The sequence below is a fragment of the Rhizobium laguerreae genome (assembly GCF_002008165.1).
Taxonomy (GTDB): Bacteria; Pseudomonadota; Alphaproteobacteria; order Rhizobiales; family Rhizobiaceae; genus Rhizobium; species Rhizobium laguerreae.
Genome location: NZ_MRDM01000020.1, coordinates 57672 through 171569, shown reverse-complemented (window position 1 = coordinate 171569; position 113898 = coordinate 57672). Strand labels below are relative to the sequence as shown.

The window sequence follows — 113898 nt, the reverse complement described above, 5'->3', positions numbered from 1 at the left end:
ATCTGCACTGGCCGCTGATCCTTGATGCCGCCAATGCGGGGCTGGATATGATCGCGCTCTGCCAGGACGAAGGCAAACGTGTCGATGCCTGGACCTTCACCCTGAAGGATTCGGAGGCCGGTTTCAGCGAAGAAGAATGGCGGAGCTTTTCGGCGCTGATGGCGCTGAAACCGGATCAGATCACCACCGATGAGGCGCCGGGGACCGAACGTGCCTGGCGCCGCCGCATGGCGGATTAACCGGCCGGCTTACAGCACCGCGCGTCTTTTCGAGATGCGCAAAGACGCTGCAGCACTTCGAATTGCTGCATCATGCCGAAAGGTGTGAGAGGTTTCGATACCCTGTTTCTGGGGTTTGTTGCATGTTTTTTGCAGTTTGCATCATTTTAAACTTCTGATGCTATCCATAGCCAGCAGACAAATGTTGGTGTCCGAAATGCAAGTTGTTGATGCCGATACAATTACTCGACAAGCAAATTCCAACTTGCAGGACGCGTGGCATCTTGGCTGTACAGGCCGTTCGCTTGAGGCACTCACACTGGCCGGCGAAATTCTGGTTGATGCCAAGACTCGGGGCGACGATCGGCTCGCCGCTCAATGCGATACTGACATTGCCTGGTACTGTTTTCAAATCGGCAAAGCCGAACTTGGACTGACGCATGTCCGCCGGGCGGTAGACTTCTGGAAATTGAGCGGGGAGCCCAAACAAGAATCCTGTGCCCGGGCGTATTTCGGATGGTTGCTCTTGGAATTGGGCTTGCCGGAGGAAGCGATCCAAGAAGCGACGCGCGCGCTTGATCTGGCCGACAAGACAGCAGATCCGAAAGCGCAAAGCCTAGCGACCAACGTGATTGGAATTATCTTCTGGTACAACAAGCAGCCCGACCGGGCCATCTTGATGAGCGAGAGGTCCGTCGAACTCGCCAGATCGATCGGCAACAAGACCTATGAATGCTGGTGGCTGATCAATCTCGGCGGCGCTCATTCGGAAGGCGGATATATCGCGGAGGCGCTCGGCCAGCCGGGACAAGGACGCCAGATGCTGGTGAGAGCGCTGGAACTGACCGAACAGGCGCTCGACATCGCAACTGAAACCGGTGACAGCTGGGCTGCTCGCATCTGTCTCGGCAATAAAGCCGAGTTCCACAGCCACCTGGGCGAGCATGACGAGGCGCTCCAGTGCATGGTCCGCTACCGGTTATTCCAAGAAAACAGCTATGTCAGGGACAGGCAGCAATATCTCTACACCTTGGGCCAGATCTACAACAATTCCGGAAAATTCGAAGAAGCCCTGTCACCGCTGCTCGAGGCGGTGGAGCTGATCGACGCCGGCGGCAGTTTCGATTCCTGTATCCAGATCTATCTTTATCTGTCGCAGGCCTATGAGGGGCTGGGACAGTTCGATCCGGCGCTGGCGGCACATAAAAAATACCACCAAGCCTATTTGCGCAATAGCGCCGAGAGAACCCAGCAGCGCGCACGTCTCGCGGAAATCTACTATGAAACCAGGCGGTTTAAGGAAGTCGCCGAAACGGAGACGAAGCGCGCGGAAACGCTGGAGGCCTCCTATCAGAAATTGCAGGAGCAAACCGATATCCTTGCCAGTGCCGTCTATCTGGACACGCTGACCGGGCTCTATAACCGCAAATATCTCGACAGCCGCTTTCAGGAACTGACGTCTGAGAAGCGTCCACATTCCATCGCGATGCTGGATGTCGACCACTTCAAGTCGATCAACGACAACTTCTCTCACATGATCGGCGACCGGGTCCTGAGTACCATTGGGGCCATATTGCGCAGCCAGTTGCGAATTACCGATCAGGCAGTTCGCTTTGGCGGCGAGGAATTCGTCGTCCTGCTCGCCGGCGCTCCCCGAGGCGCCGCCGATGTCTGCGAAAAGCTGCGTTCGGCCATTGAACAGTGGGATTGGTCCGAGATCTGCAACGGGCTGCACGTTACGATCAGCATAGGTGTTGCCGGTACCCTGTCTGCCAAGTCTCCGAACGAGATTTTGGCTATCGCCGATCAGAATCTCTATGCGGCGAAAAAGAGCGGTCGCAATCGCGTTGTTGGGTAGCGCTCGCAGTTTCGCCATTCGGGCGGATCGCGTCTCTGGGACGGTGTATCTATAGCCCCTCAATGTCGAGGATGAACGCGAATTCGCCGGCAAGCCCTGGCGAGTGGGCGATGACAGGCCCGCCCTGCGCAAGCAGCCTGTCGACCGGCGGCATCGCCACCATCGCGCCGGCCTCTTCGGCGATCAGCGCGCCAGCGAGCATGTCCCAGGCATTGAGGTGGCGTTCGTAGTAGAGATCGGCAGACCCCTCGGCGACGCGAACGAGGTCGATCGCGGCCGCGCCCATGCGGCGATAATCCATACCGCGTTCGTGGAGCCGTCGCGAGAGCGCGAGATGGTCGTCGAAGCTCGTCTTGCGGGAATGGCCGAGAATGACAAGCGCATTGGCCGGATCGGCGGTCGCAGCCGCATGCACCGGAAGCCCGTCCTTGAAGGCGCCGCCGCCGCGCACGGCGTGAAACACTTTGTCTCCGGCGGCGTCGTAGACCACGCCGATCTCCACCTTGCCGCCGGCGACGAAGGCGATCGAGACGCCCCAGTGCCGGAAGCCCCTGATATAGTTGGTCGTGCCGTCGATCGGATCGACGACCCAGGTGCCGCCCTCGCCCGATCTTCCGCCGCTCTCTTCTCCCATGAAAGTATCATCCGGAAAACGCGAGAGCAGTCCGTCACGGATCGCCTGCTCGGCATTCTTGTCGGCGATGGTGACGAAATCCTGCAATCCCTTGTTTTCGACGGCAAGCGTTCCGAAATTCGAGTCGCGCCGGAACCGGGCAGTCTCCCGTCCGGCCTCGAGGGCAACGGTAATCGCGACCTCCGCCCGTGCGCGGATGGCGGCGGCATCGAATGCGGCATTCATCAGGCGGTCCTTCTTCTGATCAGTGTCACAGGCGTGAATTCGACACGCGCCGTCAGCTCCGGCTCAGCCATCCGGCTCATCAGCAGGTCGACCGTCTTTTCGGCCTGGACGTCGCAGGGTTGGCGGATGGTCGTGAGATCGTAAGCGGTCCAGCTCGCCTGAGGAATGTCGTCATGGCCGATGATGGAGAGTGGCGGCGCATCATCACGGCCGCGGCCCTGCATGACGCGGTCGATGACGCCGCAGGCCATGTAGTCGTTGGCGCAAAACAGTCCGTCGATGCCGGACGCGGCAAGTTCGGCGGCCGCTTCATAGCCGCTTCGGTAGTCGTTGATTTTGATATGCAGAAATTCCGGCTCGACGCTGAGCTGTTTGCAGCGTGCGACGAACGCCTCGCTACGCCGCCGCGCCGTGTAGGATATGGCGGGCGCGGCCATCACGGCGGGCTTTCGCACGCCGCTGTCGATCAGGTGGGTGGCGGCGAGTTGGCCGGCCATGTCGTCGTCGGAGATGATGCGGTCGACGAAGGGAATGTCGTTGCCCTTGTTGATCAGCACGATCGGCACGCCCTCGGCTGCGCATTGTTCACAGATCTCGGTCGGCGGTGCGTCCGAGGTGACGATGACGCCCGAGACGGCGTAGTGCAGCAGCTGGCCGATAACCGTCGAGGTATCGGCCTCCGGCGAGGTCGGGAGCAGGATGGGGCGGAAATTGCGGGCAAGCAGCACTCTTGCCAGATTTTCGATCTGCAGCGTGCGGAACGGATTGTCGAGGCCAGCGGCGACGAGGCCGACGAGATCGGAGCGTTTGTTGGTGAGGCTTCGGGCAAGATAGTTCACCCGGTAGCCGAGTTCCTTGGCGGCTTGGTAGACCTTTTCGCGCGTCTTCGGCGAAACGCTGGCATCCGGCGTAAAGGCGCGCGACACGGCAGCGCGCGAGACGCCGGCCACGCGCGCCACGTCGAAGGAGGTTACCTTGCGCGGTCCCTTATCCTTGTCTGCCAACTGCTTTTTCCTTGACCGCCGATGGCCGCATCAGATCGGGCAAATCCGTGCAGATGCCGAGAACCGGAAGCTTCATGAGGTCATCGAGAATGGCCGGCCGTTCCTCGTGCCAGAGCACGATTTCGCGGCCCGCATCGAAGGCGCGGCGCATCAGCGCGTCGGTCACCAGATCCTGCGGACGTTCGCCTGCCCTCTCCCAGCATAGATGCAGGATATCGGCGCCGGCCTCGTCGCCGAGCGCATGCGGATCGTGGCCGACCCGGATCAGCACCGAAAGCGGGAAATCGCAGGCCGCGTCGCTAAGTTCGCGCACCTGTGCCGTGTCGAAGGAGCCGAGACAGGCGAAACGCTGGTTCATCTCGGCAAGGTGCTGCCAGCAGCGCATGCCGGTCCCAGGTGCCTTCAGTTCGACATAGAGACCGGTCCCGGTCTCGCGGCCGAGCGCGGCCACCTCCGAAAAACTCGGCACGTCGACGCCGTCGAGACCGGCGAGCTCTGCCGCCGTCATTTCGGAAATGCGGCGGTCGATGCCGAAGACGCGCTCGAGGTGATCGTCATGCGAGACGACGACCACGCCGTCCTTGGTCAGCTGCGTGTCGAGCTCCCACATTTCCGCGCCGAGTTCGGCGGCGCGGCGGAAAGCAGCGATCGTGTTCTCGCGTTCATGGCCGCTGGCGCCGCGATGGCCGATGCAGAAGGGAAGCCGGCCCTTGCCCAATGGCCAGCCGTAACGCTCGAAAAATGCCGAGAAATCGCGGGTCATCAGAGCCTCCTGCCATTTTCGTCGAAGATGAACACCCCGCGGCTGTCGATCGCCCAGCGGACGTCGTCGCCCACATGGATATCGCTGCGCACCGGCTGGATCGAGCGCAGCAGCGGTCCGCCGGCAAGAGCCACGTCGTAGAGGTTTTCGCGGCCCTGCGTTTCGGCAAAGGTGACCTTGCCCGGCACGGCGATATCGCCTGACGGCGTAAAATGCTCCGGCCGGACGCCGAGCATCAGCTTGGTGCCGTCAGCGGCACCAACAGTATCCGGCAGCGGCACACGGATCTCGCTTTGCGGGATTGTGAAGGCGCCCTTGTCCACGACGCCGCGCAGGAAGGTGATCGGCGGATTGCCGAGAAAGCCGGCGACGAAGGCGGTCTTCGGATCATTGTACATTTCGGCGGGCGTGGCGATCTGAACGATCTCGCCTTCCTTCATGATGGCGATGCGGTCGCACATGCTCATCGCCTCCACCTGGTCGTGGGTAACGAGAATGGCGGTGATGCCGGTTTCGCGCTGAAGGCGGCGGATTTCCGATCGCATTTCGAGGCGCAGCTTGGCATCGAGATTGGCGAGCGGTTCGTCGAGCAGCAGCACATCGGGCTTGCGGATCAGCGCGCGCGCCAGGGCCACGCGCTGCTGTTGGCCGCCGGAAAGCTCGGCTGGCCGGCGGCCCATCAGGTTGCCGATCTGAACGAGGGCGGCGATGCGGTCGACTTCCTTGCGGATTTCGGCGGCCGGTATGCCCTTCACCTTCAGCGGAAAGCCGATGTTCTCGGTAACCGTCATGTGCGGATAGAGCGCATAGGACTGGAAAACGACTCCGACATTGCGAGCCTGGCTCGGCAGGTCGGTGACGTCGCGGTCGCCGAAGAGGATGCGTCCGCCGGTCGGCCGGTGGATACCGCAGACCGCAAACAACGTCGTCGACTTGCCGCATCCGGAAGGACCGAGCAACGCCAGCATCTCGCCGTTGCGGACTTCGAGCCGCATGTTCTCGATGACCTTGGTGGAGCCGAAGCTCTTCGAAAAATTGTCGAGGAGGATGCGCATCAGCCTTTGCTCCCGCCGCCGTAGATGTTCATGAGGTAGTTATTGAAGAGCGCGTAAACGAGCAGCACCGGAACGAGGTAGAAGACGCCGACCGCTTTGAACATGTTGAAGTCATAATTGTTGTCATCGGCGAGGAAGCCGGCGAGATAGACCGAGAGTACCTGCACCTGATTACCAGGCGCCAGCACCTGCGGCAGGATGAATTCGCCCCAGCCGGAAAGGAAAGAGAACAGGCCGAGCGCCATGATGCCGGGCTTGACCTGTGGCAGCACGAGGCTGCGCCAGACCCGGAAACGCGAGGCGCCGTCGACGACGCCCGCCATTTCGATTTCCCAAGGCACGGTGTCGTAGAAGCCCTTCATCAGCCAGATGCCGAGCGGCAGGTCGATCGCCGCCTTAACCAGGATGACGCCGATCAGCGAATTGTAGAGGCCGATCATCTGGAGCACGATGAAAATGGCGATGATCAGCGTCACCGACGGAAAGGCATGCAACACCATGACGCCCGCAAGGAAGAAGCCGCGTGCCGGGACGTTCAGCCGCGACAGAACATAGCCCGCCATCGACGAGACGATGAGCACGAGGCTGGTGGTGCAGGCGGCAAAGAGCAACGTATTCACAGTCACCTGCCAGATGTTCGCCTTGCCCTCCGTCGTCTGCCACAGGAAGCGCCAGTGATTGAGCGTCAAGCCCGAAGGCAGCAGCGCGTCCGCCTGCTTCACCGTCACGGTGTCGAGGAAGAGATAGACATACATTAGGAGCAGCGGCAGGCTGACGATAGTCAGCGCCGTTATGACAGGCCAGCTGCGGTAATTTGCCGAGGGCTGCGATCGTTCGGCCATGGTCAATCCTCGATCAAGGGCTTGGCGACAAGCGTGCCGTAGCTGAAGACGCGCAGATAGAGAAGCGACATCGCCACGCCGATGACGACCAGCACCAAGGCCATGGCGGCACCCAAGCCGTATTCGAGGTTGCCGGCATAGTTCCTCAGCGCAGTGTGATAGGCCGACAGCGCCCAGACCTCGGTCGCATTGCCCGGTCCGCCATTGGTCGCAAGCAGGATTTCATTGAAGGAGGCAAGCAGCGACAGCGTCTGATAGCAGGTGACGAAGAGGATCGGCCAGCGCATCTGCGGCAGGATGATGTAGCGGATCTGCTGCCAGCGGGAGGCGCCGTCGACCTCGCTCGCATAGAACTGGCTCTTCGGAATGGCCTTCATCGCCGAGGAGAACACCAGCATGCCCATCGAGGCGCCGATGAAGCCGTTGATCAGCACGACGAACAACCAGGCATTATAGGCGTTGTCGAGAAGATAGTTCTTCGGCGGATAGCCGAATTTGCCCATCAGGATAGAGATGAATCCGCTGTCCCAGGCGAGCCACTTCCACAGCATGACGTAAATGACGACGGGCGTTATGCGCGGCAGGAGCCAGATGCCGCGGAAGATCGAGGCAGGCGTCGGCGGCATGTAATGCGTCAGGATGGCGAGCAACAGCGCATAACCGACATTGAAGAGCATCAGCACCAGCGCGACGTAGAGCACGGTATTGAAAAGCACACGCGCCATGTCGGGCGAGGTGGCCATGCGTGAGAAATTGTCGGTCGTCCAGGTCCAACCGGTATAGGTGACCCTGGCGACGGTTTCCTTCTGTTCCGGCGTCAGCTTGAACCCCAGACTATCCAGCGACGAAAAGAGCTGCTCCTTGCTGTCGAAACGGGTGTTGAGGACGGAGCGGTTGAACTGTTCGGAGATCTGCTTGACCTCGCGTGTCGAAGGTCGCTCGGCAAGATCCTTGATCATGCGCTCGACGTCGCGGCGTGCCGTGAACACCTCACCTGTATGTTTGGCGCGCAATTCCGCGGCAATCCCAGGCGCAAGCCCGAGGCCTCCAATGGCCTTGAGGCCTGCATCGTCGATCGTGTAGCGCGGTTCGGCCATCTCGGCTGCGATGTCTGGTATCGCCGATTTTAGCGCGATCAGGGAATTGGGCGCGATCTGGTAGACACCGCCGGAAATGCCGGTCGCCGTCGTCATATTGGTCATCGAGAAGACCGCCGTCAGAACCACCGGCATCAGGAAGAACAGGACGATCATGATCGCGGCAGGCGCGATCATCACCAGTCCGAGCGTTCTGGACGATTTCATGGAAGCCCCCTCATCGCGGACCGACCGGGCGGCGGTGCCGCCGCCCGGTAGAGTGCTTCGATCTTAGCGGATGACGATCTTGTCGCCGAGCGTGCTCTTCAGCTCGCTTTCGGCGTCACCGATCGCGGCGTCTACGGTCTTGGCGCCGGTCCAGGATGCTTCGAGGTTCTTCCACATGATGTTCCAATATTTGCCGAAATCGGAATTGTTCGGCATCGCATTGGCATGCGGCAGCAGGCGCTCGGTGGCTTCGCGGGTCCAGCGGTCAGCCGAGTAGAAGTCGACCGTGGATTCCGACTTGGAGATGCCGAGATGGGCGGATTTGACCGCATGCAGCGCGTTGGTGCGCGGCTCGGAGGCGATCTTGACCAGCTGGGCGGCGATCTCGGTGTCTTCCTGGTCATGACCTGCGGTCAGCAGGTAGACGAGCGGATGGGTCAGCGTGTTGGCCTTGCCGCCTTCACCGGCGGGGATCAGCGTGAAGATCACGTTGCCGAAGAAGTCCTTCAGACCTTCCTGGTTGACGAGGCGGGCATAGTGCCAGGTGCCGCCGTCCCAGATGCCGGCCTTGCCGGTAGCGACTTCCTTCCACCACTGGTCGCCCGGCATGCCGATGTGGTTCTTCTTGGTAACACCGGTCTTCACGGCATCGGCGAAGAACTGATAGGTGCGGGTCATCGCGGCCTTGTCGAAAACGAGCTTGCCGCCTTCTTCCATCGTGCCGCCGAAGCTGCTGTAGAACTGCCAGTAATCAGGGCCGTTACTGGGGCGAGGATAGAAACCGTAGCCGGCCTGGACGAGGCCCTTGTCCTGCATCTTCTTGGCGTCTTCGAGCAGGTTCTTCATGGTGTACTTGCCGTCCTGGACGCTCTGCGGCAACGCATCCAAATCGGCGTCGCTGTAACCGATCGCCTTCATGTAAGGCTTCCAGAAGAACATCGGACGGGATTCAGCATCCTGCGGGATGCCGTAGACAGTGCCGTTGTAAGAGGCGATCTGCAACAGGTTTTCATAGATGTCGCTGAGCGGCCAGGAGTCGAGATCGACATAATCCTCGATCGGAACGATCAGCCCGGCCTGCGACCACGGTGCGATGTCTTCATGGCCGCTGACGACGATATTCGGAGCGGTCTTGGCTTCGGCGGCAAGGGTCAGCGCCTGCTTGAAGTCCTCCCAGGCCGAATAGGGCTTCTTCTCGACGGTGATCTTCAGTTCTTCGCCCTTGAGGGCGGCTTCGCGCTGCAGTTGCTGGGCTGCGATCTCGATGGCGTCGAGGCGATAGACGTCGTTCGGGCCGGTACCGCCGGCCCAGACGCTGATGTGAACGTCCTTGGCGAGTGCAATTGCGGAGGTCGAAGCCAGGATGGCGGCTGCGACGGCAAGAGATTTCAATGTCGGCAAAATGGTCATCTTCTTCGTCTCCCTGGAAGAGCAGTGTGAGGCCTCTTGACGGGTCATCACTGTTGCGTGACGGCCGTTCCGAAAACCCCACGAAAACGTGGCGTATCCCGCTCTAGGGGCGAACGTAACGGCCGAATGACAAAATTGAGCACGTGTGCAAAATTATTATGACGATGTCCGCACGACTTGCAAGCGGCGGTTTTTGACAGGCGTCTTTTACGCTTCAAATTGCGTATTTCCTGGGCTAGCATCGCGTCATGAGCCTTGAATCCGTCCGCGCCTTCCTCAGTGCCCACGCACCCGATATCGAAATCATCGAAACCGCCGAGAACTCCTCGACGGTGGCGCTTGCCGCCGAAGCCCATGGCGTCGAGCCGGCCCAGATCGCCAAGACGATCTGCCTGCGTGTCGGCGAGCAAATGATGCTGGTCGTTGCCGGCGGCACGGCGCGGCTCGACAATCGCAAGTTCAAGGACACCTTCGGAGCCAAGGGGCGCATGCTCGATGCCGAAGAGGTTGTGGCCGTCACCAGCCATCCGGTCGGCGGCGTCTGCCCCTTCGGCCTGCCCTCGCCGTTGCCCATCTATTGCGATATCTCGCTGAAACGCTTCGATGAAGTCGTGCCGGCCGCGGGCTCGATAAACTCGGCCGTGCGCATCGAAACCGGACGGCTGGCGGAGTTGACCGGCGCCAGCTGGGTCGACGTCTGCCAGTAATGGCGCCGAAGAGCTTCACACGGCGGAAAGAGTCCCTATATTACATCTCGACATGCCGTGATTGCGCATGACAGGAGATCAGGAATGCCGAGTGCCGTTTCGCGTTTTGCCAAGATCGCGGCCATTGCCGCTCTGACGAGCGCCACCGTTTTTGCTTCCCTCGACGATGCCGAGGCCCGTCGCGCCGGCAGCTTCGGTTTCGGAAGCCGCGGCACGCGCACCTTCCAGGCCCCGCCTGTCACCAGCACCGCGCCTGGGACCGCAGCGCCGATCGAACGGTCGATGACTCCACGTCCGCAGACAACGGCACCTGCTACCGCTCAGCAGCCCCTCGGCGCTCAGCGCCCCGGTTTCTTCGGCGGCTTCGGCCGTTCGATGATCGGCGGCCTGATTGCCGGTGGCCTTCTCGGCATGCTGCTCGGCCACGGTTTCGGCGGCGGCTTCGGCTTGCTCGGTATGTTGCTGCAGATCGCATTGATCGGCGGCGCCGTCATGCTCGCCATGCGTTATTTCGCAAACCGCCGCCAGCCTTCCTACGGCGTCGGTGGCGGTCAGAGCCGGTCCTACAACATGTCGCCCACGAATAATTCGTCATTCCAGATCCCGACGATCGGTTCGGGGGGCGGTTTCGGCGGGCAGTCGCGCGGCAATCGGCCGAGCGACGAGATCGGGCTGACGCAGGCTGATCTCGATCAGTTCGAGGAATTGCTGACTCAAGTGCAGACTGCCTACGGTGCCGAAGATTACGGCACCTTGCGCCGGCTGACGACGCCCGAGGCGATGTCCTATCTCGCCGAGGAGCTCGGCGAAAACGCCACCAACGGCGTGCGCAACAGTGTCTCCGACGTCAAGCTGCTGCAGGGCGATATTGCCGAGGCCTGGCGCGAGGAAGGCCAGGAATATGCGACGCTCGCCATGCGTTATTCCTCGATCGACGCGATGGTCGAACGCGACAGCGGCCGCCTGGTTTCCGGCGACGACCGCCGTCCGAGCGAAAGCACCGAGGTTTGGACCTTCGTGCGCAAGTCTGGCGCCGATTGGAAGCTTGCGGCGATCCAGGGTGCCGAGCAGCGCGCCGCTTGATGCGGCGCTCAAAACCAATGCTCTGTCTTTAATTCACCGCGACCGGTTTGGAACGCATGCGGGAGACCGTCTCGCGTTCCGCCCGCTTGCAGCGCATCGGCGGCAGTCCGCGATCCATCAGGTCCATGTCTTCAAGCACCATGTCGCCCATTTTCTTGAAGGCGCTGTCGAGGGCGCCTGCCCTATGCGCCGAGCGGATGAAACCTTTCAGGCTCCGCACCGGATGGTCGGGCGGCAGCGGTTCCTCAGGGTAGACGTCGCTCGCCGCGACGATGTGGCCTGACGAGACGGCCGCCATCAGCGCATCGAAATCGACGACATCGGCGCGGCTGAGCAGGATGAAGGCCGCGCCCCTGCGCATGCTGGCGAAGGCCTCAGTGCCGAGAAATTTGCTGTTTTCGCTGGTGACGGCGGCGGCGACGAAAATGAAATCGCTCTTTGTCAGGACCTCCTGAAGGCTTGCGGGCTCGACGCCGTTTTCCTCAAGGATCGATTGCGGCAGCCAGGGGTCGAATACCCGGATGCGCGCCCTGAAGCCGGAAAGCACACGACGCAGCGCCTTGCCGAGATCGCCGAAGCCGACGATGCCGATCTCGGAACCGGCGATCAGCCGCGCACTTGCATTCCCCTCCCCTCCCCAGAGTTCGCTGCCTTGGCGAAACGCGACATCCGCGTCGACGATGCCGCGCGCCAAGGCCAGGGCGAAACCGAGGGCGATTTCGGCGACCGGTTCGGCAAAGACCTGCCCTGTCGTCACGACGTGGATACCGCGCTGGAAGAGCACCTCATAAGGCATGTTGTTGAGCAGATTGCTTTCGACATTGAGGATCGAGCGCAGGCCCGGCATTCTGGCCAGCGTTTCCGCCGAAAGCGGCGGCTGGCCGATGATGTAGCGTGCCCTACCGAGGATGCCGTCACCGAGCCCGGCGATATTCTCGGGGTCGGCCTCGACGATCTCATATTTCGCCTGCAGGTCGGCGCGCGCGCTGTCGCTGAAGATCAGATCAAGCGTGCGCGGCTCGGGCGCGCTGATCGCCAGCGGCCGTTCGGTATTCGTCATGGGCGTCTCCTCCATCGCGGCGGTTTGCACCGTTTCTGCCGGACGATTGATAGCCCCTGTGCGGAGTTGTTTCCAGTTCGATCTTGAGGCGCGGCGCGCCGGGAGAAGCTATCGAAAGTGGCATCTGCCTATCAGATAAGCAGTTGAATTGGCTCGGTATTTCATGGCATTTTCGTTGACGGCGTGAATTCTTTGAATTAGCGTGATGCGCGCGACTTGGAACCGTGCCTGTGTTCGGCGGCCGCAGGATATTCGAAAACTCACGAGGGAAATGAGCCAATGAAATCAGCACTCAAGAGCGGCCTGCTTGCCTTGGCTGCCGCAGCGCTTCCGGCCGTCGCCTATGCCCATCCCGCCATCGGCGAAGCTGCCGGCTTCAGCCATGGCTTTGCCCATCCGATCTCTGGCCTCGATCATGTTCTCGCCATGGTGATGGTCGGTGTTTTCGCATTTCAGCTTGGCAGCCGCGCCACTTGGCTCGTGCCGACGACCTTCGTTCTGGTGATGGCACTCGGTGGTGCCCTCGGCGTTGCCGGCATCAACGTTCCCTTCGTTGAAATCGGCATCGCGCTTTCCGTTGTCGTCCTCGGCGCCGTCGTTGCGCTCCACGTCAAGGCGCCGCTCGCCGCAGCACTCGGCATCGTCGGCCTCTTCGCCATCTTCCACGGTTTTGCACATGGCGCCGAAATGCCGGAAAATGCCGCCGGTGCCGCCTATGCCGCCGGTTTCATGGTCGCGACCGCACTGCTGCATGTCGCCGGCCTCGTCCTTAGTTATCTCATCGGCCGCGCCGGTGAACGTCATGGCCTCTTCGTGACACGCACGGCCGGCGGTCTTGCTGCTGTTGCCGGTGTCGGCATTCTGGCCGGCTTGATCTGAGCCTGACAGCATTCCTGAACAAGAACTGGGCGGCATCGGCGGCCTAGACATCTCAATCCGAGAGGACGCCCGGCTTGCGTAACGCATCCCCGGGCGTTTCTGCGTCATCGCTGCAAAGTGCTGTGGACTTGACCCAAGTCAAATCCAGCCACATCGCGTCCGGCTATATCTAGCCCACGATCAACGAACGAACATCCAAATTGACGCAGGCCTGCCTTGCCGATTGCCGGTGAGACGCGAAAGTCAGTATAGTGATTTCAGAAATTTCTGAAATCACAGACGCAACGGAAACGACCATGAACCTTCCGCCTCTCGTCCAGTCCTTCGTTCTCCACTTCGGCGAAATGGGGTCCCGCTGGGGAATCAACCGCACGGTCGGCCAGATCTATGCCCTGCTCTTCGTTTCGCCCGCGCCGGTCTGCGCCGAGGAAATCGCCGAGTCGCTTGGCATCTCGCGCTCCAATGTGTCGATGAGCCTGCGCGAACTGCAGGCCTGGAACCTTGTCATCCTGAAACACAAGCCAGACGACCGCCGCGATTTCTTCACCACGCCTGACGATGTCTGGCAGATATTGAGGACGCTTGCCGAGGAGCGAAAGAAGCGTGAAGTCGATCCGACGCTGTCGGTTCTGCGTGAGATCCTGATGCAGCGGCCGGCCAGCGACGCCGAGCGGCATGCGCAGCAGCGCATGAGCGAGATGCACACGCTGATCGAGCAACTGACGCATTGGTATGAAGACGTAAAACAACTTGAAACAGAAAGGCTCGCAACGCTACTCTCGCTCGGCGCGAAAGTGACCAAGCTTCTGGAGGCCAAGGACCGCGTCGTTTCGCTCGGCCGCAGCCGCCGGCCAAATCCTGCGAACAAGAGTTAGCGCCATGAGCACTGCTTTCTTCGACGCGAAGGACGGACGGGGCGCCGAGCCGGTGCCGGACGGCGATACGGTCTCGTCTGTCACCGGCCCCGATGATGCGAAAGGTGCGCTGCGCAGAGCGGCAATGCTGCAGGCGCTGGCTGCTGCCGTCTGGATCCCGCAGGCGGCATTGCTGGCCGTGTCGGTCGGCCGCATCGCCGATGGCGGCGGATTGCATGACGTTCTCTGGCCCGCCCTCGGTATCCTCGTCCTCGGATTTGCAAGAAGCTGTCTCGATGCGGCTGGCGGCCGCCTGGCTTTTCAAGCCGCCCGCGCTGAACTCAGCCGCAGGCGGCAGATCGCCGCCGCGGCAATTTCCGTGTCGTCGCCGGTCGATCGCGACCGATTTGCCTCCGGCAAAGCGGCAAGTGTCGTTGGCGAACAGGCCGAGCTGATCGTGCCTTATCTCGCCCGTTTCCAGCCGGCACGGATGAAGGCCAGCCTCGTGCCGCTCATCATCCTTGCCTTTATCCTTCCGGTCTCCTGGATCGCGGCGTTGGTTCTGCTGTTTGCCGCGCCGCTGATCCCGATCTTCATGGCGCTGATCGGCTGGCGTGCCCAGGCGGCCAGTGAAAGGCAACTCGTCGCGACCGGCGGCCTAAACGGCTTCCTGCTCGATCGGCTGCGCGGACTGGCGACCATCCGTGCGCTCGACGCAGTCGATGCAACGGCACTCCGCCTGCGGTCGGAGGCGGAGTCGCTGCGTGCGCGCACCATGGCGGTGCTGAAAATCGCCTTTCTGTCCTCGGCGGTGCTCGAGCTTTTCGCCGCACTCGGCGTGGCGATGATTGCCGTCTATGTCGGCTTCAGCCTGCTCGGTGAGATCCGCTTCGGCACTTGGGTAGGCCGGCTCGACCTGACCGAGGGACTGTTCATCCTGCTGCTGGCACCGGCCTTCTTCGAGCCTCTGCGTGAACTCTCGGCCGTCTGGCATGATCGGGCGGCCGGCGAAGCGGCGCTGAAGGCCCTGGACACCCTCGCTGCCGGCGGGCTGTCCATCCAAGGAGCAGCCGACGTTGCGCCAGCAGCATCTGCCGTCGTCGAAGCGCCGGCCATCCGACTTGAGAATGTCGATTTCCGCTACAACGCCGACGAACCGTTGATCCTCGACGGTTTCAACCTCGATGTCGCGGCCGGCGAACATCTGGCGCTTCTCGGCGCCAGCGGTTCCGGCAAGTCGACGCTTCTTTCGCTCATATCAGGACTGGCGCCCTGTACCGGTGGCGGCATCGTCATCGGCGGCACCGCACTTGCGGATGACAGCGCCCACGCCTTGCGGGCCAGCATGGCATGGATCGGCCAAAGACCGCATATTTTCGCAGGCACGATCGCCGGCAATATCGCGCTCGGCAGGCCCGGTATCCTGCGCGGCGACGTGACGGATGCGCTCGACGTCGCCAGGCTTGGAAAAGTCGCCGCCGCCTATGGCAACCGGCCGCTCGGCGAAGGCGGGATCGGGCTTTCCGGCGGCGAGACGTTGCGGCTTGCGATCGCGCGTGCCGCCTGCAATCCGCATCTCCGGATCATCCTGGCCGACGAGCCGACCGCACATCTCGACGCCGTCACCGCCGCCGAGGTGACCGAGAGCCTGCTTTCGCTCGCCAGGGGCCGCACTTTGATCGTTGCGACCCACGATCCGCTGCTTGCCGCCCGTATGCATCGCACCATGCGCGTCGATGCCGGCATCGTTATGAGGGAGGCCGCCGAATGAGCGGATTTGCTGCGGACCTCAAGCCGATCCTGCGCCTGTTCCTTGCCGAGCGCCGGCGTGCGTTGCTGCTCGGCGCAGCACTTTCGGCGGCGACGGTGACCGCCGGCATCGCCCTGCTCGGCCTGTCCGGCTGGTTCATCACCGCAACCGCACTCGCCGGCCTTTCGGCTGCTGCCGCCATAACCTTCGACGTCTTTGCGCCGTCAGCCGGCATCCGCCTGCTCGCCATCGTCCGTACGGCCGCGCGCTACGGCGAAAGGCTTGCGACCCATGACGCAACGCTTGGCGTGCTCGCCGCCCTGCGCGAAAGGCTGTTTCGCGGCTTTGCCGAACCGGGTGCTGCCCGCGCCCTGCTCCATCGTCCCGCACGGCTGCTCTTCCGACTGACGGCCGATATCGATGCGCTCGATTCCCTCTACCTGCGCATCCTCGTGCCGGCCGCGGTGGCGATCGGTGCAGCACTGGCGGCAAGCCTCGTGCTGGGGCTGATGCATCCCGTGTTCGGCCTGTGTTTCGGCCTTTTTCTCGCCGGTGCCGGCCTCGGTCTGCCGTTGATCGCCGGCCGGGTGGCGCGCAAACATGCTCGCAGACGCGTCCATGGCATCGAGGCGCTGCGGTCGCGGACGATCGATCTCGTCGCCGGCCAGACCGATCTGCTGATGGCCGGCCGGCTTACCGCGCAGACTGGTACCATCGCTGCGGCCGACGCTTACTCTGCCCGCGCCGACGACCAGTTGAACCGCGTCGAGACCGGCCTGACATTCGGCTTCGGCCTCGTCTCGACCTTGCTGCTGACGGCTTCGCTGCTCGCCGTCGCAGCACTTGCGGAAACGAAGGCGATCACCGCCCCTGTCGCCGCGCTCGGCCTGCTTGTCGCCTTTGCGGCAGTCGAACCCTTTGCGGCGCTCCGCCGCGGCGCCCTGGAACTTGGGCGGACACTGCTTGCGGCAAGGCGCATCGCGCCGCGGCTTGCCGTCGCGGCGGCACTCGAACCATTGCCGGCGCCATTGCCGGGATGCGCTTTTTCGCTGGAGAAGGTGTCAGCCTTCCATGAAAACTCCGCCGTGCCGGCGCTCGAGGATATCGATCTTGCGCTTCAACCGGGCGAACGCCTCGCCGTCATCGGCAGCAGCGGTGCCGGCAAGTCGAGCCTGCTTGCCCTGCTTTCCGGCGAATTGCCGGCAAGGAAAGGAAATGTTGCCGTGATGACAGCAACCCTGCTCACGCAACGGACGGAGCTCTTCGAGGACAGCCTGCGCGGCAACCTGCTCCTTGCAAACCCGGATGCGAACGAGGCCCGTCTTTGCGAAGCGCTCGCCGCCGCCGGCCTGCTTGCCGATATCGAGGCCATGCGGCGGGGGATCGATACCCGGCTCGGCGAAGGCGGGCTCGGTCTTTCCGGTGGACAGTCGAGCCGGCTGGCGCTTGCCCGGCTTTTCCTGCGCGACACGCCGCTCTGGTTGCTCGATGAGCCGACCGAGGGTCTTGACGGCGTCACCGCCCGCGACGTGCTCAGCCGGCTGTCGGCAATGGCGGCGGGCCGCTCGCTGGTGATCGCCACGCATATCCGCCGGGAGGCGGCGATCGCAGACCGTATCGCCATCATCGAAGGTGGTCGCATCACAGAAGTTTCGCGCCGCGGAGAGGCGGCGTTCGAAAAGGCGCTCGACCGGCTTCGGCCGGACTGAGCGAGACTGCATGCCCTCACGCGCCGGTCGGCGCTGAGGAACGCCCTGTACCCCGTGGGACCGTGGGAGAAAGACAATGGAACTAGATATCGTCGCGTTATCGCGCTTCCAATTCGCGCTGACGGCGCTTTACCACTTCCTGTTCGTGCCCTTGACGCTCGGCCTGTCCGTGCTTTTGGCGATCATGGAAACCGTCTATGTCATGACCGGCCGCCAGATCTGGCGGCAGATGACAAAATTCTGGGGCACGCTGTTCGGCATCAATTTCGTGCTCGGCGTCGCCACCGGCATCGTCATGGAATTCCAGTTCGGCATGAACTGGAGCTACTACAGTTATTATGTCGGCGACATCTTCGGCGCGCCGCTGGCGATCGAGGGCCTGATGGCCTTCTTCTTCGAGGCGACCTTCGTCGGCCTATTCTTTTTCGGCTGGGACAAGCTGTCGAAGGTCGGGCATCTCGTCGCCACCTGGGCGGTGGCGCTCGGATCGAACTTTTCCGCACTCTGGATCCTGATCGCCAATGGCTGGATGCAGAACCCTGTGGGATCGGCGCTCAATCCGCAGACCATGCGCATGGAGATCACAAGCTTCTTCGACGTGGTCTTCAACCCGGTTGCCCAGGCAAAATTCGTCCACACTGTGTCGGCGGGTTATGTCTGCGCCTCGATCTTCGTGCTCGGTGTTTCTGCCTGGTATGTCCTCAAGGGCCGGCATATCGAGCTTGCCAAGCGCTCGATGACGGTCGCCGCCTCCTTCGGCCTCGCCTCGGCTCTATCCGTCGTCGTGCTTGGCGACGAGAGCGGCTATCTCGCCACCGAGAACCAGAAGATGAAGCTCGCCGCGATCGAGGGCATGTGGAAGACGGAACCGGCGCCGGCGGCCTTCACCGCCTTCGGCTTTCCGGACCAGGAGGCGCGCGAAACGCATTTTGCCGTGCATATACCCTGGGTCATGGGCCTGATCGGCACGCGGTCGCTGACCACCGAAATCCCCGGCATCGACAAGCTCGAACAACAGGCCGAAATCAGGATCCGGGACGGCATCAAGGCTTACGACGCGTTGATGCAGATCCGTTCGGCACCGGTACAGGATCAGGTTGCACAGGAAGTGCGCAGCTCCTTCGAGGATCTCGGCCATGATCTCGGCTACGCGCTTCTGCTGAAGCGCTACGTCGACGATCCGCGCCAGGCGAGCGACGAGCAGATCGTTCAGGCGGCGCGTGATACCATCCCACACGTGCCGACGCTCTTCTGGTCGTTCCGCATCATGGTTGGCTTGGGTATCTTCTTTATCCTGCTGACCGCCACCTTTTTCTGGCTGTCGGCGCGCCGCCATCTCGACAAATATCCGTTGCTTCTGAAGATTGCCGTGCTGGCGATCCCCCTGCCCTGGGTCGCCATCGAGCTCGGCTGGGTCGTCGCCGAATTCGGCCGCCAGCCCTGGGTGATCGAAGGCGTTCTGCCGACGGCCGCAGCTGTCTCCAGCCTCGGCGCCGGCACCGTGCTTCTGACCATCATCGGTTTTGCGGCACTCTACACGACGCTGATCGTCATCGAGATGGGCCTGATGATCAAGGCGATCAAGCAAGGACCGGAGCCGGACGACGTGCCGGAAGCAGTTCTGATTTCCGAAACCCTCGTCCCGGCCGCGGAGTGACTGCCATGATCCTTCACGAACTCATCGACTATGAAACCCTGCGTCTCATCTGGTGGCTGTTGCTCGGCGTCCTACTGATCGCTTTTGCGACGACCGGCGGCTTCGATCTCGGCGTCGGCACACTTTTGCCTTTCGTCGCCCGGACGGATACGGAACGGCGCGTGGCGATCAACACCATCGGCGCCACCTGGGAAGGCAACCAGGTCTGGCTGATCCTCGGCGGCGGCGCCATCTTCGCCGCCTGGCCACCGCTTTATGCGGTCTCCTTCTCGGGCTTCTATATGGCGATGTTCGCGATCCTCTTCGCGCTCATCCTGCGTCCGGTCGGTTTCAAATATCGCTCGAAGCGGGAAAGCGCCCGCTGGCGCAACGGCTGGGACTGGGCGCTGTTCATCGGCGGTTTCGTGCCGTCGCTGATCTTCGGCGTTGCCGTTGGCAATGTGCTGCAGGGCGTTCCCTTCCGCTTTGCCGACGATATGCGGATCTTCTACGAAGGTTCGTTCTTCGCCCTGCTCAACCCCTATGCGCTGCTCTGCGGCCTGCTTTCCCTAGCCATGCTGACAATGCATGGTGCGGCATGGCTGGTGTTGAAGTCGAGTGGCCCGGTCGCCGAGCGTGCCAGAAGCTATGGCAGCGTCGCCGCCCTTGCCGTTATTCTGCTTTTCGCACTCGGCGGTCTCTTCCTGTGGATCAGCGTCGGTGGCTATCGCATCACCAGCGATATCAGCCCGATCGGCCCCTCCAATCCGCTGCTGAAGACCGTGGCGCTGGAGAAAGGCGCGTGGCTTACCAACTACACCGCCCATTCTTGGATGATCATCGCGCCCGTCCTCGGCTTCGTCGGCGCGGCACTGGCCTTCATTGCCATGCGGGCGAGGCGCGAGATCATGACACTGCTCTTCAGCAAACTCGCGATCTTCGGGATCATCTCGACGGTCGGCCTCTCGATGTTCCCGTTCATCCTGCCCTCCTCGCTTGATCCGCGATCGAGCCTGACGGTCTGGGATGCATCCTCCAGCCATATGACACTGTTCATCATGCTAGTCGTGACGGTGACCTTCCTGCCGATCATCTTCGCCTACACGGCCTGGGTCTACAAGGTTCTGTGGGGCAAGGTCGATGAGAAGTCGATCACCGATAAAAATAGCCACGCTTACTGAGGGAGACGAAACGATGTGGTATTTCGCATGGATCCTCGGCCTGCCGCTGGCCGCCGCCTTCGCCGTCCTCAACGCCATGTGGTATGAGCTGATGGACGACGCAGCCAAAAAGAAGGCTTCCGAGCCGCGTAAGTGAAATGCAAGGGCGCGGTTCAAACCGCGCCCTTTACTTAAATGTGGAATCGGCGGAATGGGCGGCATCGTCCTTTCCAGAGCATGATGCCGCTAAAGCTGATCGCGCGCGTCGTAAGGCCAAGGGAATTGACTTCGCCTGGGTTTGGGTTACCGTGTAATTCACTGTATTACGGAGCGATAACCATGCTGAACAGTGAAAAATCTCAAGTTTCTCTGAGACTGCCCACGTCGCTGGTTTCGGAGTTTGATCGTATCGCCGCAATTCTTGAACGTGATCGTACCTGGGTAATGCAGAAGGCGCTTAGTCAATACCTTGCAACTGAAGGGGCCGAAATCCTAGCAGATGCGCAAGGCCTCGACGAATTGGATCGCGGGGATAGCGTCGATCTGGAGGATGTGCTCGAGAAGGCTCGGGCAATCGTCAATGCCGCCGAATATCGACGCCGTACGCGGGTGGGTTGATGCCTCCCGTTCGCCTTTCCAAAAGTGCAGAACGCTGGTTCTTGAGCAGGATCGCCGAACTCGCAGAGGTTAACCCAGCCGCCGCAAGGAAACTCGTTGAACGCCTGGAAAGGCAAAGAGACCTTCTTTCATCGTTTCCCCAAATGACCGAAAGGGGGATCCTGGAAGGAACTCGCAAAGTGAGTATGCCTCCCCTCGTGCTCACAATTCGCTCACGAGGCGGCATTGTTGAGATTGCGGCAATCAGGGATGCACGGCAGAAGGATGCATACGCTCCAGTCGAGATGCTGTCCGTAGACGACCATGATGAAGAAGACAAAGAGAAGACCGTATGACGGTGGCGCAACGCTCGGCGCGTCGCCTTACGCCCATTTTGTAGGTAAATGGCTGCGGTTCAAGCCGCAGCCATTTCTCCACTGCTTCAGCCTTCCAGCCACTTCACCTGCTCGGGCGTCAGCTTGATGTCGAGCGCCGAGAGGCTGTCTTCCAATTCGGCGACGGTGCGCGGCCCGATCAGCGGAATGACCGGGAAAGGCTGGGCGATCACATAGGCGAGCGCGATGTGGATCGGATTGCGACCGAGCTTGTTGGCAAGCTCGATGGCCCGGTCGCGGCGTCCAAAGTTGCGCTCGGAATACCAGACCCGCACGATCTCCTCATCGTCTCGCTTGTCGCGGCCGGCGCGGTCGGTAAAGAAGCCGCGGCCCTGGCTCGACCAGGCAAAGTTCGGGATCTGCTTCTCGTTCAGCCATTTCTTCCAGTCGTCGTCGGAGGCGGCAACGCAGCCGGCCCAGATCGGATCGAGCATCTCGGCAAGCGAGAAGTTGTTGGAAAGTGCTGCCGGCGCCGTCTTGCCGGTCTTTTCGGCATAGGCGATCGCCTCGTCGAAGCGCGCCCGCGTCCAGTTCGAGCCGCCGAATATGCCGCGGATGCGTCCGCGCTTGACCTCGGCATCCATGGCATCGACGAACTCGCCGACCGGCACGTCGGTATTGTCGCGATGCATGAAATAGATGTCGACGTAGTCGGTCTTCAGCCGGGCAAGCGACTGGTCGAGCTGCTTTGCGATCATGTCAGGATAGCAGAGCGGCGAGTGGGCGCCCTTGCCGATCAGCACGATCTCCTCGCGCGGCACCTTGCGGCTCGTGTGCCAGTCGCCGAAGATCGCTTCCGTTTTGCCGCCGCCGTAGACATAGGCCGTGTCGAAGGCGTTGCCGCCGGCCTCATAGAAGGCGTCGAGCGTCAGCGAGGCGGAGGCAAAATTCGAGAAGAATTCGAAGCCGAGTGTCACCACCGAGGCCGGCTTGGAAATGCCGGGAATCTGACGCTGCGGAACGCTGTTCCCGCGCGCGACCGTGCCGCCGGCAATGTTTGCCGTGCGCTTGCTGGCTTTTTCTACGCCGTATTCAAGACCCACCGACGCGCGCCACTGGTCGAGTACACGCAGGTTTCCGATCGAATCCGCCCAGCTCATGCCGGGAGAGCTGAATTCGGTCTTGCCGGCGTGGATGGCATCACCCGCCGCGTCCGCCTCGAAGGAATAGAGCCAGCGATCTTCCTTGACCTCGACGGTTTCTCGGCTGCCGCCCTTGAAGATCTCGATCTTGCCGACGCCGCCCTTGTGGCCGGAGGCGAACCAGAAGTCCTGGACCTCGATCCGGCCCTCGGAGCCGATGATGCGCAGCACATTGTCCTGCTGCGCCATGATCGAGCAGGAGACTTCGGCGATGATCTCGTTCGGGAACTTGAGCACGGCAGATGCCCATTCATCGACGCCGCTCTCTCCGAGATGGGCGACGCCCGAGACCTTCTCCGGTTCGAGGAAGGTCTTGCCCTCCGCGGCGCCTGATATCAGTCTGGCCATCGAGACCGGATAACCGCCGACATCGAGAATGCCGCCGCCGGCGGTGTCGTTGGCGAAAAGCCGGTGTTCGGGCTTATAGCTGCCCATGTTGAAGCCGAAGCTCGAGCGGATGATGCGAACGGTGCCGATGACGCCGCTTTTGACGAGCTCGACCAGCTTCTCCGTCTGCGGATGCACGCGGTACATGAAGGCCTCGCCGGCAAAGACCCCGGCTTTTTTCGCCTCGTAGTAAACCGCCTCGGCATCATAGGCCGAGAGCGCGATCGGCTTTTCCACCAGGATGTGTTTGCCGGCGCGTGCCGCCTTGATCGCCCATTCGGCGTGGCCGGTGTGAGGGACGGCGATATAGATCGCATCGACCTCCTTGTCGGAGAGCAGCGCCTCGTAACCATCGACGATGCGGGCGCCGGGGAAACCTTCGGCAAGGCCCGGCTTTGCCGGATTGCGGGTGGCGATCGCCACCAGTCTGCCGGTGCGCGAATGGGCGACGCCGTCTGCAAAGGTGCGGGCGATGGTGCCGGGGCCGATGATGCCCCAGCGGATCGGTTGATCTGAAGTCATGGAAAATCCTCTTTCGTCTTTCTGTCCTGGGATTTGGTTCAGCGAAGCCGCTTGCCGGCGCCGTCGAAAAGGAATGAGCGGTTGGCGGGAAGGCCGACTGTCAGCGTCTCGCGATTGCCGGCGACGCGCGATTCCGGCCGCTCGATGATCAGTTGCTCGGGGCCTATGGTGGCGTAGATGTAACTGGTATTGCCGAGGTGTTCGGCGACGTCGATGGTGACGGTGAGGTCGGCATCGCCCGTGCCCGCATCGACGAAATGTTCGGGACGGATGCCGAGCGTCACTTTAGCGCCGGCTTCGATGGGATCGGCGACCGGCAGCTTCAAGCGGGTATTGGCGTCACTTTCCAGCGCGATCACCGCCCTGCCCGGCTGCGTATCAACCACCACGGCCTTGAGGAAATTCATCTTCGGCGAGCCGACGAAGCCGGCGACGAACTGGTTTGCCGGATCGTCGTATAGGTCGAGCGGTGCGCCGATCTGCTCGATATTGCCGGCGCGCAGCACGACGATCCTGTCGGCGAGCGTCATCGCTTCCGTCTGGTCGTGGGTGACGTAGATCATCGTCGTGCCGAGCTTCTTGTGCAGTCTTGATATTTCGACGCGCATCTGCACGCGCAGTTCCGCATCGAGGTTCGACAAGGGTTCGTCGAACAGGAAGACCTGTGGTTCACGGACGATGGCGCGGCCGATCGCGACACGCTGGCGCTGACCGCCGGAAAGCTGCTTCGGCCGGCGCTTCATCAACTCGGTGATCTGCAGGATCTCGGCGACATGGCGCACGCGCCGCTCGGTGTCGGCCTTCGGATTGCCATTCATGCGCAGGCCGAAGCTCAAATTTTCCTCGACGGTCAGGTGCGGATAGAGCGCATAGGACTGGAAGACCATGGCGATGCCGCGATCGGCCGGTTCGACGTCGTTGACGACCCTGCCGCCAATCTGAAGCTCGCCTGATGTAATGTCCTCGAGGCCGGCGATCATCCTGAGCAGCGTGGACTTGCCGCAGCCGGAGGGGCCGACGAAGACAACGAATTCGCCGTCCTTAACCTCCAGATTGGCGCCGTGGATGATCTCAAAGCCGCCGAAGCGCTTGACGATGTTGCTGAGTGAAAGCTCTGCCATGCAGCCTCCCGATTATTTAATTGCGCCGGCCGCGATGCCGGCGATGAAATGGCGCTGAAGAGCCACGAAGATGACGAGGATCGGCGCCGTCAGCAGCACCGCGCCGGCCATGATGCCGCCCCAGGAGACCTTGGTGAGGCCGATCAGCGTTCCCAATGCCACAGGCGCCGTCATCATCCCCGGTCTGGAATTGATCAGCAGCGGCCAGAGGTAATTGTTCCACGAGTGCAGGAAGAGAATGATCGCCAATGCCGCCATGGTCGGGCGCGCCAGCGGCAAGGCGATGCGCAGGAAGATCTGCCATTCCTTGACGCCCTCGACCCGGGCCGCATCGAAGAGCTCGCCCGGCATCATCGAGAAGGACTGCCGCATGAACAGCACGCCGAGCGAATTGAACAGCGGCGGCACGATCAGAGCCACCCAGGTGTTTGCCAGCTTGAACTCGCGCGCCACCATGATGAATTGCGGGATGACGACCACGGAGAAGGGAAGCGTGATCGTGCCGAGGATGATGGCGATGACGACGGAGCGGCCGACGAAACGGTAACGTGCCAGTGCCCAGCCGGCCATCGAAGTCAGCAGCACCGAGAGCACTGTATAGATCAGCGCCACGCCGATGGAGATCACCATTGCCCCGATGAAATCGGTATCGGCCTGCAGGTTTTTGAAATTCTCGACGAAGTTGGTCGATGGCCAGAGCACGATGTCAGGGCTGAAGATGCCGTTGTCGGGCATGGTCGAGAAGACGAACATCATCCAGAGCGGAAACAACCAGATGAGAGCAAGGGGCGCCAGTGCAGCATGCAACGCGATCTGGCGCAGCAGAAGCGATAGGGATTTGGATTTCATTTCGGATCCCTCCCGACCCAGAGATTGAGAAGCGAAATCGTCACAGCAAGGGCAGCCATCGTATAGGCGATCGCCGAGGCATAGCCGAAGTTCAGCGAGGTGAAGCCCTGGCGATAAAGCAGCAGGCCGAGCGTCTCGGTGCCGCCGCCGGGACCGCCGCGATTGGTGATGAGGAAGGGCTCGGTGAAAAGCTGCATAGTCCCGATCACCGAGAGCACCACGCAGAAGAGGATGATCGGTTTCAGAAGCGGCAGGGTGATGTGGAAGAACTGCTGGACCTTGCTTACCCGGTCGAGCGTCGCCGCCTCGTAGACATCATCGGGAATCGACTGCAGGCCGGCGAGGATGATGATTGCGTTGTAGCCTGCCCAGCGCCATGTGACGGCGAGGATGATCAGCGCCATGGCGGCATTGGCATTGTCGAACCAGGAGACCGGGCTGAGACCGACGGCCGAGATCAGCTTGTTGATGATGCCGAAATCGAGGCTGAACATCAGCCGGAAGACGGCAGCATAGGCGACCTCGCCGACGACGACAGGCGCAAAGAAGGCGAAGCGGAAGAGCGGCCGCGCTTTCAGCAGCGGCGAATTGAGCATGACGGCCATGACGGTCGCAAGCGCGATCATGACGGGCACCTGGATCACCAGGATGATCAGCGTGTTGTAGAGGGCATTGTAGAAGGCCGGGTCGTAGAAGAGCCGGCCCCAATTGGCCTGGAAACTATATTTCCACGGGTTGATGCGGGTGTTCTGAAAGGAAATCAGGAACGAATTGATGATCGGCCAGACCCAGAAGGTGGCAAAGACCAGCAGATAAGGGGCGAGGAACGCATAAGCGCTCCGGGTTCTGAACGGCATCGAGCCTCCTCCTCACAAAACCAACGAATGACCAGCCGCCTTGCGGCGGACGGAAAGCCGGGCGCGTCAAGCGCCCGGCTTCGTCATTCACTGCGCGATCGGAAGGCCGGTCGCCGAAGCGATCTGGTTGGCGGCATCGTCGAGAGCTGCCTTCGCATCGGGATAGCCGCCGGAGAAGAACTTCGTCTGCGTCGCCTTGAAGATGGCTTCGGCATCGCTCTGGAAGGCGGTGCCGCGGCTCGGCACGATCTTCGGCAGCGTCGCAAGGATATCGGCCCAGACCTTCTGACCGCCCCAATAGGGCTGCGCTTCGTTGACGAAGGGATCTTGTACGGCCGAGAGCAATGATGGCACCAGACCGAATTCCTTCAGCATGGTCACCTGACCCTCGTTCGTGCCGAGGGCGTAGTTGACGAATTTCCAGGCGGCTTCCTTATTTGCGGAGGTCGCCGAAATGGCGAGCGACGAACCGCCGAGATTGGCGGCATGCGGGCCGTCGGCCGTCAGGCTCGGCATCTTGTAGACGCCCCACTTGCCCTTGAGATCGGGCGAGGTCGAGCGGACGGTGCCCTCATACCAACCGCCATACAGCTGGCTCGCGGCCTTGCCGGCGGTGTTGGCCTGGATCTTTTCGTCCCAATTGGCCGCCGTCAGCGTGCCGGCATCCTTCATTTCCTTCACCTTTTGCAGCGAGGAGACGCAGGCCGGCTGGTTGATGGTGATGGACTGGCCGTCGGCCGAGTAATAGCCGCAGCCCTGTTCGTTGGCGATCATGCGAAACCATTCGCTGTCGCCATTGAAGTCCGCCTGCGCCATGACGACGCCGGGATTGGCGGCGGAAATCTTCTTGCCGGCGGCAATAAAGTCGTCCCAGGTGCCGATCGTGCTTGGATCGACGCCAGCCTTTTCGTAGAGATCGCGGCGATAGAAGACGGCGACAGGGCCGGAATCCCACGGCATGGCATAGGCGACGTCGCCGACCTCAAGCTCGGTGCGCTTGAATTCGGGGAACTTCGCCTGGATCTCGGGCGTGTAACCGAGCTCCTTCAGATTGGCGAAGCAATCCGGGAAACGGCTCCAGAAGATCTCAGCCTCGAAATTCTCGATGCTGACGATATCGGGCAAGCCGTCGCCGCCAGCGGCGCAGGCAGCCAGCGTCTTGTCGAAGACCTGGCTGTTGCCAAGATCCTCGACGGTGATCTTGATATCGGGAAACTGTTTGTTGAAGCCTGGAAGCGTGGACTTCAATGCCGACGCGGCGACATTCCAGCTCCAGATGGTGAGATTGACCGACTGCGCGTATGCGGAGCCGGAAGCAAGCACTGCGACAGCTGCGGTCGCAGCGAGAAGTTTGAAGCGCATTGAAAATCCTCCCTTTTCAATTGCCGATCTTTCACGAACGCGGTTAGACTATCTGTAAGGGAGCGGGTGTCTCCTAAAAAGGGAACATGAATTTGGCGGAAAGTAAGGTCGGCACACGTGCAATCTATCAGCCCGGCGCGAGCAGCATCGAGGGTTTGCCGACAGCGCTGCAGATGTTTCATGCCCATCCGCCTGTTATGGCCATGCCGCACTGGCACGCGCAGGTCGAGGTCAACTACGTGATGCGCGGCACCGTGCACTACCGGATGAGCGATCACGAATTCCGGCTGAGCGCTGGCGAAATGTGCCTCTTCTGGGGTGGTCAGCCGCATCAGATGGACGAATCGTCGGATGATTCGCTCTATGCCGGCGCCCATCTGCCGCTCGTCTATTTCTTCCGGCTGCGCCTACCGATCAGCGTTTCCAGCCGGCTTATGAAGGGTGAGACGCTGCTGACCTCGGCAACGGATGCCGCCGACAGGGAGAACTTCACCCGCTGGTTCCACTATGCCAACTCAGGCGATCCCGCCAAGGCTCAGCACGCCGTCGACGAGCTGCTGCTGCGCATCGAACGGATCGCGCTCGAACCTTATTCGATGACGTCGCAGGCCGTCATCAGTCTCGAAGGCGATCATCCGCACCCGCATTCCTCGCGCAGCGTCGCGCGCATGTGCGATTTCATCGCCGCAAATTTCCTGCACGACATCGATTCGGTCGATATTGCCCGCGCCGCCGACCTGCACCCGAAATATGCGATGAACCTGTTCAAGCGATCGACCGGCATGACGCTCAGCAAATATGTGACGCTGCTGCGGCTGTCGCGCGCCCAGGCGATGCTGATGAGCGAGGGCGCCAACGTGCTGCAGGTGGCGATGGACAGCGGCTTCGGCTCGATCAGCGCCTTCAACAAATCCTTCCGCCACATCGCCGGTATGTCGCCGTCGGACTTCCGCCGCGATATCCGGCTGGTGACGACGGTCCCGGCCGGGGCCTTCCGGAACTAGCTCAGGGCCAGCCGCAATTCGGCGTTCTGTGCGTTCTGCCTGCCGCTTGCTTTTCACTGGGCAAAAAATAACCAACGCCTAAGGTATCGGCAGAATGCGCACATTTTCTGTGCAAGTGCATGCACTATTGCATTTTCCGGGGAATTGACGCCATCGCACTCTCAATAAAATCAATGATATATAATTTGGCACACACTTTGCTTCGATAGTTGCAGAGTTGGTGGCTAGGGTTCCGGCGTCGCAAGACGCGCTGGTCCGAGAGCTGCCACCGGCGAGGGAGACATCCCGCCGGGTGCACGGCGGGACAAAAGCCCGGGAGACCTCGTAAGCCAAGGGATTGGCGGCACGATGGTCATTGCCAATCCCTTTTGAAGAAAAGCAAAAGGGGAATTTCAATGCAGACTTTTTCGAAGATACTATCGATTACCGCACTGACGGCGTCCCTGGCGCTAGGACTCGGCTCCATCGCCAAGGCCGAACAGAAGACCGACTTCAAGGTCGCCTGGTCGATCTATGTCGGCTGGATGCCCTGGGGCTACGCGGCCGATCACGGTATCGTCAAGAAATGGGCCGACAAATACGGCATCAAGATCGAGGTCACCCAGTTCAACGACTACGTCGAATCGATGAACCAGTACACGGCCGGCGCCTTCGACGCCGTGACGCTCACCAATATGGACGGCCTGTCGATCCCGGCCGCCGGCGGCGTCGATACGACAGCCGTCATCGTCGGCGACTTCTCGAACGGCAATGATGCGGTCATCCTGAAGGACAAGGCGAGTCTTGCCGACATCAAGGGCCAGAACGTCAATCTCGTTGAATTTTCCGTCTCACATTATCTGCTGGCCCGCGCACTCGAAAGCATCAAGCTGACCGAGCGCGACGTCAAGGTGGTCAACACCTCCGACGCCGATATGGTCGCCGCCTACAAGACGGCTGACGTGACCGCGGTCGTCACCTGGAACCCGCTGGTCTCGACCATCCTCGAAGATCCCACGGCCAAGAAGGTCTTCGACAGCTCGCAGGTGCCGGGCGAGATCATTGACCTGATGGTCGCCAATACAGGCGTGCTGAAGGACAATCCGAATTTCGGCAAGGCGCTCGCTGGCATCTGGTATGAAACCGCAGCACTGCTGACTGCCGACAGTGCCGATGGCAAGGCTGCGCGCGAGGCGATGGGCCAGGCATCGGGCACCGATCTCAAGGGCTTTGAATCCCAGCTTGTCGCCACCAAGCTGTTTGCCAAGCCGGCCGATGCCGTTGCCTTCACGGCCTCGGGCAACCTGCCGAAGACAATGGATCTTGTCCGCAACTTCCTGTTCGAAAAAGGCCTGCTCGGCAATGGTGCGCCGTCGGCCGACGTCATCGGCATCGAAATGCCCGATGGCAAGATCCTTGGCGATAGCGGCAACGTCAAGCTGCGCTTCACCGAGACCTACATGAAGGCGGCCGCCGACGGTTCGCTCTGAGCGATGTCAAAGCAGCGGTGCGGCGTTGACCGCACCGCCCACCCTTCATCAGCGGAGCTTTCCTCATGCGCTGGATCAACACGAGGCCGAGCCGGGGCGCGCAGCTTGCCTTGACGCTGCTGCCCTTCGTGCTGCTTATCGTTGCCTACACGGCCGGCTCGGCCGCACGGCTGGCGGAAAACGCCAACGACAAACTGCTGCCCGGTCTTGCCGGTTTTGCCGATGCGATCGACCGCTTTGCCTTCATCGCCGATCCGCGCACCGGACAATATCTGCTCTGGTCCGATACCGGGGCGAGCCTGATCCGGCTGTTCGCCGGCCTCGGCATCTCCACAGTCACGGCGCTCGTCATCGGCATGCTGATTGGCATGCTGCCGTATCTCCGAGCCCTGCTCTCTCCCTTCGTTGCCGTTATCTCGATGGTGCCGCCGCTGGCGCTGCTGCCGATCCTCTTCATCGCCATGGGGCTTGGCGAAGCCTCCAAGATCGCTCTCATCGTCATCGGCGTTGCGCCGACGATGATCCGTGATCTTGCGCTGAAGGCGCTGGAACTGCCGCGCGAACAGATCGTCAAGGCCGAAACGCTCGGCGGCTCCTCCTGGCAGATCGGCCTTCGTGTGGTGCTGCCGCAGATCCTGCCGCGGCTGATCACCTGCCTCAGGCTTCAACTCGGTCCTGCCTGGCTGTTCCTGATCGCGGCCGAAGCGATTTCGTCGGATTCCGGCCTCGGCTACCGCATCTTCCTCGTCCGCCGTTATCTCTCGATGGACGTCATCTTTCCCTATGTCGTCTGGATCACGCTGCTCGCCGTGGTCATGAATTATATCCTTGATCGCATCCGCATTGCTGTCTTCCCCTGGTCTGAGCTGGAGAAGCAGGCATGAGCGAGTTGGTGATCGAAAAGGTCTGGAAAGAGTATGGTGACCAGATCGTGCTCGAGGATGTGTCGCTGACCGTCGCCTCGCGCGCCTTCGTCGCTCTTGTCGGCCCGTCCGGCTGCGGCAAGTCAACGTTCCTGCGCATGCTGCTCGGCCAAGAGCGGCCGACGCGAGGGACGATCCTGCTCGACGGGCAAGCGCTGCCGCAGGAGCCAGGGTCGGATCGCGGCGTCGTCTTCCAGCGCTATTCCGTCTTCCCGCATCTGACCGTCGTCGGAAACGTGCTGCTCGGGCGGGAACTCTCGGGGTCCCGCTACAAGGCCAAGCTTTTCGGCGCCGCCCGCCGCGACGCCGTCGACGAAGCCCGGCGGCTGATCGGCGAGGTCGGCCTTTCCGGCGCCGAGGGCAAATATCCGGCGCAACTATCAGGCGGCATGCAGCAGCGCCTGGCGCTGGCGCAGGCGCTGATCATGAAACCGAAGGTGCTGCTGCTCGACGAGCCCTTCGGCGCGCTCGATCCCGGCATTCGTGCGGAGATCCACACATTGATGAAACGCCTCTGGCACGAAACGCAGATGACCGTCGTCATGGTGACCCACGACATGCGCGAAGCCTTCACCCTGGCGACGCGCGTCGTCGCCTTCGAGCGCAAGCGTGATCGCCCGGAGGAAAAGGAGCGCTACGGCGCGACGATCACCAAGGATATTTCGATCTGGCCGCCCAGGCTCGCCGGCGCGCCCTCCATCTTCAGCCCCGACCGGGACGGCCCGGTCATTTCTCTGGGCCTTCGCCGGGACGACCCGGCTTCCAGTCCGCCAGGAGAAAAACCATGATGCATGTCAGACGTTCGCCCGAGGAGATCGCCGCCAACCGGCAGCGTTACGAGGAACATCAGAAAAAGGGGCTGGAATTTGCCCCGAAGGCCCTGCCGGCGCCGAGCCCCCTGCCCGCCCCCGCCATCGATGCTGCCGCGATCATCCATCAGGAAATCATCCCCGGCGGCTGGTACTGGTCGACCGCGCTGAAGCGCGGCGAAGCTCTCCGCATCGATCAGGGCGAAGGCGGATCGACCGTGGCGCTCGTTGCGTGGAACGCCACCGACACGAGCGAACGGCTCAATCTCGTCGATACGGTCAAGGTGCAGTGGACGACCGCCCCCGGCAAGGGCCGCGTTATATTCTCGGACATGGGCCGGGTGATGTTTTCGCTGATCGAGGATAGTTCCGGCGCCCATGACTGCCTGATGGGCGGCTCGACGGCAGCTTCGAACGCTACAAAATATCCTGGCGTCAAGACCCGCAACACCCGCGACAATCTCGTGCTCGTCGCCGGCAAGCTTGGTCTCGAACGACGCGATATTCCTGCGATTCTCAACCTCTTCGCCCCCGTCCGCGTCGACGATGACGGTGGCTTCCACTGGCGCGGCAAGCTCTCCAACAGCGGCGACTATGCCGAGCTGCGCGCCGAGATGGACATGATCGTCGGCTTCTCCAACTGCCCGCATCCGCTCGACCCCGACCCGGTCTATGCGCCGCAACCGGTGATCGTCACGCGCTTTCGCGCAGCCGCGCCCGCAGTCGACGACCTCGCGCGCACGGCAACCGCCGAAGCCCTTCGCGGCTTTGAGAACAACGCCGCGATGCTGGCCTGAGGGAAGATACGATGACCGATTTCATCAAGACTTCAGCTTCGCGCAGCCTCGAAAATGCCGTGCAGGATCATTTCATCGCGGCCGAAGCGCCATGGTCCGGCATCGTGCGCAAGGGCCAGACGATCCGCATCGAGGACAGTTACGGCCAGCAGGCGATCGACACGCTATTTTATCGTGCCGACGACTTTGCCGAGCGTTATTCCAACCAGGATACGATGCGGGCGCAGAGTGGCGCCTATATCGGCACCGGCACGAAGATCATCTCGAACGAAGGCAATGTCATGCTGGTCATGACCGCCGACAGCTGCGGCCGCCACGATACATCGGCCGGGGCCTGCTCCTGCGAGAGCAACACCGTGCGCTTCGGCCACGGCACCAAATACCTGCATGCCTGCCGCGACAATTTCGTGATCGAGGTGACCAAGCACGGCATGAGCAAGCGCGACATCGTGCCGAACATCAATTTCTTCATGAACGTACCGATCAAGCCGAATGGCGAGATGACCATCGTCGACGGCATTTCCGCACCCGGTGACTATGTCGAACTGGTGGCTGAGATGGACGTGCTCTGCGTCATCTCCAATTGCCCGCAGATCAACAACCCCTGCAACGGCTTCGATCCGACACCGATCCGGGTGCTGATCTGGGACGGCGAGGACTGATCGATGTTCACCAAGGTCCTGATCGCCAATCGCGGCGAAATCGCCGTTCGCGTTATCCGCACATTGAAGAGGATGGGCATCGCCTCGGTCGCCGTCTATTCCGATGCCGACCGGTTCTCCAAGCCGGCGCTGACCGCCGACGAGGCCATGCGCCTCGGCCCGGCGCCTGCTGCCGAAAGCTATCTTTACGTCGATGCCGTCATTGCCGCCTGCAAGGCGACGGGCGCTGAGGCCGTACACCCAGGCTACGGCTTCCTCTCGGAGAATATCGGCTTTGCCGAGCGGCTCGCCGCCGAAGGTATCGCTTTCATCGGCCCGCGGCCGGAGCATCTGTCGGCATTCGGCCTGAAGCATACGGCACGCGAATTGGCGAAAGCGAGTGGCGTGCCGCTACTGCCCGGCACCGATCTCTTGCAGAGCGTTGACGAGGCGCTTTCGGCCGCCGAAACCGTCGGTTATCCCGTCATGCTGAAAAGTACGGCGGGCGGCGGCGGCATCGGCATGCAGCTCTGCACCGATGTTGCAAGCCTGAAGGCCTCTTTCGAAAGCGTGCAGCGGACCGCGCGCGCCAGCTTCGGCGATGCGCGCGTCTACATCGAGCGTTTCGTTGCCGAAGCGCGCCATGTCGAGGTGCAGATCTTCGGCGACGGCAAGGGTGGAGTGATTGCGCTCGGCGAACGCGACTGCTCGCTGCAGCGGCGGAACCAGAAGGTCGTCGAGGAGACGCCTGCGCCTGGCCTTTCTGCGGAGACAAGGGCGCTGCTGCACAAGGCGGCGGTCGATTTGGGACGCTCGGTCTCTTATGAATCGGCCGGCACCGTCGAATTCATCTATGATCCCCAGCGCGAGGAATTTTATTTTCTCGAGGTCAATACTCGCCTGCAGGTCGAGCACCCCGTCACGGAAGCCGTCTTCGGCATCGACCTCGTCGAATGGATGATCCGGCAGGCGGCCGGCGAGGACGTGCTCTCGGGAGCCAGGGGCCTGACGCCGAAGGGTGCGGCGATCGAGATGCGTGTTTATGCCGAGATGCCGCATGCGGATTTTCGCCCGAGTGCCGGCCTGCTGACTGAGGTCGTCTTCCCTGATAATGCCCGCGTCGACGGCTGGATCGAGACGGGAACCGAGGTCACGCCCTTCTACGACCCGATGCTTGCCAAGCTGATCGTGGCGGCGGAAGACCGGCCAGCGGCGATCGAGAAACTGAAGGCAGCACTCGCCGAAACGTCGATATCAGGCATCGAGACCAATCTCGATTATTTGAGAACGATCGCCGCTTCCGAATTGCTGGCCAGCGCCAAAGTGGCAACGACGGCTTTACGCGACTTCGCCTTCGTTCCAGATGTCGTCGAGGTACTCGCGCCCGGCGCGCAGTCAAGCATTCAGGAATTGCCGGGCCGGCTCGGCCTCTGGCATGTCGGTGTACCGCCGAGCGGGCCGATGGACGAACGCTCCTTCCGTCATGCCAACCGGCTGGTCGGCAATGCCGATGTAACGGCAGCACTCGAACTGACGGTTTCCGGCCCGACGTTGCGGTTTTATGTCGACCAGACGATCGCGCTTGCCGGCGCGCGGATGCCAATGACATGCGACGGCGCAAGATTGCCGCATGACACGCCGGTATTGATCCGGGCCGGCCAGGTCCTGTCGATCGGTTCGATCGAAGGACCGGGGCAACGCGCTTACCTTGCCGTTACCGGCGGTTTTGCCGCGCCCGTCGTGCTCGGCTCGAGGGCGACTTTCGGCCTCGGCCAGTTCGGCGGCAATGCCACCGGCACGCTGAAGACGGGGCATGTGCTGCATTTTGCCCGCCAAGTGCCGGCCGAACCGGCAACGCCTGCGACGGAGCCGGCCGCCTTGACGCGCGAATGGAATGTCGGCGTCGTCTACGGCCCGCATGGCGCACCTGACTTCTTTCAGGACGGCGATATCGAGACTCTGTTTTCGACGGCTTACGAGGTGCATTTCAACAGTGCCCGCACCGGGGTGCGCCTGATCGGCCCAGCCCCGCAATGGGCACGTAGCGACGGCGGTGAGGCGGGGCTGCACCCCTCCAACCTGCACGACAATGCCTATGCGATCGGGGCGATCGATTTCACCGGCGACATGCCGATCATTCTCGGCCCTGACGGCCCAAGTCTTGGCGGCTTCGTCTGCCCGGCGGTGATTGCCCGCGACGAGCAGTGGAAGATGGGCCAGTTCAAGCCCGGCGACCGCATCCGTTTTCATGCCATGGCGCGGCCGGAAGACCCGATCGCCGGCCCGGCGGTGCGGCGGGTCACGGAAGAAACAGGTTCGCCGATCCTCGGCATCAGCGAGGATGGCCCGGTTTCTGTCGTTTATCGCCGCCAGGGCGACGACAATCTGCTCGTCGAATATGGGCCGATGACGCTCGATATCGCGCTGCGGCTGCGGGTGCACCTGCTGATGCAGGCGGTCGTGGAGGCCCGCCTTCCCGGAGTCGTCGACCTCACCCCCGGTATCCGCTCGCTGCAGATCCATTATGACGGCACGCAGCTGACGCGCCGGCGCCTGCTTGGGCTGCTCTCCGAGATCGAGGCGACCCTTCCGGCAGCCCAGGAGGTCACGGTGCCGAGCCGCATCGTGCATCTGCCGCTCTCCTGGAACGATCCGGATGCGGAACTTGCGATGCGCAAATATCAGGAGCTCGTGCGCCCGAATGCGCCCTGGTGCCCATCGAATATCGAGTTCATCCGCCGCATCAACGGCCTTCCTGACGAACAGGCCGTCCGCGATATCGTCTTTGATGCAAGCTATCTGGTGCTCGGTCTCGGCGACGTCTATCTCGGCGCGCCGGTTGCGACCCCTGTTGATCCGCGCCATCGCCTCGTGACGACGAAGTATAATCCCGCCCGCACCTGGACGCCTGAGAACGCCGTCGGCATCGGCGGCGCCTATATGTGCATCTACGGCATGGAAGGACCGGGCGGCTACCAGCTCTTCGGCCGCACAATCCAGGTCTGGAACACATGGCGGGAGACACCGGCCTTTGCCAGGGGCAAACCCTGGCTGCTGAACTTCTTCGACCAGATCCGTTTCTTCCCTGTTAGTAACCAGGAATTGACGGAGGCGCGCGCCGCCTTCCCGCATGGCGGCTATCCGATCCGGATCGAGGAAACGGAATTCTCCTATGCCGCCTATGAGAGAGAATTGCAGGCGAACGCAGCGTCGATCGGCCGCTTCAAGGCAAGCCAGCAGGCCGCCTTCGATGCCGAACGCCAGCGCTGGAAGGAAGCCGGGCTCGACAGCTTCGTCACCGACGAAGGCACGGGCGAAAGTCCGGATGGGGATATTCCCGACGGCTGCTTCGGTGTTGCCAGCGCCGTGCCCGGCAATATCTGGAAATTGCTGGTCGAGCCGGGTGCGTCGGTTGCGGCCGGCGATACACTCGCCATCATCGAATCGATGAAAATGGAAATCAACGTCACCGCCCATGCGGCAGGCCGCGTCCGCGACCTGCGTGCCGGGCCGGGAAGAAACGTCAAAGCCGGCGATATCATCGTCGTTCTGGAGGAATGCTGACATGCTGCCGACCATCCTCGATCTCTCAAGCCTTCGCGCCGCCTACCAGTCCGGCCTGACGCCGCTCGACGCCATCGAAGAGGTGATCGCGCGGCGTGCCGCCTCGAAAGATCCGGCAATCTTCATCACGCCGGTGCCGGATGAGGAATTACGCGCTGCCGCAAACGCGCTGATGGCACGCGCGCCTGAGGCAAACAGCCTGCCGCTCTGGGGCGTTCCCTTTGCTGTGAAAGACAATATCGATGCCGCCGGCCTGCCGACGACCGCCGCCTGCCCAGCCTATGCGTATCGGCCGGAAGAGGACTCCACCGTCGTTGCCCGGTTGAAGGCAGCCGGCGCCATCATCATCGGCAAGACCAATCTCGACCAGTTCGCGACCGGCCTCAACGGCACGCGCTCGCCTTATGGCGCGCCTCGTTCGGTCTTCGATGCAGCCTATATCTCCGGCGGCTCGAGCTCCGGATCGGCGGTCACGGTGGCCTCCGGCCTCGCCGCCTTCGCGCTCGGCACCGATACGGCCGGCTCCGGCCGCGTGCCGGCCGCCTTCAACAATCTGGTCGGCATCAAGCCGACGCCGGGTCTCTTGCCGAATACCGGCGCCATACCGGCCTGCAAGAGCGTCGACTGCATCACGATCTTTACCGCGACCGTCGGCGACGGCGTCGCGATCCGCAAGGTCGCCGAAGGCTTCGATGCCGCCGATCCTTTCTCGCGTCACGCCAAGCCGGCGAACCTGCCGGTATCAGGCTTGCGCATCGGCGTCCTGACCGACGCCGAGCGAGAATTCTTCGGCGACAAGGAGGTGGAGGCGCTCTACGACCAGGCGATCGAACGCGCCAAAGCGCTCGGAGCGACCATCGTGCCTTTCGACTACACACCGTTCCGCGAGGCCGCGGCCCTGCTCTACAACGGGCCGTGGGTTGCTGAGCGCCTGGCCGCGGTCGAGACCTTCCTCGCCACCAACGCCGCCGATTTCGACCCGACGGTCAGAGGGATTATCGAAGGCGCCAAGGGCAAGACCGCGGTCGAGGCCTTTAACGGCCGATACCGGCTGGAGGAGCTGCGCCGCAAGACCGAAGCCGAATGGGAAAAGGCGGACGTGCTTCTGCTGCCGACCGCACCGACCACCTACACGGTCGCCGACATGCTGGCCAATCCCGTCGTGCTCAATGGCCGCCTCGGCCGTTACACCAATTTCGTCAACCTGCTCGATTGCGCGGCGATCGCCGTTCCGGCCGGTTTCGGCAAAGGCGGCTTGCCGGGCGGCGTCACCGTCATCGCGCCTGCCTTCACCGACGATGCGCTGGCACCACTTGCCGATGCGCTGCATCGCGCAGCAGGTTCCGGCATGGGCATCGACCGGCAGGCGGCAATACCGGAAGCGAGCCGCATTGCGCCTGGCGATGACGGTTTCATCGAAATCGCGGTCGTTGGTGCGCATCTGACCGGCATGCCGCTCAATCACGAACTGGCAGGCTCCGACGGGCGTCTGGTCAAGACCTGCCGCACGGCCGGCGATTATCGCCTCTTCGTTCTGCCCAATACCACGCCGCCGAAACCGGGACTGCTGCGCGAACCCGGCCATAAGGGTCAGGGGCTGGAGGTCGAGGTCTGGGCACTGCCGGCCGATGCTTTCGGCAGGTTCGTCCAGAAGATTCCGGCACCCCTCGGCATCGGTAAGCTCACGCTCGAAGACGGTTCCAGCGTCTCCGGCTTCGTCTGCGAGGCCCATGCGGTGAAAGGTGCCGAGGAAATCACCGCACTTGGCGGCTGGCGCAACTATATCAGCGCCAAGGTGGCGAGCTGAGGAGAACAGTGCATGGCGGCAAAACTCGTCCGGCGCCTGATCGATCTGCTGCGGGACGGTCTGACCGCCCGCAGCGAAGCGATCGGCAGCACCTGTGTCAGCCCTGGCGTTTCTGAGAACGTTCGGCAAGCTCGACGATGATGCCGTCGGGATCGCGAACGAAGGCGATCCTGTTCAGCATCTCGGAGTGGACCGCGAAGCGCGGCCGCTCCTTGATCTCGACGCCCGCCTGTTCAAGGCGGGCGAAGGTCTCGTCGACATTGTCGAAACAGAAGGTGAGGTGCCGGACGCCGGCCGTATCGTCAGGCACGTCGACCGCTCTCGACGCGCCGCCGGGCGGCGCAAAGACCTCCAGCATGCCGCCGCCTGCATCGAGGAACGCGACCTGCATGCCATTCGCCATCGTCTTGCGCAGCGCGAGGTTGAGGCCGAGCAGGCCACAGTAGAAATCGACGGTGCGGTCCATGTCGCTGACCGTCATGCCGACATGCTCGAAGGATTTCAGCATCGGAGCGCCCTTCCCGGTTCAGACGGTGGCCGCAGCACGCCATTCCGCTGCCGGAAGCCAGGAACGATAGAGCGGATGATCGGCGGCGATCGGCATCGGCGTCGGTTGTCCGGTTCGCTGCGAGGAATAGGCGGCCGTAACCAGTTCCAGCGAATTGCGGGCATCCTGCAATGTCACCGGTGGGTCGGTGTCCTCGACGATCGCCTTGTGGAAGAGCTCGAACTGACGGGTGTAGCCATCCTCGCCAGGCACATAGGCGGCGAGCACTTCGTCGATCCGCGCCTGATGTTCCTCTGTCCCGGCGACGAATGTCCACGGGTCACGGCCCATCGTATAGGGTTCGATGATGCTTTCGGCGACGAGGTCGTTGAAGCAGAAGCGCAGCCGCGAGATCTCCTTGCGCGAACCGAGCGTCATCGACAGCGTCGCCAGCGAGCCGTTCTGCATCTTCACCGAAAGGGCTGCCGTATCCTCGACCTCGATCGGATTGACCAGCGTGGCGCCATAGGAAAACACCTCGGCGCAGGGACCGTGCACATAGTTCAGCATGTCATGGGCGTGGATGGCGTGGCCGAGAAGACCGCCGCCGAGTTCGCTCGCCCATTTGCCGCGCCACGGCACGGCGTAATAATCCGGTCCACGCCACCAATGTGTTTCGATCGTGGTCAGGAACGGCTTGCCGGCGAGGCCACGTTCGATCAGCAGCTTCAGCTTCTGCAGACCGGAACCGTAGCGATACTGGAAGATCGGCATCAGCTTCCTGCCGGGGTAACGATCGAGGATGCGCCCCATCTCGTCGACCTCGGCGATCGAGCCGAAGAGCGGCTTCTCGCAGATCACGTGTTTGCCGGATTCGATGCCCTTGCGGCAAAGTTCGAAATGCGAGCTCGGCGGCGTCGAAATGTCGATGATGTCGAGATCGTCGCGGGCAATCAGCGAATCCGCATCCTGCGTGTATTCGCCAATGCCGAACTCCTCGCACAGCGCCTTGCCGCGCTCCTCATCGAGCGAGCAGAGCACGGGAACTTCGAAAAGCTCCTTGTTCCAGCCGAAGCCGGCCAGATGCCGCGCAGCGATGCCTGCGCCGATGACACCGACGCGCAATTTCCTGGTCATGATATCCTCCTCAGCGAGCGCCGATGCGCGCGGCTTTCGCCTGGGCTTCGAGCGAAAGACGGCAGACTTCAAAAACGTGATACTGGGTCATCGCCGTCTGCGTGCGGTTGCCGACGTCGGCGGTGAAAGCGTCGAAATAATCAAGCTTTTCGCCGCTGCAATCGATATGGGTCATTTCCTTGCCGTTGACCAGGAAGAGATGATCCTTGCCCGGCCTGCCGGCAATGTCGATATATTTGCGCAGTTCGATGTAGCCTTCGGTGCCGAGGATGGTCAGGCGCCCGTCGCCCCAGGTCGGCAGCGCCTCCGGCGTGAACCAGTCGACACGGACATAGCCCGCCGCCTTGTCAGAACGCAGAAGCACCTCGCCGAAATCCTCGAAGGCGGGCTTGTCGGGCATGCCGAAATTGCCGATCGAGCTGGCGATGACCTCGCCTGTGGTCGAGCCGGTATAAAACAGGAACTGGTCGACCTGGTGTGAAGCGATATCGACGATAATGCCGCCGAAGGCTTCGGGATCGAAGAACCAGTCCGGCCGGGTCGGCAGCTGCAGCCGATGCGGACCGACACCAAGCGTCTGGATCACCTTGCCGATCGCGCCTTCGGCGACGAGCTTGCCGGCCTTGACGGCGGAGCGCACGCAGTGGCGCTCGGAAAAGCAGATCGAGAAGATCTTGCCGGTTTCAGCGACGGTCTTCTTGACGTCCTCGAGCTGGGCGAAGGTCGTCACCCCAGGCTTGTCGGTCATCACGTCCTTGCCTGATTTCATCGCACGGATGGCGAGACCGGCGCGATCGCGCGGGATCGCCGAGATGCAGATGACGTCGATCGATGGATCGTCGAACAGCTTTTCCCGGTCGATCTGCGGCGCGTCCGGATAGGTCTTCTCAAAGGCCTCGCGCAGTGCCGGCACCGAGGTCTGCGGGCAATAGCCCACGAATTCGCCGCCTGCGGCCAGCAATCCCTTCACGTGATCGAACGTATGCCCATGGTCGATTCCGACGACGGCAAATCTCAACATCGCTGCAATATCCTCCTGGGATTTTCGTGTGGCTGCCTGACGCCAGCCTCCTCCATGTTGGGCAAAACAGATAACGAAAGCCGGCGCCTGTCAAGGCGAGATGGAGGGCATAATCGTCACAGCCTGTATTCAAATGTTTGAAATTTAACAGTTATTTTGTATCTAAATAGTTATTTTGTGGGCTCTGGCAATTGGATTCCCGAGAAAGCCCGCCGCTTGAGCCGATCAGGCGAAAGTCTTTTTCCCCGACGCATCTTGCCCCGCCTCCGTGAATGTGATCGATTTCGGCTGCTGCCAAGCTGGAGGGCGGCAACACCCCGCAATGTTTTGAAGAGCGCTCCCCGCTCGCCTGTGACGGAAGATCACCATGTCTCAACCTCTGCTCGATGTCGCCGCTTCGGATGGTCTTTTTGTCGGTCGCATCTGGAATCCCGAAGTGCAGGGACCGAGCATTGTGATGTTACGCGAGGGTATGCTGGTCGACATCACGTCGCGCGAGGCGCCGACGCTGAGCGCCCTGCTCGAGCGGCAGGATGCCGCCACCCTCGTCCCTGCAGCAAGTGGCAAGGCGGTTGGCTCGCTGGCGGACATCGCCGCCAACAGTACCGGAGCTCCGGATGAAGCGCGTCCCTATCTCCTCGCGCCCGTCGACCTTCAGGCAGTTAAAGCCTGCGGCGTCACCTTTGCGCAGTCGATGATCGAGCGCGTCATCGAGGAGAAGGCGGCCGGCAGTCCGGAGCGTGCCGCCTCGATCCGCGAGCGCGTCAGCACGCTGATCGGCGGCAGCCTCACCAATCTGAAGGCCGGCTCGCCGGAGGCCGCCAAGGTCAAGCAGGCACTGATCGACGAAGGCATGTGGTCGCAATATCTCGAGGTCGGTATCGGGCCGGATGCCGAAGTCTTCACCAAGGCGCCGGTGCTTTCCTCCGTCGGCTGGGGTGCGGATGTCGGCCTGCATCCGATCTCGACCTGGAACAATCCCGAGCCGGAAATCGTGCTCGCGGTCAACAGCCGCGGCGAAATCAAGGGTGCGACGCTCGGCAACGACGTCAACCTGCGCGACGTCGAGGGCCGCTCGGCGCTGCTGCTCGGCAAGGCCAAGGATAACAACGCCTCCTGCTCGATCGGTCCTTTCATCCGCCTGTTCGATGCCGATTACAGCCTCGATGACGTCCGCAAGGCGGAACTCGACCTGAAAGTCACCGGCCAGGACGGTTTCGTGCTGCATGGCAAGAGTTCGATGTCACACATCAGCCGCGACCCGACCGATCTCGTCAAGCAGACGGTCGGCGCCCATCATCAATATCCTGACGGTTTCATGCTTTTCCTAGGCACGCTGTTTGCGCCGACGCAGGACCGCGACGCGCCGAAGCAAGGCTTCACCCACAAGATTGGCGATGTCGTCGAGATTTCCTCGGCAGGCCTCGGCGCGCTCGTCAACACCGTGCGCCTTTCCACCGAATGCCCGCCCTGGACCTTCGGCATTTCGGCGCTGATGAGCAATCTGGCGAAGCGCGGTCTTCTCTAAATTACTGATTCCGCCGCCTGCCCTGCAGCAGATCGAGAACGGAGTTTGCCGCCTCGAGAACGTTTGTCCCCGGGCCGAATACCGCTGCAACGCCGTGTTCATGCAGGAATTCATAGTCCTGCCGGGGGATGACACCGCCGCAGACGACGATGATATCACCACCGCCCTGTTCCCTCAGCCTGTCGATCAGCTGCGGCAGCAGCGTCCTGTGGCCGGCCGCCAATGACGAGACGCCGACGACGTTGACCTTTTCGCTGAGTGCGACGCCGGCGGCTTCCTCCGGTGTCTGGAAGAGGGGACCGGCGAGCACATCGAAGCCGATATCGCCGAAGGCCGAGGCGATCACCTTGGCGCCTCGGTCGTGTCCGTCCTGACCGAGCTTGGCGACCATGATCTTCGGCCGGTGCCCCATGGCTTCCGTCACTTCCATCATGCGGGTCCTGAGCACGGCGAGTTCCGGCTCATTTTCATACGCTTGGCCATAGACGCCCTTGATCACCACAGGCGTGGCGGCATGATCGCCGAAGGCATCGCGCATCGCATCCGATATCTCGCCGACCGTGGCGCGGGCCCGCGCGGCCTCAATGGCGGCTTCCAGCAGGTTGCCCTTGTCGCTCTGTGCGATCTCGGCCAGGGCCGCCAGCGTCTCGCGCACGGTTCCGCCATCGCGCCGCCGCTTGGTTTCCTCGATACGTCTGATTTGCGCTTTGCGCACCGCGCTGTTGTCGATCTCCAGAATGTCGATCGGCTGCTCGTTTTCGAGCCTGTAGCGGTTGACGCCGACTATGACCTCCTCGCCCTTGTCAACGGCTGCTTGGCGGCGCGCGGCCGCTTCCTCGATCAATCGTTTCGGCAGGCCGTCATTGACGGCCTTCGTCATGCCGCCGAGCGCTTCCACCTCCTCGATCAGCGCCCAGGCTTTGTCAGCAAGCTCCTTCGTCAGGCTCTCGACGTAATAGGAGCCTGCCAGCGGATCGACCACCTTGGTGACGCCAGTTTCGTGGCTCAGGATCAGCTGCGTGTTGCGGGCGATGCGGGCGGAAAATTCCGTCGGTAGGGCGATTGCCTCGTCGAAGGAGTTGGTATGCAGCGACTGCGTGCCGCCGAGCACGGCCGACATCGCCTCGAAAGCGGTGCGGATGATGTTGTTATAAGGATCTTGTTCCTGCAACGAGACGCCGGAGGTCTGGCAATGGGTGCGCAGCATCAGCGAGGAAGCCTTCTTCGGCTGGAACTCCTCCATGATGCGGGTCCATAGCAGGCGGGCGGCGCGAAGCTTTGCCGCCTCCATGAAGAAGTTCATGCCGATCGCGAAGAAGAAGGAGAGCCTGCCGGCGAAATCATCGACATTGAGGCCCTTGGCGATCGCCGCCCTGACATATTCGCGACCGTCGGCCAGCGTGAAGGCAAGTTCCTGCACCAGCGTCGCGCCGGCCTCTTGCATGTGATAGCCAGAGATCGAGATCGAGTTGAATTTCGGCATCTCCCTGGCCGTATATTCGATGATGTCGGCAACGATCCGCATCGAGGGTTCCGGCGGATAGATATAGGTGTTGCGGACCATGAACTCCTTGAGGATGTCGTTTTGGATGGTCCCCGAAAGGTCGGCTCGTGGAATGCCCTGCTCCTCGCCTGCCACGATGAAGGAGGCGAGGATCGGGATGACGGCGCCGTTCATGGTCATCGACACCGACATTTCGCCGAGTGGAATGCCGTCGAACAGGATCTTCATGTCCTCGACGCTGTCGATTGCCACACCCGCCTTGCCGACATCACCCTCGACGCGCGGATGATCGCTGTCATAACCGCGGTGGGTGGCAAGATCGAAGGCGACCGACAGGCCCTTCTGGCCGGCGGCGAGATTGCGGCGATAAAAGGCGTTCGATTCCTCTGCCGTCGAGAAGCCGGCATATTGGCGGATCGTCCAAGGCCGGCCGGCATACATCGTCGCGCGCGGGCCGCGGGTGAAAGGTGAAAAGCCGGGAAGCGAACCAAGGTGCCCGGCGCCATCAATATCCTCGGCCGTATAGAGCGGCTTGACGGCAATGCCTTCCGGCGTCTGCCAGGTCAGCGTTTCGGGCGAGGTACGCAGTTCCTTTTGAGCAAGCTCCGCCCAATCCGACAGCGTCTTCTTCGTCATGCGGTTCCTCCGGCTTTTTTCATCCCCACCCTACCATTTCACAGGCTCATCGTGCGATAGAGCCCGAAGAGGATGATTTTAGGCCGAGCCGGCTAAAATCTGAATCCTGTTCTACATTATATAGTTAGAGCATGATGTCGTCCGAACACTTTTCGGCATCATGCTCTTGGATAATTAATGCGGCAAATCCTTGATTCCTATTGCCGGCTTTGGGAACCGCCTGATGAAGACCATGCAGATCTATGCCTTCGACATGAACTGCGTCGGGCACATCAACCACGGTCTGTGGACGCATCCGCGCGACCGCTCAGCGCATTATACCGATCTCGACTACTGGACGGAGTTTGCCAAGACCGCCGAACGCGGCAAGCTGGACGGCATCTTCCTGGCTGACATCGTCGGTGTCTATGACGTCTACAGGGGTAGCCCGTCGCCGGTGATCGAGACGGGTGCGCAGATCCCGGTCAATGATCCGATGATCCCGATTTCGGCGATGGCCTATGTCACGAAACATCTGGGTTTCGGCGTGACCGTCAACACCACCTATGAGCCGCCCTTCCTGCTGGCGCGGCGCATGTCGACGCTCGACCACCTGACCAAGGGACGGATCGGCTGGAACATCGTCACCGGTTATCTCGACAGTGCGGCTCGCAGCATGGGTTTTGACAAGCTGCCGGAACATGATGCGCGTTACGACGCAGCCGAAGAATATCTCGAAATTCTCTACAAGCTCTGGGAAGGCAGTTGGGACGACGATGCGGTGGTGCGCGACAAGGCGGGCGGCGTCTATGCAGATCCCTCCAAAGTGCGCTCTGTCCGTCACGACGGCAAATATTACCGGATGGAAGGCATCCATCTCTCAGAACCCTCGCCGCAGCGCACGCCCCTGCTCTTCCAGGCCGGCGCCTCGGCACGCGGCCAGGATTTCGCCGCCCGCCACGCCGAATGCGTCTTCATTGCCGGGCCAAATCCCAAGGCGGCGAGGCCGACCGTCGATGCGCTGCGGGCGAAGGCGGAGGAATTCGGCCGCGGCGTCGACGCATTGAAGATCCTGAGCCTGATCACTGTTGTCGTCGGTCGAACGAACAAGGAAGCCCAGGAGAAGCTGGAGGAGTACCGCAGCCATGCGAGCGTCGAGGCCTCGCTTGCGCATTATTCCGCTTCGACAGGCGTCGATTTTTCGAAATATGGATTGGACGACGTCATCGACCAGAGCTCGACCAACGCCAATCAATCCGCACTTGCGGCCATTACGCAACAGGCGCCAAAGCCGGTAACGCTGCGTGACATCATCGACCAGATGATACTCGGCAGCCGGATGAAACCGGTGGTCGGCTCGCCGGAACAGATCGCCGATCATCTCGCGACATGGATCGAAGAGGGTGATATCGACGGCTTCAATCTGGCGCGGACAGTGGCGCCGGAAAGCCTGCGCGATTTCGTCGATCTGGTCGTGCCGGTGCTGCAAGAGCGCGGCGTCTTCAAGGCGGATTATGCTGCCGGACCGTTGCGGCAGAAGCTTTTCGGCGGGAACGGCAGGTTGCCCGCTGCTCATCCCGCCGCCCAGTTCCGGCGCTGATTTATCGGTGGTCCAGCCCGGCGACCAGCCGGTCGCCAAGCCACTGGATACCGCAGACGAGCACGATGAGGACGGCCACCACCGCGATCATCACACTGGTTTCGAAACGCTGATAGCCATAGCGGATGGCGAGGTCGCCGAGGCCGCCGGCGCCGATCGCGCCGGCCATGGCCGAGGCGCCGATCAGCGTTACCAGCGTGACGGTGAAACCGGCGACGATGCCTGGCAGCGCTTCAGGCACCAGCACCTCGCGAATGATCGTCCAGCGGTTGCCGCCTATGGCGCGCACGGCGTCGATTAACCCGCGGTCGACCTCGCGCAGCGATACTTCGGCGATACGGGCGTAGTAGGGCGTTGCAGCGATGGCGAGCGGCACGATGGCCGCCCAGGTGCCGAGCGCGGTGCCGACGATCAGCCGCGTCAGTGGGATCAGCGCCACCAGCAGGATGATGAAAGGCACCGAGCGAAAGCCGTTGATGACTGCGCCTAGCACGCGATTGATCCAGAGGTTTTCGGCGATGCCGCCGCGCGCCGTCGCAACCAAGGCAAGGCCGAGTGGCAGGCCGGCGACGAGCGAGATCAATCCCGAGGCGAGGGTCATCAGGACTGTCTCCCAAAGGGAGCGAATAAGCAGTTCAAGCATGATCGGTGTCATAACCAAGCACCTCCACCCGGGCGGACCGGGCCGTCAGGAATTGTTCAACCTTTCCGGCAAGCGCGGGGTCGCGCGCGGGAACGGCGATGAAGAACCGCGCCACCGGCTGGTTCTGGATATGGTCGATGCCGCCATGGACGAGGCGGAAGGAATGCGGCAATGCTGCCGAGAGTTCGGCAAATAGCGCGCCCTGCGCCTGTGGCCCGGCGAGATCGACGCTGAGGATCGCTTCGCTGCCCGCCGTCGCCGACAGCCGGCCGGCGATATGCTCAGGAAGCTGCGGACGGATGCCGCCAAGCAGGCTCCCGGTGATTTCAGCCTGCGGATTGGCGAAGACCGACCAGACCTGCCCCTCCTCGACGATCCGCCCGGCATCGATGACCGCGACGCGATCGGCAATGCCGCGTACCACTTCCATCTCGTGGGTGATCAGCAGAATGGTCAGTCCGAGCTTACGATTGATGTCCTTCAGCAATGCCAGGATCGACCGGGTCGTTTCTGGATCGAGCGCCGATGTTGCCTCGTCGGACAACAGCAGTGCCGGGCGTGCCGCCAGCGCCCGGGCGATGCCGACGCGTTGCTTCTGGCCGCCGGACAGCGACGCGGGATAAGCCTTCGCCTTGTCTGCAAGGCCGACGAGTTCGAGCAGCTCATGCGCCCGCCTCAGGCGCTCGTTCTTTGCAAGACCCTCGATCTTCAGAGGCAGCGCGACGTTTTCCTCGACTGTTTTGGCAGAAAGCAGATTGAAATGCTGGAAGATCATGCCGATGCGGCGGCGCAGCCGCTGCAATTCCTGTTCTGAAAGTCCGGTGATGTCTCGGCCTTCGATAAGGATCTCGCCGCTATCGGCGCGCTCCAGGCCGTTCAGGCAGCGGATCAGCGTCGATTTGCCGGCGCCGCTGCGGCCGATGATGCCGAGAATCTCGCCTCTCCTCACCGTCAGCGAAATACCGTCGAGGGCTGCAGTGGCTCCGAACCGCCGTTTCACGTCGGTCAGTCTCACCACCTCTTCGGAAGCCGCCGCTTGCGACTGTGCCTCGATCGCCGTGGTGGAAACAAGGGAATTCATGTGTTTTTCCTTACAAATACTGAAGGCGGTCCGGGCAGAGAACGCCCGGACCGCCTCTCGGCAGGCCTTAGAGCCTTTCCGGGTTAGATTGAAGCATTCTGCCGGAGCAGGTTTTCGTCAGGGCAAAGGCGATTGGCGATGGACATACCCCTTGGTACGTCCGAGCCGATCGCCTTTGCCCTGGCGCAAAGATGCCCGGCCCTTCGGGTTGGCTAAAACGGACCGGCTGATCGACCGGCCGGCTTGGCCGTAGAGCTGGGCTACGACGCGCGCCGGCCGGTCGACCATCCGACTCCGTTCGAGCCAACAGAATGCTTCAATCTAACCCGGAAAGGCTCTAACCCCAGCCCTGCCTCTGATCAATAGGCGCTGAGACCCGTGCCCTTGTAGACCTTGTCGAATTCGGCCTTGACGGTGTCGTTCTGATAAGAAGACACAAGCGTCTTGACCCATTCGGCATCCTTGTTGTCGTCCTTGACGGCGATGAAGTTGCGGTACGGATTGTCGGCGACCGGTTCCTGGGCAATGCGTTCAGCTGGCGAAAGACCGCTCTTCAGCGCCCAGTCGGTGTTGACGATACCGGCATCCAGATCGTCGATCGAACGGCCGACGATGCCGGCGTCTAGTTCCTTGATCTCGATCTTTTTCGGATTGTCGGTGACGTCGGCGACGGTCGCGAGAATACCGGCGCCCTCCTTCAGTTTGATCAGGCCTTCGCTCTGGAGAACGCGCAACGCACGGCCTTCGTTCGAGGGATCGTTCGGCACGCCGATGACGGCACCTTCCGGGATCTCTGCGACGGACTTGTATTTCTTGCTGTAAAGGCCGATCGGCCAGACCCCGGTATAACCGACGCGAACGATGTGATAGCCGTGCTGCTGGATCTGGTTGTCGAGATAGGGCTGGTGCTGGAAGGCGTTGGCATCGATTTCGCCGCGCTCCAGCGCTTCATTCGGCTGGGTGTAGTCGTTGAAGATGACGGTCTCGATCTTGAGACCCTCCTTGCCCGCCTCGCTCGCGACCACGCGCCAGATATCCTCCTCCTCGCCGGCCATGATGCCGACCTTGATCGACTTATCCTCGGCATGGGAAGGAGCGGGAGCGGCAAAGGAAAAGACTGCGGCCACCGAAACGGCGACGGCGGCAAGAGCCGCCCGGCGCGAAAGGTGGAAGCCGTGAAGATTTTTGTTCTTGGTCATTGTATATCCCGCCTGACTGAATGAGGCCGAACGCCCCGAGCAGGCCGATCATGGCAAATGCGCGGGTCGGGAGCGAAGCACGAATGTCTGATGTGGAGGAAGGGCCGGAAAAACTCTTGCCCTGCCATCGATATCGGCAGGATAAATTTCCACCAAATTTATGGATTAATTGCGGCTCGAGAGCATGCTCCAAAAATGAAAACGGCGCCTCCTCGGCGCCGTCTCAAGCCCATTCCGGCATTCCTCATTCGGCAGCAATCAGGGCGCGACTTCGCGCAGGAAAGAACGTCTTGAGCTCGCCGATGACTTCGCCGATCCGCTTGGAAAGTGGATCGGACGAGACACGGTAATCGGTGAAGTCGCGGTCGGACGCGTAAACCGCTGTGGGCAGCGTGTGCGACATGAAAAAACCGAAGAGCGGGCGGAGCTGGTGCTCGACCATCAGCGCATGGCGGTCGCCGCCGCCGGTCGCAGTGATGATGATTGGCTTGGCGCGCAGTTCATGCGGGTCGATCAGGTCGATCAGATGCTTGAAGAGGCCGGGATAGCTGCCTTTGTAAGTTGGCACTCCGATGACCAGGACATCGGCATTGACGATGTCGTCGATAACTTCCCTGGCGCGACTGTCGAGGTCGTCACGGCGCAGCGCCTGCCCAAGCGAGGGGCCGACATCGGCCAGGTCATAGATGGTGTTGTCGAAGCCGTAGTTCTCCCCGGCGAGACCGGCAATGTTTTCGACAAGCGCAAAGGTCTTCGAGGGGCGGTTGAAACTACCTGCAAGGCCGACCAGTTTGTGAGCAGACATGCCATTTCCTTCCAATATCGTGCCGAGACCGACGTCATTATTCTCACGAATATTATCTATAAAAATAGTGGATTAAAGGAATGGTGATCCCTCTTCCTCATAGGAGGAGAAAAATACGTTCGGGCCTATGGGCGACGGCGATGTGCGAAATCGGGCCGGAGTGTTGGTGACATTCCGGCTCGATCGATTGTCCGTAAGCGGTGTCGCCTCAGACTGGTTTCTGCTTGGGAATACGCGGCAGGAAGACCGTCAGGAGACCGAGCAGCGGCAGGTAGGAGCAGATCCGGTAGACGAAATCGATGCCGTGGGTATCGGCGAAACTGCCGAGTAGCGCTGCACCAAGCCCCCCTGCCCCGAATGCGAAGCCGAAGAAGACCCCGGCAATCAGCCCGACGCGCCCGGGCACCAGTTCCTGCGCGAAGACGACGATTGCCGAGAAGGCCGAAGCGAAGACCAGGCCGATGACGACGCTGAGTATGCCCGTCCAGAAAAGGTTCGCATAGGGAAGCAAGAGCGCGAAGGGAATGACGCCGAGGATCGAGAACCAGATGACGAAACGGGCGCCGAAGCGGTCACCGATCGGTCCACCGAGGAAGGTGCCGACGGCGACCGAGCCGAGGAACAGGAAGAGCATCAGCTGCGCCTGCTGCACGCTGAGGGCAAACTTGTCGATGACATAGAAGGTGAAGTAGCTCGACACGCTGGCCATGTAGACATTTTTCGTTGCCGTCAGCAGCACAAGAATCAGCAACGCCCCGATGACCCGGTTCTGCGGCAGCGGCAGGGTCCGGCTTATTGCCGGCTTGCTGGCATTCTGGCGCCTGTGGCTCATGTACCAGTTGCCGACCCAGCTCAGCACGATCATGCCGACCATGGCGATGGCGGCGAACCAGGAGACGCTGTGCTGGCCGAGCGGCAGCACGATAAAGGCGGCAAGCAGCGGACCGATCGCCTGGCCGGCATTGCCACCGACCTGGAAGAAGGATTGCGCGAAACCGTGGCGACCGCCGGAGGCAAGACGGGCAACGCGCGAAGATTCCGGATGGAAGACCGCCGAGCCGAAGCCGATCAAGCTGGCGGCAACCAGCAGCAGTTCGAAGCTGCCGGCGTTGCCGAGCAGAATGAGGCCGCAAAAGGTACTCGCCATACCAACCGGCAGCGAATAGGGCATTGGCCAGCGGTCGGTGACGATGCCGACCAGCGGCTGCAGCAGCGAAGCCGTGACCTGGAAAGTCATGGTGAGGAGACCGATCTGCACGAAATCGAGATCGTAGTTCGCCTTGAACAGCGGATAGAGAGAGGCGAGTAGCGATTGCATGATGTCGTTCAGCATGTGGCAGAAGCTGACCGCCACGAGGATAGACATCGTTGTTTTTTCGAAACGGGGCGCGCCCTCGGCAACGGTTGCCATCAATACTTCTCCTGCACAGGCACGGCCGGTGCCGTGCGATGTCGCTTTATTCGATGGATTTTCGGGCGATCGGGGCTGGGAAGACTCTCGTGCGACGGTCGCTGAATTGCATTTAGCGTAAGCCGAAACGCAATTACAGCCCAGTTTTATCCGTATTGGTACGGCTTTTGCTCGATTTGCGCTGCCGCCGAGTGATTTCTGCGTGATTTCACGTCGTTGGACGGGGGCTTTCATATCACAGTCGGCCGCGATCGTCGCATATCCGCTGTGCTGTATGAAAACAACCATGGAAAAGCCATGCGGGTGATACTACAGCTGCGCCGATTGAAAATGCGATCGAGGCTGAACACACGTGATGAATGTCAAGACAGCGAATGCAATAGACAGCTATGTCGGGGCGCGCATCAGAATGCGCCGGCAGTTGCTCGGGATGAGCCAGGAACGGCTTGCCGAGCAGATCGGCGTGACCTTTCAGCAGGTTCAAAAATACGAGAAGGGCATCAACCGCATCGGCGCGAGCCGGCTGCAGCGGATCGCCGAGGTGCTGCACACGTCGCCGAGCTTCTTCTTCGAACAGGAGAATTCCGAGCCGTTGACGCTGCAAGGGCTGGATCTATCCGCGAATATGGATCCGGTCGCCGAATTCCTGCGAACGAAAGAGGGATTGGTACTCAATCGCGCCTTTCTGAAGATCGCCGACAGCAATATCCGCGAAACGGTCATCGCGCTGGTGAAGGCGATGGCGCAGGCGGAAAGTCGCGGTCTGACATCGGGAGCCTCCGCAGCGGATATCATCCTTCCGCTCGGAGAATAGGCGGGTAACGCAGCGTTGCGCCTGGCAGGCCGACCGGACAATCAGTGGCATTTCCCGAAAGGGTCTGCTTGCGATTTGCATTTGCTGGATCGTTATCTGGGGACGGCGCCGAGCTGGGCGCTGAATTCTCGGCCTATCGCCTGGATCTTGCGCTGGGCGCACTGTTGCAGAACCTCGGCGGGAGCGGCGTGTCCCTCCCCCAGGCAAGCAATCAAGACGGCTCTCCGCCACGCGGCCTGAACAGCCACCGACCGTCCAGGTGCTTTGCCCATTGCGGGCGTACTTCAAAGAGCTGTGCACGCTCGATATCTCGCTTCCGAAGTATCCAATCGGCTATGATGCCGGTTGCGCGGCCTTGCTCTTGCGATTCGGCTGGCGAATGCGCGATTGCTGCTCCGACAGCGGCCGCCCGGGCGGCATGTTCAAGCCTTTGAAAAAGATTGGACAACCTCACGGTAAGGTCTTGTTAACCCTATTTGCCTTGCCACCCCTCCAGAATCGGCGCTAAATGCGGTTTCACAGCGCCCGGGGCTTTTAAATCGCATTTTCGAGATTTCCATGAATATGGCACCGCAGATAGAAAAAGCAATTTCTGATGTCGACCAGCTGATTATTGGTCAGGCGCAGGAACTGTCCGACAAGCTGAAGCAGCATCGGCTCGAGATGTTTCCGCCGCGTGCATTGAAGGGTCTGAGGGAATTTCAGCTTGCCGAGGCGGCGCGTTTCCTCGGTGTCACCAGCGGCTATCTTCGCAACCTGTCGCTGGAGGGCAAAGGCGCCCTTCCCCAGGTCACGCCGTCGGGCCGTCGATCCTATACGGCGGAGCAGATGGAAGAGATGCGGAGCTTCCTGGAGCACAATGCCCGCGCCGGGACGCATTATATGCGTCATCGCCGCGACAACGAACATCTGCAGGTCGTTGCCGTCGTCAACTTCAAAGGGGGCAGCGGCAAGACGACGAGTGCGGCACACCTTGCCCAGCATCTTGCCCTGACGGGTCACCGTGTCCTTGCCGTCGACCTCGATCCGCAGGCCTCTCTCTCCGCCATCCACGGTTTTCAACCGGAGTTCGACGTCAACGAAAATGAGACGCTCTACGCCGCCATTCGTTATGACGATCAGCGGCGGCCGCTGAGAGAGATCATCCGTCGGACGAATTTCCCGAACCTTCATCTGGTGCCGGGCAATCTCGAACTGATGGAATTCGAGCACGATACGCCGCGCGTCCTTGCTCAGGGCAAGGCGGGTGACTATGGACGCGTCTTCTTCGCGCGGCTGGACGAGGCGCTGTCCTCAGTCGCCGACGATTACGACGTGGTCATCATCGACTGCCCTCCCCAGCTCGGCTTCTTGACCATGAGCGCCATTTGCGGCGCAACAGCAGTTCTGATCACCGTTCATCCTCAGATGCTCGACGTGATGTCGATGTGCCAATTTCTGCAGATGCTCGGCGAGGTGCTCAACACACTGAAAGGTGCCGGCGGCAACATGAACCTCGACTGGCTGCGTTATCTCGTCACCCGTTACGATCCGCAGGACGGGCCGCAGACGCAAATGGTCGCCTTCATGCGTTCGATGTTCAAGTACCACGTGCTCACCAATCCGATGTTGCGCAGCGTCGCGATCTCCGATGCGGCGATGACCAATCAGACGCTTTACGAAGTCGAGCGGAACCAGTTTACCCGCGCGACCTATGACCGCGCCATGGAGGCGATGGATTCCGTCAATACCGAGATCGCCGATCTCATCCACAAGGCATGGGGGCGGAAATGACCGAGAAGTTTACTGCGGTAAACTGGGACGAGGAGCTGGCTGATGGCGCGTAAGAATCTCCTTTCGGGCCTGATGGACGATTCCAAGAAGTTTACTGCGGTAAACGATCAGGACGAACCACTCCACAGGGACGAGAAGCAGCAGATTACCTATAAGGGAATCGGCGCTCTCGGTGCCGTGACGCGCAGTATCGATGCGCTGGCTGCCAAGGCCGATGCGGCCAAAGCGATCGAGGAAAAGCTGGCGACCGGTGAGACGGTGATTGATCTCGACCCTGCCCTGATCGAAGATTCCTTCGTAACGGACCGGCTGGCGCATACCGACGAACAGTTTCGCGAATTGGTCGAGGCGATCCGGTTGCGCGGTCAGGATTCGCCGATCCTCGTCCGGCCGCATCCTGAGAAGGACGGCCGATATCAGATCGCCTTCGGCCACCGTCGCGCCCGGGCCGCCAAGGAACTCGGCCGACCTGTCCGTGCCGTGGTCAAGAAACTCGACGATCGCGACCATGTCATTGCGCAGGGCCAGGAGAATTCGGCACGCGCCGATCTCTCCTTCATCGAGAGGACCATGTTTGCCGACAAGCTCGACGCGTTGGGCTTCGACAGGGAAACAATCATGTCCGCGCTCAGCGCCGACAAGACGACGGTTTCCAAGATGCTGTCCGTCACCAGGCGGATCCCGGCCGAAGTCCTGACCGCGATCGGTGCGGCCAAGACCACCGGCCGTGATCGGTGGCACGATCTGTCAGTGAAATTCGAGACCGAAAACATTGCCGCACGAGCGATCGAGTTCACCAGATCGGGGGAATTCGGGACGGCGGAGCCGGATGCCCGCTTCGATATGCTGGTTGCCTTCATCAGTAGGAGGCAACAACAGGCCTCATCCATAGCGGCAATTCAGCCCGCCGCTCACGCCTGGCAGCGCAAGGACGGCGCGGTCAAGGCGAAGATCAAGGATGACGGGAAACAGTTCACCATCGCGTTGAAGGCGGAGAAGGCGTCTGCCTTTGGAGCCTACATCGCCAGCAATCTGGATCGTCTCTACGAGGCGTTCGAGAAGACACAGGGTTTGACCAAGAACGGAGATCAATAAGCAAAAGAAAAGGCCCCCGAACGTTGCCGTCGCGGAAGCCCTCTCTGATCTAGACACCCAGAGAATCACATTTCCGCGAATCATAGTCAAGAGTCTTTGGCACCGAATTTGGTGAGCCGCGATCTTTTGCCTTGAAGAAGGCGAAGAAAATGGAAAGCGGAAATGTGACGACGCCCTTCGGGCGGCGGCCGATGACGCTTGGCATGTTAGCAAGCCAGGCGGCTGCTCGAGAAATCGAGCCCGGCCAATCTATCGACAAGTGGAAACTCTATCGTGCCCTGTGCGAGGCCAAGCCGCTGCTCGGCATCACCGACCGGGCGCTCGCTATCTTGAACGCCTTGCTGAGCTTTCATCCCAAGGGGGAGCTCTCTGAGGAAAACGGGCTCGTGGTGTTCCCTTCCAATGCACAGCTCTCGCTGCGCGCACATGGAATGGCGGAGCAGACGATCCGTCGCCACCTGGCGACCCTCATCGAGGCCGGGCTGCTGATCCGCAAGGACAGCCCGAACGGCAAGCGCTACGCCCGCAAGGAGCAGGGTGGGGAGATCCGCGAGGCATTCGGTTTTTCGCTGGCGCCGCTGCTGGTGCGTGCTGAGGAAATCGAGCGGTTGGCGGCAGAGGTGGTTGCGGAACGGTTGCACCTGCAGCGGCTCAGAGAACGCCTGACGCTTTGCCGGCGCGATGTCGCCAAGCTCATCGAGATGGCATTGGAGGAGGGCGCCGCCGGCGATTGGAGCCGGGTTCATCTGCATTTTCGCGATGTCGTCGAGCGGCTGCCACGGTCGCCTTCCGCCGAACAGGTTGCAGCCGCACTCGACGAATTGGAGCTGCTGCGCGAAGAAATCACCAATCAGTTGGAAATGCAGGTTAAAACTCGAAATCATAGCGGCAATGCCCAACATTATGAGCGGCACATACAGAATTCAAATCCACAATCCATTATTGAACTTGAACCGGCTTCCGAAATGAAGCAGGACGCAACGGCGGACGAACGATCGGGGGGCCGGGCCGAACCGACAGTCCGAATACAGAAAGATGAAGAGAAGAACGGGCGTGTGCCGGCCGCAAGTTCTGCCCCCACTGCCAGCGCCGCGCTCAAATCCTTCCCACTGGGGCTGGTGTTGCAGGCCTGCCCGGAAATCGCAGCCTATGGACCGCAGGGCTCGGTCGGCACATGGCGCGAGCTGATGGCCGCGGCTGTGGTCGTTCGCTCGATGCTCGGCGTCAGCCCATCGGCGTATGAGCAGGCCTGCGAAATCATGGGACCTGAAAATGCGGCCACCGTCATGGCCTGCGTTCTCGAAAGGGCAGGGCACATCAACTCCGCCGGCGGTTACCTGCGCGACCTGACGCGACGCGCCGAGAAAGGCGAATTCGCCATCGGACCAATGTTGATGGCCCTTGCCCGCAGCAATTCGCCGATTAGAGCTAAGACGGGATGAATTGGTGCTTGCAGAAGCTGACTTTGTCCCCTTTACCCTTGCTCAAGGTCGGGCACCTGGCGCCAGCGTGCCCCCAAGCTTCATGCCCACCATGACCATGCGGACTGCATCCTCTGCCGCTCGGGAGAGTAGTTTCGGGGCGCTGAAGATGGCGTCTTCCAGCGAGCAGGGCCTGCTCAGGATCGACGCAAAGGCATCAATGCCATGCTCGAAATTAAGGCGTACGCCTTTGCCAATGGTGCCGGCGAGTGCGATGACGGGCACTCCGGCAATTTTTGCCCGTGCAGCCACTTCGGCAGGCACCTTTCCATATGGGGTTTGCCCGTCAAGGCTGCCCTCCGCGGTGATGACCAAATCGGCCTGTGCGATAAACCGGTCGAGCTCCAGATACTGCATGACGATGTCGTAACGCGGATGCAATCTGCCGCCCAGGAGGCCGAGTATCGCGGCACCAAGCCCGCCGGAGGCGCCGGATCCGGGCGCCATGCCGACATCGATGCCCGTCGTGCACCGAATCGCGGTGGCATACGTCTCCATGGCAGCAGCAAGCAGTTCCACCTGCATCGGCGTTGCGCCCTTCTGCGGCCCGAAAATGCGCGCAACACCGCGTTCACCGAGGAGGACATTGTGCCAGTTGACGGCAGCATCGATGCGCACGCCTTCAAGACGAGGATCTCGGCCGCTCATATCAATGGCGGCGAGGCGGGAAAGCGCTGCGCCACCGTGGGGCAGGCGATTGCCTTCCTGGTCGAGGAGACGGATGCCGAGCGCTTCGGCCATGCCGGCGCCGCCATCGTTGATGCCGCTATCGCCACAGCCGAGAAGGATGCGGCGTGCACCTCGGTCGAGCGCTGCACGCACCAGTTCGCCAACGCCATAACTCGTCGTCACGCAGGGATTGCGCCGGTCGCGCGGCACGAGGCTGAGCCCGGCGGCCGCGGCCATCTCGATGACGGCGGTCGGCTCGTCGCTGCCGCCGAGGAACCCGAAATGCGCCTCGACCGGCTCGTTGACCGGGCCGCTCACCGTCAGCTGGTGAAGTGTACCGCCGGTCGCCTTGATGAGCGCTTTGGTGAAACCCTCGCCGCCATCGACCATAGGCGTTTTGATGACGGCAAGGCCGGGAAAGGCGCGCAGAACGCCACTTTCGATGCAATCCGCTGCCTGATCTGCCGACAGACTTTCCTTGAAACCGGAGGGCGCGACGAGAACCGTGAACGACATGGGATGTTCCTTTCTACTATGACAATGATGTGACAGGGGAGGAACGGGACAGGACCGAGGCTATTCCAGCATTATAAAAATAAATTAGCCGACTAAATAAAAAAGACCGCACGCAGCGGTCTCTCCCTTTTGTCTATCCGAACTGTTCAGTACAGCGGCAGGTCCTGCAGCGGCCAGACGAGTGTGGCGAAGATGACCAGCAGCACCACGAAGGGCACGATCAGCCAACCGGCGAGCCGGAACAGGTCGGCCTGCCCGAAGGGGGGCGGATCTATCGCGCCGAATAGCGCTACCGGTTTGGCGGAGACCATCAGCGTTTGGCAAAAGCCGCTCGCCAACGTAACGACCATGACGAGATTGAGCGGGTCAACACCGAGGGCTGCGACCGGCAGGGCAAGCGCAGGTATGAGAATGGTCGCCCGCGCCGTGCGCGAGGTGATGACGAGGTGGGAAAGTGTCGCGACTACGGCAGCGAAAAAGACCAGGAGTGCGGGCGATGCCGCGATGCTGTTTCCGGCAAGGTCGACCATCCGCTCGGCCAGCACTTTCGCGGTGCCGGTCTCCAACAGCGCCTCGCCGATGACGAGCGTGCCGGCGAGGAAGAGCAGGAGGTTCCATTCCACGCTCTTGAGCGCCGCCTTCAGCGGTAGGCCGGAGACCTTTTGGTTCGCCAACAGCAGGGCAGCGGCGATGCCGATGAGCGGCATGCCGATGCCGTGCATGGGCTGCGCTGCAAAGAGCAGGATCATCGCGCCGGTCACGGCGAGCACGGTCCATTGCTGGCGTGTCAAAGGGGTCGGGGCCTCGTCGGCGTCGCGCTCGGCTATCGCTATCGCCCGCTCCTCGCGGGTAAGAAAAAGACGCAGCAGCACGGCGCAGGCGAGCAGCGAGCATAGCAGCGAAAAGGGTCCGGCAAGCGCCATCCAGCCCAGGAAATCGGGCCCTTTCTCCTGCAGGCGCTCCATCATCCCGGCCGCGACGAGGTGGGCACCAGCGCCGATCAGCGAAGCGCCGGCGGAGAGCAGGATGACCGAGGGAAAGAGCAGCGCGAGCGCCCGGTTGACCCGCGTATTGCCGATCGCGGTGGCGAGACCAAGATAGACCGGTGCCAGCATGGCGGCGCGCGCCGAGGTCGAGGGGATGATGAAGGCGGTGGCGAAGATCAAGAGCGTCAGCGCCCAGAACAAGCCTCGCACGGTGGCGAACCGGGCGAGCAGCCGACGGATAATTTGTTCGATTACGCCGACCTGACGCAGCACGCCGGCCACAACGAAGGCCGCCAGCATCAGCCAAACGATATCATTGCCGAGCGAGCGGTAAAGCACATCCTCGTCAATCGCGCCGGCGACCGGCAGAAGAGCGGCGGCGGCGAGCGCCACGGGCGTGTCCGGCAGGTCGAGGATGGTCCAGGCGGTGATCGATGCGACGAAGACGGCGAGTGTCAGCCGCATCTTCAGGGTGAGATCGTCGATCGCCAGGAAGATCAGCATGGCGCTGAAGGCGAGCACGATCGCCGCGACGATCTGCTTGACGCGGGCAAGCGGCACGGTGCGCTCGGTTGCCATAGAGGGATCCCCACGCCGGTTGGCGTGGGGGTCCAGAGGGGCGATTGCATATAGGGCCACGATCGCCCTCCTTTCGGGTTTCAGACTGAGCCTCAATCGTCGTCGGAGGACGAATTTGACGAGGAATTGGAGGAAGAATTCGAGTTCGAATTGCTCGAAGAGTTCGATGAACTGTTCGAGTTGGAGTTGCTCGACGAATTGGAGCTGCTGTTTGAGCTCGAATTCGAGTTGGAATTCGAGTTGGAATTCGAGTTGGAATTCCGGGAGGAGTTCGACGAACTGTTGGAGTTGCGGTTCGAACTCCAGCTGCTGCGCCGGTCATCGTCCCGGTCGCGGTTATAGCGGGCGTGGCTCGCCTTGTTGCTTTGCGTCATCTTCTGCAAAAGGCGTGTGACCGGGTCATCGGCGATGGCGGGCGCGGGTGCCGCGGCACCGACCACCAGGAACGCGCTCAGGATTGCGATGAACTTCTTCATGACGTTTCTCCTTTGAGTGACAGCCTCCTTGGCTGCGAGGGAGAAACGGCGGCGAGGGATGTTTATTCCTCAAAAAACACAAATATTTTCAATAGGATAATTTGAATCCGCAACACACGCGGAAGCACCGCCGCTGCGATGGGCAGCGACGGCGAACCGGAAATCCGTGTCAAAAAACTATCGCTGCGCGCGAGCGAAGCGGCGGTACCAGCCGTCCGATGCGAGTGTCTTGCGCAGGATCGTCTTGCGAACGGTGCCTTCCTCCGGGTTTTCCGTGCGGATGTCGGCGTCGAGGTCGGATGCGTCGCGGCGGAATGGAATGACCTGGACAATCGGTGTGCCGCGCTCCAGCATATGCAGGCCGTCCTCACCGGTGGCGAAGAACGGGAAGTGGATTTCCGACTGGTACGTGTCGGTATCCACGACCCCGGCAACGACCTCGAAGACGCCATTCGGTCGATTGAGCGGCGGCACGAACAGGCAGCTCCAGCCGGGCGGCGTACGGATGGTCCAATAATTGTGGAACTTGCACGGCGGCAGCGGCTCGCGCGGATTGCCGGCAACCTGATGGCTGGCATGGTTGCTGACGAGCGTGCGGTCGAAATCCCAACCGCAATCGACCGTTTTGCCATTGTCGGAGATTTCCATGCGTACGCTTGCCGCCAGCCCGATCACCCAGCCCGTCGCCATCGCGTCGAGGAAGGGCATGCAACGCTTCACGGTCAAGCCGCTGTTGTTGGATGAGACATGCGCCTCATCGACGGCAGGCAGCCTGCGGAACCAGTCGGGCAGCGCCGTCTTGGCGCGCACGGGAGCGGGGATAACCCCCTCGTCCTCCTTGCGGCAGAGAAATGTCAATCCGGGCTGCGGTTTATTCAAAAAGGCCATTGTCATCGCGGTTCTCCCGTCAATCGATGCGGGATGAACGGCGCCCGGAAGGACTTATTCCCGATGATGGCAAATATTCATTCAGGGGCCAGAACCTCTCGTTCCTCCTCAGGCGAAAGTGGTGCCCCAGCCTGGATCGAGGCCAGATAGGCGTCGATCGTCTCCTGTGACGAGGCAGGGACGTATCCGTCGGCTTTCGCAGATGTTAGTGCGAGCCGCGTCGCCCAGACGCCGTTCTGCCGGCAAGCGACGGTGAGGGTGCTGCTTTTCGGTTGCTTCAGCTCATATTCGCGGCAGAGTTCGCCGCGTTCATCGCGGAATGAGGCGACGACATGCAGCACGGTTTCCGGGGAAGACAGCGTCACGTCCCGGCCAGACACCTCGCGGTCGAGGACAGCGGCGATCTCTGCGCCGGAATTCGATGCAGACGGGTTTATGCGGCCCAGCGTAAAACCGACAACGCCGGTCACGATCGCCACAAGACTTGCCGCGACCGGCACGAGCCAGCGCCGCATCGTCTGCTGCTGTTGTTTTGGACGGAAGGAAACGACGTTATCCTGCGGCTTTTGGTGCCGTACCTCATCCGCCATCCTGTGGACCGAAGCAAGCAACGCCTCAGGCACCGGCTCGTCGATCAGGGGTTTCAGCGCGTCACCCACCAACTGGCGGCTGTCGAGGAAGACGGCGAGGCGTTCGCAGAGCGCCTCGTTGCTAGCAAGTGCCTCTTCCAGCGCGCGGCTTTGCGTCTCGTCCAGTTCGCCATCGGCAAATGCCATCAATGTTTCATCGTCAAAATCTTTCTTGCTCATAGAACGCCGCCTTTCGAATCGGGCGAACGTCTCTCGTCAAAACTTATTCCCGTCAGCTCCATCAGATTTTTCCGTGCGCGGGCAAGCCTGCTCATCACCGTGCCGATCGGGATAGCGAGAACCTCGGCGGCATCGCGGTAACTGAACTCCTCAACGCAGACAAGCACCAGCACTTCACGCTGTTCGGCCGGCAGCTTTTGGAGGGCGGCGGTCACTTCGAGCAGATCCATGCGCGCAAGCGATGCAGCCTCGCCGGAGGGAATCGACACATCGCGCGCATCCTCCAGATCTCCTTGGGGGCCGGCCGTTTTCTGGCGGCGCAGGTGGTCGATCCACAAATTGCGCAGAATGCGGAACATCCAGGCATCGAACCGGCTGCCGGGTACAAAGCTATCGGCTGCGAGGATAGCGCGCTCGCAGGCCATCTGTACAAGGTCGTCTGCCAATTCCCGGGAACGGCACAGCGAGATCGCAAAACGCCTGAGGTTCGGCAGGAAGGCAACCAGCCGTTCGGGTACTGTCTGCGTGTCGTTGGTCATTTCGCTTTTTCGCACGCGAGGGAATAAGCTGTCGAGTCAAACGTATTCTCGGGATAGTTTGATCGAAAGTGGCTTCTCGATCTGAGAATCCAATCGGAAACTGCCGCAGGAGACCGACCATGCTGCTTACAGTCAAGATTAAGTCGTTGCGCCTCCTCGCTGCTGCAACTATCGGCGGGGTACTTACTCTTCTGCCCCTGCCGTTGGGTGACGCCGGGTTCACCATGCCCGCTGCGCTTGCCGATGACGATGATGGAGATGACGACGACGGCGGCAGTGGTGGTGGTGGCGGCGATAACGGCCGCGGTGGAGACCGTGACAATCCCGCATACCATCGGGGCGGAGGCGGCTTCCATGATCTGCGCTCGCTCTTTCGCTGGCCATCCCACGAGCGTCGTACACCCATGCGCCGCGCAGCCTCGACGCCGGAACAGGCGCAAAACGAGCTCGTCGCGATTGGTCTTGAAGAAGACGCGATTGCCGGATTGACCCAGGAGGGCTTTGCCGTTGAGGATCGCATCCAGGTTTCGCTCATCGGCAGCGAAATGGTGAGGCTCATCGTGCCGGCAGGCACGACGCTCGATTCGGCGCGCGCTGCCGTCGTGGCCCGCAGTGCGACGGCCGTGGTCGATCTCAACCATTTCTACCAGCCGCAATCGGAGAACAAGGCAGGCTGCTCGGGGGAAGGGTGCGCACTCGTCCGCGAGATCGTCGGGTGGCCGACCAGTGAGATCACCCGATGTGCCAAGCCGCCCCGCATCGGTCTCATCGACACGGCGATCAATATCGATCATGTGACCCTGACGAATACGCGGTTGGAGGTCATCCGCCTCAGCGAAGGGGAGGCGACAAAATCGGGCGCGCAGCATGGTACTGCCGTTGCTGCCCTTTTGATCGGTGCATCGGACAGCCGCGTCCCCGGGCTCCTGCCTGGAGCGGAACTCATCGCCGTCGATGCCTTTCAGCGCTCTGGAAAATCTGCGGATATCGCCAACATTTACGACCTCGTGCGGGCGCTGGATATGCTCGTTCAGCGCGACGTCAAGGTCGTCAACCTGAGCTTGACCGGCCCGGCGAACGCGGTGCTCGAAAAATCCGTGAAAGCAGCGACTGAAAGCAGGATGATCCTGGTGGCCGCCGCCGGCAATGATGGCCCGAACGCAAAGCCTGTTTACCCTGCGGCCTATGACGAAGTGATTGCCGTGACGGCAGTTGACAAGGGGCGCAACCCTTATCGCCGTGCCGTGCGTGGCGATTATATTGACATTGCCGCTCCTGGCGTGGGGGTCTGGACTGCGGCGTCCATCTCCGGCGCCCGACAAAAAACCGGCACATCCTTCGCTGCGCCCTTCATCACGGCGGCGGTCTCGGTGCTGATTGCTGGCGATCCTGATATGTCGCACGAAAGTCTGGAGGCAAAGATAAGGCAATTTACCGACGACATTGGGAAGCCAGGGAAAGACCCGGTGTTCGGGTGGGGGCTTCTAAACGCAAGCAGGCTTTGTGAAAGCATAAGCGACACTAAGCCATCGGCGTTGTGACCCAGCTGCCGCTTCACGATCTGGTGACGAACGATTATGGTTAACAGAGTGTAACGGAAATAAAGGCCGAAATAGTTTCTGGTTGGCAGCTTCCGGCTTTCGGATCAGAGGGTTAGGGCCGAGAAAATTTTGAGAGACGGAAGAGCCCCGCAGGCAATAATCGACCAAGCCGATTCATGGAAAAAACACTACATCCCAGCAGTTGACGCGAAAAGCTTTTTGACGATACGGCAGGCGACGGCGCGAATGGCGATGGTCGGGCGATGGGGGCGGAAGAGCTGCGGAGCATGGGTTTGAAACGGGCGATGGATTTTTTCTTGGCTTTGATTGCGGTGGCGATCCTGCTCGTTCCAATCCTTGTCGTCGCTCTTTGTGTTCGCTTTACCTCGCCCGGACCGGTCCTCTATTGGTCAAAACGTGTCGGCCGTTTCAATCAGATCTTCCTGATGCCGAAATTTCGCAGCATGCGCATCGACACACCGACGGTTGCCACGCATCTGCTCGAAAATCCGGATCGCTTTCTGACACCCATCGGCTCGTTTCTGCGCAAATCCAGCCTCGACGAACTGCCACAGCTCTGGTGCATTCTCGAGGGGAAGATGAGTTTCGTCGGACCGCGGCCGGCACTCTACAATCAATATGATCTGATAGAGTTGCGGACGGCCCATGGTGTCGACAAGCTCCTGCCCGGACTGACGGGATGGGCACAGATCAATGGCCGGGACGAATTGCCGATTCCGGAGAAGGTAAAATTCGATGTCGAATATCTCGAACGCCGCTCGTTCGGCTTCGACATAAGCATCCTGTTTATGACGGCCGAGAAGGTCATTCGCCGTAAGGGAATAAGGCATTAAGCTACCTACTTCTGATAGATAAGCGGTGCGGGAGACCTTACTTTCCGATTATTTCAGTTGCGCTCGTTGCAGAAAATGACAAGAAGGTGGTTGTCTGATTGATCCGCGAGACGCTGGTAAGCAATGCCCGAAAATACCCCCACTGAGACGCCGCGCTCAGGATGGTTCTTAATGCCGATGCAAGCGCTCGTCGCCCCTCTGCTGGCGATGCCGCGGGTTGCCAAACGCGCTCTGGCCTTGCTGCTGGATTCCAGCTTTTGTGTTCTGACGATCTGGCTGGCCTATTGTTTCCGCCTGAACGAATGGACGGTGCTGACAGGTGTGCAGTGGCTGCCGGTCTTCGTTTCACTGTGCATGGCCCTTCCCATCTTCATCGTCATGGGCATGTATCGGGCGATCTTCCGTTATGCCAACATGGCTGCTTTCATTACTGTTCTGAAGGCGATTGCGATCTACGGCGTCGCCTTCATGACGATATTTACAGCACTCAGCGTCCCCGGTGTTCCGAGAACCGTCGGCATCCTCCAGCCCTTCCTTCTGTTGATTGCGATCGGGCTGTCGAGGTTGAGTATCCGCTACTGGCTCGGGGATGCCTACCAGCGCATCCTTCACAAGAATATGCTCGCCAAGGTGCTGATCTATGGGGCAGGGACGGCCGGGCGGCAACTGGCCGGTGCCTTGATCAACAGTGCCGAACTCAATGTCGTCGGCTATCTGGATGATGATCCGCGTCTCAAGGGCGGCGTCATGGGTGGTTTGCCGATCTACGACCCCTCGGATCTTCCAGTGCTTGCCGAATCTCTCGGCGTGCACAACGTGCTTCTTGCTCTTCCCTCCGCATCGCGGCAGCGTCGCAACGAAATCCTGGAGCACATCCGTAAAGCCAGGGTCAATGTTCGCACCTTGCCGGATCTCACTGCCCTGGCTCAGGGACGCATCGCCGTCTCCGACATCCGAGAGCTGGAAATCGAAGATCTGCTGGGAAGAGAAGCGGTCGCGCCGCGCCAGGAGCTACTCGACAAGTCGATGCGCAACAAGGTGGTGATGGTCACCGGCGCTGGCGGCTCGATCGGCGGCGAGTTATGCCGTCAGATATTGCGCACCGGGCCTTCCAGCCTGATCCTCATCGATCAGAATGAGTTTGCGCTTTATAATATCCATGCCGAATTGCAGAAGCTCGCCGAACTGTACAAGCATGAAAATATGCAGATCGTTCCGATTCTGTGTTCCGTCCGCGATCAGGATCGCATGGAACATGTCATGCAGAGCTGGCGACCTCAGACGCTCTATCATGCAGCCGCTTACAAGCATGTTCCCCTTGTCGAACACAATGCCGTGGAAGGCATCAAGAACAATGTGATGGGTACGCTGGTCGCGGCACGCGCGGCGAATAAATGCGGCGTCTCGAATTTCGTGCTGATCAGCACAGACAAAGCCGTACGTCCGACAAATGTAATGGGCGCCAGCAAGAGGCTGGCGGAAATGGTTCTGCAGGCGCTTGCGGCGGAATCGGCTATCGACAAAATGCGAACGAATTTCTCCATGGTCCGTTTCGGAAACGTCCTCGGCTCCTCCGGATCCGTCGTGCCGCTTTTCCGGCAGCAGATCAAGGAGGGCGGCCCGGTGACACTGACACATCCTGATATAACCCGCTATTTCATGACCATTTCGGAGGCTTCTCAACTCGTCATACAGGCCGGCGCGATGGCCGAGGGCGGAGATGTCTTCCTGCTCGACATGGGAGAGCCGGTTCGCATCGCAGATCTCGCCCGCAAGATGGTGGAGCTTTCCGGGCTGGCCGTCCGCGACGAAGACAATCCCGAAGGCGATATCGAGCTGTCCGTTACCGGTCTTCGGCCCGGCGAGAAGCTCTTTGAAGAACTGTTGATCGGGGACAACCCTGAAACAACCGAACATCCTCGGATTATGAAGGCGCGTGAGGATTTCCTGTCCTGGCCGGAGCTGTCGCGAAGGCTCAACACGCTCAACGCGGCATTGGACCGGAACGATATGATCGCTGCACGTGCGACATTGGCGGAGCTTGTTTCCGGCTATTCCTCAACAGGTGAGGTCTCGGATCTGGCTTTCACCGGCGCCGAGCCAATACGGCTGCCTCAGACAATTCAAAGCACGCTGTAAGGTCTGCAGGCTCAAGGCGTGCCCGACGTCAGTTCCGAACGACGGGCGCAAAACACGTGCTGCCCCGATCCGCACAAATAAGGGCGACCATGTAGGCGAAGATCGGATCCAAAGCTTTCTGATTGAACATGATGCCAAAGCTGCCTGTTATGACGTAGCTGCTAACGAGCAGAAGAGCGAGCGCAATCGCTAAATCCCGGCCCGGTCCTGGTTCTTTTCTCCACGCGCCGATCACGGGCGTCAGCAGCATCAGCGAAAGCGCTGCAATGCCGAAAACGCCGGCGTCGATTCCCGCGGTCAGAAAGCCGTTATGGACATGCGAGTAAGGCAACTGCGGCCTTATATTATCGGGAAGCTCTGCCAAAACCGAACTCATTCGGTTCTGCGGGCCATAACCTGTCAACGGGTCCTTACTGATTGCTGATAGTGCGCCTTTGTACAAGGCGAACCGGGCACTCAGCGACGTGATCTCGCCGTCGGTGCGTTCGAGCGACGTCAGATTTTCCTGAAGCGCCTGGATGCGATGGAGGATCTGGCCGCTGCCCAGGGTGAGAAGTCCCACCAACAGCAGAGAGCTGGTAATAGCCAGGCTGCGCAAACTCAGATGGAAGCTGTGTTTGCGAAAATACCAGAGAAAGATGACGATATGGATGGGAATGACCAGCCAGGCCGAGCGCGTTCCGGAAAGCAGAACGCAGCCTAGACCCGCGGCATATCCCAATATCGCAATTCTTTGCTCCACGCTTCTGGGAGATTGAATGTTGAGAAGCGCAATGCCGCCGAACAGAATACCTATCACGCCGAGGAGTGCAGCGTTGGACGTTCCAGCCTCTGCTCTCTCCATCAGAAACATGATCTGCAGGAGACTGAAAAGAAAGGTGACAATCATGCCGATGCCTGCGCCGAGGATAAAGAGCGGCACGAGACGGCCATCGGGAGATTGGCGCATTCGCGGCAATATCAGCCAGATGGAAAAGAAAGGCAGGAGCCGGAATATCCAGTCCGGTACTTCGGAGTAAGGCGGATTGATGAAGATGCTGGCAATCATCACCAGCGGATAGATCGACATGAAAATGGCAACGAGCCGGTCGGATTTCGACAGGTTCAAGGCGAGGCTGCCCGTCGCCAGACAGTAGACGCCCCACACCATCGACGCGAGGAGGATGAAGGAGTTAAAGTTCGGCGAAAGCCCTGGAAGGATTGCAAAGAGAAAGACGGCAATGCGGTTGTTTCGGTCGAGTGCGCTTCCGGCCTCGTCCCCCGGATAAAGCACTGCCATCTTGAGTTGTCTAAAATAATTCACTTTGCCGGTCCTGACCGTGTCGATGCTGCCTCGCTAAGGATCGTCATCACAGCTGTCAAGCTGTGATAACGGTGCAATCTATGGCTTTATTCGACGTGGTATTCCGGCAACAGGCATCCGGACAGACGTAGTTCTTTTCGATGATGGGTGGCAAGTGCGTGCGACGGTAAGGCCAGCTTGAACAGAAAACACGTCTGAGGTGCGAGCTTGATGTGACGGTGTAGCAAGCAGCCCGACGGGGCGCTCCGAGAAAAGAGAAGGCGGCGCCATCGGGATCGGCATGGCTAGTCGAAGAACCGATGCATGCGCCTCGTTGAAGTGACGCGGCTGCCGCTATCGCCAATATGGGCGTGTCGAACCTTCCGCCGACGATCGACCAAGGAGATAGCCAAGCCCGAATGCGACAATGCCGGTGGTGAGCAGCAATGCGCTTGCGGTATGCGGGTGCTCTCTGGCACCCAAGGCGACGGCATAAGCCTCACGTTTCATCTCTTTGGCTGCCGACTTCGCGACCTTGGTCAATCCCTCCGGCTGCTCAGCGGGCGTTCCGGTGAATCCGGCGTTCAAGTTCTGTTTGTCGGTCATGTCGGGCACCTTTCTGAATGGCAAGAGGTCTGAGATTGGCGCGAGGCGGAAGTTCAATCCTGCTCGCGTGTGCCGGGGGAGGCTTCGCGTTGATCGGCGTCCTCGAGATCGGTCTTGACGAGGAAGGCATCCGTATGTTCGCGCGAGGCCTCTCGCAATGCTGCGAGGTTTGGAGGATTGTCGGCTTCGCCCTGCTGCGCATCGAGTTCATGCTCGGCCAGGGTCCAGTGATGCCCGTGCTTGCCTTCCGGCCTGCCTTCTTTCTCCCACAGGGAATATGCCCTTCCTCGGATCTCCTCCTCGCGGCTGGCTGCCGGCGACCCGCCGCTCGGCCTGTCGATTTGGTTTGCGGCTCGCCGAACCATCTTCCGTCCGCCAGCGTCCGCGGCGGGTGGAGTTTTCGGCCGGCCGCCGTCAGTCGTATTTTCGTTTGTCTTGCGTGGTGCTGGCTTTTTCATGAGGGCCTCCTTGCGGATCTCAACCAACTTGGCCGATCTAAGTTCCAAACAAAGAGTGCCTCGGCGTAGAGATCAGCTTTTCATTTCCGCGAGGTCTATGCCGTTCACCAGCGCTTGCGCACTGTAATTGCCGTTCCATGTTTTTGCCTCCGCCCGGGGGTCGACTTGCTCAATTCGCGAAGCGTCGAACCTCGAGCAGTATGTCTTGGCACGGCGATAAAACTGATATACTAGTATGCCACGAGGTTTCAGCGTCCCGGTATACCCCATGCAGCAAGCATCAGAAACCGAAGTTTTGGTCGTCCCGACGTCGCGGGAGGCCGGGGGCAGGCTACGCCGTATCACCACGGCCGGCGCCATCTACGATCGCCTCTATGCCGACATCGTGTCGCTGCGGATGCCGCCCGGCATGCTGCTGCAGGAAAAGCGGATCGCCGATGATTTCGGCGTCAGCCGCACGCCGGTACGCGAGGCGCTGCTCCGGCTTTCCGAAGGCGGACTGGTCGATATCTACCCGCAGTCGGGCACCCTCGTGTCGCGGGTGGCGGTCTCGGCGATCCCTGAGGCGGTCGTCGTGCGCAAGGCGCTCGAAGGCGCGACCGTCGAGGCTGCGGCTCTGACCGCGACGGCCACCGATATCGCCCGTCTCGACGCCATCATAGCCCGCCAGCAGGCCCATGCCGCGACCGGCAATGCTTCGAGCTTCCATGAGGAGGACGAGGCCTTTCATGAGGCGATCACGCAGATATCGGGTTATCCCGGCATCTGGGCAATCCTGAAAACGGTCAAGGTGCAGATCGACCGGGCACGGCGCCTGACGTTGCCGGTCCTTGGGCGCATGGATAATGTGGTGCAGGAACACATGATCATCCGCGATGCACTGGCCGCCCATGATGCGGCGGTTGCACGAAGCGCGATGACCCATCACTTAAGCGCCGTCATTCCCGATGTCGACGAGTTGCGCGCGCGTTACCCCGATTATTTCTGCTGACAGCAGGCCAGAACACGAAACGAAAAGCGAGAGGGAAGGAAGAAGGATGCGACAGGGTTGGAGATGGTTCGGGCCGGAAGCGCCGGTGACGCTGGATGATGTCCGCCAGACGGGCGCGACGAATATCGTCTCTTCGCTGCATCAGGTGCCGATCGGCAGGGCCTGGACGGAGAAGGAAGTGCGCGAACGGCAAGCTCTGATCGAGACGACGCCCGGCGACCGTTCCCCGCTCGTCTGGTCGGTGGTCGAGAGCATCCCGATCCCCGACGCCGTCAAGCGCAAGGGCGGGGAGGCGAAGGCCGAAATCGAGGCGTGGATCGCCAGCCTAGAAGCGGTCGCCGCCTGCGGTATTCCGATCGTCTGCTATAATTTTATGCCGGTGGTGGACTGGACTCGCACCGAACTCGATTTCGTGACGCCGACCGGCGCCACCGCCATGCGCTTCGACCATGAACGCTTCGCAGCCTTCGATCTCTTCATTCTGGAGCGGCCGGATGCGGCGCAGCACTATTCCAGCGAAGACCGCGAACGGGCGCGTATCGTCTTCGAGGCGATGACGGACGACGAGATCGCCGACATCACCCGCATCATCACTTCGGCTCTGCCGGGTTCGACCACCGAACCTCTGACCATTCCGGCCTTCCGGGAAAAGCTCGTCGCCTATAGTGGCATCGATGCCGCGAGGCTGCGCCGGCACCTGGTCGAATTCCTGGAGGCGGTGACGCCGGCTGCCGAAGCGCGCGGCGTCAAGCTGACGCTGCATCCAGACGATCCGCCGCGTTCGCTGTTCGGCCTGCCGCGCATCGCCTCGACGGCGGACGACTATGCCGCTCTCTTCGATGCGGTGCCGTCGGCGGCGAACGGCATGTGTTACTGCACCGGCAGCCTCGGTGTGCGCGCCGAAAACGACCTGCCGGCGATCGCCCGACGCTTCGCCTCGCGCATCCACTTCGCCCATCTGCGCGCCACGACGCGCGAGGGTGACGGCCGGACATTCCATGAAAGCGCGCATCTGGAAGGCGACGTCGATATGGTCGCCGTTCTCAGCGAACTGGTCGCGGAAGACCGCCGCCGCAGTCCCGAAGACACCATCGTGTTCCGATCGGACCATGGCCATCGCATGCTCGACGACCTCGACAAGGTCGTCACACCAGGCTACCCGGCCATCGGCCGCATGCGCGGCCTCGCCGAACTGCGCGGCATCCTGCATGCGCTGGGCGCTCCGCCAAACTGACGGTATCGTCGAAGGGTATCGGGTAAGGAGAGATGGCAAGACGCTGCCACACACCTCTTCTCCCCAGCAGGGAGAAGGTGCCGGCAGGCGGTTGAGGGGGCCGCGCGGCACGTCGCTCAATATTGCCCTTCGCTTGCGCTCTGTGCATTCGCTCCCAGTGTCGCTCACCCGGCCGCGATGAAGTCCGCACCCGTCTCGACCAATTGACAGCCTACTTCGTCCAGCATGGGTCTCCGACCATGCCGTCGCAGCCCAGAAGGCCGTCGTGGCGCTTGGCCAGATCGTCAAACGCCAGGCTCTGATCCTCGGTTTGCCGATACATTCGCCGACATCGGCGTGGTTCTCGCCATTGGAGCCGTCGCCCTGCTGCTCACCCTAAAACCGCAGGCCGGTGGTGGCGCCGGCGCTCATTGAAACAGCGGCACTCGCCCGGCTTCCCGGCGAGCGCTTTCTGCCTGTCCCTATTCCGGAATTTTGACCGTGAAGGCGAAGCTCGCCACCGCACCCGGCGCTAGGATCGTGGTCGACGGCCTCTCCGACAGCTCGCTCGACCCTCCAGCTTCCGCAGCCGTCCCATGCCAGGGCTCGATGCAGAGGAAGGGCGCACTCGGCTTGGTCCACAGCGCAAGGTTGGGCAGGTTTTCGAAATGGAACTGCATGACCGGCCCGCCTTCGGCGCCGTAACTCAAGCTTTCGCCCGCACCATCAGGGAAAATCATCGCATCCTGCTCGAACATGGCGTGATCGAGCACCAGCCGGCCGGCATCGAACGGCGAGGGCAGGGGCGCGGGGTTGATGAGACCGCCTTCCAGCCGCACAAGACCCGGCTCGCCTTTATTGTCGAGCGTCACGACATGGTCGCGCCCGGAAGCATCTGGCAATGGCCAGGCGAAGGCCGAATGGAATCCGAGGCCGAAGGGCATCGCCTTCCGGCCGCGATTGGTGACCTCCGCCGTGACAGTCAGCACACGGCCCTCGACCGCATGCACCACGGCCAGCTGAAAATCGAAAGGATACACCGACCGCGTCGCATCCGAGGCGACCAGTTCGAACCGGCACATCGTCTCAGTGGAGGCCGCAAGCACGAATTCGCTGCGGCGGGCAAACCCATGCTGGGCCATCGGATAGACCGTGCCGCCGATCGCTACCTTGTCATCAGGCGCCTTGCCGACGATCGGAAACAGGATCGGCGACCGCCCGGTCCAGAAGGCTGCGTCGCCGGTCCATAACCACGAGCGTCCGTCGCTTGAGCTCAGCGCCTGCATCTCGGCGCCGAGAGAGGAGACATCGACGGTGAGATCCTCATTCCCGATCCGGATGGAGATTGGCATCGCGTTTCCTTTCGCATTGGTTCGGCACCAAGCCATACCGTTCCGCACGGGGGATTTCCACCCAATAGAGGGCGGGACGGCAGCCACACCATCCGCCGCCCTCGTTATTTCCTGATCGCGCCCAATCTCGCGATCACTTCGTTCGGGATGCCGTAGCGCTGGATGGCGTCGCGGTTGTTCCGCAAGCCGCAAATCTCACGCTGGATGAAGAACGCCCAGACGGCGTCGGAGGCTTCGTTGAGAAGCCTCTCGTGGTCTTCGCCGCTCTGGTGGTCGGCAGTCCAGGTCCTCAGGGCGGCAAGGGCTGCCTCCACCTTTAGCCCGTGACGTCCGAGCGGTTCCGCGCGTTCCGACATCAACTCGTATTCGAGGACGTTGAAGCCGTTTCTATCCTGCTCGGATTGTCTGAAGGATTGCGGCGGACGAACGCTCATTGGCACAGGTCTCCGTTGGCGTGAGCCGCGATATTATCCAATCCTGTTGCAAATTAAAGAAGGTGAGCATGATGTGGTTCGAAAACCACTCAGGCTTTTCGGCATCATATTCTTGATCGACGGGGTGGGAAACGGGGCTATCCTGCGGTTTCTCCGCATGGCATAAGCGCGCCAAAATCTCTTTTTCCAGGCGCCGCGTAAATCATGATCCGTATCGAAAATATCAGCAAGCAGCTCAGCCACCGCATCCTCTTCATCGAGGCTTCCGCAGCGCTCAACAGAGGCGAGAAGATCGGTCTCGTCGGCCCGAACGGCGCCGGCAAGACGACCGTTTTCCGGATGATCAACGGCGAGGAGCAGCCCGACGAGGGGCAGGTCTCCTGCGAGAAGGGCGTCACCATCGGCTATTTCAACCAGGACGTCGGCGAGATGGCCGGCCACAGCGCCGTCGCCGAGGTGATGAACGGCGCTGGGCCGGTCAGCATCGTTGCTGCGGAGTTGCGCGAGCTCGAAGCCGCCATGGCCGATCCCGAGCAGGCCGACGACATGGACAAGATCATAGAGCGCTATGGCGAGGTGCAGGCGCGCTACGAGGAGCTGGACGGTTACGCGCTCGAGGGACGCGCCCGCGAAGTGCTCGCGGGCCTGAGCTTCAGCCAGGAGATGATGGACGGCGATGTCGGCGCGCTGTCGGGCGGCTGGAAGATGCGCGTAGCGCTTGCCCGCATCCTGCTCATGCGCCCGGATGTCATGCTGCTCGACGAGCCAAGCAACCACCTGGATCTGGAAAGCCTGATCTGGCTGGAAGAGTTCCTGAAGGGGTATGAGGGCGCGCTGCTGATGACTTCGCACGATCGCGAGTTCATGAACCGCATCGTCACCAAGATCATCGAGATCGACGGCGGCACGCTGACGGCCTATTCCGGCGACTATGAATTCTACGAGCAGCAGCGGGCGCAGAACGAGAAACAGCAGCAGGCCCAGTTCGAACGCCAGCAGGCGATGCTCGCCAAGGAAATCAAGTTCATCGAACGGTTCAAGGCGCGTGCCTCGCATGCCTCGCAGGTGCAGAGCCGCGTCAAGAAGCTGGAGAAGATCGACCGGGTGGAGCCGCCCAAGCGCCGTCAGGCGGTCTCCTTCGACTTCCAGCCGGCGCCGCGTTCCGGCGAGGACGTAGTCAGCCTGAAGAACGTTCACAAGAAATACGGCAGTCGAAGCATTTATGAAGGGCTGGATTTCATGGTGCGGCGCCGGGAACGCTGGTGCATCATGGGTATCAACGGCGCCGGGAAATCGACGCTGTTGAAATTGGTGACGGGCACGGCCGAGCCTGACGAAGGCAGCGTCGCTCTCGGCGCCAGCGTCAAGATGGGCTATTTCGCCCAGCACGCCATGGATATTCTCGACGGCGAGCACACCGTCTTCCAATCGTTGGAACACCGGTTTCCCCAGGCAGGGCAGGGGCCTTTGCGTGCGCTAGCCGGATGTTTCGGCTTCTCCGGCGACGATATCGAAAAGCGGTGTCGGGTGCTGTCAGGCGGTGAGAAGGCGCGGCTGGTCATGGCAATGATGCTGTTCGACCCGCCGAACCTGCTCGTGCTCGACGAGCCGACGAACCACCTCGACCTCGACACCAAGGAAATGCTGATCAAGGCGCTGTCGCAATATGAGGGTACGATGCTGTTCGTGTCGCACGACCGGCATTTCCTGGCTGCACTCTCCAACCGGGTGCTGGAGCTGACGCCCGACGGCATCCATCAATATGGCGGCGGCTATACCGAATATGTGGCGCGCACCGGTCAGGAGGCGCCCGGCCTGCGAAGCTGACGATTATTTTGCCCGGCATGTCGAAACCGTCAGTGTCGAAACGACCAGTGAAGAGCCGGCTAGCGACATCGATTGGCCGCTCGGGGCAACGGAGGAGAAAACGCACCGCGGCCTTTGCGGATCCATCGGCCATGTTTGGGAAGTCGCGCAGGAATTGCGCTAGACGGCTGCCGCGCGTCTGAAATCGGCTCCAAATTTTAGGGGTTGCGACACGCGGTTCGATCGGTTGCGGACGGATTCGACGGTTGTCGCCACGATGATGACCAAATTCCGTGGTGTTCGGAGGCCTCTTCATGCAATCGGGGACGGGCGCATCGGCATGGACTGGATCAATCGTTATATCGATCAGCCGCTACTGCACGGCGCGGCGGGTTTGCTGCGGAGTTGGCATCTCCGCACGCGGCAACCGCCGGAGCTGCTGGAGCCGACGTGGAATCTCGTTGTGCTCTCCTTTCTCCTGATCGCGAGCGGGCAGGTCATGGCCGGCGAGACTTTCACGCTCAGTGTTGCCGCGCTGGTCATGCTGGCGCTGCCGTCCGCGCGAAAGCTGCTTTCGGCTGTGAAGGCAGGGCAAGGCGGTTACGGCGCCCGGGAATACAAGTCGCTGAGAGCGCGCGCCATCGCCAAACGTGAGGCGGAGTGGTCGGTGCGGATCATCGTCCTCTTCGCATCGGCCTGCCTTCCGTTCATCGCCCGCATCGACGATCCGGTGGGAGCCTATTTCATGCTGGGAGCCAGCATCTGGTTCGTCCTGACCGGGCCGCTCAAGGCCTATCTCGACGCGGCCGAACCTCCCGAGCCGAATGAAGGCGATCGGATGTACAGCGGCGTCTTTCACGTCGGCTGAATGAAGCTGATGCGACGTTGCATGTCCCGGCCATCAGACGGACGGGAACCAAATGGGGCGGCCCCCGTTATCTCCGCAGCAACGTACAAGGAGATTGCGATGCTTTACTACGCTCTGGTATTTCTCGTCGTGGCCTTGATTGCCGGCGTCCTCGGATTTGGCGGCATCGCAGGGGCGTCAGCTTCCATTGCCCAGGTTCTGTTCTTCATTTTCCTGGTGCTGTTCGTCGTATCGCTCGTCATGCGACTGATGCGAAAAGTATAACGCGACCATATTAAAGTATAAAAACCCGGCGAAACATCCGCCGGGTTTTCCTTTATTACCACATTTGGTTTGACGTCTCCGTCACTGAAGGTTTCCGTCCCGGTCGTGGTCGGCTGTCGCGAAATCCGCCATCACCCGCTGCATGAATTCGCTTCGGCTAATGCGGCCGTTGTTGTTCGCGTCGGTCAAAGTGAATTGCTCGACTGTCAGGATCTGCACCGTCTCGTCGGACTGCAGGCTGCCGTCCTTGTTCTTGTCGAGACTTCCGAAAGCCGTGCCCATGAAGGTCTCGTATTCCGATCGCTCGACGGTCTTGCTGGTATTTGCGTCAAGCCGATCCATCTGGCCCTGATACATCGATCCGGGCTGTTGCTGTTGTTGAGCCGCTGCCCCAACGCATTGGCACAGTATGAATGTGGTCACCAAAACCAAGGTCTTCATCGCTTGATATCCCTCCCCAATTAGCGGCAAGCCAGACGGTTGCCGACGTAACCGCCGCCGCCGATGCCGGCACCGACAGCAAGCACCTGCCCGGTTCCGGCGCCGATCGTGCTGCCGATCAATCCGCCGACAATCGCGCCGCCGACGGTTCCGGCGATGCAGCCGAATTCGGAATTACGATCCGAGACGGCTTGCGACGTCGGGCCGGACTGGCAGGCGGAGACGGCAAGGCATCCCGCCAGTATGATGTTTGTCCTGCGTATGCGCATCTTTCCCTCCCGATAAATTGCCCGTTATCTCCAATAGAGATCGGCGGGCGTACGATTGTCCGGCCCCCGCGAAAATATCGCCTGATTATATTTCTCAAATTCAGACTTAGTTGCTGTTCGAACAGAAGCAGAATTCCGGAAAACAAGCAGAAAATCTGCGGCAATGCCAAGCAATCATGCCGTTTCCTCTCCAGTTTCAGTGCTGGATGGAGAGTATCTTCAAACAGTACAGCTATCTATACGACATGGCAACCTGCGCGATCATCCATCGACTGTCCAATAGGACGCCTGCGATGTGGCATGATACCGCTCGTCGTGAGTTGACGGCGATCAGGATCGTGCCTTTCCGGCAACCATCCCTGACAAGATCGTGAAATAAACGGATGACGCGAAAAGGTGCCTTCGAAATGTCCCAATGGGAGCTGAACCGTAAGCGTGTTTGTCGCTTGCGCCCCCAGGCGCTTTGACATGCGATGCGTAAATGATGCCGGTTCGGGATCGTTTTGCGGTTCCGTCCGTTATCTGTTGCCGAATCTGGTGGCGAGTAGCCGGGTATGCTCCCGTCACGATTTGAGAAGGAGAGACTTATGAACAAAATTCTTGCGACGGCGTTTGCCGCGGTATCGTTGACGTTTGTCGGCGCTGGGGCGGTCAATGCCGCCGATCTAGGCACCAGGACATATGAAGAGCCGGACCTGCGCAATGGCGTGAAGATCGGTTACCTCACCTGCGATATCGGCGGCGGCACGGGTTACGTGCTCGGTTCCTCCAAAGAGGCCGACTGCATCTTCCAGTCGACCGTCGGCAACGAACTTTCGGATCGTTATACCGGTGAAATGAGAAAGCTCGGCATCGACCTTGGCTTCACCACGCGCAGCCGCCTGATCTGGGCCGTGTTCGCGCCGACGGCCGGCTATCACCGCGGATCGCTCGCCGGCCTCTATGTCGGTGCCACCGCCGAAGCCACGCTCGGCGCCGGTGTCGGCGCCAATCTCCTGGTTGGTGGCACCTCCGGTTCGATCCATCTGCAGACGGTCAGCCTGACCGGTCAGCTCGGCCTCAACGTTGCGGCCGGCAGCGCCTCGATGACGCTCACACCAGCGAATTGATATGGCCTTTTGACGTCCCCTGCCGCGTCGCGGCAGGGGAGGCCATCTCGTCTGAGGCGCGATTTCGCACCCTCGCATGCCCAAGCAGGATCACGACATAATGATATTCGAACGGCAACGCCCGACGAGGGCGAGGTCCTGGTGGGGCATTGTCTGAAGATCTGGGATAGCTACGGCACGCCGCCGTAGCACTACAGAGGGCGTAGCGTTGGTTTCCCATCAAACTACGTTATTGGAGAACAAATAAAGAAAGACACTTAGGAACCGTCGTCAGATAGCCAAATTCTCAGTTTGCCGACTGACCTGAAGCCCAGCTTTGTCATCTCGTCTAGCGCTGCGCCACTGTCATACCCGACTAGCGGCACATCGGGTGAAAAGGCTATAGTGGCCAACGAAATGGCATCTCGGAAGGCCTGCGGCGTACCAGCCAAGTTAAAGATATTGGAGATTCCTACAGCCTCCGGTGATCGATTTACGATGCAGCCCGCATCAATACCGTTGCCGGCCCATCGGCCATAGATATGCATGTTGCGATCGGAAAGCAGGGCCGGTGTGAAGACGTTGGCATCGGTCTGGCTACCAGACTCTTTCCAGGAATTTTCCCAGAGATCCAGCGCCGCGGCATCGCGAATGCGTGCCCAATTTTGAGGCTCACGCGCTGAAATTCTGTGAGGTTCAGCCTAAATCCATGATGCGGAAAACAACAACTGGAACCCTTTGTTGACGAGATCGAGCCTGGAAAACCCGTCTTTGAAACCAGGTCGCCGTCCTAGCCGATCTGTCAGCCGACCGATTTCAATCAGCTGTTCCTCCGTTGCATCCGGGTCAAGTGTCGTCATGTTGGAATAGTAGGGGGTGCGATCGCATCGCTTGACCAAAATGCACTGGTTCGCTGATGAGGCAGTCCATGGGCACGGAACATCGCCTGATACAAGTCTGCATTGTTAGCGGCACAGATGCGCGCTTTTTCTGCATCGGATCGTACCGTGTGTTTCAGGATATTGCTTCGCGAAGAGCTGCGTATCATAAGAAATCCTGTTGCTCGGAGCGTCTGACACCTAGCTGGTGCATTCGCGATAAATAGTTGAGCGGCCTCGACTTTGTTGCCATCGAGTGGCTGGCGCCGCGGTTTCTTTCCTCTGGCCCGCGCAGCGGCAATGCCGTCGTTTGTCTGCTCTATGACAAACTGGCTCGATCTAGCGCTGGCCGTCCGATCCGCCTACGTTTTGGCCCGGCCTGGCGCGGTGAACGCGGCGATCGTCGTCTCGTCGTGACCGGCCTCGCGCAGGAAGCGGCTGGCGAATTCGATGGCCGGGCTTCTAAGGGCCTCGTCCGGTCTAATTAGGTGAAAGGCCACATGATAGTCGAGCGTCCGCTCCGACACCGCGACGACGCGCCCGGTGGCCAGCGCGGCATCCGACAGCGGCGGCCGCGCGAGCGCGATGCCGAGCCCTTGCGCACAGGCATCGATCACCAGATTGTAGTCCTCGAAGCGCCGATCATGGCCGCGCGGTATATAGTCGACGCCCTCACGAGAGAGCCAGCGCCGCCAGCCTTCAATATTCGAATCGTGAAGGATCGGCAGATCGAGCAGCGCCAAGGCATCGGAGCGCTGCCCGAGCCGCTCCGCCAGCGCCGGGGCGGCGATCGGAAACGATTTCTCCTGCCAGAGCGGCAGGGCGCGCACGCCAGCCCATGGTCCTTTGCCGCAGCGAATGGCAAGATCCGTGCCTTCGCCGAAATCCGCCAGCCGGTGTTCGAGCGTCAGCTCGACATGCAACTCGTTTCCTTCGAGCTTCGGCAGGCGTTGAAACAGCCATAGAGAGGCGACAGAGGGCGTCACCGAAAGGCGTACCACCGCCTTATTGCGGCGAGGCAGCCAGCGTTCGCCGCTATTGCCGAGCAGCGTAAGTGCTTCTTCCGCCCGCGCGAAAAACCGCATGCCTTCCGGCGTCAGACGCACGCCTCGGGCTTCGCGCGCAAACAGGCGAACGCCCATCCAGCGCTCCAGCCGCGAGACCTGGCGCGACACCGCGCCGTGCGTGATGCCGCTTTCCTCGGCCGCAGCCGAAAACGATCCCAGCCGGGCGGCGCGGGCAAAGGTCTCGAGCGTATCGAGCGGCGGAAGAATTGGCGAGCTGTGAACCATGCGCACATTTGATCATCGATTGCGATGCTTTTCAAGCACGCATCGAAGGCCTAATCACTGTCGAAGCAACACATGGAGGCGAAAATGAGCATGGCGGCAAGTGTACCGGTTTCGACGAAACAGCAAGGCGGGTTCGATCTGGTGGCCTTTGCGGCGATCATCGTCACCATCCTCTCCTGGGCTTCCTCCTTCGTGGTGATCCGCATCTGTCTCGAACCGCTGACGCCGATCGAACTGGCGACGGCGCGTTATGTGGCAGCCGGCGTCATCGCTCTCGTCTATCTCGTCATCTATCGGCCGATGCCGGAAAAACGTGATTTTTTCCGCCTCTCCGTTGCCGCCGTGCTTTTCATCGCCGCCTATGCGGTTCTGCTGAACACCGGCGAGCAGACCGTTGCGGCGGGACCGGCAAGCTTCATCATCAACACCATGCCTGTCTTCACTGCCCTCATCGCCACATTCGCGCTTGGCGAGCGCTTCGGCCGCTGGGGCTGGGTGGGCACGGCAGTTTCCTTCGGCGGCGTGGCGCTGATTGCGGTCGCTTCCGACGGCGGCTTTAAGCTCGATCCGAATGCCGTCCTCATCCTTGGCGCGGCGCTCTGCTCGGCAGTCGCCAGCGTGCTGCAGAAGCCGCTGCTCGGGCGGTTGCCGGCGCTTGCCGTCACTGCCTGGATCCTGCTCATCGGTTCCGTACCACTGTTTCCGGCCGTCCCGGCGACGATTCAGGCGCTGGCCGCCGCACCGGCGGAGGTGAACTGGGGCGTTGCCTATCTCGTTATCTTCCCGACCGCGATCGGCTATCTCACCTGGGCAATCGCCCTGAAGCGGCTGACGGCCGCCCGCGCCTCGAATTTCCTCTACGGTGTTCCCCCGGTCGCCACGCTGATCGGGTTCGTCTGGCTGGGCGAAACGCCGACAGCGCTCGGCGCGGTCGGTGGCGTCATGGCAATCCTCGGTGTGCTCGTCGTCAACGTGATGCGGAAGCGGTAGCGTCGAATTCGGGCCGTGAAGGCGGCCCGGTAACAGATAGGCATTGCGCTGCGGTTCGCTTTCTTTAAAACGAAAGCAGATCGAAAGGCGCGCGTTCATGTTCTTGACCGACCGGCAAATTGAAATCGTGGCGATTGCGAAATCGAGCGGCAGAGTGCTGGTCGAGGAGCTCGCCTCCCGCTTTTCGGTGACGCCCCAGACGATCCGCAAGGACCTGAACGATCTCTGCGATGCGCAGGTGCTGACGCGCATCCATGGCGGCGCCACATTCCCGAGTGGGACGGAGAATGTCAAATACGAAGCGCGCCGTCAGATCGCCGCTTCCGAGAAACAGGCGATCGGCATTGCCACGGTCGAGCTGATTCCGAGCGGGGCCTCGCTCTTCATCAATATCGGAACGACAACGGAGGCGGTGGGCGAGGCGCTCGCCAACCATCACGAGCTGATGGTGATCACCAATAATATCAACGTTGCCAATAGATTACGCCTTTTTCCGGCAATCGAGGTGGTCATTGCCGGCGGGGTCGTGCGCGGTTCGGACGGCGGGATCGTCGGCGAGGCGGCCGTCGATTTCATCCGCCAGTTCAAGGTCGATTACGCCGTGATCGGCGCGTCGGCGATCGATATCGATGGCGCGCTTCTTGACTATGATTTTCGCGAAGTGAAGGTCGCCCAGGCCATCATCGCCAATGCCCGGCATGTCATTCTCGTTGCCGATTCGACGAAGTTCGAACGTACCGCGCCGGTCAGGATCGGTCAGCTTTCCCAGGTTCATACCTTCATCACCGATCGCTGTCCTGTGCCGTCGATCCGCAATCTCTGCCTCGAAAACAATGTGAAACTGATCGAAACGAACGGCAGATCTCGCTAGACAACAGACCCTCACAAACATTCGTTTGACATTCGTATTCCTTTCGTTTTAACTGATGTTACTTTCGCAATTGCGCAAGTTTTGTGCGATGCGAAATCGACGGCGGGCTCGGAGGGGGAATTGGGCCGAAATATTCACGACATATTCGTCATCGGTGGCGGCATCAACGGTTGCGGCATTGCGCGCGATGCCGTCGGGCGCGGCTATACGGTGGCGCTGGCGGAGATGAACGATTTCGCCTCGGGTACCTCGTCGGGCGCCACCAAACTGATCCACGGCGGCCTGCGTTACCTCGAGCATTACGAGTTTCGTCTGGTGCGTGAATCGCTGATGGAGCGCGAGATCCTCTGGGCGATGGCGCCGCACATCATCTGGCCGCTGCGTTTCGTGCTGCCCTACCACAAGGGCGGTATTCGCCCGGCCTGGCTGATCCGGCTCGGCCTCTTCCTCTACGACCATCTTGGCGGCCGCAAGCTGTTGCCGCCGACATCGGTGCTCGACATGCGCAGCGATCCGGCCGGCAAGCCGCTGAAGGCGCTGTTTTCCAAGGCCTTCGAATATTCCGACGGCTGGGTCGACGATGCCCGCATGGTGGTGTTGAACGCCCGCGATGCCGCCGACAAGGGTGCGCTGATCATGCCGCGCACCAAGGTGGTGTCGGCAAGGCGCGAGAATGGCCTGTGGAAGATCGAGACCATCGATACAGTCACCGGTCGCAATGACAGCCATCAGGCCCGCATGCTGGTCAATGCTGCCGGTCCCTGGGTCGACCATGTCATTCGTTCCGCCTTCGGCCAGAACGAAGCCCACCATGTCCGCCTCGTCCAGGGCAGCCATATCGTCGTGAAGAAGAAATTCGACGATGTGAGAGCCTATTTCTTCCAGAATCCCGACAACCGCATCATCTTCGCCATCCCCTACGAGGGCGACTTCACCCTGATCGGCACCACGGATCGCGACTACACCGCCGATCCCCGGGATGTCCGAATCTCCGAGGAAGAGACCGTCTATCTTTGCAATGCGGCGTCGGAATATTTCAAGGAGCCGGTCAGGCCGGAGGATATCGTCTGGACCTATTCTGCGGTCAGGCCGCTTTATGATGATGGCGCCTCGAAGGCGCAGGAGGCGACGCGCGACTATGTGCTGAAGCTGGAAGGCGAAGGTGCCGCGCCGCTGCTCAACGTCTTCGGCGGAAAGCTCACCACCTATCGCCGGCTTTCCGAACATGCGCTGGAGAAGATCGGTGCTGCGATCGGCGCCAAAGGCGCTCCGTGGACGGCCAAAAGCCATCTGCCGGGCGGCGACTTCGCGGTCAAGGGTTACGAGGCGGAGGTCGCCAAGCTGAAGCGGCGTTATTCGTTCCTCGCCGATCGGCATGCCCGCCGCCTGGTGCGCCGCTATGGCACCAAGGCCGAGGCGCTGCTTGGCGATGCCCGCGGCATCGACGATCTCGGTCGGCTGTTCGGTGGCGATCTCTACGAAGCTGAGGTCACCTATCTCGTCGAACAGGAATGGGCCCGGCACGCCGAAGACGTGCTGTGGAGGAGAACAAAGGATGGTCTGCGCCTTTCGAAGGAGCAGGCCCAGTCACTGGAGGAGTACATGGCTGCCATGCCGGCGATGGCCGGGTAGGAGCCATGTGGTCCCCGATGCGTGGAGGCACGGGAATCGGAATGCTGGAACTGCGAAACGCCGCCAAGATGGTGGGCGCGGACTATCATATCTATCCGACCGATCTGGTTCTCGAGCGGGGCACGCTGAACGTCCTGCTCGGGCCGACGCTCGCGGGTAAGACCTCTCTGATGCGGCTGATGGCGGGGCTTGACCGGCCGACCGGCGGCTCCATCCATTTCGACGGCACTGACGTCACCGGCATGCCGGTGCAGAAGCGCAACGTTGCCATGGTCTACCAGCAGTTCATCAACTATCCGGCGCTGACCGTTTACGACAACATCGCCTCGCCGATGCGCATATCGGGCAAGGATGCCGCCACGATCGACAGTGAGGTGCGCAAGGCGGCCGAGCTGCTGAAGCTCACGCCCTATCTCGATCGCACCCCGCTCAATCTGTCCGGCGGCCAGCAACAGCGCACGGCGCTTGCGCGCGCGCTCGTCAAGAATGCCAGCCTCGTGCTGATGGACGAGCCACTCGCCAATCTCGATTACAAGCTGCGCGAGGAACTGCGCGAGGAACTGCCGAAGATCTTTGCCCAATCCGGGGCGATCTTCGTCTATGCGACGACCGAGCCTTCCGAGGCGCTGCTGCTTGGCGGCAATACGGCAACGCTGAACCAGGGCCGGGTGACCCAGTTCGGGCCGACGATCGAGGTCTATCGCCGACCCGTCGATCTCGCCACCGCCGGCATTTTCGCCGATCCACCGCTGAACGCCCTCGACGTCACGAAATCCGGCAATGTCTTCACGCGCCCGAGCGGGGTGACGATCTCAGTTCCCTCGCATCTGGCCATCGTGCCGGATGGTCCCGTCACCATCGCCTTTCACCCGCATCATCTCGGCCTTGCGCCGCAGACCGGCGACGCGGCCCGCCTGCAGGCGCGCACGCTGGTTTCCGAAATCACCGGCTCGGAGAGCTTCGTTCACCTGGAATATGACGGTGTGCGCTGGGTGATGCTGGCGCATGGCATTCACGACATTGATCCCGACATGGAGGTTGAGGCCTTTCTTGACACCCGCCACCTGATGGCCTTCGGCAGCGACGGCCGCGCCATCGCCGCGGCCGGAAAGGTATAGGAGAGCACAATGGCACGCATCACGCTCGACCATATCCGCCACGCCTACGGCGCCAATCCGAAGTCCGACAAGGATTATTCGCTGAAGGAAGTCGACCACGAATGGAACGATGGCGGCGCCTATGCGCTGCTCGGCCCTTCCGGCTGTGGAAAGACCACGCTGCTCAACATCATCTCCGGCCTGCTGCAGCCCTCGCACGGCCGCATCCTGTTCGACGGCAACGATGTCACGAACCTTTCGACGCAGAGCCGCAACATCGCCCAGGTCTTCCAGTTTCCCGTCATCTACGACACGATGACCGTTTACGACAATCTCGCCTTTCCCCTGCGCAACCGCGGTGTGGCCGAGGCGGATGTCGACCGGCGTGTCCGCGATATCCTCGAAATGATCGATCTTGCCGGTTGGGCCAGGCGCAAGGCGCAGGGCCTGACCGCCGATCAGAAGCAGAAGATCTCGCTCGGCCGCGGACTGGTGCGCAACGACGTCAACGCCATTCTGTTCGACGAGCCGCTGACCGTCATCGATCCGCATATGAAATGGGTGCTGCGTTCGCAGCTGAAGCGGCTGCACAAGCAGTTCGGCTTCACCATGGTCTATGTCACCCACGACCAGACCGAGGCGCTGACCTTCGCCGAAAAGGTCGTCGTCATGTATGACGGCCAGATCGTCCAGATCGGCACGCCGGCCGAGCTTTTCGAGCGGCCGAGCCACACCTTCGTCGGTTATTTCATCGGTTCGCCGGGCATGAATTTCATGCCGGCCAGGATCGAGGGCCGCGCGGTCAAGGTCGGAGACGAGACCCTGACGCTCGATTACGCACCGAAGACGTCAGGCACGGCCAAAACCGAACTCGGAATCCGTCCCGAATTCATTCGTCTCGGACGGGAGGGCATGCAGGTCACGATCAGCAAGGTCGAGGATATCGGCCGGCAGAAGATTGTGCGCGCCCGCTTTGCCGGCCAGCCGATCGCCATCGTCGTGGCTGAAGACGCCGACATTCCCGCGGACGCCCGCGTCACCTTCGATCCGTCCGCCATCAGCATCTACGCCGACAGTTGGCGTGTCGGCAGGGAGGCCTGAGCCATGCAGAAGACGTGGAATAACAAAGCCTGGTTTCTGGTCCTGCCGGTGCTGCTGCTCGTGGCGTTTTCGGCCGTCATCCCGCTGATGACCGTCGTCAATTATTCAGTGCAGGATACGTTCGGCAATAACGAGTTCTTCTGGGCCGGTACCGACTGGTTCGTCCAGACCCTGCATTCCGACCGCTTCTGGGAATCGCTACAGCGAAATCTGCTTTTCTCCTTCATCATCCTGGCGCTGGAGATTCCGCTTGGCATCTTCATCGCGCTCAATATGCCGAAATCAGGACCGGGCGTTCCCGTCTGCCTGGTGCTGATGGCGCTGCCGCTGCTCATTCCGTGGAACGTCGTCGGCACCATCTGGCAGGTCTTCGGGCGCGTCGATATCGGCTTGCTCGGCCACACGCTCGAAGCCATCGGCCTCGACTATAATTATGTCCGCGATCCCATCGATGCCTGGGTGACGGTTATCGTCATGGATGTCTGGCACTGGACAAGCCTCGTCGTGCTGCTTTGCTATGCGGGCCTGGTGTCGATCCCGGACGCCTATTACCAGGCCGCCAAGATCGACGGCGCCTCGCGCTGGTCCGTATTCCGCTACATCCAGCTGCCGAAGATGAAGCGGGTACTGCTGATTGCCGTGCTCCTGCGCTTCATGGACAGTTTCATGATCTATACCGAGCCTTTCGTGGTCACCGGCGGCGGGCCTGGCAACTCGACGACCTTCCTGTCCATCGACCTCGTGAAGACGGCCGTCGGCCAATTCGATCTTGGTCCGGCGGCGGCAATGTCGATCATCTACTTCCTCATCATCCTGCTGCTCTCATGGGTGTTCTACACCGTGATGACCAGCAGCGACGCGAGCTAAGGGAGGGCGAGATATGAGCAACAAATACAAACCTGCAGGCAGCCTCTCCTGGCTCGTTCCGACGATCTATATCATCTTCCTGATCCTGCCGATCTACTGGCTCGTCAATATGAGCTTCAAGGAGAATTCCGAAATCACCGGCGCCTTCTCGCTCTGGCCGACGAACCCGACGCTGCGTAACTACACAGTCATCTTTACCGACCCGTCCTGGTATAACGGCTATATCAACTCGATCATCTATGTGGTGATGAACACGGTGATCTCGGTCGCGGCGGCGCTGCCGGCAGCCTATGCCTTCTCGCGCTACCGCTTCCTCGGCGACAAACACCTGTTCTTCTGGCTGCTGACCAACCGCATGGCGCCGCCGGCGGTCTTCGCGCTGCCGTTCTTCCAGCTCTATTCGGCCTTCGGCCTGATCGACACCCACATTGCCGTGGCGCTCGCCCATTGCCTGTTCAACGTGCCGCTCGCCGTCTGGATCCTCGAAGGTTTCATGTCCGGTGTGCCGAAGGAGATCGACGAGACCGCCTATATCGACGGTTATTCCTTCCCGCGTTTCTTCATCAAGATCTTCATTCCGCTGATCGCCAGTGGCGTCGGTGTCGCGGGCTTCTTCTGCTTCATGTTTTCGTGGGTCGAGCTGCTGCTTGCCCGCACGCTGACGACGACGGCGGCAAAGCCGATCTCGGCGATCATGACGCGAACGGTCTCCGCGTCGGGCATGGACTGGGGCGTGCTGGCGGCTGCCGGCGTGCTCACCATCATTCCGGGCGCCCTCGTCATCTATTTCGTCCGCAACTACATCGCCAAGGGCTTCGCGCTCGGGCGCGTTTGAGGAGGAGACGGTCATGAATTTTTCCTGGATGGCCTGGACGCTGCCGACAACGCTGTTCTTCCTGACGATCCTGGCGCTTCTGATCGCCATGAGTGTCTGGGAATATTTTTCGCCGGGCGGCTCGCCGCGCACGGGCGTGCTGCGTTTCGAGACGACGCGCGGCGACCGGCTCTTCATTTCGCTGCTGGGCAGCGCTTTCATTCATCTTGCATGGCTTGGGCTCGGTGGGCCCAACCTGTGGTGGGCTCTTGCCATCTCCGTGGTCTACGCCATCGGCGTCTTCCGCTACGTGTGACGGCAAGGAGAAGACAGATGGCCGGGGGTACTGGCCGCCTGAGACGTGACTGCAATCGCAAACCCTGGGAGGATATTATGCGAAGGCACTTATTGACGACGACAGCAGGCTTGCTGCTGGCAATGACAGCATCGGCTTATGCCGGCATGGACGAGGCCAAGACGTTCCTCGACAAGGAAGTCGGCGATCTCTCGGCGCTTCCGCGCGCCGACCAGGAAAAGGAAATGCAGTGGTTCGTTGATGCTGCAAAGCCTTTCGCCGGCATGGACATCAAGGTCGTGTCCGAAACGATCACGACACATGAATACGAATCGAAGGTGCTGGCGCCCGCCTTCACGGCGATCACCGGCATCAAAATCACGCACGACCTCATCGGCGAAGGCGACGTGGTCGAGAAGCTGCAGACGCAGATGCAGTCGGGCGAAAACATCTATGACGCCTATATCAACGATAGCGACCTGATCGGCACCCATTGGCGCTATCAGCAGGCCCGCTCGCTGACCGATTGGATGGCCAACGAAGGCAAGGATGTCACCAATCCCGGCCTCGACATCGACGATTTCATCGGCAAGTCCTTCACCACGGCGCCTGACGGCAAGCTCTACCAGCTGCCTGACCAGCAGTTCGCGAACCTCTACTGGTTCCGTTACGACTGGTTCAACGACGAGAAGAACAAGGCGGACTTCAAGGCGAAGTACGGCTACGATCTCGGCGTGCCGGTCAACTGGTCAGCCTATGAAGATATTGCCGAGTTCTTCACCGGCCGCGAGATCGATGGCAAGAAGGTCTTCGGTCATATGGACTACGGCAAGAAGGACCCATCGCTCGGATGGCGCTTCACCGATGCTTGGCTGTCCATGGCCGGCAACGGCGACAAGGGCATCCCGAACGGCAAGCCCGTCGATGAATGGGGCATCAAGGTCGACGAGAACTCCCGTCCGGTCGGCTCCTGCGTCGCGCGCGGCGGCGATACCAACGGCCCAGCTGCGGTCTATTCCATCCAGAAATATCTGGACTGGATGAAGGCCTATGCACCGGCTGCCGCCCAGGGCATGACCTTCTCCGAATCCGGCCCCGTCCCGTCGCAGGGCGAAGTCGCCCAGCAGATGTTCACCTACACGGCCTTCACCGCCGACTTCGTCAAGGAAGGCCTGCCGGTCGTCAATGCGGACGGCACGCCGAAATGGCGTTTCGCACCGAGCCCGCATGGCGTCTACTGGAAGGACGGCATGAAGCTCGGCTATCAGGACGCCGGTTCGTGGACACTGATGAAGTCCACGCCTGACGACCGCGCCAAGGCGGCCTGGCTCTATGCCCAGTTCGTCACCTCGAAGACTGTCGACGTGAAGAAGAGCCACATGGGCCTGACCTTCATTCGCCAGTCGACGCTTGATCACAAGTCCTTCACCGATCGTGCGCCGAAACTCGGTGGTCTGATCGAATTCTATCGTTCGCCCGCCCGCCTGCAGTGGTCGCCGACCGGTACGAACGTTCCTGACTATCCGAAGCTCGCTCAGCTTTGGTGGCAGGCGATTGGTGATGCCTCTTCCGGCGCCAAGACGGCACAGGAAGCGATGGACTCGCTTTGCTCCGAGCAGGAAAAGGTGTTGCAGCGCCTGGAACGCGCCAAGGTCCAGGGCGACATCGGCCCGAAACTCGCCGAGGAGCATGATCTCGCCTATTGGAACGCGGATGCGGTGAAGAACGGCAACCTTGCCCCGCAGCTGAAGATCGAGAACGAGAAGGACAAGCCGGTCACGGTCAACTACGACGAACTCGTCAAGAGCTGGCAGAAGTAGTAAGGCGGACCAGGCCGGAGGCGACGAGGCTTCCGGCCATCACTTCCTGCCACCGGCAGCAAGCCGGTGGCACCCACAATCTTTCTCTCATGAAACGTCCGCGTCCTGCTGTCCTCTGCAGGCTGAGCGGTTTCGTGCGAGCCGGAGACGGATATGAGCGGCTATATTCTTTCAATCGACCAGGGCACGACGTCGTCGCGCGCCATCATCTTCGATGGCGACATGAAAATGGCCGGCTCGGCGCAGGCGGAGATCACCCAATATTATCCGCAGCCCGGATGGGTCGAGCACGACGCCGCCGAAATCTGGCGATCCGTCGTCGATACGGTGCGCAAGGCGATCGCCGATGCTGGTATTGACGCCGCCGATATCACCGCGATCGGGATCACCAACCAGCGCGAGACGGCGGTCGTCTGGGACCGCGGGTCAGGAAAGCCGCTTCACCGCGCGATCGTCTGGCAAGACAGGCGCACTGCAGAAATGTGCGAGAGCCTGAAGGCAGACGGCTACGAGAAGCTGTTCAGCGCCAAGACCGGGCTGTTGCTCGACCCTTACTTCTCCGGAACGAAGCTGCGCTGGCTGCTCGACAATGTCGATGGTCTGCGTGAGAAGGCGGAAGTGGGCGATGTCTGCTTCGGCACGATCGACAGCTGGCTGATCTACAATCTGACTGATGGACGCGTGCATGCCACCGATGCGACCAATGCATCGAGAACGCTGCTCTACAATATCGACGAGGGTGCCTGGGACGAGGAGCTTCTCGGCATTCTCCGTATTCCGGCCGCCATGCTTCCTGACATCAGGGAATGTGCGGATGATTTCGGCCGCGTCGACAAGGCGCTGTTCGGCGCGGAACTTCCGATCCTCGGGGTCGCGGGCGACCAGCAGGCTGCGGCGATGGGCAATGCCTGCTTCGAGGCCGGTATGATGAAATCCACCTACGGCACCGGCTGCTTTGCCCTGTTGAACACCGGCCGGGATCGTGTTTCCTCCTCCAACCGGATGCTGACGACGATCGCCTGCCGGCTCGATGGCGAGACGACCTATGCGCTCGAAGGCTCGATCTTCATCGCCGGTGCTGCCGTCCAATGGCTGCGCGATGGCCTTGGCATCATCGGCCAGGCATCCGAGGCAGGAGTGCTTGCGGCCAAGGCCGATCCCGGACAGCAGGTCTATATCGTCCCGGCCTTCACCGGCCTCGGCGCCCCTTACTGGGATCCGGCCGCGCGCGGCGCGATCTTCGGTCTGACGCGAAACAGCGGGCCGGCGGAATTCGCCCGCGCCGTGCTTGAATCCGTCGCCTACCAGACGCTCGACCTGCTGGTGGCGATGAAGAAGGACTGGGGCGCCAACCAGCTGGAAACGGTGCTGCGCGTTGATGGCGGGATGGCGGATTCGGATTGGACTATGCAGTGCCTAGCCGACATGACCGGAAACCCTGTCGACCGCTCGGCGATCCGCGAGACGACGGCGCTCGGCGCAGCCTGGCTTGCCGGCTCGAAAGCCGGCATCTGGCCCGGCAAGCGGGATTTTGCGAAAGCCTGGACCTGCGACCGCCGCTTCAGCCCTTCGATGGATGAGACCGAGCGGCAGGGCAAGATCATCGGCTGGAAGAATGCCGTATCCAGAATGATTTCGGACGCCTCGGCGGGATAGAACCGCTTCCGAGGAGACGCAACTTCTCTTAAGCGGCGCCGACGGCCTTTCTGTTGATGAAGCTGAGGGCGAGCACGGCGAAGATCAGCGTTCCCGTGCCGACCTGCTGCCAATAGAAGTTCAGATCGGTCAGCAGCAGCCCATTGGCGACGATGCTGAGCAGCAGCGCGCCGAGAACGGTCCCGCCCACATTCGGCCGTCCGAGCGGGCTGAGAGTCGTGCCGATGAAGGTCGCGCCGATCGCATTCAGCAGGAAGGCATTGCCCGAGGAGGGGATGTAGGTGGTGACGGTTGCGGTCAGGATCAGTCCGGCGATTGCCGCGATCAACCCGACCAGCATGAAAGTCACCGCGACATGGGCCGGCGCGGCGATGCCGGAATAGCGCACGACGCCCGGCTGGATGCCGATCGACAGGATGACGCGGCCGAAGCGCGTGCGGGCAAAGACAACGGCAGCCGCCGCGATGACGACGATGGCAGCGGCAAGCGGTACCGGAAAGCCGGCAATCGTCCCATGGCCGAGGAAACGGAAGGCTTCCGGCACGCCGTTCGGCGGCAGATAGACCGGATTGCCGCCATTGGTCAGCAGCTGCTGCACGCTGCGGCCGATGAACAGCGTGCCGAGCGTGGCGAGGAACGGCGACACGCCGATCCCTGAAATCAAGAGCGCGTTGAAGGCCCCGACGAACGCTCCGGCGGCCAGTCCCGCGAGTGCGGCGACTGCCACCGGCTGTCCGGCGAGGACGAGCGAAACGAAGGCGAAGCTGGCAAAATCCATTGCCGTTCCCACCGAAAGATCGATGCCGCCCGACGCGACGGCGACGGTCATGGCGATGGAGACGATGGCAAGCAGCGTGAAATTGTTGACCAGGATGCTCTGCAAGTTCGCGGGCGTCAGGAACGTCGGCGTTGCCGCGGAAAAGGCGGCAAACACCGCGATCAGGGCGAGGATCAGCCCATTGCGCACCAGGCCGCCGGCGATCAGACGCGGCAAGCCTACGGTGGCGAGGGGAGGGGTCTGGAGCGACATGGTCAGGCCTCCTGCCGGCGCAGCAGCGTGGTCGCGGAAACGACGATGAGAATGAGCACACCCTGGACGCCGCTGACCAGCGTGCTCGAAATGTTCAGCAGCTGGAAACCGTTAACCAGGAAGCCGACCAAAAGGGCCGAAAGCAGCGTCCCGGTGACCGTTGCAACCAGCCGGCGCGAAAAGACCGAGCCGAGCAGGGCCGTCACGACGACCGGCAACAGCATCTCGCCGGCGCCGGTCGTGCTGCCGCTCAGATAGGAAACCGACAGGATGCCGGCGATGCCGCCGGAGACGCCGCTGGCGACGAAGGCGCCGGCGAGTAGCCGTCGAAGCGGCAGACCCGCGGCACGCGCTGCATCCGGAAACTCACCGACGGCATAGAGACGCAGGCCGAGCGGCGTATATTGCACGATCGCCGTGGTGATGGCCGTGAAGACGAGGAGCACATAGGCGAGAACCGGGATGCCGAAAGCGTCCGAGGCCGAGAGCGCCGACAGGAATGGCGTCGAAGCCGGCAGGACGGTATTGCCGGTCAGCACCAATTCCAGGCCGGCGACGACGTTCATGACGGCCAGCGTGGCCAGCAGCGGCACGATGCCGGCATAGACGACGGCAATGGCATTGACCGTGCCGATCAACGCGCCGGTGAGGATCGCAGCGGCAACCGCCGTCGCATCGCCGTAGCCGAACTGTGTCAGGCTCGCGTAGACCGCGGCGCTCAGGCCCATATTGGCCGCGAGCGACAGGTCGATCCCGCCGGTGACGACATTGGAGCCGCCGGCGATCAGCACGATCGTCAGACCGATGGCAAGCACACCTGAGATGGCCGATTGGCCGAGGACGTTGCCGATATTGCCGATGCTGAGGAAATAGGGTGCGGTCAGCGAAAAAATGATCAGGATGGCGGCAAATGCGATCAGCGATCCGAAGCGCAATGCCGCAGCTGCAATATTGCCGGCCGGCCGGGGAGGCAGTTCGGCAGCGGAAAAACCGGAAGGCGCGAATTCCACTTCAGCCGACATGGCGTTGTCCCTCGGATGATCCGGTCGATTGAGCCAGCACCGCATCTGCCGTGGTCTCCGACGAGATGAATTCCCGCGCCACGCGGCCGCGGAAGAGCACCAGGATGCGATCGGTGATGCCGATCAGTTCGGGCAGATCCGAAGACAGCACGATGACGCCGGCGCCGCGCGACGCGAGTTCGCCGATCAGCGTGTAGATCTCGACCTTGGAGCCGATATCGACGCCGACCGTCGGCTCGTCGAGCAGATAGACCTCGGAACGGCGGCTCAGCCACTTGGCGATGGCCACCTTCTGCTGGTTGCCGCCCGAAAGCGTACGCAGCAGAGCATCTCGGCCATTGGTCTTCACCTGCAGCCGCGAAATCAGAGCGTCGACTTCTCTCTGTTCGCGCCTGCGATCGAGAAAGCCGAAACGCGTGAAGCGGCCAAGGCTCGAAAGGCTGATATTTTCCGCGACGCTGAGGTCGAGCGCGACGCCATGGCGACGTCGATCTTCCGGCACTAGGGCGATTTCGCGGCCGGCCGCCTGGGTGGGATTGGTGAAACGGGCAGCTTTGCCGTTGATCTCGATATGGCCGGAAGCCGGGGTCTCCAGACCGAAGAGCGCGCGGACCAGCTCCTTTGCGCCGGAGCCGAGCAGGCCGGTAAGGCCGAGCACCTCGCCGCGGCGAAGCGTGAAACTGATGTCGCTATATTTCCCCGGCGCCGACAGCTGCTCGACCTTGAGGATGTCTTCGCCGGGCGTCACTTGCGGCTTCGGAAACATTTCCTTGATGTCGCGCTCGACCATCAGCCGGGCAATCGCACCGGCGGAAGTCTCCCCGATCGGCAGGGAGGCCACGTCGAGCCCGTTGCGCAGCACGGTGACGTGGTCGCAGAGCTCTTCGATTTCGTTCAGGTAATGCGAGATATAGATGATGGTGACGCCTTCGTCGCGCAGACGGCGGATCAGCCGGAAAAGGATATCGGCCTCGCGGCGCACCAATGCGGCCGTCGGCTCGTCGAAGACGAGCACCTTCGGCTGATTGAGGAGGGCGCGGGTGATTTGCACGATCTGCTTTTCGGCCGTCGACAATTCGCCGATCAAGGCGGCGTTCGGCAACCGGATACCGAAATAGTCGTTGAGAATGTCAGATGCCCGGCGCTGCATCAGTCGGCGATCGAGGAACGGCGTGCCCGATATCCGCGGTTCCCGGCCAAGGAACAGGGCTTCGCCGACGGTGAAGGTCGGCACCAGCAGTCGATCCTGGTGAATGAAGTGGATACCGAGCTCTTCGGCAAGATGCGGTGTCAGCCTGTCGAATGTTTGCCCTTCGATCTCGATCCGGCCGCCATCGGGCTGATGAAGACCGGCCAGCAACTTGATCAGCGTCGACTTGCCGGCGCCGTTCTGGCCGACGAGACCGTGGATGGTGCCGCGCCTGACGATCAGCGACGCACTGGCAAGCGCCTGCGCGCCGCCAAAATGCTTGACGATGCCTTCAAGGCGGATGATGTCGTCGCGTGCCGACACCGGTTGCTTCAACGAAATGGCCGTCATATCGATTTCTCCAGGCACAGAGATTCCGAGCGATCCGGCATGGCCGAATCGCTCGTGTTCAGATGTCAGCCGATGCCGAGTTTCTTGGTGACTTCGCCGACATTGGTCTTGTTGGCGAGCAGGGCCGGAACATAGGTTTCGCGCGGCAGCGTCTGGCCGGCGAGCAGCTTGGCGACGTTGCGGATGGCGGTGCGGCCGATTTCCGCCGGCTGCTGGGCGACATCGGCGCCGGCCGGCGAATTCGGATCGGCGATGAGCTGCAGCACTTCCGGGCTGCCGTCGACGCCGTAGGTGCGGATCTCGGTTCGCCCAGCGGCTTCCAGGGCCTGGGTCGCGCCAAGCTGCGGAATGTCCCAGGCCGACCAGATCGCCTTGATCGAACCCTTTTCCGGATATTTGTTGAGGATGGCCGTAATCTGCGTGAAGGCGTCCTGCACGGTATTCGGGATGACGTCGCGCAGTTCCGGCTGGAGGATTTTCACCTTCGGGAAATATTTGACGACATTGACCAGCTGGTCGTAGCGGATCGCGCAGGGGGTTACGCCGTAGAAGCCGTTGAAGACGACGATATTTCCTTCGCCGCCGATATCGGAGACGAGCTGCAGCGCCAGATCCTTGCCGATCCCCCAATTGTCGGAGGTGGTGTTGTTGATCGAATTGGTCGAGCCGACGTCGACGGTCAGAACCGGGATTCCGGCATCGCGTGCCTTCTTCAGCCAGGGATCGATGACGCTGAGCGTACCGAGGATTTGAACGATCGCGTCCGGCTTCTGGGCAATCAGCGTCTGCAATTGCGAGACCAGCTTGCCGTCGTTGCGTCCGGCATCGACGGCGATCGGCTCTCCGCCGATGCGCTTTACCTCCTCGATCTGGGCATTATAGGCCTGCAGGTCGAAGAAGTGATCGGTGCCGGTTGCGCTGATGGCGATGCGCTTGCCTTTCAGCGACAGTTCTTCGCCGGCGGCAAAAGCCGGCTTCTGCCCGATGAGGGATGCACCGGCGACGGCGACCCCGGCCGCGGCAGACAGTTTCAGTAGATCTCGTCTTCCGAGACCGTTTTCAGACTTTTCGATACTCATCGCAATTTCTCTCCCAATATAATGTCTATAGATTAAATGGATTAATGCGGATGGATAGGAACGAATTTCCAAAAGAACGATCCCCGGGGGAAAGAGTGGACGGAACGAAAGCTCATCCCTGAGCCGCGGTTTCCTGCGACCGGGAATGATTTCGGAAGCCTGGCGGTTTTCAGAGCGGTCAGATGGGTCTGCAGCCACAGATCAGAAGAACATGCACTGCATAATTCTTGCGCATGCGACCAAATTTGCCGAAGGCGAACTCCTGCCAGGCCGCGGTGCCGTGTGGCGCGACAGCAGGCGTAAGATCACGATTTTCTGGGCACCGTCGGGTTTTATGCTGCGATGTTGATATCTAGCGCGAAGCTTCGCTCCACTTGGCGCGCAACTTGCCTCTCAGCTGCCAGGGAGAATGAAACAATGCCAGATATAGACCCGCAGATTTTCTCAATAAGCCGGCCATCCCTCGGAGGCTACAAGGCCTTCGTTCACCGCGACATGATCGTCGAGACCTATCGCAGCGCCGCGGGGCAAATGGTTTCGAGGGGCTCCCTTCATAGAATTTCGATCAACCGCACCGCGCACGGCAAATATGCCTATCGGCTTGGAAGCGGGGCGTTCCGCAAAATTGAGAGGCCGCCGTTCACCCTGGGATTTCAACCGGCCGCCACGGTCCTCGAAGTCGATGGCGATGCGGCGGATTATATTTCGATCTTCCAGTCCCCTGCGCTCTACAGCGGCATTGGCGGCTCTCGCTTCGATCCCGAGCATTGGGATAGTGACGCGCTCAGCGCGACGACTGATCCGACAACGCTGCAGGTCGCACTCTCCCTCGCATTTGCCGCCGAGAAGAGCGGGCGCGCCGACCTGCTTTTGATGCAGCATCTGGGGATGGCGCTCGCCTGCTGCGTCGTAAAACTGCTGGGCGCCAAACCTGAAGCCGGCGACCGTCCGCTGACATCGGACAATCTCCGGCGTGTGATCGATTACATCGAGAACCTGCTTGGCAAATCCGATCTGAGTGTCGAGGAGCTGGCCAGCGTGGCCCATATGAGCCCCTTTCACTTCAGCCGGGAATTCAAACGGGCGGCCGGCATGGCGCCGCACCGCTTCGTTCTCGAACGCAGGATCGAACGAGCACGGCTTTACCTCGCCGATGGCAAGGAGACGCTTGCAAACATCGCTTATGCCACGGGCTTTTCCAGCCAGGCGCATTTCTCCAGCGTCTTTCGTCGTCTGATCGGGGCGACGCCGAAAGAATACCAGCGTTCGGTCCGTCTTTGAGCCGGCTCTTGCCGATGACAGATCAGCAGCTTTGCGAAAGACAACCGCACGAATTTGAAATCTCTTGAGGCTGCGGTCTGCGAGGCTTTTCCCATCAGGAGGCCCATATGACCGCTTTTGCCCAAACCAATCCGATTACCGACATTTGCTTCCTGGTCGAGGATATCGACAAAGCATCGGCTTTCTATGTCGAGCGTCTTGGCTTCAAACCTCGCCGCCGGGCTCCCGGCTTTGCCGATTTCAAAGGGGCGGGCGTGACATTGGCGCTGTGGGAGATCGAGCATATTGCCGAGAATACCGGTGTCTCAAGCCGCCGTGCCCCTCCAGGTGCGCACAAGGCCTGCGCGGCCATCGAGCTCGCCTCGCCAGAGCAGGTCGATGCTGCCTATGCGGAGCTGAAAGCTGCGGGCGTGCTCTTCCACGCGCCGCCGCAGGATTATGTCTGGAACGCGCGATGCGTCTATTTCGCCGATCCTGACGACAATCTCTGGGAAATCTATGCGTGGTCCGCAGGCGGCCCGATCGGTGACATCGATCCGCAATAGCGAGCGCAATCGGCCGGTCGTCCAACAATCCAACAAGGGGAAAGGCAAGCAAATGAGCGGGGATGACAAACAAATCGTGGTCGGCAGGCGTACCGTCCTGAAGGGCGGAGCCTTTGCCCTTGCTGCAGCGACGGCAGGGATCAGCGTGTTCGTGCCGCGTCACTCGAAAGCCGCCGCATCCAAGGTCGTCATCAAATATGACTGGTTGATGAGCAACGGACAGATCGGCGATATCGTCGCAGTCAAGCGGGGACTGTTCCAGGCCGAGGGTCTCGACGTCGAGTTTTCCCCAGGCGGTCCCAATTCGGCGACGGTGCCGCCCGTGATCACGGGTGATGCGCAGCTCGGACAGTTCTCGGATTCGGCACAGCTTCTTCTGGCCCGTTCATCCGGCGTGCCGATCAGGATCTTCGCCTGCGGTTTCCGCATGGCGCCTTTCGCCTTCTATTCGCTGCCGAAGGCGCCGATCCGCACCGTCAAGGATATGGTCGGCAAGCGCATCGGCATACAGCCGACAGCCCGTTATGTGCTCGATGCCATCCTGCTGAAGAACGATATCGATCCATCGAGCCTGACCATCACCAATATCGGCTTCGACATGACGCCGCTGATGACCGGCCAGGTCGATGCAGTCACCGGGTGGATCACCAACACGCAGGCGCTTTCCATCATCGGTCCCGACCGCATCGATCTGATGATGAAGGACACGGGCCTGCCCTCCTACGCCAATGTCTATTTTGCCACCGACGATGCCGTGAGCGGCCATGCCGAGACACTGGCAAAGGTGCTGCGTGCCGTCGCCAAGGGCTGGGCCTGGACGCATGAACATCCTGAAGAGGCGGTCAAACTGACGGTGGAAGCCTATCCGCAGCTCGACCTTGCCGTAGAGCTGAAGACGGTGCCGCGCATCCTGTCGCTGAGCTTCGACGCAGCGACCGGCAAGGATGGTTGGGGCAGCTTCGATCCGGCCGCGCTTGCCGAGCAGATTTCCGTCTACGACAAGATCGGTCAGTTCAAGAGCGGCGCGCCGAAGCTGGAGGACTGCTATACGACCAGGATCCTCGACATGACGGCGGACGACCGTCCGAAGATTGCGTGAGAGCGGATTTGCCTGAAGCAGCGGCCATCGAAACCAAGGATCTGGCTGTAGGTTATGCCGGCGCCGGCGAGACGACCCGCATTCTGTCCGGCGTCGACCTCAGCGTCGGCAGGGGCGAGTTTTTGACCATTCTCGGCCCTTCCGGCTGCGGCAAGTCGACCTTGCTGCGGGCGGTGGCGGATCTTCTCCCGCCGCTTGACGGGCAGCTGGCGGTGCTCGGCAGAACGGCGTCGGAGGCGCGCAGGCGCCGCGAGGTCGCCTTCGTCTTTCAGGACGCGACGCTGTTGCCCTGGCGGACCGTGAGGGAGAATGTCGCGCTGCCGCTGCAGGTGGGGAAGAACAGCGTCTCGCGATCGGTCGATCCGCGGCCCGACCATTGGATTGAACTGGTCGGCCTGTCGCATCTGGCCGATCGGTACCCGCACCAACTGTCAGGGGGCCAGCGCCAACGCGTCGCCATAGCGCGCGCGCTTCAATGCGAGCCGGATATCCTGCTCATGGACGAGCCCTTCGGTGCGCTCGACGAGATCACGCGCGAACGACTGAACGACGAGCTTTTGGACGTCTGGCGCCGGACCGGTACGACCATCCTTTTCGTGACCCACAGCGTCATCGAGGCGATCTATCTCGGCGGACGCGTGCTGGTCCTGGCGGCCAATCCGGGCCGCGTCCAGGCGCTGATCGACCTTGCACCGCTGAAGGACGAGCGTGGCCTCTGTCGGCGCGAGAGCCTCGATGTCCAGGAGACCGCAGCCCATCTGCGCCAATTGCTGCAGCAGGGGAGTTCGGCTGCATGACGCATCGTCGGCTATCCCTCACCGAGGCAATCGGCCTTCCTGTTATCGGCGCCCTCTCGCTGCTTCTCGCCTGGCAATGGCTGGTGCCGGCGCTCGGTATTCCCAGCTATATCGTTCCAACACCGCTGGCGATCCTGCGTACGCTCGGAACGGAATGGCGCTTCCTTCTGTCGAATGCGATCCCGACATGGGGTGAGGCGGGCCTCGGCTTCCTCCTGGGCAACAGTCTCGCCGTGATCATGGCAATTGCCTTTGTCTATAATCCGCGGTTCCAGGCCGCCTATTTTCCCGTTGTCCTGCTCTTCAACACCATCCCCGTGCTGGCGCTTGCGCCGATCATCATCCTCATCTTCGGCCTCGGTATGCTGCCAAAGGTCATCATCGCCGCTCTCATCTGCTTCTTCCCAACCCTGGTGAATACGGCCCGGGGCCTCAATCTGGCGACGACGAGCGAGCTTGACCTGATGCATGTGCTTTCGGCGAGCGGGTGGGAGACGTTCTGGCGCCTGCGCGCGCCACGATCTGCCCCCTTGCTTTTTGCGTCGCTGCGCATTTCTGCAACCACCTGTGTGATCGGCGCGATCGTCGGGGAGTGGATCGGTTCGAACCAGGGGCTCGGCGCCGTCATCATCCAGTCGACATTCAACTATCAGGCGGAAAGGCTCTTTGCCGCCGTCGTGCTCGCCTCTTTCTCCGGCATCGTCTTTTTTGCCGCTGTTGCCCAGATCGAGCGGATTTTCCGTCGGCTGCAGCTGGGGCGAAACTGAAAGCCGTTCAGTGCGGGCACCGAAACGCTGACGCTTCCAGGATATGACAAGGCCTCCCGCGTTGTCTGAATGGCACTCTTGAACATTTGCTCACTTGAGGCTAAATATAACCTCAAGTGAAAAGGAGCTTTGCCATGACGGGATTTGCAGTCATCGCCGACGTTCTCGGACTGCCCGCCAGGGAACCGGCGTCGCGTTCCGCCTTTGGCCTGCTCTCCAGCATCGAGGAAGGCTTGCCGGTCAAGGCGCTTGATCGCATGGCGCTGCTTCTGGCGCCTGATGATACCCAGTTCAAATATAGGCTCGTTCCGAAGGCCACCTATGAGCGGCGCAAATCCAAGCATCGGCTCTCTTCCGACGAGGGCATAAAACTCGCCCGCCTCGCGCGTGTCTGGGGATCGGCACTCGATGTCTGGCAGACCGAGACCGAGGCACGTGATTTCCTGTTTCGCCCGCATGCAATGCTGGAGGACAGGCGGCCGATCGACGTGGTCATCCAGAGCGAGATCGGTGGCGAGCTCGTGCTCGATATCCTCGGAAGCCTGAAATACGGCAGTGCTGCGTGAGCGCACAGCATCTCGACCGAACGCTGACATCCATCCGCATCGGAGATCCCCATGGAACCTATCCGATCTTCGACGCCACCGGCTCGACCATCGCGCCGGGGCGGTGGAACACTTCGGGCAGCCCGATCATCTATACGAGCGAGCACTATTCGACGGCGCTGCTCGAAAAGCTCGTCCATGGCAGCGGGCGGCTGCCGCCCAACCAGCACTATGTCACGATCACCCTACCGCGGGGGCTAAGCTACGAGGTCTTCTTCGAGCCCGCGCTGCCCGGCTGGGACAGCATGCCGGCAAACGTCAGCAAGGCTTTCGGCGAGCGGTGGCGCCAGGAAAAGCGCAGCGCCATCCTGCTGGTGCCAAGCGTCGTCGCCCGCGTCGACCGCAACGTGCTGATCAATCCGGCCCACCCGGAATTCCCGTCGATCACGACAAGCCTTCACCAACCGGTTTTCTGGGATCGCCGTTTGTTCGGCATGTGATGGGTTGGCGGTGCAATCAACGTTTCCGCAGAGCAGATCAAAACGCCGGACAGATGGGGCTTGGTCACACTGCACAGGAGGCCATTTTAAACGAGGAGGTGGCTGCCTCGACTGCTCACGCGTCCGTCTCCCATGGATTTATCACCGCTGCACCGGTGTCGTCGAAATCGCCGACATTGCGAGTGACGACAATCAGATCATGGACGATTGCGGTTGCGGCGATCAGCCCGTCGATATCGCCACGCGGCGGGATGGCGGCGATGCGGCCCCATTCGACGGCGATCTCGTCGGTCACCGGCAGGATCCGGTCGCCATGATCATAACGCAGCTTGCGCAGCCACTCGGTGAGATGCGCCGCGGTCTTCGGATCCGACTTCTGTTTGAGGGCAATGCCGCGCATGATCTCGCCAAGCGTCAGCGCGCTCAGGTGGATGCTGAGCGGATCGACGGAGCGCAGCCAGGAGACCGCCTGCGGCGTGCCGCGTCGCGCCTCCGAGACGATGTTGGTGTCGACCAGATACATCAGAACGCAACGTCGCGGCTCGGAGTCTTGTTGCGTGCTTCGACCGCATCGGCGAACTCATCGTCCCAGGCGGGGCCACCGAGCAGGTCGTCGACGAGCGTCGGCCTACCGGCGCGCAAGGCGTCGTAGTCGCGGGCGGACAGAACGACGGCCGTGCGCTCGCCACGTACGGTCACCACCTGCGGCCCTTCTTGTCGGGCCTTCTGCACGACCTTCGAAAATTGGTTTTTGGCGTCCTGCAGTTGCCATTCCATCGAATCCGCTCCTGGCTAGACTGTCTAGCTATGTACGCGCGCGGAATGCTCGTGCGTCAACGGCGGGACGTTCCTGAACGACAGAGTCCGGTTCTGCTATTAGGTGTCATAACGAAGCTCGACATCGTTGTGTCGGCGATCGGCGCCTGTCGGTCCTTCTGGAAAGCCGCGATCACCCCTCTCGCCGCGGCGAGCGGGCCATCAGCCTGGCATAGGCGATGGCCGAGAGCATGTTGACGTGGTTGGCTTTGCCGGTGCCGGCAATGTCGAAGGCGGTGCCGTGGTCGACCGAGACGCGGTCGATCGGCAGGCCGAGCGAGACGTTGACCGCCGTGTCGAAGGCGACGAGCTTGATCGGGATATGGCCCTGGTCGTGATACTGAGCGATGACCAGATCGAAAGCGCCGTTATAGGCGCGGGCAAACACCGTATCGGCCGAGATCGGGCCGACGACGTCGATGCCCTTTGCCTGCGCCTGCTCGACGGCGGGCGCCAGGAATTCCATGTCTTCGGTGCCGAACAGGCCGTTTTCGCCGCAATGGGGATTGAGGCCGGCGACGGCGATGCGCGCCTTGCGGCCGAGCCGCAGGAAGTGCCTATGGCCGGCTTCGATGGTTGCGAGCACCCGCTCGGTCTTGGCGCGCTCGATCGCGCCCTTAAGCGAGATATGGGTGGAGACGTGGATGGTGTTCAGCCGCTCGGAGGCAAGCAGCATGAAGGAGCTCTTCGAGCCGGTGAGATGCGCGAGCAGCCCGGTATGGCCGTCATGGTGATGGCCGGCGAGGTTCATCGCTTCCTTGTTGATCGGCGCGGTCACGATGACATCGGCTTGACCAGACATGGCGAGATCGACAGCGCGGGTGATATAGCGCACCGAGGCATCGCCGGCGACGGGGCTGACCTTGCCGATTTCGGGGAGGGCCGCGCCGAGCGCGACTTCGTCGACGGCGATCCTGTCGTCATCAGGTGCATCGGCAGGCCCGAACCGCAGTCCGGTGCCGCTGACGCGGTCGGCGAGCTCCAGCGCTTCGACATTGCCGACGATGACGAAATCGCGGCGCTCTTCTCTTGGAAGGGCTGCCAAGGCCTTGACGATCACCTCGGGGCCGACGCCGGCCGGATCGCCGAGCGTTACCGCGACTTTCGCATTCCTGTCCATCGATCGAATTCCTTCTGAAAACTTTTTGGCCTAGAAAGCGGCCGCATAAATCGAGCGAATGTCGGCGCGCGTGAGATCGCGTGGATTGTTATCGAGCAGACGGCGAATGGCAAAGGCGTCTTCGGCCATGGCGTCGAGATCGCTTTCCGGCACGCCGAGGCCGGAAAGCTTCATCTCGATGCCGAGTTCGGCGCAGAAAGCGTAAGCCGCATCGAAGACGGAGGTGATGTTCCCGGAGGTTTCGCGCCCAAGCGCTTTCATCACCGCCCTGGTTTTCTCAGGCGCGGACGGCGTATTGAAGGCGAGAACATGCGGAAAAATCAGCGCATTGGCCGCGCCATGGGCGACATGCCAGCGCGTGCCGAGGGGATAGGCAAGCGCATGGCCGCCAGCTGTGTTGACTGGGCCGAGGCATAAACCGCCATAAAGCGAGGCGAGCGAGAGGCCGGCGCGCGCCTCGGCGTCATTGCCGTCCCTGACCGCACGGGCGAGATATTTGCCGACCAGGCGCGTTCCCTCGATCGCATAGATGTCGACCATCGGATGGGCCTTGCGGTTGGTGAAGGCCTCGACGCAATGGGCCATGGCATCGACGCCGGTGGCGGCCGTCGTGCGGGCAGGGACGCTGAAGGTCAAAGCAGGATCGATGACGGCGATATCGGCCAGCATATGCAGGCTTTCGACGGCAAGCTTTGCCATCGTCGCCGGATCGGTGACGAGCGCACGGATGCCGGCTTCGCTGCCGGTGCCCGATGTCGTCGGCACCTGGGCGAGCGCCACCTTGCGCGGCCCATGCACCTTGTTCGGACCGACGACCTCCTGCAGCGTCTGGGCGGAACCGGCAAGCACTGCGGCAAGTTTTGCCAGATCCATGGCGCTGCCGCCGCCGAAGCCGACGATCAGCTCGGCATCGGCGGCGTTTGCCGCCGCCAGGACCTTTTCGAGATTGGCCGTATCCGGCTCGGGCGTCACTTCGGCAAAGACGGATACCTCGCCTTTGAGATCCAGCACGTCGATGCGCGAGGCGTTGAACGCATCGGAGATGACGAGCGTGCGCCGATAGCCCTTTTCGGCAGCCCATTGGCCGAGCTTTCCCGCCGTACCGACCCCGAATTCGATCAGATGCGGCCGAACTATCGTGATCGGCGAATCCAAGCTGGCCATGAACCGGTCCTCCCTGCAAGATCTTGCGGCACTATCGTTGCCCTCTTTAATGTAAAGTTGTAAGATCAATGTCAAGCCGACATTCCAGCGAGCGGAATTTTTTATCATCTGATATGCGCTCGGTCGCGCGCTTCAAGGCGGCGTTGTCCTGCGCGTATCGATAAAGATATCAGTGTGTTATGAAATCCGTCATGATGAAAACTACATGTCAGACACCGGCTGGCCATCTCTTTGTGGCGACGGTGAATTATCCGACCCTGTTGTCAAATCGTTCGTCAGTCAACACGCAGCCGTTGTCATCCTGCATGCTTTCGCATGCGAGCGGATGCAGGATGACAATTTTCCGGCTGCCGCTTTGTTTACGGCAGGAATTGCGGGGCGAGGCGCACATATTTGATGGCGCGCCGGTAGTAGGTGTAGGCGATATGGAGCGTGCCGTCGCCGCCCTGGACGATCGAGGGATAGGAGAATTCGCGGTTCAGCGACTCCTTCGAATTGTTGCTGAGACAGAAGCCGTCACCGGTATCGAGATCGATGCGACGCGGAAAGCTCTTGCCGCCATCCCTTGATATCGCAAGGCTCAGCGGCGCACGCGGAACACCCCAGACGGCCTTACGTGCGCTGGTATCGGCAACGACGGCTGTCTCTCCAGCCTCGCCACCCTCGATTTCGTCATAGAGAGACTGGCGCCGTGCGTCCGACATGCCGGCGTTCGAATGGTTGTAAACCATTGCGATTGCTCCATCATTCAGGATCGTTGCCTGGATCGAGGAGTTGTTGTTCGGCAATTCGGCGGGCTCGGGCGCACTCCATGTCTCGCCGCCGTCGGATGATCGGCTGGACAGGATGTTTTCGGCGAAACGGTTGCGGTAGAAGGCGATCATCTCGTCGCCGCCGAGCGGCAGAATGTTCATGTGCACCGCGCCGATGCTGTCTGGATTATCGCGCATTTCCCAGCTGGCGCCGCCATCACGCGACATCAGCACAGCAGCCGTATCGGCATCGCCGCTCCAGCGCCGGCCATTCAGGCCGACGCAGCGGAACACCGGAAGTAGCCAGTCGCCTTTGCCGTTGACGACGATCTGCTGGCGAACGAATGTGCCGGGGCTGTCGCAGAGGATACGAACCGGGCCGAAGGTCTGGCCGCCATCGCCTGAAATCCGGCATTTGACAACCGAGCCGTCCTGATTGCCCGAGGTCTGCGAGGTATAGAGCAGCCATACTTTTCCGTCCGGAGCGTTGAAAATCAACGGGTTCTGTTCGGATTTCTCTGGATCGTCGCTCATCTTTTCCGGCACGGACCAGCGCTCGGAGCCCGGCGCCAGCCGCGACATGTAAATCGAGATATCACCCATGCCCTCCATCGTGCCGCCGAACCAGACGCAGGTTAGCGTGCCGTCGGGCAGAAAAGCGAGATTTGCGGCATGGTTCTGGATGCAAGGGGAGGGCAGATAGGCGTCCGCACGACCCTCGAGGGCGGGGTGAGGGGCGATGGCCCCGGTCATCAGGGCCGGAACGGCTTCCGGAGGCAGGCCGGTAAAACTCATGACGGATCTCCTCAGGGCAGCTTGGCATAGCTTTCGGCGAGTGCGGCATAGTCGGCATCGCCGAGCGGCATCAACGGCGCGCGCGTGCGCTTCCAGGCGGGATTGCCGGTCTTCAGCCCCACCATCGCCTTGATGGTCGGGATCTGGACGTAGGAATTGGAAAGCGTGCGATAGGCGTTGATGCGCGCTTGCGCCGCCTCGACATCGGCGGCGCGCGCCTCGTCATGGACATGGCCGTAGACGGTGCGCAGCGAATTCGCCACGAGATTGGAGGTGGCGGTGATGCAGCCAGCACCGCCCGCCTTCAGCAACGGCAGCAGCAGCGGATCTGCGCCCGCCAGCACCGAGAAGCCGGGATAGGCGGCGATGATCGCCTGCATGTTGTTGAAATCTCCAGCAGATTCCTTGATGCCGACGACCGTTTCCGGGAAGGCCGCAATCAGCCGCCCGATCAGCGGAATGGATAGCGGAACGCCAGAGACCTGCGGAATATGATAGAGAATGACCTGCAAGCGCGTGTCGGCGACCTTCTCCAGCACCTGCGAATAGGCGGCGAAGAGACCGTCGTCGGAGACGCCTTTGTAGTAGAAGGGCGGCAGCATCACCACCTTGGTGACGCCAAGCGATAGCGCGTGCCGGGTCAATTCCACGGTCTCGGGAATGGCGACGACGCCGGTGCCCGGCAAAAGCCTGTCGGCGGGAATGCCGGCCTTCAGTGCTGCTTCCAGAATGGCACGGCGCTCGGCGCCGGAGAAGGAATTGGCCTCGCCTGTGGTGCCGAGCAGCGCCACGCCATGGCACCCTTCGGCCAGCAACTGCCGGCAATGGTCGGTGAAAAGGGCGAAATCCGGCCTGTTGTCTGCCGTCAGCGGCGTTGCGGCGGCGCTGAAAACGCCGGTAATCCTGTGATGGCTCATTCCGCCCTCCTCGGCGCGTCCTGTCTTGCCGATCCGTATTCGAACCGGGGGCTGCGCATTGCAATTGTCATCCGTCTGTCGCGATGGAGTGCAAAGAATTTTTATATTGCCGCGCTTTTGTCAAGAAGACAAAATGCCGTGACGTCGCTGCGAAAAGTTATCTATTTGTTATAACTTATATATTTTCAGTAGAAAATTTTGTTCGAATAGAAATGGCGATTTTTTGTTGACATATTTACAATAACGAGAGAACGATACGGAACGGATTGTGCTGCGCCTGGCAGGTGCAGGGAGAGCGCTGCCGAATTCACTCTGGGAGGAATGCCATGTCTGATCAATCGGATAAAACCAATATATCACGTCGTAACGCGCTGAAGCTCGGCCTTGCAGCCGGCGTCGGCCTCACCGTATTCGGAATGAAAGCCCGCATCGTTATGGCCGATGAAGGCCAGGTCCTGAAGGTCGCAAATCCGGCCTTCGACCAGGATTGGTCGCCGCTGCGCGGCGGCGGCAGGACGTTCCGCTGGAATTCGATCTGGTGGGCATCGCCGATGTATTTCGACAGCCAAGGCAATATCAAGCCCTACGTCTTCACCAGCTGGGAATCGGCCGACAACACAGTCTGGACCTTCAAGATCGACCCGAAGGCCGTCTTTTCCGACGGCAGCAAGATCACCTCGGCGGATGTCAAGGGATCGTGGGAAGTCTCCTCGATGCCGAACACCAAGAACCAGCGCGCCGACCAGGTGCTGAGCAGGGTCAAGGGTTACGCCGAAATCGCCGCCGGCTCCGGCAACGAGCTGACCGGTGTCGCGACACCCGACGAGGGAACCGTCGTCGTGACGCTGGCTGCCGCCGACCCGATCTTCTTCATGCGCCTGGCAAACCACATCGCGCCGATCACCAAGGCCTCGCAGTCGCGCGGCAGCGACGGCGAGGAGATCATCGACTGGTACAAGCCAGAGAGCAAGCCGGTCTTCTCCGGTCCCTTCAAACTCACGAGCATCGACATCGACGCCGGCAAACTCTCTTTCGAGCCGAATGAGAACTTCTTCGGGCCGAAGCCGAAGCTTGCCCGTATCGATATCACCTCGATCGAGGACAATGTCACGGCGACATCGCTGATCAAGTCGGGCGAGTTCAACGCCCATACCGAGCTGATCACCTCGACCATCATCCAGGATCTCGGCCAGGAATTTTCCGCCGGCCCGCTGATCCCGACCAGCCAGCACTTCTGGTTCAACATCTCTCGTGCGCCGATGGACGATCCCAAGGTTCGTCAGGCACTGATCATGGCCGTTGATCGCGATGGCCTGTTCAAGGCTTCCTATCCCGACGGGCCGCATAAGAAGGCGGACCAGATCCTCAATGCGGTCCCGGGTGCGGAGAATTCCGGCTTCGAGCCCTATCCCTATGATCCGGAGGCTGCCAAGAAGCTGCTTGCGGAATCGACCTACGGCGGTCCGGAGCGCCTGCCGAAGATCCTGTTCGTCGGCATTTCGGCGCCGGCCATTCAGGCCGCCGCCCAGTTCATCGCCGAGCAGTGGCGTCAGAATCTCGGTATCACAGCCGTCGACATGAAGCCGCAGCAGGATTCCTATGCGGGTCCGGATCAGAATTCGGTCCAGATCTTCCGCGATGACGTCGGCACCCGCGTCCCCGATGCCGTCTCCTATCTGGCGGGTTGCATCGCCTCGACCTCGTCGAATGCGCAGAACAAGCTCGGCGGCTACAAGAACGACAAGGTCGACAGCGCCCTTGCCGAAGCCACGACCAAGGCTGCGGACGATCCGCAGCGCATCGCTCTCGCCCAGGAAGCCCAGAAGGCGTTCCGCGAGGATTGGGCCTTCATTCCATGGTATTCTCAGGCGATGTCGCGCTGGGCCACCAAGGACGTCAAGGGCCTGGAAAAGAACCTTGACTGGCAGGTCGTAGAACCCTGGAACATTTCCATCGGTTGATCGGCGGAAACCGTCCCTGTCGGCGATAAACCGCGCGAAGGCCGCAAGGCCTTCGCGCAAGTTTCAAGAAGAAGAGATGCGATCGCAGCCAAAAGCGGGAACGCATCGAACAACAGGTGGGAGATGGCCTTGCTGCGCTACGTGCTAACCCGATTTGCCATCTGGATTCCGTCCGTTCTGGTGGTGATGCTGGCGGTTTACGCGCTGGCCTTCTATGGCGCCGGCGACCCGATCAAGCTGATCTTCCTGCGCGCGCCAGGCGACGTCGCCTATAATCCGCAGCGCATCGAAGCCATTCGCGAAAGTGCCGGCCTCAACAAACCCTTCATCGTCCAGTTCGGCCTTTACATCTGGAACCTGCTGCACGGCCAGTTCGGCAACTCGCTGACATCAGGCCGCTCCGTGTGGGCGATGGTCTCGGCTGCTGCACCCGTCTCCTTCCAGCTTGCCCTCTGTTCCATCATCCTGACCGCCGTCGTCGCGATCCCGCTCGGCATGATCGCCGCGCTCAACCAGAATTCTCGCATCGACTATGCCATTCTGGGCTCCGCACTTTTCCTCTGGGCGATCCCGGCCTATGTCGCCGGTCCGCTGCTGATGGTCGGCCTCATCGTGCTGCTGCCAGGTGCGAGCGTGCCCTATGGCTGGGGCGGCATCTTCGATGTCCGTATCCTGCTGCCGCTCACCGTCCTTTCCTTCCAGCCGATCGCGCTGATCGTGCGCCAGACGCGGGCCGCCGTCATCGAGGTGCTGTCGGAGGATTTCGTCCGAACCGCCCGCGCCAAGGGTGTGCCGGAGATCATCGTGGCGCTGCGCCATATCCTGCGGCCGGTGCTGACGCCCGTCGTCACGCAGCTCGGCCTGATCATGATCACCATCGTCAACGGTGCGATCTTCGTCGAACTCGTCTTCGGCCTGCCGGGCCTCGGCCGCTTGACGGTGCAGGCGCTGATCAATTCCGATTATCCGGTCATTCTGGCGATCACGCTGATCGGATCGTTCCTGGTGATGGTGTCGAACCTCCTGGTGGATGTGCTCTATCCGCTGCTCGACCCGCGCGCCAATGATTCAAGAAGGAGCCGCTGACCATGTCCGCCATCCCTCTTTCCACCATCGAAGCCGACGAAGAGCCGGTCAGCCTGTGGCGCGATGCCTGGTATCGGCTGAAGCGCAACCGGCTTGCCATCTTCGGCCTCGTCATCGTAGTGATCCTTGCCTTCACGGCGATCTTCGGGCCTTACCTCACGCCCTATGACTATCTGAGTCAGGATCTCAACGCCCGCAATGTATTGCCGTCGATGAGCCACCTCTTCGGAACCGACGATCTCGGTCGCGACGTCTTCAGCCGCGTGGTCTTCGGCACGCGCACCGCCTTCCTCGTCGCCGTCATCGTCACCGTCTTCGCCGTGCTGATCGGTCTCGTGCTCGGCGCCGTTGCCGGTTTCTTCGGCAATCCGTTCGATCGTGCCATTATGTGGCTGACCGACGTGACGATGTCGGTTCCCAACCTGCTGCTCGTCGTCGTCATCAACGCCTCGCTGAAATCGCCGATCAGCAAATGGATGGAGGCGCGTTACCTTGCGACCCTCAATCCCTTCTACCGCGAAACCATGTGGGTGGATTTCATCCTCGTCTTCGGCTCTATGGCGCTGATCTCCTGGCCGCCTTACGCCCGTCTCGTCCGCGCCCAGGTGCTGTCGATCCGCAGCCGACCCTATATCACCGCGGCCCAGGCGCTCGGCCTGTCGAACTGGATCATCATCAAGCGTTATGTCATTCCGAATGCGCTGGGACCGCTGATCGTCTCGGTCAGCGCCGGTCTCGGTACGGCGATGGTGTTGGAAAGCGCCTTCAGCTTCCTTGGCGTCGGGGTCAATCCACCAACGCCCAGCTGGGGCAACATGATCTCGGATGGCCTACGTGTCTGGCAGCATTATCCGCATCTTCTCGCCGCTCCGGCGGCCGTGCTCGGCCTTGCCTCGGTTGCCTTCAGCTTCCTTGGCGACGGCCTCAACGACGCGCTCAATCCGCGGGGCAGCAAATGATGGATACGAAAAGCACCGACCGCCTGCTCGATGTCAGGAACCTCACCGTCGAGATCGATGGCCGCAACGGCCCGGCCGTCGTCGTCGATGGCATCGATCTGCATGTCAACAAGGGTGAGACGCTTGGTGTGGTTGGCGAATCCGGCTGCGGCAAGAGCCTGACGATGCTCAGCCTGATGCGGCTCCTGCCGAACAAGATTAAAGTCACCAAGGGATCGGCGACATTCGACGGCCGCGACCTGCAGACGATGTCGAATAGAGAACTGCGCAAGGTGCGCGGCGGCGATATCGGCTTCGTCTTCCAGGATCCGATGACTTCGCTCAATCCGGTGATGCGCGTCGGTGCCCAGATCTGCGAGCCGCTGATCTATCACCGCGGAATGAAGAAGTCGGCGGCCCGCGCCCGTGCCGTCGAGCTTCTGCGCCTTGTCGGCATTCCCGGCCCGGAAGAGCGCCTGCAGGCCTATCCGCACGAACTTTCCGGCGGCATGCGCCAGCGCGTCATGATCGCGATCGGCCTTGCCTGCAATCCGAAGCTTTTGATTGCCGACGAGCCGACAACGGCGCTGGACGTCACTATTCAGGCCCAGATCGTCGATCTGGTGAAGGATCTCAGGACCAAGCTCGGCATGTCGGTCGTCTGGATCACCCATGATCTGGCGCTGATCGCCGGCCTCGTCGATCGCGTCGCCGTGCTTTATGCCGGCACGGTGGTCGAGGATGCGCCGGTCGACGAGCTCTATGCCCGCCCGAGCCATCCCTATACGCGCGGCCTGCTGTCTTCGATCCCGAAGCTCTCGGACCCGCCGGCAAGCCGGCTGAGCTCGATCGGCGGTACGCCGCCGGAGCCTGGCCGCCGGCCGAAGGGTTGCCCATTTGCGCCGCGCTGCCCGCTTGCCGAGAACATCTGTCACGAGAAGGTGCCGCAGCTCGAACCGTTGAGCGGCAGCGCCAACCACCGCGCCGCCTGTTTCGTCGTCCAGAGAATGCAGGAGGCCGCGTGATGGGCGCTCAACCACTGCTCAAGATCGAAAATCTGGTCAAGCATTTCCACGTCAAGCTCGGCGCCTTCGGCGAACGCTCAGCAACCGTCTATGCCCTCGACAATGTCAATCTCGACATCATGGAAGGCGAGACGCTGAGCCTGGTCGGCGAATCCGGCTGCGGCAAGTCGACGACCGGTTTCACCATTCTCAACCTCTACAAGGCGACCAGCGGCAAGGTCGTCTACAAGGGCCAGGATCTCGCGGCGCTCGACGAGAAGCAGATGCGGCCGTTTCGCCGCGACCTGCAGATCGTCTTCCAGGATCCCTATTCGACACTCAATCCGCGCATGACGGTGGGCGAGGCGACCGGTGAGCCGATCCTCTTCCACAAGCTCTGCACCAAGGCCGAGCTGAAGGACAGGGTCGCGACACTTTTGACTGATGTAGGCCTGCCGACTCGGTTTGCCCAACGTTATCCGCACGAGCTTTCCGGCGGTCAGCGCCAGCGCGTCGTCATCGCCCGCGCGCTTGCCTGCCAGCCGAAATTCATCGTCTGCGACGAGGCGATCTCGGCGCTCGACGTGTCGATCCAGGCACAGATCATAAACTTGCTGCTCGATCTGCAGGAAAAATACGGGCTGACCTATCTGTTCATCGCCCATGATCTCGCGGTCGTGCGCCATATCAGCACCCGTGTCGGCGTCATGTATCTCGGGCGGCTCGCAGAGCTTGCCACCCGCGAGGAACTCTTCGACAATCCGCTGCATCCCTATACCAGGGCGCTGCTGTCGGCTGTTCCGGAGATCGATCCCGAGCATGAGCGCACCCGCCAGCGCCAGATCCTGCAGGGCGATGTGCCGAGCCCGCTGAACCCGCCATCCGGCTGCCGTTTCCATACGCGCTGCCCAATCGCCATGGATGTCTGCAGCAAGGTCATCCCCGCGTGGCAGGAAACAAAACCCGGCCATCTCGTCGCCTGTCATGCGGTCAACACCGGACAGACCGCATGACGCTGAAGGCCGCCATCATTGCCGATGATCTGACGGGCGCGCTCGATACCGGCACACCCTTCGTCGAAGCCGGTCTTTCGGTTGCGGTTGCCGTCGATGTCGAGGCAGCAGAGGATGCGATCGCCACCGGCTGTGACGTTGTCGTCATCAACACCGCCTCCCGCGCGCTGGATGAGCGCGAAGCCGCCGAAAGAGTACGGTCGGCGGCGGCGGTGTTTCGTGGCGAGAAGCCCGCGGTCGTCATGAAGAAGATCGATTCCCGGCTCAAGGGAAATGTCGCGGCCGAGAGCCTTGCGCTGGCGAAGGCATTCGATCGGAAGACCATCCTAGTAGCGCCCGCCATTCCCGATCAGGAGCGGTTGACCTACCGAGGGTGTGTCGTCGGCCGCGGCATCAACCAGCCGCTGCCGATCGCTGAGCTGTTCGAAATCAGCGCGGAAGGCGTCGTGATTGCCGATGCCGAGGACGATGGCGATCTCGACCAGATCGCAGAGGGGCATGACTGGCTGACGACACTTGCGGTCGGCGCAAGGGGCCTCGGGGCCGCGCTTGCCCGCCAGCTCGGCGAAATGGGGCGGCAGCCGGTGCCGGAATTTGCGGCGACCCGGCGCACCCTGTTTGCCTTTGGCTCGCGCGACCCGATTACCGCTATCCAGATGGAGCGGCTCCAAGCCTCGGGTGTCCTGCGCATGGTGGTGGACGCGCCGATGGGGCAGGTCGAAGTCGGGGAGGGCATGGCGCTGCCGGCGCTGCTGCGCTGCTCCGGCGATATGGCAACCGATGCGGCATTGGTCGCCCGCCGTTTTGCGGCGGGCGTCAGATCGGTTATCGACGATACCAGGCCTGATATGCTGATGGTCGGTGGCGGCGATACGGCCCTTGCCGTTTTCCAGGCGCTCGGGGTGAGAGTGTTGGCGCCGCAGGGTGAAATCGAAGCCGGCGTGCCGTGGTTCGATGTCACGGCAGCCGACGGATGGCATTTTCGGTGCGCGGTGAAGTCGGGGGGCTTCGGCAAGCCCGATAGTTTGCTAAGACTAGTCCTTTGGAATCGGGCGGCATAGTAAGATACCGCCGGGGAGAATGACGTGGCTGAAGTGAATGGCGAATCTTTGAACGCGGAAGCCGGCCCGCCGGGCAAGCCCGAACGCGGCAAGG

At 61.4% G+C, this 113898-nt stretch carries 106 protein-coding genes, 2 pseudogenes and 1 riboswitch (2 of these 109 running past the window's edge); of the genes and pseudogenes, 63 read left to right on the top strand and 45 right to left on the bottom strand.

Annotated elements, in window-relative coordinates:
- Window positions 1-239 carry the end of a glycerophosphodiester phosphodiesterase gene (locus BS630_RS26695; RefSeq protein WP_170269305.1) on the top strand. 625 nt of this gene lie to the left of the window's left edge, so only the last 239 of its 864 coding nucleotides appear in the window; its start codon lies off the left edge, out of view; it ends in the stop codon at window positions 237-239.
- Between the two features lie 181 nt (window positions 240-420).
- The gene (locus BS630_RS26690; RefSeq protein ID WP_025398538.1) at window positions 421-2076 is read left to right on the top strand and encodes a sensor domain-containing diguanylate cyclase; all 1656 of its coding nucleotides are present in this window, start codon (window positions 421-423) and stop codon (window positions 2074-2076) included.
- Between the two features lie 49 nt (window positions 2077-2125).
- Here BS630_RS26690 and BS630_RS26685 read toward each other — a convergent pair whose 3' ends face one another.
- From BS630_RS26685 to BS630_RS26655, 7 genes are all read right to left on the bottom strand, one after another.
- Window positions 2126-2935: an inositol monophosphatase family protein gene (locus BS630_RS26685; protein ID WP_025398537.1), complete on the bottom strand. Its 810-nt coding sequence runs from the start codon at window positions 2933-2935 to the stop codon at window positions 2126-2128.
- Entirely contained in the window at window positions 2935-3939 is a 1005-nt protein-coding gene (locus tag BS630_RS26680; protein WP_025398536.1) for a LacI family DNA-binding transcriptional regulator, read from the bottom strand. The genes BS630_RS26685 and BS630_RS26680 overlap by 1 nt, the downstream gene beginning before the upstream one ends.
- Complete coding sequence (locus BS630_RS26675) at window positions 3923-4702, bottom strand: glycerophosphodiester phosphodiesterase (protein WP_077979792.1); 780 nt, start codon at window positions 4700-4702, stop codon at window positions 3923-3925. The genes BS630_RS26680 and BS630_RS26675 overlap by 17 nt, the downstream gene beginning before the upstream one ends.
- On the bottom strand, window positions 4702-5757 hold the full coding sequence (locus BS630_RS26670) for an ABC transporter ATP-binding protein (protein ID WP_025398534.1): 1056 nt from the start codon (window positions 5755-5757) through the stop codon (window positions 4702-4704). Before BS630_RS26670 ends, BS630_RS26675 begins: the two co-directional genes overlap by 1 nt.
- The gene (locus BS630_RS26665; RefSeq protein ID WP_025398533.1) at window positions 5757-6599 is read right to left on the bottom strand and encodes a carbohydrate ABC transporter permease; all 843 of its coding nucleotides are present in this window, start codon (window positions 6597-6599) and stop codon (window positions 5757-5759) included. The genes BS630_RS26670 and BS630_RS26665 overlap by 1 nt, the downstream gene beginning before the upstream one ends.
- Window positions 6600-6601: 2 nt before the next feature.
- A complete protein-coding gene (locus BS630_RS26660; RefSeq protein ID WP_077979791.1) occupies window positions 6602-7903 on the bottom strand; it encodes a carbohydrate ABC transporter permease in 1302 nt (433 codons plus the stop codon).
- A gap of 63 nt (window positions 7904-7966) precedes the next feature.
- Entirely contained in the window at window positions 7967-9313 is a 1347-nt protein-coding gene (locus BS630_RS26655) for an extracellular solute-binding protein (RefSeq protein ID WP_077979790.1), read from the bottom strand.
- A 248-nt stretch (window positions 9314-9561) separates the two neighbouring features.
- On the opposite strand from BS630_RS26655, the gene BS630_RS26650 reads away from it, so the two are divergent.
- Together BS630_RS26650 and BS630_RS26645 are read left to right on the top strand one after the other, a co-directional pair.
- Window positions 9562-10020, top strand: coding sequence for a YbaK/EbsC family protein (locus BS630_RS26650; RefSeq protein WP_077979789.1), 459 nt, complete (start codon window positions 9562-9564; stop codon window positions 10018-10020).
- An 84-nt stretch (window positions 10021-10104) separates the two neighbouring features.
- Entirely contained in the window at window positions 10105-11103 is a 999-nt protein-coding gene (locus BS630_RS26645) for a Tim44 domain-containing protein (protein WP_077979788.1), read from the top strand.
- Window positions 11104-11131: 28 nt separating this feature from the next.
- Here BS630_RS26645 and BS630_RS26640 read toward each other — a convergent pair whose 3' ends face one another.
- Entirely contained in the window at window positions 11132-12163 is a 1032-nt protein-coding gene (locus tag BS630_RS26640; protein ID WP_077979787.1) for a hydroxyacid dehydrogenase, read from the bottom strand.
- Between the two features lie 279 nt (window positions 12164-12442).
- On the opposite strand from BS630_RS26640, the gene BS630_RS26635 reads away from it, so the two are divergent.
- The 9 genes from BS630_RS26635 (at window position 12443) to BS630_RS26595 (ending at window position 21104) form a co-directional block, all read left to right on the top strand.
- The gene (locus BS630_RS26635) at window positions 12443-13042 is read left to right on the top strand and encodes a HupE/UreJ family protein (RefSeq protein WP_077979786.1); all 600 of its coding nucleotides are present in this window, start codon (window positions 12443-12445) and stop codon (window positions 13040-13042) included.
- A 296-nt stretch (window positions 13043-13338) separates the two neighbouring features.
- Complete coding sequence (locus tag BS630_RS26630) at window positions 13339-13917, top strand: GbsR/MarR family transcriptional regulator (protein WP_026157699.1); 579 nt, start codon at window positions 13339-13341, stop codon at window positions 13915-13917.
- Window positions 13918-13921: 4 nt separating this feature from the next.
- Window positions 13922-15667: a thiol reductant ABC exporter subunit CydD gene (cydD, locus tag BS630_RS26625; protein ID WP_077979785.1), complete on the top strand. Its 1746-nt coding sequence runs from the start codon at window positions 13922-13924 to the stop codon at window positions 15665-15667.
- A complete protein-coding gene (locus tag BS630_RS26620; RefSeq protein WP_077979784.1) occupies window positions 15664-17355 on the top strand; it encodes an amino acid ABC transporter ATP-binding/permease protein in 1692 nt (563 codons plus the stop codon). The genes cydD and BS630_RS26620 overlap by 4 nt, the downstream gene beginning before the upstream one ends.
- Window positions 17356-17431: 76 nt before the next feature.
- A complete protein-coding gene (locus tag BS630_RS26615; RefSeq protein ID WP_077979783.1) occupies window positions 17432-19012 on the top strand; it encodes a cytochrome ubiquinol oxidase subunit I in 1581 nt (526 codons plus the stop codon).
- Between the two features lie 5 nt (window positions 19013-19017).
- Complete coding sequence (cydB, locus tag BS630_RS26610; protein WP_077979782.1) at window positions 19018-20172, top strand: cytochrome d ubiquinol oxidase subunit II; 1155 nt, start codon at window positions 19018-19020, stop codon at window positions 20170-20172.
- 13 nt (window positions 20173-20185) lie between these two features.
- Window positions 20186-20308 carry a cytochrome bd-I oxidase subunit CydX gene (cydX, locus tag BS630_RS26605; protein ID WP_008529896.1) on the top strand — a complete coding sequence of 41 codons (123 nt, stop codon included), beginning with the start codon at window positions 20186-20188 and terminating at the stop codon, window positions 20306-20308.
- A gap of 182 nt (window positions 20309-20490) precedes the next feature.
- The gene (locus BS630_RS26600) at window positions 20491-20769 is read left to right on the top strand and encodes a CopG family ribbon-helix-helix protein (protein ID WP_077979781.1); all 279 of its coding nucleotides are present in this window, start codon (window positions 20491-20493) and stop codon (window positions 20767-20769) included.
- Complete coding sequence (locus BS630_RS26595; RefSeq protein WP_077979780.1) at window positions 20769-21104, top strand: type II toxin-antitoxin system RelE/ParE family toxin; 336 nt, start codon at window positions 20769-20771, stop codon at window positions 21102-21104. Before BS630_RS26600 ends, BS630_RS26595 begins: the two co-directional genes overlap by 1 nt.
- A gap of 86 nt (window positions 21105-21190) precedes the next feature.
- Here BS630_RS26595 and BS630_RS26590 read toward each other — a convergent pair whose 3' ends face one another.
- The 5 genes from BS630_RS26590 to BS630_RS26570 all read right to left on the bottom strand — a co-directional run bounded on the left by BS630_RS26590 (window position 21191) and on the right by BS630_RS26570 (window position 27383).
- Window positions 21191-23194 carry an aldo/keto reductase gene (locus BS630_RS26590; protein WP_077979779.1) on the bottom strand — a complete coding sequence of 668 codons (2004 nt, stop codon included), beginning with the start codon at window positions 23192-23194 and terminating at the stop codon, window positions 21191-21193.
- 38 nt (window positions 23195-23232) lie between these two features.
- A complete protein-coding gene (locus tag BS630_RS26585; RefSeq protein WP_077979778.1) occupies window positions 23233-24315 on the bottom strand; it encodes an ABC transporter ATP-binding protein in 1083 nt (360 codons plus the stop codon).
- Window positions 24316-24327: 12 nt separating this feature from the next.
- Window positions 24328-25164, bottom strand: coding sequence for a carbohydrate ABC transporter permease (locus BS630_RS26580; protein WP_077979777.1), 837 nt, complete (start codon window positions 25162-25164; stop codon window positions 24328-24330).
- A complete protein-coding gene (locus tag BS630_RS26575) occupies window positions 25161-26021 on the bottom strand; it encodes a carbohydrate ABC transporter permease (protein WP_077979776.1) in 861 nt (286 codons plus the stop codon). The genes BS630_RS26580 and BS630_RS26575 overlap by 4 nt, the downstream gene beginning before the upstream one ends.
- A gap of 87 nt (window positions 26022-26108) precedes the next feature.
- Window positions 26109-27383 (bottom strand): ABC transporter substrate-binding protein, encoded by a 1275-nt coding sequence (locus BS630_RS26570; protein ID WP_077979775.1) that lies wholly within the window; start codon window positions 27381-27383, stop codon window positions 26109-26111.
- A gap of 86 nt (window positions 27384-27469) precedes the next feature.
- Between BS630_RS26570 and BS630_RS26565 the strand changes: the two genes are divergently transcribed.
- The 8 genes from BS630_RS26565 to atzF all read left to right on the top strand — a co-directional run bounded on the left by BS630_RS26565 (window position 27470) and on the right by atzF (window position 38397).
- Window positions 27470-28387, top strand: coding sequence for a helix-turn-helix domain-containing protein (locus tag BS630_RS26565; protein ID WP_077979774.1), 918 nt, complete (start codon window positions 27470-27472; stop codon window positions 28385-28387).
- 213 nt (window positions 28388-28600) lie between these two features.
- A riboswitch (guanidine-I (ykkC/yxkD leader) is annotated at window positions 28601-28708 on the top strand.
- 74 nt (window positions 28709-28782) lie between these two features.
- Window positions 28783-29856, top strand: coding sequence for a putative urea ABC transporter substrate-binding protein (locus tag BS630_RS26560; protein WP_077979773.1), 1074 nt, complete (start codon window positions 28783-28785; stop codon window positions 29854-29856).
- Window positions 29857-29921: 65 nt separating this feature from the next.
- Entirely contained in the window at window positions 29922-30740 is an 819-nt protein-coding gene (locus tag BS630_RS26555) for an ABC transporter permease (RefSeq protein WP_077979772.1), read from the top strand.
- Entirely contained in the window at window positions 30737-31567 is an 831-nt protein-coding gene (locus tag BS630_RS26550; RefSeq protein WP_077979771.1) for an ABC transporter ATP-binding protein, read from the top strand. Before BS630_RS26555 ends, BS630_RS26550 begins: the two co-directional genes overlap by 4 nt.
- Window positions 31564-32385, top strand: coding sequence for an urea amidolyase associated protein UAAP1 (locus BS630_RS26545; RefSeq protein WP_077979770.1), 822 nt, complete (start codon window positions 31564-31566; stop codon window positions 32383-32385). The genes BS630_RS26550 and BS630_RS26545 overlap by 4 nt, the downstream gene beginning before the upstream one ends.
- An 11-nt stretch (window positions 32386-32396) precedes the next feature.
- The gene (locus BS630_RS26540) at window positions 32397-33047 is read left to right on the top strand and encodes an urea amidolyase associated protein UAAP2 (protein WP_077979769.1); all 651 of its coding nucleotides are present in this window, start codon (window positions 32397-32399) and stop codon (window positions 33045-33047) included.
- Window positions 33048-33050: 3 nt separating this feature from the next.
- Entirely contained in the window at window positions 33051-36590 is a 3540-nt protein-coding gene (uca, locus tag BS630_RS26535; RefSeq protein ID WP_077979768.1) for an urea carboxylase, read from the top strand.
- A 1-nt stretch (window position 36591) separates the two neighbouring features.
- Window positions 36592-38397 (top strand): allophanate hydrolase, encoded by a 1806-nt coding sequence (atzF, locus tag BS630_RS26530; protein WP_077979767.1) that lies wholly within the window; start codon window positions 36592-36594, stop codon window positions 38395-38397.
- A gap of 97 nt (window positions 38398-38494) precedes the next feature.
- On the opposite strand, the gene BS630_RS26525 is transcribed toward atzF, so the two are convergent.
- Genes BS630_RS26525 through BS630_RS26515 form a run of 3 tightly spaced genes read right to left on the bottom strand, consistent with a single transcriptional unit; the run spans window position 38495 to window position 41042 of the window.
- Window positions 38495-38905 (bottom strand): VOC family protein, encoded by a 411-nt coding sequence (locus BS630_RS26525; protein ID WP_077979766.1) that lies wholly within the window; start codon window positions 38903-38905, stop codon window positions 38495-38497.
- Window positions 38906-38923: 18 nt separating this feature from the next.
- Complete coding sequence (locus BS630_RS26520) at window positions 38924-40021, bottom strand: Gfo/Idh/MocA family protein (RefSeq protein ID WP_077979765.1); 1098 nt, start codon at window positions 40019-40021, stop codon at window positions 38924-38926.
- Window positions 40022-40031: 10 nt separating this feature from the next.
- Window positions 40032-41042, bottom strand: coding sequence for a Gfo/Idh/MocA family protein (locus BS630_RS26515; RefSeq protein WP_077979764.1), 1011 nt, complete (start codon window positions 41040-41042; stop codon window positions 40032-40034).
- A gap of 367 nt (window positions 41043-41409) precedes the next feature.
- On the opposite strand from BS630_RS26515, the gene BS630_RS26510 reads away from it, so the two are divergent.
- Window positions 41410-42570, top strand: coding sequence for a fumarylacetoacetate hydrolase family protein (locus tag BS630_RS26510; protein WP_077979763.1), 1161 nt, complete (start codon window positions 41410-41412; stop codon window positions 42568-42570).
- Window position 42571: 1 nt separating this feature from the next.
- On the opposite strand, the gene scpA is transcribed toward BS630_RS26510, so the two are convergent.
- Window positions 42572-44710: a methylmalonyl-CoA mutase gene (gene scpA / locus BS630_RS26505; RefSeq protein WP_077979762.1), complete on the bottom strand. Its 2139-nt coding sequence runs from the start codon at window positions 44708-44710 to the stop codon at window positions 42572-42574.
- A gap of 223 nt (window positions 44711-44933) precedes the next feature.
- On the opposite strand from scpA, the gene BS630_RS26500 reads away from it, so the two are divergent.
- Complete coding sequence (locus tag BS630_RS26500; RefSeq protein WP_077979761.1) at window positions 44934-46289, top strand: LLM class flavin-dependent oxidoreductase; 1356 nt, start codon at window positions 44934-44936, stop codon at window positions 46287-46289.
- Between the two features lies 1 nt (window position 46290).
- Here BS630_RS26500 and BS630_RS26495 read toward each other — a convergent pair whose 3' ends face one another.
- The 5 genes from BS630_RS26495 to BS630_RS26470 all read right to left on the bottom strand — a co-directional run bounded on the left by BS630_RS26495 (window position 46291) and on the right by BS630_RS26470 (window position 51428).
- A complete protein-coding gene (locus BS630_RS26495; protein WP_077979760.1) occupies window positions 46291-46944 on the bottom strand; it encodes a methionine ABC transporter permease in 654 nt (217 codons plus the stop codon).
- Complete coding sequence (locus BS630_RS26490) at window positions 46925-48013, bottom strand: methionine ABC transporter ATP-binding protein (RefSeq protein ID WP_077979759.1); 1089 nt, start codon at window positions 48011-48013, stop codon at window positions 46925-46927. Before BS630_RS26490 ends, BS630_RS26495 begins: the two co-directional genes overlap by 20 nt.
- A gap of 359 nt (window positions 48014-48372) precedes the next feature.
- Window positions 48373-49212, bottom strand: coding sequence for a MetQ/NlpA family lipoprotein (locus tag BS630_RS26480; RefSeq protein ID WP_077979758.1), 840 nt, complete (start codon window positions 49210-49212; stop codon window positions 48373-48375).
- Between the two features lie 244 nt (window positions 49213-49456).
- A complete protein-coding gene (msuE, locus tag BS630_RS26475) occupies window positions 49457-50017 on the bottom strand; it encodes an FMN reductase (RefSeq protein ID WP_077979757.1) in 561 nt (186 codons plus the stop codon).
- 208 nt (window positions 50018-50225) lie between these two features.
- Window positions 50226-51428, bottom strand: coding sequence for an MFS transporter (locus BS630_RS26470; protein ID WP_077979756.1), 1203 nt, complete (start codon window positions 51426-51428; stop codon window positions 50226-50228).
- Window positions 51429-51783: 355 nt separating this feature from the next.
- Between BS630_RS26470 and BS630_RS26465 the strand changes: the two genes are divergently transcribed.
- The 4 genes from BS630_RS26465 (at window position 51784) to repC (ending at window position 56552) form a co-directional block, all read left to right on the top strand.
- Window positions 51784-52242 carry a helix-turn-helix domain-containing protein gene (locus BS630_RS26465; RefSeq protein ID WP_077979755.1) on the top strand — a complete coding sequence of 153 codons (459 nt, stop codon included), beginning with the start codon at window positions 51784-51786 and terminating at the stop codon, window positions 52240-52242.
- Window positions 52243-52800: 558 nt separating this feature from the next.
- The gene (gene repA, locus BS630_RS26455; RefSeq protein ID WP_077979753.1) at window positions 52801-54015 is read left to right on the top strand and encodes a plasmid partitioning protein RepA; all 1215 of its coding nucleotides are present in this window, start codon (window positions 52801-52803) and stop codon (window positions 54013-54015) included.
- A gap of 42 nt (window positions 54016-54057) precedes the next feature.
- Window positions 54058-55110: a plasmid partitioning protein RepB gene (repB, locus tag BS630_RS26450; RefSeq protein WP_077979752.1), complete on the top strand. Its 1053-nt coding sequence runs from the start codon at window positions 54058-54060 to the stop codon at window positions 55108-55110.
- Window positions 55111-55259: 149 nt separating this feature from the next.
- Window positions 55260-56552 (top strand): plasmid replication protein RepC, encoded by a 1293-nt coding sequence (gene repC / locus BS630_RS26445; RefSeq protein ID WP_077979751.1) that lies wholly within the window; start codon window positions 55260-55262, stop codon window positions 56550-56552.
- Window positions 56553-56594: 42 nt separating this feature from the next.
- Here the strand turns inward: repC and BS630_RS26440 are convergent, their stop codons facing one another.
- Both BS630_RS26440 and BS630_RS26435 read right to left on the bottom strand, forming a co-directional pair.
- Window positions 56595-57776, bottom strand: coding sequence for a glycerate kinase family protein (locus BS630_RS26440; RefSeq protein WP_077979750.1), 1182 nt, complete (start codon window positions 57774-57776; stop codon window positions 56595-56597).
- Window positions 57777-57922: 146 nt separating this feature from the next.
- The gene (locus BS630_RS26435) at window positions 57923-59401 is read right to left on the bottom strand and encodes an SLC13 family permease (RefSeq protein ID WP_245310505.1); all 1479 of its coding nucleotides are present in this window, start codon (window positions 59399-59401) and stop codon (window positions 57923-57925) included.
- A gap of 66 nt (window positions 59402-59467) precedes the next feature.
- Between BS630_RS26435 and BS630_RS36755 the strand changes: the two genes are divergently transcribed.
- On the top strand, window positions 59468-59683 hold the full coding sequence (locus BS630_RS36755; protein WP_131641781.1) for a hypothetical protein: 216 nt from the start codon (window positions 59468-59470) through the stop codon (window positions 59681-59683).
- A gap of 311 nt (window positions 59684-59994) precedes the next feature.
- Here the strand turns inward: BS630_RS36755 and BS630_RS26425 are convergent, their stop codons facing one another.
- From BS630_RS26425 to BS630_RS26415, 3 genes are all read right to left on the bottom strand, one after another.
- Complete coding sequence (locus tag BS630_RS26425) at window positions 59995-60711, bottom strand: DUF6065 family protein (RefSeq protein ID WP_077979748.1); 717 nt, start codon at window positions 60709-60711, stop codon at window positions 59995-59997.
- A gap of 71 nt (window positions 60712-60782) precedes the next feature.
- Window positions 60783-61514 carry an anti-sigma factor family protein gene (locus tag BS630_RS26420; RefSeq protein WP_077979747.1) on the bottom strand — a complete coding sequence of 244 codons (732 nt, stop codon included), beginning with the start codon at window positions 61512-61514 and terminating at the stop codon, window positions 60783-60785.
- Window positions 61511-62053 (bottom strand): RNA polymerase sigma factor, encoded by a 543-nt coding sequence (locus tag BS630_RS26415; RefSeq protein ID WP_077979746.1) that lies wholly within the window; start codon window positions 62051-62053, stop codon window positions 61511-61513. The genes BS630_RS26420 and BS630_RS26415 overlap by 4 nt, the downstream gene beginning before the upstream one ends.
- Before the next feature lie 119 nt (window positions 62054-62172).
- Here BS630_RS26415 and BS630_RS26405 point away from each other — a divergent pair, with 119 nt between their 5' ends.
- The 3 genes from BS630_RS26405 to BS630_RS26395 all read left to right on the top strand — a co-directional run bounded on the left by BS630_RS26405 (window position 62173) and on the right by BS630_RS26395 (window position 66587).
- Window positions 62173-63594 carry a S8 family serine peptidase gene (locus BS630_RS26405; RefSeq protein ID WP_245310503.1) on the top strand — a complete coding sequence of 474 codons (1422 nt, stop codon included), beginning with the start codon at window positions 62173-62175 and terminating at the stop codon, window positions 63592-63594.
- Between the two features lie 287 nt (window positions 63595-63881).
- Window positions 63882-64448, top strand: coding sequence for a sugar transferase (locus BS630_RS26400; protein ID WP_077979743.1), 567 nt, complete (start codon window positions 63882-63884; stop codon window positions 64446-64448).
- 123 nt (window positions 64449-64571) lie between these two features.
- On the top strand, window positions 64572-66587 hold the full coding sequence (locus BS630_RS26395; protein ID WP_077979742.1) for a polysaccharide biosynthesis protein: 2016 nt from the start codon (window positions 64572-64574) through the stop codon (window positions 66585-66587).
- 28 nt (window positions 66588-66615) lie between these two features.
- On the opposite strand, the gene BS630_RS26390 is transcribed toward BS630_RS26395, so the two are convergent.
- From BS630_RS26390 to BS630_RS26380, 3 genes are all read right to left on the bottom strand, one after another.
- A complete protein-coding gene (locus tag BS630_RS26390) occupies window positions 66616-67890 on the bottom strand; it encodes an O-antigen ligase family protein (protein ID WP_077979741.1) in 1275 nt (424 codons plus the stop codon).
- A gap of 333 nt (window positions 67891-68223) precedes the next feature.
- A complete protein-coding gene (locus BS630_RS26385; protein WP_025398493.1) occupies window positions 68224-68475 on the bottom strand; it encodes a hypothetical protein in 252 nt (83 codons plus the stop codon).
- A 53-nt stretch (window positions 68476-68528) separates the two neighbouring features.
- A complete protein-coding gene (locus BS630_RS26380; RefSeq protein WP_025398492.1) occupies window positions 68529-68933 on the bottom strand; it encodes a DUF2934 domain-containing protein in 405 nt (134 codons plus the stop codon).
- A gap of 268 nt (window positions 68934-69201) precedes the next feature.
- Here BS630_RS26380 and BS630_RS26370 point away from each other — a divergent pair, with 268 nt between their 5' ends.
- The 3 genes and pseudogenes from BS630_RS26370 to BS630_RS26360 form a co-directional block, all read left to right on the top strand.
- Window positions 69202-69924, top strand: a complete 723-nt coding sequence (locus BS630_RS26370; RefSeq protein WP_077979739.1) for a GntR family transcriptional regulator — start codon at window positions 69202-69204, stop codon at window positions 69922-69924.
- A gap of 46 nt (window positions 69925-69970) precedes the next feature.
- Complete coding sequence (gene uxuA / locus BS630_RS26365) at window positions 69971-71158, top strand: mannonate dehydratase (protein ID WP_077979738.1); 1188 nt, start codon at window positions 69971-69973, stop codon at window positions 71156-71158.
- A 173-nt stretch (window positions 71159-71331) separates the two neighbouring features.
- Window positions 71332-71572, top strand: a pseudogene (locus BS630_RS26360) (EmrB/QacA family drug resistance transporter); the annotation flags it as partial.
- A 47-nt stretch (window positions 71573-71619) separates the two neighbouring features.
- Here BS630_RS26360 and BS630_RS26355 read toward each other — a convergent pair.
- Together BS630_RS26355 and BS630_RS26350 are read right to left on the bottom strand one after the other, a co-directional pair.
- The gene (locus BS630_RS26355) at window positions 71620-72489 is read right to left on the bottom strand and encodes an aldose 1-epimerase family protein (protein ID WP_077979737.1); all 870 of its coding nucleotides are present in this window, start codon (window positions 72487-72489) and stop codon (window positions 71620-71622) included.
- A gap of 104 nt (window positions 72490-72593) precedes the next feature.
- Window positions 72594-72923: a DUF6665 family protein gene (locus tag BS630_RS26350; protein ID WP_077979736.1), complete on the bottom strand. Its 330-nt coding sequence runs from the start codon at window positions 72921-72923 to the stop codon at window positions 72594-72596.
- 204 nt (window positions 72924-73127) lie between these two features.
- Here BS630_RS26350 and BS630_RS26345 point away from each other — a divergent pair, with 204 nt between their 5' ends.
- The 3 genes from BS630_RS26345 (at window position 73128) to BS630_RS26330 (ending at window position 75861) form a co-directional block, all read left to right on the top strand.
- Window positions 73128-74750 carry an ABC-F family ATP-binding cassette domain-containing protein gene (locus tag BS630_RS26345; protein ID WP_077979735.1) on the top strand — a complete coding sequence of 541 codons (1623 nt, stop codon included), beginning with the start codon at window positions 73128-73130 and terminating at the stop codon, window positions 74748-74750.
- A 256-nt stretch (window positions 74751-75006) separates the two neighbouring features.
- Window positions 75007-75597 (top strand): hypothetical protein, encoded by a 591-nt coding sequence (locus BS630_RS26335; RefSeq protein WP_027667052.1) that lies wholly within the window; start codon window positions 75007-75009, stop codon window positions 75595-75597.
- A gap of 99 nt (window positions 75598-75696) precedes the next feature.
- Window positions 75697-75861, top strand: a complete 165-nt coding sequence (locus BS630_RS26330; protein ID WP_003549551.1) for a DUF1328 domain-containing protein — start codon at window positions 75697-75699, stop codon at window positions 75859-75861.
- Window positions 75862-75942: 81 nt separating this feature from the next.
- On the opposite strand, the gene BS630_RS26325 is transcribed toward BS630_RS26330, so the two are convergent.
- Window positions 75943-76302: an EF-hand domain-containing protein gene (locus BS630_RS26325; protein ID WP_027667051.1), complete on the bottom strand. Its 360-nt coding sequence runs from the start codon at window positions 76300-76302 to the stop codon at window positions 75943-75945.
- Window positions 76303-76322: 20 nt separating this feature from the next.
- A complete protein-coding gene (locus tag BS630_RS26320; protein ID WP_003552191.1) occupies window positions 76323-76571 on the bottom strand; it encodes a glycine zipper 2TM domain-containing protein in 249 nt (82 codons plus the stop codon).
- A gap of 587 nt (window positions 76572-77158) precedes the next feature.
- Between BS630_RS26320 and BS630_RS26310 the strand changes: the two genes are divergently transcribed.
- Together BS630_RS26310 and BS630_RS38180 are read left to right on the top strand one after the other, a co-directional pair.
- The gene (locus BS630_RS26310; RefSeq protein ID WP_017957594.1) at window positions 77159-77680 is read left to right on the top strand and encodes a DUF992 domain-containing protein; all 522 of its coding nucleotides are present in this window, start codon (window positions 77159-77161) and stop codon (window positions 77678-77680) included.
- A 105-nt stretch (window positions 77681-77785) separates the two neighbouring features.
- A pseudogene (locus BS630_RS38180) lies at window positions 77786-77866 on the top strand (GNAT family N-acetyltransferase); the annotation flags it as partial.
- A gap of 1033 nt (window positions 77867-78899) precedes the next feature.
- On the opposite strand, the gene BS630_RS26295 reads toward BS630_RS38180, so the two are convergent.
- Window positions 78900-79829, bottom strand: a complete 930-nt coding sequence (locus BS630_RS26295) for a LysR family transcriptional regulator (RefSeq protein ID WP_077979731.1) — start codon at window positions 79827-79829, stop codon at window positions 78900-78902.
- 72 nt (window positions 79830-79901) lie between these two features.
- Here BS630_RS26295 and BS630_RS26290 point away from each other — a divergent pair, with 72 nt between their 5' ends.
- From BS630_RS26290 to glpK, 10 genes are all read left to right on the top strand, one after another.
- Window positions 79902-80819 carry a DMT family transporter gene (locus BS630_RS26290; RefSeq protein ID WP_077979730.1) on the top strand — a complete coding sequence of 306 codons (918 nt, stop codon included), beginning with the start codon at window positions 79902-79904 and terminating at the stop codon, window positions 80817-80819.
- Window positions 80820-80916: 97 nt separating this feature from the next.
- Complete coding sequence (locus BS630_RS26285; RefSeq protein WP_017957589.1) at window positions 80917-81690, top strand: DeoR/GlpR family DNA-binding transcription regulator; 774 nt, start codon at window positions 80917-80919, stop codon at window positions 81688-81690.
- A gap of 120 nt (window positions 81691-81810) precedes the next feature.
- Complete coding sequence (glpD, locus tag BS630_RS26280; protein WP_077979729.1) at window positions 81811-83322, top strand: glycerol-3-phosphate dehydrogenase; 1512 nt, start codon at window positions 81811-81813, stop codon at window positions 83320-83322.
- A gap of 41 nt (window positions 83323-83363) precedes the next feature.
- Window positions 83364-84440, top strand: coding sequence for an ABC transporter ATP-binding protein (locus tag BS630_RS26275; RefSeq protein WP_077979728.1), 1077 nt, complete (start codon window positions 83364-83366; stop codon window positions 84438-84440).
- Window positions 84441-84449: 9 nt separating this feature from the next.
- A complete protein-coding gene (locus BS630_RS26270) occupies window positions 84450-85520 on the top strand; it encodes an ABC transporter ATP-binding protein (protein WP_077979727.1) in 1071 nt (356 codons plus the stop codon).
- Between the two features lie 3 nt (window positions 85521-85523).
- Window positions 85524-86387 (top strand): carbohydrate ABC transporter permease, encoded by an 864-nt coding sequence (locus tag BS630_RS26265; protein ID WP_017957585.1) that lies wholly within the window; start codon window positions 85524-85526, stop codon window positions 86385-86387.
- Between the two features lie 13 nt (window positions 86388-86400).
- Complete coding sequence (locus tag BS630_RS26260) at window positions 86401-87222, top strand: carbohydrate ABC transporter permease (RefSeq protein WP_017957584.1); 822 nt, start codon at window positions 86401-86403, stop codon at window positions 87220-87222.
- Window positions 87223-87235: 13 nt separating this feature from the next.
- The gene (locus tag BS630_RS26255) at window positions 87236-87517 is read left to right on the top strand and encodes a DUF2160 domain-containing protein (RefSeq protein WP_003549529.1); all 282 of its coding nucleotides are present in this window, start codon (window positions 87236-87238) and stop codon (window positions 87515-87517) included.
- Window positions 87518-87594: 77 nt separating this feature from the next.
- On the top strand, window positions 87595-89316 hold the full coding sequence (locus tag BS630_RS26250; RefSeq protein ID WP_077979726.1) for an ABC transporter substrate-binding protein: 1722 nt from the start codon (window positions 87595-87597) through the stop codon (window positions 89314-89316).
- A 153-nt stretch (window positions 89317-89469) separates the two neighbouring features.
- Window positions 89470-90972 (top strand): glycerol kinase GlpK, encoded by a 1503-nt coding sequence (gene glpK / locus BS630_RS26245; protein WP_077979725.1) that lies wholly within the window; start codon window positions 89470-89472, stop codon window positions 90970-90972.
- Window positions 90973-91000: 28 nt separating this feature from the next.
- Here the strand turns inward: glpK and BS630_RS26240 are convergent, their stop codons facing one another.
- From BS630_RS26240 to BS630_RS26225, 4 genes are all read right to left on the bottom strand, one after another.
- Entirely contained in the window at window positions 91001-92002 is a 1002-nt protein-coding gene (locus BS630_RS26240; protein ID WP_077979724.1) for an ABC transporter permease, read from the bottom strand.
- Between the two features lie 2 nt (window positions 92003-92004).
- Window positions 92005-93024 carry an ABC transporter permease gene (locus BS630_RS26235; protein ID WP_077979723.1) on the bottom strand — a complete coding sequence of 340 codons (1020 nt, stop codon included), beginning with the start codon at window positions 93022-93024 and terminating at the stop codon, window positions 92005-92007.
- Window positions 93014-94564 (bottom strand): sugar ABC transporter ATP-binding protein, encoded by a 1551-nt coding sequence (locus BS630_RS26230; RefSeq protein ID WP_077979722.1) that lies wholly within the window; start codon window positions 94562-94564, stop codon window positions 93014-93016. The genes BS630_RS26235 and BS630_RS26230 overlap by 11 nt, the downstream gene beginning before the upstream one ends.
- A gap of 65 nt (window positions 94565-94629) precedes the next feature.
- Window positions 94630-95643, bottom strand: a complete 1014-nt coding sequence (locus BS630_RS26225) for a sugar ABC transporter substrate-binding protein (RefSeq protein WP_077979721.1) — start codon at window positions 95641-95643, stop codon at window positions 94630-94632.
- A 417-nt stretch (window positions 95644-96060) separates the two neighbouring features.
- Here BS630_RS26225 and BS630_RS26220 point away from each other — a divergent pair, with 417 nt between their 5' ends.
- From BS630_RS26220 to BS630_RS26190, 7 genes are all read left to right on the top strand, one after another.
- Window positions 96061-96924, top strand: a complete 864-nt coding sequence (locus BS630_RS26220; RefSeq protein WP_077979720.1) for a helix-turn-helix domain-containing protein — start codon at window positions 96061-96063, stop codon at window positions 96922-96924.
- A gap of 107 nt (window positions 96925-97031) precedes the next feature.
- The gene (locus tag BS630_RS26215; RefSeq protein ID WP_003549520.1) at window positions 97032-97469 is read left to right on the top strand and encodes a VOC family protein; all 438 of its coding nucleotides are present in this window, start codon (window positions 97032-97034) and stop codon (window positions 97467-97469) included.
- A 52-nt stretch (window positions 97470-97521) separates the two neighbouring features.
- Window positions 97522-98568 carry an ABC transporter substrate-binding protein gene (locus BS630_RS26210; RefSeq protein WP_077979854.1) on the top strand — a complete coding sequence of 349 codons (1047 nt, stop codon included), beginning with the start codon at window positions 97522-97524 and terminating at the stop codon, window positions 98566-98568.
- An 8-nt stretch (window positions 98569-98576) separates the two neighbouring features.
- A complete protein-coding gene (locus tag BS630_RS26205) occupies window positions 98577-99365 on the top strand; it encodes an ABC transporter ATP-binding protein (protein WP_077979719.1) in 789 nt (262 codons plus the stop codon).
- Window positions 99362-100132 carry an ABC transporter permease gene (locus BS630_RS26200; protein ID WP_077979718.1) on the top strand — a complete coding sequence of 257 codons (771 nt, stop codon included), beginning with the start codon at window positions 99362-99364 and terminating at the stop codon, window positions 100130-100132. Before BS630_RS26205 ends, BS630_RS26200 begins: the two co-directional genes overlap by 4 nt.
- A gap of 134 nt (window positions 100133-100266) precedes the next feature.
- Window positions 100267-100698, top strand: a complete 432-nt coding sequence (locus BS630_RS26195; protein WP_077979717.1) for an antitoxin Xre-like helix-turn-helix domain-containing protein — start codon at window positions 100267-100269, stop codon at window positions 100696-100698.
- Window positions 100695-101177: an RES family NAD+ phosphorylase gene (locus tag BS630_RS26190; protein ID WP_077979716.1), complete on the top strand. Its 483-nt coding sequence runs from the start codon at window positions 100695-100697 to the stop codon at window positions 101175-101177. The genes BS630_RS26195 and BS630_RS26190 overlap by 4 nt, the downstream gene beginning before the upstream one ends.
- 115 nt (window positions 101178-101292) lie before the next feature.
- Here BS630_RS26190 and BS630_RS26185 read toward each other — a convergent pair whose 3' ends face one another.
- The 6 genes from BS630_RS26185 to BS630_RS26160 all read right to left on the bottom strand — a co-directional run bounded on the left by BS630_RS26185 (window position 101293) and on the right by BS630_RS26160 (window position 106741).
- Window positions 101293-101700, bottom strand: a complete 408-nt coding sequence (locus tag BS630_RS26185; RefSeq protein ID WP_077979715.1) for a type II toxin-antitoxin system VapC family toxin — start codon at window positions 101698-101700, stop codon at window positions 101293-101295.
- Complete coding sequence (locus tag BS630_RS26180; RefSeq protein ID WP_011649626.1) at window positions 101700-101954, bottom strand: type II toxin-antitoxin system Phd/YefM family antitoxin; 255 nt, start codon at window positions 101952-101954, stop codon at window positions 101700-101702. The genes BS630_RS26185 and BS630_RS26180 overlap by 1 nt, the downstream gene beginning before the upstream one ends.
- A 172-nt stretch (window positions 101955-102126) precedes the next feature.
- Window positions 102127-103113, bottom strand: coding sequence for a 4-hydroxythreonine-4-phosphate dehydrogenase PdxA (gene pdxA, locus BS630_RS26175; RefSeq protein ID WP_077979714.1), 987 nt, complete (start codon window positions 103111-103113; stop codon window positions 102127-102129).
- Between the two features lie 30 nt (window positions 103114-103143).
- Window positions 103144-104277 carry an iron-containing alcohol dehydrogenase gene (locus BS630_RS26170; protein WP_077979713.1) on the bottom strand — a complete coding sequence of 378 codons (1134 nt, stop codon included), beginning with the start codon at window positions 104275-104277 and terminating at the stop codon, window positions 103144-103146.
- A gap of 359 nt (window positions 104278-104636) precedes the next feature.
- A complete protein-coding gene (locus BS630_RS26165; RefSeq protein ID WP_077979712.1) occupies window positions 104637-105824 on the bottom strand; it encodes a sialidase family protein in 1188 nt (395 codons plus the stop codon).
- An 11-nt stretch (window positions 105825-105835) separates the two neighbouring features.
- Window positions 105836-106741: a dihydrodipicolinate synthase family protein gene (locus BS630_RS26160; RefSeq protein WP_077979711.1), complete on the bottom strand. Its 906-nt coding sequence runs from the start codon at window positions 106739-106741 to the stop codon at window positions 105836-105838.
- Window positions 106742-107067: 326 nt separating this feature from the next.
- Here BS630_RS26160 and BS630_RS26155 point away from each other — a divergent pair, with 326 nt between their 5' ends.
- From BS630_RS26155 to BS630_RS26125, 7 genes are all read left to right on the top strand, one after another.
- Window positions 107068-108702: an ABC transporter substrate-binding protein gene (locus BS630_RS26155; protein WP_077979710.1), complete on the top strand. Its 1635-nt coding sequence runs from the start codon at window positions 107068-107070 to the stop codon at window positions 108700-108702.
- A 129-nt stretch (window positions 108703-108831) separates the two neighbouring features.
- Window positions 108832-109788, top strand: a complete 957-nt coding sequence (locus tag BS630_RS26150) for an ABC transporter permease (RefSeq protein ID WP_020665211.1) — start codon at window positions 108832-108834, stop codon at window positions 109786-109788.
- Between the two features lie 2 nt (window positions 109789-109790).
- Window positions 109791-110747: an ABC transporter permease gene (locus tag BS630_RS26145; RefSeq protein ID WP_077979709.1), complete on the top strand. Its 957-nt coding sequence runs from the start codon at window positions 109791-109793 to the stop codon at window positions 110745-110747.
- Window positions 110744-111751 carry an ABC transporter ATP-binding protein gene (locus BS630_RS26140; protein ID WP_077979708.1) on the top strand — a complete coding sequence of 336 codons (1008 nt, stop codon included), beginning with the start codon at window positions 110744-110746 and terminating at the stop codon, window positions 111749-111751. Before BS630_RS26145 ends, BS630_RS26140 begins: the two co-directional genes overlap by 4 nt.
- Window positions 111751-112743, top strand: a complete 993-nt coding sequence (locus BS630_RS26135) for an ABC transporter ATP-binding protein (protein WP_077979707.1) — start codon at window positions 111751-111753, stop codon at window positions 112741-112743. The genes BS630_RS26140 and BS630_RS26135 overlap by 1 nt, the downstream gene beginning before the upstream one ends.
- Window positions 112740-113804 carry a four-carbon acid sugar kinase family protein gene (locus BS630_RS26130; RefSeq protein ID WP_077979706.1) on the top strand — a complete coding sequence of 355 codons (1065 nt, stop codon included), beginning with the start codon at window positions 112740-112742 and terminating at the stop codon, window positions 113802-113804. Before BS630_RS26135 ends, BS630_RS26130 begins: the two co-directional genes overlap by 4 nt.
- A 24-nt stretch (window positions 113805-113828) precedes the next feature.
- On the top strand, window positions 113829-113898 hold the start of the coding sequence (locus BS630_RS26125) for a FadR/GntR family transcriptional regulator (protein WP_003549481.1). It continues 695 nt past the right edge of the window; only the first 70 of its 765 coding nucleotides appear in the window; its start codon is at window positions 113829-113831; its stop codon lies beyond the right edge, outside the window.

Excerpts from the sequence above, each read along its gene's own strand:
- BS630_RS26690 (WP_025398538.1), top strand. The coding sequence starts at position 421 with ATGTTGGTGTCCGAAATGCAAGTTGTTGATGCCGATACAATTACTCGA.
- BS630_RS26685 (WP_025398537.1), bottom strand. The coding sequence starts at position 2,935 with ATGAATGCCGCATTCGATGCCGCCGCCATCCGCGCACGGGCGGAGGTC.
- BS630_RS26675 (WP_077979792.1), bottom strand. The coding sequence starts at position 4,702 with ATGACCCGCGATTTCTCGGCATTTTTCGAGCGTTACGGCTGGCCATTG.
- BS630_RS26670 (WP_025398534.1), bottom strand. The coding sequence starts at position 5,757 with ATGCGCATCCTCCTCGACAATTTTTCGAAGAGCTTCGGCTCCACCAAG.
- BS630_RS26665 (WP_025398533.1), bottom strand. The coding sequence starts at position 6,599 with ATGGCCGAACGATCGCAGCCCTCGGCAAATTACCGCAGCTGGCCTGTC.
- BS630_RS26660 (WP_077979791.1), bottom strand. The coding sequence starts at position 7,903 with ATGAAATCGTCCAGAACGCTCGGACTGGTGATGATCGCGCCTGCCGCG.
- BS630_RS26655 (WP_077979790.1), bottom strand. The coding sequence starts at position 9,313 with ATGACCATTTTGCCGACATTGAAATCTCTTGCCGTCGCAGCCGCCATC.
- BS630_RS26650 (WP_077979789.1), top strand. The coding sequence starts at position 9,562 with ATGAGCCTTGAATCCGTCCGCGCCTTCCTCAGTGCCCACGCACCCGAT.
- BS630_RS26645 (WP_077979788.1), top strand. The coding sequence starts at position 10,105 with ATGCCGAGTGCCGTTTCGCGTTTTGCCAAGATCGCGGCCATTGCCGCT.
- BS630_RS26640 (WP_077979787.1), bottom strand. The coding sequence starts at position 12,163 with ATGACGAATACCGAACGGCCGCTGGCGATCAGCGCGCCCGAGCCGCGC.
- BS630_RS26635 (WP_077979786.1), top strand. The coding sequence starts at position 12,443 with ATGAAATCAGCACTCAAGAGCGGCCTGCTTGCCTTGGCTGCCGCAGCG.
- BS630_RS26630 (WP_026157699.1), top strand. The coding sequence starts at position 13,339 with ATGAACCTTCCGCCTCTCGTCCAGTCCTTCGTTCTCCACTTCGGCGAA.
- cydD (WP_077979785.1), top strand. The coding sequence starts at position 13,922 with ATGAGCACTGCTTTCTTCGACGCGAAGGACGGACGGGGCGCCGAGCCG.
- BS630_RS26620 (WP_077979784.1), top strand. The coding sequence starts at position 15,664 with ATGAGCGGATTTGCTGCGGACCTCAAGCCGATCCTGCGCCTGTTCCTT.
- BS630_RS26615 (WP_077979783.1), top strand. The coding sequence starts at position 17,432 with ATGGAACTAGATATCGTCGCGTTATCGCGCTTCCAATTCGCGCTGACG.
- cydB (WP_077979782.1), top strand. The coding sequence starts at position 19,018 with ATGATCCTTCACGAACTCATCGACTATGAAACCCTGCGTCTCATCTGG.
- cydX (WP_008529896.1), top strand. The coding sequence starts at position 20,186 with ATGTGGTATTTCGCATGGATCCTCGGCCTGCCGCTGGCCGCCGCCTTC.
- BS630_RS26600 (WP_077979781.1), top strand. The coding sequence starts at position 20,491 with ATGCTGAACAGTGAAAAATCTCAAGTTTCTCTGAGACTGCCCACGTCG.
- BS630_RS26595 (WP_077979780.1), top strand. The coding sequence starts at position 20,769 with ATGCCTCCCGTTCGCCTTTCCAAAAGTGCAGAACGCTGGTTCTTGAGC.
- BS630_RS26590 (WP_077979779.1), bottom strand. The coding sequence starts at position 23,194 with ATGACTTCAGATCAACCGATCCGCTGGGGCATCATCGGCCCCGGCACC.
- BS630_RS26585 (WP_077979778.1), bottom strand. The coding sequence starts at position 24,315 with ATGGCAGAGCTTTCACTCAGCAACATCGTCAAGCGCTTCGGCGGCTTT.
- BS630_RS26580 (WP_077979777.1), bottom strand. The coding sequence starts at position 25,164 with ATGAAATCCAAATCCCTATCGCTTCTGCTGCGCCAGATCGCGTTGCAT.
- BS630_RS26575 (WP_077979776.1), bottom strand. The coding sequence starts at position 26,021 with ATGCCGTTCAGAACCCGGAGCGCTTATGCGTTCCTCGCCCCTTATCTG.
- BS630_RS26570 (WP_077979775.1), bottom strand. The coding sequence starts at position 27,383 with ATGCGCTTCAAACTTCTCGCTGCGACCGCAGCTGTCGCAGTGCTTGCT.
- BS630_RS26565 (WP_077979774.1), top strand. The coding sequence starts at position 27,470 with ATGAATTTGGCGGAAAGTAAGGTCGGCACACGTGCAATCTATCAGCCC.
- BS630_RS26560 (WP_077979773.1), top strand. The coding sequence starts at position 28,783 with ATGCAGACTTTTTCGAAGATACTATCGATTACCGCACTGACGGCGTCC.
- BS630_RS26555 (WP_077979772.1), top strand. The coding sequence starts at position 29,922 with ATGCGCTGGATCAACACGAGGCCGAGCCGGGGCGCGCAGCTTGCCTTG.
- BS630_RS26550 (WP_077979771.1), top strand. The coding sequence starts at position 30,737 with ATGAGCGAGTTGGTGATCGAAAAGGTCTGGAAAGAGTATGGTGACCAG.
- BS630_RS26545 (WP_077979770.1), top strand. The coding sequence starts at position 31,564 with ATGATGCATGTCAGACGTTCGCCCGAGGAGATCGCCGCCAACCGGCAG.
- BS630_RS26540 (WP_077979769.1), top strand. The coding sequence starts at position 32,397 with ATGACCGATTTCATCAAGACTTCAGCTTCGCGCAGCCTCGAAAATGCC.
- uca (WP_077979768.1), top strand. The coding sequence starts at position 33,051 with ATGTTCACCAAGGTCCTGATCGCCAATCGCGGCGAAATCGCCGTTCGC.
- atzF (WP_077979767.1), top strand. The coding sequence starts at position 36,592 with ATGCTGCCGACCATCCTCGATCTCTCAAGCCTTCGCGCCGCCTACCAG.
- BS630_RS26525 (WP_077979766.1), bottom strand. The coding sequence starts at position 38,905 with ATGCTGAAATCCTTCGAGCATGTCGGCATGACGGTCAGCGACATGGAC.
- BS630_RS26520 (WP_077979765.1), bottom strand. The coding sequence starts at position 40,021 with ATGACCAGGAAATTGCGCGTCGGTGTCATCGGCGCAGGCATCGCTGCG.
- BS630_RS26515 (WP_077979764.1), bottom strand. The coding sequence starts at position 41,042 with ATGTTGAGATTTGCCGTCGTCGGAATCGACCATGGGCATACGTTCGAT.
- BS630_RS26510 (WP_077979763.1), top strand. The coding sequence starts at position 41,410 with ATGTCTCAACCTCTGCTCGATGTCGCCGCTTCGGATGGTCTTTTTGTC.
- scpA (WP_077979762.1), bottom strand. The coding sequence starts at position 44,710 with ATGACGAAGAAGACGCTGTCGGATTGGGCGGAGCTTGCTCAAAAGGAA.
- BS630_RS26500 (WP_077979761.1), top strand. The coding sequence starts at position 44,934 with ATGAAGACCATGCAGATCTATGCCTTCGACATGAACTGCGTCGGGCAC.
- BS630_RS26495 (WP_077979760.1), bottom strand. The coding sequence starts at position 46,944 with ATGACACCGATCATGCTTGAACTGCTTATTCGCTCCCTTTGGGAGACA.
- BS630_RS26490 (WP_077979759.1), bottom strand. The coding sequence starts at position 48,013 with ATGAATTCCCTTGTTTCCACCACGGCGATCGAGGCACAGTCGCAAGCG.
- BS630_RS26480 (WP_077979758.1), bottom strand. The coding sequence starts at position 49,212 with ATGACCAAGAACAAAAATCTTCACGGCTTCCACCTTTCGCGCCGGGCG.
- msuE (WP_077979757.1), bottom strand. The coding sequence starts at position 50,017 with ATGTCTGCTCACAAACTGGTCGGCCTTGCAGGTAGTTTCAACCGCCCC.
- BS630_RS26470 (WP_077979756.1), bottom strand. The coding sequence starts at position 51,428 with ATGGCAACCGTTGCCGAGGGCGCGCCCCGTTTCGAAAAAACAACGATG.
- BS630_RS26465 (WP_077979755.1), top strand. The coding sequence starts at position 51,784 with ATGAATGTCAAGACAGCGAATGCAATAGACAGCTATGTCGGGGCGCGC.
- repA (WP_077979753.1), top strand. The coding sequence starts at position 52,801 with ATGAATATGGCACCGCAGATAGAAAAAGCAATTTCTGATGTCGACCAG.
- repB (WP_077979752.1), top strand. The coding sequence starts at position 54,058 with ATGGCGCGTAAGAATCTCCTTTCGGGCCTGATGGACGATTCCAAGAAG.
- repC (WP_077979751.1), top strand. The coding sequence starts at position 55,260 with ATGGAAAGCGGAAATGTGACGACGCCCTTCGGGCGGCGGCCGATGACG.
- BS630_RS26440 (WP_077979750.1), bottom strand. The coding sequence starts at position 57,776 with ATGTCGTTCACGGTTCTCGTCGCGCCCTCCGGTTTCAAGGAAAGTCTG.
- BS630_RS26425 (WP_077979748.1), bottom strand. The coding sequence starts at position 60,711 with ATGACAATGGCCTTTTTGAATAAACCGCAGCCCGGATTGACATTTCTC.
- BS630_RS26420 (WP_077979747.1), bottom strand. The coding sequence starts at position 61,514 with ATGAGCAAGAAAGATTTTGACGATGAAACATTGATGGCATTTGCCGAT.
- BS630_RS26415 (WP_077979746.1), bottom strand. The coding sequence starts at position 62,053 with ATGACCAACGACACGCAGACAGTACCCGAACGGCTGGTTGCCTTCCTG.
- BS630_RS26405 (WP_245310503.1), top strand. The coding sequence starts at position 62,173 with ATGCTGCTTACAGTCAAGATTAAGTCGTTGCGCCTCCTCGCTGCTGCA.
- BS630_RS26400 (WP_077979743.1), top strand. The coding sequence starts at position 63,882 with ATGGGTTTGAAACGGGCGATGGATTTTTTCTTGGCTTTGATTGCGGTG.
- BS630_RS26395 (WP_077979742.1), top strand. The coding sequence starts at position 64,572 with ATGCCCGAAAATACCCCCACTGAGACGCCGCGCTCAGGATGGTTCTTA.
- BS630_RS26385 (WP_025398493.1), bottom strand. The coding sequence starts at position 68,475 with ATGACCGACAAACAGAACTTGAACGCCGGATTCACCGGAACGCCCGCT.
- BS630_RS26380 (WP_025398492.1), bottom strand. The coding sequence starts at position 68,933 with ATGAAAAAGCCAGCACCACGCAAGACAAACGAAAATACGACTGACGGC.
- BS630_RS26370 (WP_077979739.1), top strand. The coding sequence starts at position 69,202 with ATGCAGCAAGCATCAGAAACCGAAGTTTTGGTCGTCCCGACGTCGCGG.
- uxuA (WP_077979738.1), top strand. The coding sequence starts at position 69,971 with ATGCGACAGGGTTGGAGATGGTTCGGGCCGGAAGCGCCGGTGACGCTG.
- BS630_RS26355 (WP_077979737.1), bottom strand. The coding sequence starts at position 72,489 with ATGCCAATCTCCATCCGGATCGGGAATGAGGATCTCACCGTCGATGTC.
- BS630_RS26350 (WP_077979736.1), bottom strand. The coding sequence starts at position 72,923 with ATGAGCGTTCGTCCGCCGCAATCCTTCAGACAATCCGAGCAGGATAGA.
- BS630_RS26345 (WP_077979735.1), top strand. The coding sequence starts at position 73,128 with ATGATCCGTATCGAAAATATCAGCAAGCAGCTCAGCCACCGCATCCTC.
- BS630_RS26335 (WP_027667052.1), top strand. The coding sequence starts at position 75,007 with ATGATGACCAAATTCCGTGGTGTTCGGAGGCCTCTTCATGCAATCGGG.
- BS630_RS26330 (WP_003549551.1), top strand. The coding sequence starts at position 75,697 with ATGCTTTACTACGCTCTGGTATTTCTCGTCGTGGCCTTGATTGCCGGC.
- BS630_RS26325 (WP_027667051.1), bottom strand. The coding sequence starts at position 76,302 with ATGAAGACCTTGGTTTTGGTGACCACATTCATACTGTGCCAATGCGTT.
- BS630_RS26320 (WP_003552191.1), bottom strand. The coding sequence starts at position 76,571 with ATGCGCATACGCAGGACAAACATCATACTGGCGGGATGCCTTGCCGTC.
- BS630_RS26310 (WP_017957594.1), top strand. The coding sequence starts at position 77,159 with ATGAACAAAATTCTTGCGACGGCGTTTGCCGCGGTATCGTTGACGTTT.
- BS630_RS26295 (WP_077979731.1), bottom strand. The coding sequence starts at position 79,829 with ATGGTTCACAGCTCGCCAATTCTTCCGCCGCTCGATACGCTCGAGACC.
- BS630_RS26290 (WP_077979730.1), top strand. The coding sequence starts at position 79,902 with ATGGAGGCGAAAATGAGCATGGCGGCAAGTGTACCGGTTTCGACGAAA.
- BS630_RS26285 (WP_017957589.1), top strand. The coding sequence starts at position 80,917 with ATGTTCTTGACCGACCGGCAAATTGAAATCGTGGCGATTGCGAAATCG.
- BS630_RS26275 (WP_077979728.1), top strand. The coding sequence starts at position 83,364 with ATGCTGGAACTGCGAAACGCCGCCAAGATGGTGGGCGCGGACTATCAT.
- BS630_RS26270 (WP_077979727.1), top strand. The coding sequence starts at position 84,450 with ATGGCACGCATCACGCTCGACCATATCCGCCACGCCTACGGCGCCAAT.
- BS630_RS26265 (WP_017957585.1), top strand. The coding sequence starts at position 85,524 with ATGCAGAAGACGTGGAATAACAAAGCCTGGTTTCTGGTCCTGCCGGTG.
- BS630_RS26260 (WP_017957584.1), top strand. The coding sequence starts at position 86,401 with ATGAGCAACAAATACAAACCTGCAGGCAGCCTCTCCTGGCTCGTTCCG.
- BS630_RS26255 (WP_003549529.1), top strand. The coding sequence starts at position 87,236 with ATGAATTTTTCCTGGATGGCCTGGACGCTGCCGACAACGCTGTTCTTC.
- BS630_RS26250 (WP_077979726.1), top strand. The coding sequence starts at position 87,595 with ATGCGAAGGCACTTATTGACGACGACAGCAGGCTTGCTGCTGGCAATG.
- glpK (WP_077979725.1), top strand. The coding sequence starts at position 89,470 with ATGAGCGGCTATATTCTTTCAATCGACCAGGGCACGACGTCGTCGCGC.
- BS630_RS26240 (WP_077979724.1), bottom strand. The coding sequence starts at position 92,002 with ATGTCGCTCCAGACCCCTCCCCTCGCCACCGTAGGCTTGCCGCGTCTG.
- BS630_RS26235 (WP_077979723.1), bottom strand. The coding sequence starts at position 93,024 with ATGTCGGCTGAAGTGGAATTCGCGCCTTCCGGTTTTTCCGCTGCCGAA.
- BS630_RS26230 (WP_077979722.1), bottom strand. The coding sequence starts at position 94,564 with ATGACGGCCATTTCGTTGAAGCAACCGGTGTCGGCACGCGACGACATC.
- BS630_RS26225 (WP_077979721.1), bottom strand. The coding sequence starts at position 95,643 with ATGAGTATCGAAAAGTCTGAAAACGGTCTCGGAAGACGAGATCTACTG.
- BS630_RS26220 (WP_077979720.1), top strand. The coding sequence starts at position 96,061 with ATGCCAGATATAGACCCGCAGATTTTCTCAATAAGCCGGCCATCCCTC.
- BS630_RS26215 (WP_003549520.1), top strand. The coding sequence starts at position 97,032 with ATGACCGCTTTTGCCCAAACCAATCCGATTACCGACATTTGCTTCCTG.
- BS630_RS26210 (WP_077979854.1), top strand. The coding sequence starts at position 97,522 with ATGAGCGGGGATGACAAACAAATCGTGGTCGGCAGGCGTACCGTCCTG.
- BS630_RS26200 (WP_077979718.1), top strand. The coding sequence starts at position 99,362 with ATGACGCATCGTCGGCTATCCCTCACCGAGGCAATCGGCCTTCCTGTT.
- BS630_RS26195 (WP_077979717.1), top strand. The coding sequence starts at position 100,267 with ATGACGGGATTTGCAGTCATCGCCGACGTTCTCGGACTGCCCGCCAGG.
- BS630_RS26185 (WP_077979715.1), bottom strand. The coding sequence starts at position 101,700 with ATGTATCTGGTCGACACCAACATCGTCTCGGAGGCGCGACGCGGCACG.
- BS630_RS26180 (WP_011649626.1), bottom strand. The coding sequence starts at position 101,954 with ATGGAATGGCAACTGCAGGACGCCAAAAACCAATTTTCGAAGGTCGTG.
- pdxA (WP_077979714.1), bottom strand. The coding sequence starts at position 103,113 with ATGGACAGGAATGCGAAAGTCGCGGTAACGCTCGGCGATCCGGCCGGC.
- BS630_RS26170 (WP_077979713.1), bottom strand. The coding sequence starts at position 104,277 with ATGGCCAGCTTGGATTCGCCGATCACGATAGTTCGGCCGCATCTGATC.
- BS630_RS26165 (WP_077979712.1), bottom strand. The coding sequence starts at position 105,824 with ATGAGTTTTACCGGCCTGCCTCCGGAAGCCGTTCCGGCCCTGATGACC.
- BS630_RS26160 (WP_077979711.1), bottom strand. The coding sequence starts at position 106,741 with ATGAGCCATCACAGGATTACCGGCGTTTTCAGCGCCGCCGCAACGCCG.
- BS630_RS26155 (WP_077979710.1), top strand. The coding sequence starts at position 107,068 with ATGTCTGATCAATCGGATAAAACCAATATATCACGTCGTAACGCGCTG.
- BS630_RS26145 (WP_077979709.1), top strand. The coding sequence starts at position 109,791 with ATGTCCGCCATCCCTCTTTCCACCATCGAAGCCGACGAAGAGCCGGTC.
- BS630_RS26140 (WP_077979708.1), top strand. The coding sequence starts at position 110,744 with ATGATGGATACGAAAAGCACCGACCGCCTGCTCGATGTCAGGAACCTC.
- BS630_RS26135 (WP_077979707.1), top strand. The coding sequence starts at position 111,751 with ATGGGCGCTCAACCACTGCTCAAGATCGAAAATCTGGTCAAGCATTTC.
- BS630_RS26130 (WP_077979706.1), top strand. The coding sequence starts at position 112,740 with ATGACGCTGAAGGCCGCCATCATTGCCGATGATCTGACGGGCGCGCTC.